This is a genomic window from Shewanella sp. BF02_Schw (assembly GCF_014596695.2).
Classification (GTDB): domain Bacteria; phylum Pseudomonadota; class Gammaproteobacteria; order Enterobacterales; family Shewanellaceae; genus Shewanella.
On the sequence record NZ_JABKAW020000006.1, the window covers coordinates 173,015 to 255,804 of the forward strand.

Sequence of the window (82,790 nt, forward strand, 5' to 3'; positions counted from 1 at the left end):
GAAACCAACGAGAACTATAATCGTCAGCATCAAGATATACGGGTAGAAAATGGTATTGCGTATGGTGATGTGATTGAAGGTGTTGATTTTGGATTTACCGCCAAACTGACTGCACTTAATGCGCTAAGTTTAGCGTCACAAGCATGGGCACCCGCGCCACCAACCAAGGTGACCATTGCAGGGCAAGTATCGCCGAGTACCACCTTAAGTTGGGCCAGTAGTGACGACAAAACCGTTGTCGGTTATCGCGTATATTGGCGCTCAACAACGGTAGCGGAATGGACTCATAGCCGCTATGTCGGCAAGGTTAATCAGTTCACGTTAGATAATATGGTTATCGACAATTATTTGTATGGTGTCGCGAGTGTCGCCGCGAATGGCAATGTTAGCCCGGTGGTGTTTCCGGGTGCAGCAGGTGCATTCTTTAATTAATGCTCAGTCATACGTCAATAAATAACATCAAGGTCGTGGCGCTTCGCCCACACCCGACCAAGAAGGGGAAAACTGCTTCCCCCTCTTGGATCTCCCCCGCAGCTCCGACAAAGTGTTGATCCTCATAGCATAATAAAAATCGCCTAACGGCTCAGATGGTACATCCATGTACCCCTGAGCCTGTGCCATCATCCATGATGTCACTACGGCATTTTCATCACGCTATTTCGGACACTTCGGACGGAGAACCATTGAGCCTGCAGGTTAATTCCATTTGAAATTTGTGTGTTATTTCAATAAAGATAGTTAGGATCTGATACGACAATAAACTCACATCTTTTGCGGGTAGAAAGTCTTACTCGCCTACTTCCCACTTTACGCTAATGCTTCCGTCGGCACCGCCTAGTAAAGGCGCTAAGTAATCTAATGCCTCTTTAGCCAATACATCCATTTGCCAAGGTGGGTTAATTACCCACAAACCCGCAGCTGTCATACCAAACTCGTCACTGTCGGCGCTAATGCCTTGCTCAATACGCAGTTGTTTCTTAATGCCACTATTTTTTAGTAGCGTTAACATAGCTTCTGTTTGCTCACGTTTAACCACCGGATACCATAAAAGAAATGTCCCGGTAGCAAAGCGTTTGTGGGCTTTAATGATGGCTTGAGCAACATCTTGATAGTCAGTTTTCATTTCATAGCTAGGGTCGATTAATATCACCCCACGACGTTCTAATGGCGGTACCGCGGCAATTAAACCCTGTAAACCATCACCTTTAATGACTTTGACTTGTTTGTCTTCCACAAAATAATCTGCTAGTAACTCATGGTCAGTACCGTGGAGTTCGTGTAACACCATACGATCTTGCGGACGAAGCTCAACATCTACAATAGCCGGTGAGCCAGGGTACACGGTTAACTCGCCATCAAACTCAGCGTTAAAGTGCTGCACAGTTTCAACATAGTTGGCCAATGCAGTGGGTAAATTAGCGTGGTCCCATAGTTTGGCAACACCCTCTAAATACTCTCCGGTTTTTTGGGCGAACTCATCGGTTAATGAGTAGGCACCAGCGCCTGCATGAGTATCGATATACACATAAGGTTTATCTTTTTTCTGCATGGCTTTTAATACTTGAATAAGCATAGAGTGCTTAAGTACATCGGCATAATTGCCTGCATGATAACCGTGGCGATAACTGAGCATGGGCATTTCCATTTACTAAATGAGACAGCAAAAACTGTGTAATAGCGACATTATAAGTTTTCTAGCGCGCGAGGTATAGGTGTTCACTGGTGATGGCTTTTGGCATAATGGCGTAGTTTCTTACATTGACATGGTAATCATCTTGTTGCAGACACCTATCTTCTTTAATCAGCAGTATCCCTCATTAGTCGATATAGCCCAGCGCTGGCAGTTGGTGTGGGACAAAGACGCCGCTTTTGAATTGCGTTTCGAGCAAAACTGCTTGAGTTTGCATAAGCGAGATGAGCCTAAGCTTGACGGCATTAGCGTTGACTTTGTGTCTGGTGCTGTGGCGCATCGACGTAAGTTTGGTGGTGGACGCGGTCAATCTATTGCTAAAGCTGTCGGGCTAAAGCAAGGCGTAACGCCCACCGTAGTTGATGGCACCGCAGGGCTTGGCAGAGATGCTTTTGTGCTGGCCAGCCTTGGCTGTAAAGTGATTATGGTTGAACGTCATCCTGTAGTGGCGGCATTGCTTGAAGATGGTTTACGCCGCGCTTATGAAGACGCTGAAATAGGCGAGTGGATGCGCGATTTGATGAGCTTATTTCACGGCTCAAGTATCAGTGCGTTAGCCGACGCCGCGAAGTCGTCTGGCACTGAGATCGATGTTGTTTATCTTGATCCTATGTACCCACACCGTGAAAAATCAGCCCTGGTTAAAAAAGAAATGCGCGTGTTTCAAACTCTTGTCGGCGCAGACTTAGATGCAGATGGACTGTTAGCACCCGCTATGGCACTCGCCACTAAGCGCGTGGTAGTAAAGCGTCCAGATTATGCCGGCGATCTTGATGGGGTAAAACCCAGCATGATCATCGCAAGTAAGAAAAATCGTTTTGATGTGTATGTCCGTGCTGCAATGAAATAGCTTCTATTTTGATGTCAGAAATTAGTGTGACACTCGTGTCGCTGAACCCATATATAGAGCATGACGCTTATGTAGCACTTCGTTATGCGAAATAAATAGAAAATCAATAACATCATGATATTAAATATTTTTGTAATAACAAATAAACAGTAGCGTAAAGTGATGTTTATTATTTTGGGTTAAGTAGTTATGATGTTGAAATGCTAAATTATCGTTAAAGGAATAACATGTATCACCTTCTTCTTATCACTCTGATCGCTGGACTTTTAGCTGCTTGTTCATCGACATCTAGCAATAATGACAAAACCGAAACAGATACGAATCTTCATAACAGTGATGATCAATTACGTTTAGCAGAGTCGTATCATAAGAACAATCAGCCAGAAAAAGCATTAACACTTTATCAGCAAGCTGCAAATGACGGTAATGCTAGAGCTCAGGGTGAATTAGGGCTGATTTATGACCTAGGTGCTTTAGGGGTTAAAGAAGATAATGCTCTTGCATTCCATTGGTATAATAAAGCCGCGAAACAAAATGACCCTCAATCCTTTGTTAATTTGGCTTCTTTTTATCGTGAAGGTGAATTTGTAGAAAAAGATCTTGATAAAGCGATTTTCTATTATCAAAAAGCACTTAATCAAAAATTTGCCATGGCAAATTGCGAGTTAGGTTACCTGTATCTAGATGAACCAAGTTATCAAGATTTACACAAAGCCGAGGCTAATTTCCTTATTGGGGCGGAGTCAGAACAAGTATCTTGTTATTTGGGGCTAGCTTATTTTTATGACTTTGAAAAAAATGATCAACAGCAAGCTTTTAGATGGTACAAATTGGCGGCTGATAGTGATTCAGCAATTGCGCAGTATAACCTTGCTCTCATGTATATTAATGGTGCTGGAGCTGACAAAAACATCCAACTTGGGCATGAATATTTAGCCATTGCTGTAGAGCATAATTATCCTTTTGCTGTTGGTTATCTTGCTAAAACATATGATTTTGGCTGGAATGTTGGTGAGGATAAATTAGCTGCTGTAGAGCTTTATCATAAAGCCGCAGAGCTTGGTGACGCAGACTCGCAAGTCAATTTGGGTATGTTCTATGAAAATGGTGAGTATGTTTCCCAAAACATTCAAACAGCTTTACAACTCTATAAGATGGCTGCCGATCAAGGTAATGCGCTCGCGTTAAATAATATTGCAGTACTTTATTTAAATGGTGAAAAAGTAGAGACAGATTTATCTACTGCTGTACCGCTTTTTTATAAAGCAGCTGCATTAGGTAATCCAAATGCACTTACAAACTTAGGTGTAATGTATCGCTTCGGCAATGGTGTGCAACAAGATGATAAGCAATCATTTTCTTACCTTAAGCAAGCTGCAGATTTAGGCTTTAAAGCCGCTTATAAGCATCTGGGTATTAGTTATCATTTAGGTAAAGGGACTGAGAAGAATGATAAGTTAGCGTTATCATATCTATTGGATTCAGTTAACCATAGTGCTAACTCAGCTTATTATAGTGGGGTTATTTATTCGCAAAGTTCCGAGGTTACTCATGATTTTGACAAAGCCATTACTTACTTTGAAAAAGCATATGAGCTAGGGCGTCAACAGACTGGTTCGAATATTGGTTGGATATATGAAACTGCAAGTCCAGAACATCATAATATTCAAAAGGCCATTAACTGGTATCAACAAAGTCTTTCAAGTTCTTATTCATGTATTAGGCTAGCCAAGTTATATCTAAAAGGTGAGGGTGTAGCCAAAGATCTCGATAAGGGGTTTGAGCTTTACCGTGAATATGCACGAATAGAAAAGGCCGATGCAGATGCGCTTATTGGTAATCTATACTTTTTCGGCGATGTAGTTGAACAAGATTATAAAAAAGCTAAGTTACACTTTGAAAGGGCTATCGCCAATAAGCAGCTCACTGCTGCTAATAACTTGGGCGAAATGTATCGCTTAGGAACGGGTGTGCCACAAGATATACACAAAGCTATTTCACTCTATGAAGCCTCTATAGACTGGGGGGGAATAATTGCCATGGTGAATCTTAGTGAAATTTATTTGAATGGCGAAGGGGTAGCGGTTAACGAAAAGCTCGGTTTGAGTTGGTTGACTAAAGCCGCTGAGCTTGGACAGAACGATGCTCAATATGCTTTGGGAAAGCGATTGATTGGCAACCAAGATCAAGTTGAAGGTGATAAATGGATAAAGCAAAGTGCTGAATTAGGTAATGAAAAAGCGCTTAAATATCTCAACCGAAGTCTTTAATGTTTTCCAATAGCAAATCGGCTATCACGATTTCGAAGTAGCCGATTTGTGGTTTTTTATCAGTTAACCGACTTATGTAATGTGGTGTTTCTGCCGCCACCTAAACCACATAGTGCACACAGCACACCAGCAATCGCACATAACCATAATGGCGCATCCCAACTGCCTGTTGAAGTGTGCAACGCGCCCGCCACCATAGGCCCAACGGCTGCCAGTAAATAGCCCACACTTTGTGACATACCAGAAAGCGATGCGGCTTGGTGCGGATCATCGGTGCGTAAACTAATAAACGATAGTCCCAAAATAAAACAGGCCCCAGAGCAAAACCCCAGCATTAGTGTCCATACAAAAGCAAAGTGAGGCATGTAAAGCAGCCCAAGTGCACTGCCTGCACTGAGTAGTGCCAAAATAAAACTTAGCGCGCTTTGATCTTTTAATTTAGCCAGTAACGGAATTAATATTAAGCCAGGAAGTGCTGTCGCAATTTGAAAGGCACCATGATACGCCCCCGCTTCAACGGCCGAGTGGCCGGTGTCGGTCAATATGCTTGGTAACCACGTAATGATGATGTAATTCAGAAATGAGTTTAGGCCTAATAACAAGCTAATTTGCCAGGCTAGTAGATAGCGCCATACACTTTTCGAGGGTGCCGATTGATGTGCAGAATAAGTTGGTTTCGTGTGTTTACCCAGCTGAGCGCTCCACACAATTAAGCTGGCAACTGTGATGATGGCTGCCGAGCCCAGTGCCAGTTGCCAGCCTAAGCCATTGAGTTGACTAAGCGGAAATACCAGAGCCGAAAACCCACCTGATACCACTCCCATCGTGAGCACGTAGGCTGAGGTCATGAGCGCAATTTTAGTGGCAAAATCTCGTTTTATCAGACTGGGTAGTAACACGTTTGCAATTGCGATACCGACGCCAATAATGGCAGTACCAATGAGTAACATGGCTGATGAGTCGACAAATCGAGCTCCAATACCGAGCAATATCAGTATTAGCGCGGCAAACAAGGCATGTTCTAATCCTTGTTTTCGGGCAAAAAAAGCCGCCATAGGTGAAACAATCGCAAAGGCAATTAGTGGCAGAGTGGTTAAAAATCCAGCTTGAGATCCGCTTAGGCCAAAGTGACTAATAATTTGCTCCAGCACAGGAGCAATGCCGGTAAAAGGCGCGCGTAAATTAGCTGCAATAAGCAAAATTCCTATTACGAGTAATGCGCCAGAGAATCGAGACTGTGGTTTAGTATTGTCAGTTTGTAACGTCATTAGCTGCTTTAGATTTCACTTAATAATGGTTGCTAGTATAAAGATTTGTCGAACGATATAATTTAGAGATAGTGACATTAAATAACGAAAAACTGACAAAATTATGTTTGAAGTAATTGGCTGGGATGAAATAAAGAATTTTGAATATATGCCGCAACCCATTATTGCCAAGATAGAGCACGCCTGTGCCAGCCATGAGATCCCTTTACACACTCACCCTAAAGGCCAGTTAATTTTAGCTTTGCATGGTTATGTTACCTGTGAGGTATCGGCAAAAATGTGGATGGTGCCAACCCATAGCGCTATCTGGATCCCTGCAAATAAAGATCACAGTAATCGCGCCTCAGATAATGCTGAGCTCTGTCATGTATTTATTGATGGCAGCATGCAAGGAATGCCGCAAAATACCTGTACATTGGCTATTACGCCTTTAGTTAAAGAGTTGATGTGCGCGCTTGCTGGTATCGATCAGCATTATCGTGTAGACAGTAAAACCGCACGGCTTGCACAGGTACTATTTGAGCAACTCATTGAGATGCCTATTCAACATTTAGACTTTGTTCTGTCTAAAAATGTGGTGATTCAAGCGATGAGCCAACAATTGATAAATCAGCCTAACGATAGAAAAACACTGCCGCAATGGGCCAAGCAATTTGCCTTAACAGAGCGTACATTGGCGCGACTGATCATAAAAGAAACCGGGATGACATTTGGAAAATGGCGCACTCAACTGCATATCATTATTTCACTACAAGCGCTTTCAGATAAACAGAGTGTGCAACAGGTGTCTGAGTTATTAGGCTATGAGTCGGTAAGCGCATTTATTACCATGTTTAAAAAAGTAATGAAAATATCACCGATGAAATACATGAACGAGTTAAATGCTTACTGATAATAAGTATGCACAAGTTGGCTAGGTGATTGTTATTTTGTGTTTAGCTATGTCGGTATTTATCTACATCTACATTTACTCCTTAACCAACAACGGTCGTCATACGACAACTTCAGTCGATTTTTTGAGCAAGGTTATCAATGTGTAATTTTTCAGTTGCATTAAGTGTCTTTTTTTCCGTTTTTTGCGTGATCTAGATGCCAGTTTTGTCATTTAGAAATACCTGCTAACGACAGTCATATATTATTTCTGATAATTGACCGAATGACGTCTTCTCTTATATCAATATTACCTGCTGAATAAGATAGGTGATGCGCCACTCTCGGTAATCACTGATCATTTTTATTGGAGATATCATCGTGAAACAAGTTGCATTTCGTTGGATAGATAAGTATTTAATTAACGTAAAATTACATGAAAATTTTCTTGTTCTTTTTTTTACTGCTGTGCTCGCCGTTGTTGTCATGGGTGTTTGTTTCGTCGATGCGGCGTCTTCACAAAGAACAGTAGAAGCACAAAAACAAGTGGATGTGATTGCCAAATTAGCATCGGCTACTCAGCTATCTGCATCTGATTTGGCGCCCTTACTGCAAAATACAGCGATTAATATTGGCCGTAATACAGATATATCCGCGCAGGTTTCAGGGCTGGACTATTCATTGAGTTATGTTGATGACACTAGTTTTCTGACTGGGTTAGGTTTATGGCACATCACTGCCATTAGCTTGAGTTTATTGTTGATGTTTGTTTGCTCTTATTATGTAAATACCTTCATCGGTGGCAGTCTATTCGATATTTATGGAGCATTGAGAAGGTTAGCCGAGGGTGACCTTGCGTCTCGCATTGGTTACACACCTGCTCGTAATGAATTTAATTTGATTGCAAGAACCGTTGATAGAGTCACAGAACGTGAACATCTGTTGGTGAAAACCACCCAGGAAGCGGTTGCTTTGATCCAACAAATTAGTGCTCAGTTACGTGTTCGTAGTGATGAAAATACTCAGTTAGCCAGCGTGCAGCAAGACCGTATTGATTCGTTAGCGAGCGCAACGGAAGAGATGGCGGTATCGATTCGAGAAGTGGCTAGCCATGCGCAAGAATCATCTACACAAATATCGCGCGCCACTGAGAAAACCACACAAGGCCAGGCTCAGATTAAAAAAACCTTGGTTGAGATTAATCAATTAGCAGGGGAAGTACGTGGTACCTCAGTTGCTGTTGCAGAACTTGATTCTAGCGCGACTGAAATTGGTGAGGTAATAGCAACAATTAATGCCATCTCTGATCAAACCAACTTGCTCGCCCTTAATGCCGCGATTGAAGCGGCAAGAGCCGGTGAGCAGGGGCGTGGATTCTCAGTGGTTGCAGATGAAGTAAGAACCTTAGCGGGTAGAACTCAAGCTGCTACGGTTGAAATTCAAAAAATTATTGAAACGCTGCAGACCAATAGTCGTGGTGTGATGAACGTAATGGCTAAAACGGTAAAAGAAGCCGAATCAAGTGAACAGCTAATGACAAGCGCAAGTCAAAATATTAATGAAATCGCAGAGCAAAACCAGCATATTTCGGATAGAAGCTTGGAAATTGCAGCGGCTGCCGAGGAACAAGGGGCTGTGGCTGATAATATTGCCAATGATGTCGACTCTGTTAGAAGTAGCTCTATTCAAGTGATGGAGCTAGTGAATATGACGGCAAAGGAAATCGAGAGTTTGAGCCGTCAGGCAGATGTGCTGGAAGAGTTGATGAAGGATTTGATTGTTTAACGTTTATTGGGCGGTGTTATTTAGATTGGCTGCATGCATGTGTGTTGCTAATCTTACCGTGGCTGTAGTGGCCATCTAAATCTGCTCGGCGGCAATTCCGTTTCTATTAATCATTGATGAAAGAGCTGGATGTCCTCGTTTCGATAACCATTAAGACCATCAATACGATCATCAATACGATCATCAACAAAACAAAGCCTCAACATTAATGTTGAGGCTTTGTTGGTTTACAACATGCTGACTATTATTCAGTTAAAACTAAAGACATCCATCTTAGCAACCTTGCTCGATTAGAAGGTGTAACCGACATCTAAGCTCAGTGATCGTCCTGATGCAGGCACTCGTCCTGCAGGAGACACATCTAAGCCTCTAAAGTAGTATTCGTTATCAAATAGATTATTGACGGATAATCCCACTTTTAGGCCGTGATTATCTTGCTTGAAAAACTCAGTCCCAATATTGAAGTTAACCACGGTATACGCAGGCACTTCACCCGATGTACCAGATATATTCTCTTCAACACTATTAGCAAGATCAGCGAATGATTTGCTGTAATAAAATGCCATTAATCCTAAATCGACATCCTTAATACTGTATAAAGCACTGGCAGAAAGTTGATGTTTAGACACATAAGCCAATTCGTTACCGGCAAATTCTCCATCAAGTTGTTCAGTATCTAAATAGTTGTAGGCACCCGTTAGAACAAGATCTGGTAGCGACATCGGTGAGTAAGTGCCTTCTAGCTCAATACCTTGATTACGAGTTTGGCCAATATTGACGAATAGACTAACGTCACCGTCGTACTCGATTTTATTTTCAAAATCGATACGGTAAGCGGCAATACTTAAGTTACTGCGTTCTGTTGGGGTAAAGCGTACGCCTGCTTCATAGTTCCAAGATAGCTCTGATTCTAGAGTTTGATCTTTAGGCCATAATTGCGAAATCTGCGGGGTTCTCAATGAGCGTTGAGCATTAGTATACGCAAACCAATTTGAACTGAACTCATAACCCAAGGTGATGCCAGGAAGCCACTCGGTTACGTGATTATCTTGGCTATAATCTTGGCCAACATTGGTGAAGGTCATGCGCACATCTTCATATCTTATGCCAGGGGTAACCGATAGTGTGTCGTCAAAGAATCCTACCTTATTACTCACATAATAGGCCATGGCATTGGTATCCATTTGCCAGTCACGCGGACGAGTTGCTGTTTGAGTCGATTTTTCTATGTGGTTGAGTTGGTAGCTAATATCTTCATTAATATAACGAGCGCCGGCGATAATGTGCTGACTAATATCACCATCAATAAGCAAGCTTGCTGTTGGCTCAATGCCAAACACGGTAAAGTCGCGTGGAGAGTTACGCAGATGAGTAGCATCCTGGGTGGTATCACTCCAGCTAGTACCTAAATTACCGTCGGTGTCTTTGCTTGAGTCATAAAAATCCCACTGAAAATTACGTGAACTTTTATTACCAAATACTCTGAGATCAATCTCACCATAATCGATAACTTTCGAGTCATCGAGAACATGGCTGTATTTCAATGACACTCGTTTAGTATTGGCATTAAATTCATCATTAGGGCGTAGAGATTGCTCTCGATCAGCTTCATATGCGGCGGTATTTAAGGCACCTGGTAACTCAGAAAAAGCATCGTAATATTGCAGCGTGGCATCTAAGCTGTTTTGCCCATCGATATTCCATAGGGTCTTTAACATTAGGTTTTTAATGTCGGTTTCGGAGTGTTCACGAAACGATTCCCCTTTGGTGATGTTGCCATCAAAACGCATCGAAAAATCTTCATTTACTGCGCCGCCAGTGCTGATGTTGGTATCAAATAAGGTATTACTGTCACCAAAGAAGGTCATGCGTTCATTAACGCTAGTTTCCCAGTCGGTTGGGATTGACTTTGAAATGAGGTTAATCACGCCGCCAACGTTGTTAGGACCGTACTGAATCGATGCTCCGCCGCGTGCTACATCAATTCTATCTATCATGAATAAGGTGGCAGGGAATAATGACTGGCCGGTGTGCCCATATGGCGCAAGTGTCATTGGGATCCCATCGAGTAAGAGCTGGGCGTAGCCACTGCGGCTGCTGTCTAGGCCTCGTACTGATATATTAGGTAAAACCCCTGTTCCGGTTTCATCTTTAATTTTAATGCCAGGGACTTGCTGTAATGCGGTGTCAATTGACCTCGCTGCAGTACGCTCTATTTGATCAGAGGTAATGATTGAGCGGTTACCGGTATACGTTTTTAAATCTGCAACTTCAGAATTGCCTAATAAGCTCCCCGTCACCACAATGACTTCAGGTTTGGCTTCAGTCTGACTTTTGTCGTCAGCAAATGCTGCCGAGCTAGCAAAACTGGCTGCAATGGCCACAGCAATGGTGGTCAAAGTGAATCTGGACTTTTCAGTTAACATGCATATTCCCTATGTTTCGTTTGGTCTGTTTTAAAGTGATAAGTTGGCTGTAAACGTGTTAAAGACCATTCCCCCGATCTTCAGTAATCTCGATCGTCAGCAATCAAAGATGCTTTGGTGTAAACAAGTGCGATGTTTAAGCGTTTTATCGATGGCGCAATATGGAATGTTTTTTGGCGGGGGGAGAAAGGGCTGAATTTACGATTCCAAAAATAGTGTCTTGGTTACTTGGTGCTAACTTCAATGAGCTGGAGGTAAACATAATGGTCAAAACATATTTTTGGTATTGATTTTGATAATTATTCTCATTTGAGCTTTGGCCGTCAAGGTGTGCACCAGTACTTATGGGGTTATTACTGTAGAACTCTCTGTTTCAATAAAGTTATTAAGGTATATTTTTTTAATTTAATCAATGTGATGGGGTATTTTCTATTAGTTGCTTTTGTGAGTGTAAACTTTTAGTAAATAGTCAGTCAGTGTGAACTTGGCGTACTAAATATCATTGATAGCAGGGCAATTCACTCATACTCGTTTTTATCCTAAATATAGGGGATTCTCATCGGCCTGTGTTTAAATAAATAATTGTATTTAAAGGTTATTAGATATTGAGGCTACAATTATTCTATTTGCTGTGACCTTAATCAATAACCTGTAAATGTAATGTATAACAACACGGTCGTTTTCGCTCTCCTTGTGTGCTATTTGGATATATCAATAGATTAAAATGTTATAGCTGCTAATGAGATTTATTGATGAATACTTGTGCAAAATTTTGGCGTTCTGATATCGTTCGCGAAATAGAGCATAGGGTTGTGTACCAAGACATTTTGCCGCAATAACCGCTCTGAAACTTGCATATTAACGCTGTATTTTTTAGGTAGCCTATTATGGTTAGCTTACTGAGTTGTCGTACTTCGGTCTCATCTCACACTGTAAAAAAAGCGCTAACGCGTTTGTCGTTAGCCATGGCCGCAGGGCTTTGTTTTAATCTTGCTGCACAAGAACCCACTCCGCCTATTATTACACCCACATCGCCAAGTGTGACTATACCGCTGCAAACTTATGCAGATGAACAATCGACCGTTAAATCAGCTAATAATCTGAATACAGAAACCAAAGTACGTTTTGCCAAAACAGCTAACTTTGATTCTGATTCTGTGGTTAAGATTGCCCGCCGATTAGCGCAAAAACCGTATGTGGAACTTAAAGACCCATTACCGCCTGGGTTGGCTAAAATTTCCTACGATGAATACCGCGACATTCGCTTTAAGCCAGAAGCTTCTATTTGGAAAGCTGAAGGTTTGCCGTATCAAATGCAGCTCTTTCATCGGGGTTTTTATTTCCAAGACTTGATTGAAATTGCCCTAGTTGAAGGTAAGCAAGCTAACCATTTAGCCTATAACTCAGAGTTCTTTACTGCAGGTGATGTGTTAAGTCAGCGTTTACCGACCCAAGATATTGGCTATTCTGGTTTACGTATCCATTATCCACTCAATAACCCTGCATATTTTGACGAGCTTATGGTATTCCAAGGAGCGAGTTATTTCCGTGCTTTGGGTAAAGGCAGCGATTACGGCTTGTCTTCAAGGGGCTTAGCATTAAATACCGCTGAACCAGAAGGCGAAGAGTTTCCGATATTTCGTGCCTTTTGGGTTGAATGCCCAAACACCGACAGTAACTTAATTGTGGTGCACGCCTTGCTAGACAGCCCTAGCGTATCAGGAGCATATCGATTTTCTGTTAGACCCGGCGATAACACCCATATCGATGTGGAAGCGACCCTATTTCCACGCGTGGACTTAGTTAAAGTCGGCTTAGCGCCTAGCACTAGTATGTTTTTACATTCAATGAATGGTCGCCAAAACACCGATGATTTTAGACCCGAAGTGCATGATTCTGATGCGTTATTGATCTTAAATGGTCGCGGTGAACGATTATGGCGTCCGCTAGCTAATCCAAAGCAATTGCAAGTCAGTGCCTTTATGGACAACTCGCCTCAAGGGTTTGGCTTAATTCAGCGTGAACGTAGTTTTGATGCGTATCAAGATCTCGAAGCCCATTATGAGCGTCGCCCAAGTTTATGGGTTGAACCGGTCGGAAATTGGGGCGCGGGTGAGGTGGTGTTAACCGAAATTCCAACAGACTCTGAAATTCATGACAACATCGTCAGTTACTGGAAACCTAAACAACCTATCGCAGCCGGTAGCGAGTTTCATTTTACTTATCGGTTAATTTGGGGCAGCGAGCCCGAAGTTGATGATGGCACTGTGATTGTGGCCCGTACCGCCAGTGGCCGGGCTGAGATTGCTAAAGCCACACCGAGACGCTTGTTTGTTATCGACTATCAAGTTAAAGAAGGTAATAACGACGAAATCCCGGTCGCCAAAGTGCAGAGTTCTGCTGGGGCAGTAACCAATGTGGTGGTGTCTCGTCAGCCTAAAACCAATGGCTATCGTTTGGCGTTTGAAATGGATCCACAAGATGCTGAATTGATCGAGCTACGTGCTGAGCTGAAGTTTACTGGCCCACGCGATGTCGAAACCTGGCTTTATCGTTGGACGCTTTAAGCATGAACATGATGCAGCCTGATGCTGATATTAGTGCCGTCGACCCTATGTTGGTCGGTGGTGCAGCAATGCCGTTAGAGCGACCAGGCCCAATGGAACCGCAAAGTTTACGTGCGTTGTCCGAAGGCATGCCACGTAAAAGTATTATTGCCAATGGCGTAAAGTCAGACGGATTACGCCGTCTGTTAGTGGTTGGCAGCGCTTTTATCATGTCGGTTATGGCTATTTACGAGATGGTATCGGTGTTTAATGTCGGCGGAGTCACGCCACTTGAATACATCGTTTTAGTGTTGTTTGCGGTTAACTTTTGCTGGATTGCATTGGCATTTAGCGGCGGTATAGCCGGCTTTATTATGCTACTCAAAAAGCCCACGACAGAAACCGCCGAAAGCATAAAGCTGCATACCCGCACCGCGATATTAATGCCGACTTATAACGAATCACCTGATCGCGTTTTTGCTGCAGTTGAAGTGATGGCAATGGCATTGGTTGCATCCGGCGAAAGCCATGCGTTTGATTGGTTTATATTAAGTGACACGACCGACCCTGATATTGCGTTGGCAGAAGAGCAGGCATTTTTAATATTGCGCCATCAAGTGAGCAAAGATGCGCGGGTATATTACCGCCGTCGGCGTAAAAATGATGCCCGCAAAGCCGGTAATGTGGCCGACTTTTGTAAACGCTGGGGCGCCCGATACGATCACTTATTGGTGTTAGACGCCGACAGTTTAATGGAAACCCACACTATCGTCAGTTTGGCGAGACGGATGCAGGCAGACCCTGATGCCGGGCTTATCCAAACTATTCCGTATTTAATCAATGGCAATACCTTAATGGCGCGACTACAGCAATTTGCTGCGCGAATTTATGGTCCGGTAATTGGTACAGGTTTGTCTTGGTGGACCCACAAAGAAGGTAACTTTTGGGGCCACAATGCCATTATCCGCACCCAAGCTTTTATGAGCGCCGCAGGGTTACCCAACCTTGCAGGTAGACCGCCATTTGGTGGTCATATTATGAGCCACGACTTTGTCGAGGCCGCGCTCATTCGACGTGCTGGTTGGAGCGTGGTAATTGCCGCAGATCTTCCAGGGTCTTATGAAGAATGCCCACCGTCTATTGTCGATTTAGCGGTGCGCGATCGCCGTTGGTGCCAAGGTAATTTACAACACTCACGAGTGTTGTTTAGTAAAGGATTACATTGGGTTAGCCGCTTACATTTACTCACGGGGATAATGGCTTATTTGTCATCGCCTTTTTGGTTAATGTTAATTTTGTCGGGTTTAATGCTGGCATTACAAGCACACTTTATTCGCCCAGAGTATTTTACTGATCAATTCTCTTTATTTCCCACCTGGCCAGTAATGGACTCAGACCGTGCACTACGGTTGTTTTATATCACCATGGGCATACTGTTTGGTCCTAAAATCCTTGGGATCATATTGTTACTGAAAAATAACATCATGAGCAAACAGTTGGGTGGCAGAGGCAAAGCCATTATTAGCGTGGTAGTTGAAGTGATATTGTCGGCACTGATTGCGCCAATAATGATGCTTATCCACTGCGGTGCGGTGATGTCTATTTTAGCCGGACGCGACAGCGGTTGGGCGCCACAACGACGTGACGACGGCAGTTTACCTTGGCTAACCCTGATTTATCGTCATCGTTGGCACATGTTAATTGGTGCGTTATTAGGTTACGCCGCAGTGCTTGATTCGCTTACCTTGTTGGCGTGGATGAGCCCAGCGCTAATTGGTTTATGGCTTGCGGTACCACTTTCTGCCATGACAGGCTCAGAGCGATTTGGCTTATGGGTCAAGCACCTAAAAATATTGGCAACCCCGGAAGAGGTGTGTGCGCCGAAGCTTAGCCTGGATTCACAACAACGCCGTAACGAATACGTTAACGCGATTGCAGAGCCGTGGACCTTATCAAGGCTATTGAAAGACTCAGAGCTAATGGATTTACATTTAGCCATTATTGACAAAAAGCCGCATCGTTTGCCAGGTTCAGCGGTTGAATCACTCGAAGCCATTACTCGGGTTAAAGTACAAGAAGCACAATGCCAGCATGACATTGTAAAGCTGTTTACCCGTCAAGAATTGGCATATTTACTGGGCAATCCTTTACTGCTAAAACAATTACAAAAGCTCCCTGAGGAGTTTGTTATCGAGGGCTTAGTGTCTTTTTGTTAGGTGGGTTTCATTTATTGTAGATGTGCAAAAGCCCTGTCGGTTTATATCGACAGGGCTTTTGTGTTAAAGGGGCTTATTCCAGCACAGTGCGCACATAAGCTTACAATCACAATAGCGGATTATGTGATCGCTATAGATTGTTAGCTGGGCACTTATCAGCCATACTTTTAAACATTAACATTAACATTAACGTTAACTTGAAACGTCAATTTGTGGCGTTAATCCGTGGCGTAAACCCATATCCTTAATCTGTTACTTATCAATGGCGTGCATTCATACCTCTTATGGCTTTAGAACCTTCATCTAGCAGCACTAATTCTTGTTCACGCAGTCGTGATAGATTGTCGTGGCTACGGTGTACCTTGCGCCGCAGCCAGCAAGAGGCGGTTGCATCGTCAACCATGACGGCCACCAGTGATAACTTTTTTAATGCTTATGCCATATTCTTAGGGGCTAGTTTAGGCCAAATGGGTTGGGTAACTGGCTTACCTCAATTGTTTGGCTCACTGGCGCAACTGTTGTCTGTGTGGTTAGCAAGCCACTTTAGCCGTCGGCAATTTATTGTGGCATGTGCAGTGTTACAAGCCGTAGTCGTGTTAGGTATGGGCGCGTTAGCGGCATTTAGACCAGATAATGCAGTGTGGTTATTTATTGGCTTAGCGGTGTTGTATCAAGGGTTTATCAACCTAATCCAACCGCATTGGCGTGCCTGGATGGGCATGATTGTACCGCAACGCCGACGAGGTGCTTTTTTTGCTTCACGTACTCGATTAACCATGATGGCCTCGCTGAGTGTGTTCTTTGTCGGAGGCGGTATTTTAACCTTAACCGACTCAATGCAAATGGCGTGGTTGGGTTTTAGCTTACTGTTTTCGATTGCGGCAATGGGCCGGTTTACTTCAGCTTGGTTATTACTGCAAATGCACGACCCCGAACCTAGGCTCGCCAAAGCGTCTGGGGTGTTTAAACAAACATTTGGTAATTTCCGCGAAGCCTGGAAAGACAAAACTTTTCGCCATTACAGTTTATTTGTTGCGGGTATGCAGTGCATGGTTGCCATTTCGGCACCTTTTTTTGCAGTATATACTCAAGTGAATTCAAACTGCAGGTTTTAATTTCTGAAAGTTATCATTAATTGTATCACCGAGTGTATCGGCAATATCGGGGAGGGTGATGCTAAAAAAGTCAGTGATTTTTCGTCGGAATTCTTTTGTCGTTGCGAAGTATTGCCCATTCCTCGCATGCTTATTCATTACCTTCCACAATCGTTCTATTGGGTTTAAATTTGGACTATAAGGCGGCAGGTAATGCAATGTTATATTCAGATGTTCAGCCTCTTTAACTACTAAGGCATTTCGATGGTATCCAGCGCCATCAAGCACCAAATGGATAACACCACTTGTTGAGTAACGCGCTCTAATTTGGTTTAAAAAATCGATGATGGATGCACCGTTAACCGTTTTGCTATATTGCTCAATGACCGCTTCTGTTAAGTGACCAAGTCGGATTGCACCAACCACGTTAATACGGGTTCGGCTTCCCGTCGTTTCTATCGGTTTATCAACGCCTTTTTTTATCCAGCCTGCGGTGATTTTTGTGGCTTGGGTCGGATGAACCGCATCCATAAATAATAACGGTTCATCAGGGGTTAACGAGGATTTTAGTTGCTCATAATATTCAATGAAAGCCGTTTGTTTGTCTTCATCAAATTTGTGAGGAACCCCTTTAGGGTTTTTATAGCTGAACTGATGTTTATGCAGCCATTTATTGAGGCCTGACACTGTGTACTTAATCTGAAATTGTTCTGAGATATAAGCGACTATTTGATGGCTATGCAAGTAGGTCACCTCACACAGGTGTGCAATCAATAGTTCAGTTTGCTCTTGACTCAGATAACTTAAGGAGCCGCCACTATTACACGTGAGTTTTTGGTCGTGAGCATAGGCATCAATGTATCGAACTACGGTCGTTTCGTGAATACGTAACGCTTGGGCAATCATTGGCGTTGGCCAATTTTCATCGCGTAGTAAAATGGCTTTAATGCGATCACACTCACGCCTATCACTCGAGCTTTTATGTCGAGTTTCCAATGCTACTTTTTGTTCTGGCGAGAGTGTAATTTGTTTCATGGGGCTATGATGATCCCATTTGGGACAAAATCAAGCATTTTCAATGATCACGGGTATATGCACGTAGTATGTTCTAGTTGTTTCTTCACTTGCATGGCCAAGTAGTTTACTAAGACCAGTTAGATCGTGGTTAAGTAAATAATGATATGTCCCAAAAGTGTGTCTTAAAAGATGCGGGTGAGCTTTAACTCCAATGTGCTTACTGGTTTTTCTAAATAGTTTTTGAACCCAGTTAATGCTTAATGGTTGTCCATCTAGGGTGATAAATAATGTAAGGCAATCTTTCGGATCTATGTGTGTAATAGCATCGATTTTTTTTTCTCTGTCTATGTCTACATACTCCCAAATTTGGTAAAGTAAATCATTAGGTATTAATATCACTCTTGCCTTTCCGCCTTTTCCAATAACTCTAGCTGGCGTAAATTTCCCTCGACTATTAACTTCTGGCAGATCACGAAGAGGAAAGTTACAGGCTTCAGATACTCTTAATCCCGTCTGGAGCATAAATGATGTCAACAATACATTTCTTTTTTTCACTAGCGCATTTCTTTTGCCTGAGATCTTTCCGACTGAAGAGACAAATCTTAAGGCATCCTCTAATAGCATGAACTTTATAGGTTCTGAAACAGCTTGAGAGTGATGCCCTTTAGATTGATATCGCTGACTCAAAGATAGTTTTAAACCTTGTATTTCCTGTGGATTAAGGTAAGGGGACAATCCCTTTTCATATGACCAAATAAGATAGCGGTAAGCACCTGCTACTCTAGAATTAATTGTATTCCAAGAGAGTCTTTCTCCATTATTTTTTGTGTATTCACACAATGCATCAATGTAAAAGTCGAATGTATCGTCTGTTATTGAACCAATGTTATTCAAGGATGAATTAGCCCAAAGCAGAAATTCTTTAAGATGCTCAGCGTTTGTTTGTAAGCTCTTGGGCTTATTTTTTAAAGCTAATTGTCTCAGATACTGATTTACTTCGACACATGGTGAAGTGTCATTATTGAACATCTGTGGAATGTCACCCTTCAATCTTGCCAATTTTGAACGTTTTGACGTTGTGAAATTACAGTACACAATGTTCATTTTATAATCTCTTTTTTACCATGTGTATCAGTAGACTAGCCAAAGACATACTGATTTTAACTGAATTAGATATAGTAGCTAATTTACCGTTGTGTTACTTAATTCACTTCAATTGTATAGCATAGAAATCTTTATAAGTTAAATAAATATAGTTTATATATGGTCATTACTACAAGTTAGATGGGGTGAGGAATTGTAAAGTTTAAACATATATGCACATCAAATATAGGTACTACTAACGTGGCAGGCCAATAATAAACACTTTATTTGCCTGTTCATTTGCCACAGTGGGTTTAGGCAAAGCGGCTTTAGGCTTAGCGGCTTGTGGTGATGTCGATACTTCAGTCAGCTTGGATGTCATTAATTACAGTCGCATAGGGTTATAGAAATTAAAGGTTATAGAGACAGTAAACGATTATACCGAAATGCCTGCCAAGGTGTTATCGAGCTTGCTAATGGGAGCCATGAGGCAATTAATCATTCTATTCGCCTCATTTGGTGAGGTGAATAAATTGCTATTTGCCTCATGTTGTAAGTAGAATAGCTTGGTATGTGCATCAATACAGTATTTTAGTCAGCTAAACAGGGGTTAATATGTGGATTTGGCAACAGCAAGAATGGCCAGAGTTTGTATGGGATAATGCTCGTATAAGTGCACTATTGAGGCAAATTCAATTTAACCAGGGTTTGCTGCTGGGTAAAATAGGTTCTGAATCCGCTAGTCAATGGACACTCGATACCATGCTGGCCAATATCGTTTATTCAAGTGCTATTGAAGGAGAAAAGCTTAACGCATTTTCTGTACGTTCCTCTTTGGCGAATAAGCTTGGCGTGAGTGAAGAAAAACCTTATCCCACCACGACGCAAACTGATGGTTTAGCTGATATCACCTTAGATGCGCTACAAAACTGGCAACAGCCACTTAGCCTAACGCGTATTTTAGATTGGCATGCTCTGTTGTTTCCGAGTAACCAAGCCGTGTTTAATCCTGTTATTGGCGGTAAGCTACGCGGCGATGAGCCTATGCAAGTAGTATCTGGCCGTTTAGACAAACCGACAGTGCATTTTGAAGCGCCTCCTCGAGATACGCTAGACCAAAGTTTAACGCAGTTTATTGAGTGGTTTAATCAATCACGAAAACAGGCTGACCTTGATCCGCTAGTACGAGCAGCCATCACTCATTTGTGGTTTGTCACCTTGCACCCGCTTGATGATGGTAATGGACGTATAACGCGTTTACTCACCGACTTAGCACTCGCGCAAGCTGAGCATCGTTCTATTCATTTTTACACAATGTCAGTTAGTATTCTTGAGCGACGCAAAGCCTATTACGCAATATTAGAGTCTACCCAGCAAGGTGGCTTAGATATCACACCTTGGCTGCTGTGGTTTTTAGACACCTTAAATGACGCTATTCAACACACGCTCAATAGCATTGAGCAAACTACTGCTAAAACCCAATTTTGGCGTCGAGTGGACCAACGCTTACTCACTCCAGCGTTAACCACAGAACACGTGAAAGTGCTAAATAGATTACTTGATGGTGACTTTAATGATGGGATCAGTAGTAGCCAGTATCAAAAAGTCGCTAAAGTCAGCCGCGCCACCGCCACCCGACATTTGGCTCAATTAGTTGAGCAGCAATGTTTGGTCAAAACCGGCGCGGGCGGTAGAAGCACAAGGTATGTGTTGGTGCGCTAATTTAATCGTTGTTCTGTAAGCATTTTATTGATAAATAATATTATTCTTAGTCGTAATATGCACTTATTGCTATGGTATATTCTTAGTGTTTTCACTTTCAAAAGGCCTATCTGACATGGAACAAGTTGGTATTTATGAAAAGCTTATTACTCAACTGATAGATAAAAGCATCAATCGTGATGTGTTCTATTTAGGTGAGCGGCCATTAGAAAGCGCTGAGGCCAGTGTTTGGCTATCGAGGTTTTTGACCAAGATAATGGAGAGTGCCATTGGTGCAATCCCTAGCGGAGACAATCAACTCACAGAGCAAATCGGTTTGGCAAATAAGTTAGTGCTTTGGTTGAAAGATCATGTTCAAGATGATCAATTGATTACTGAAAACTTACTCGATAGTAAAGGCCGTATATTAACAGCGCTATTTGATAAAAAAAATCCCATATCGACGGACTTTCCTGCGTTTACTAAAGCCATTTATCCGCTAACAGGATTAAGCCAAAGTGAACTTTTTTGTGGTAGCAACGCCGGAATTTCTTTAGACACAGAGTTAAAGCGCGAGATCCGCTCAGCAGACAAAATTTATTGGTTAGTGTCTTTTATTAAGTGGGCTGGCATTCGGATTTTTAAAAATGAACTTGAAGAGTTCACTCGAAGTGGCAAGACCCTGCGGATCATTACGACATCTTATATGGGGGCGACAGATGCTAAAGCAGTCGAGTTTTTAGCAAGCCTGCCAAATACTGAAGTTAAATTGAGTTACAACACTAAGCGCGAGCGTTTGCATGCGAAATCTTATTTGTTTTTGCGCAATACAGGATTTCATACCGGTTATATTGGGTCATCGAATTTATCGCATTCTGCGTTGACCAGTGGTCTTGAATGGAATTTAAAAATAACCACCCAAGAAATTCCTCATATAATCGATAAATCCCTCAACACCTTTGAGTCATATTGGCAATCCAGTGAATTTGAATTATTTGATGGCAATATTGAAGCTAAAAACAAACTTCATGAAGCATTGCGTGAGGCTAAAGGTAGTTATAGCGAAAGCAGCACCTTTCATTTTGATATAAAACCTTTTGCACATCAGCGAGAGATTCTTGAGCAGTTAAATGTTGAGCGTAGTATTCATCAGCGGTATAAAAATCTAGTAGTTGCAGCTACGGGCACTGGTAAAACGCTTATTTCAGCGTTTGATTTTGCCCGTTTTTATAAACTGCATCCAGAAGCTAATTTCTTATTCGTGGCTCATCGACAAGAAATTCTTAAGCAAGCATTGTCTGCGTACCGTGGTGTATTGAAGAATAATCAGTTTGGTGAATTGTGGGTTGCTGAGCACAAGCCTAATAGCTACCGGCACTTGTTTGCTTCGATACAAAGCTTAAACCTGCAATTATCAAGCTTACCGCTCACCACTGATTTTTATGATTATATTGTGATAGATGAAGTTCATCACATTGCAGCCAGTAGTTATCGAGGATTATTAGCGCATTTCTCATCCAAGATTTTATTGGGGTTAACAGCCACGCCAGAGCGTCATGATGGGCAAAACATTCTGGATGACTTTTGTGGCGTAATAGCTGCAGAAATTCGTTTGCCCGAAGCAATCAATCAGCGCTATTTATGTCCTTTCCAATACTTTGCTATTGATGATGATACCGACCTTCGCAAAATTAAATGGCATCAAGGGCGATATGATATTGCAGAGCTAAGTCATTTATATACTCATAATGAACAAAGAGTTGTGCGCATTATTAGAAGCCTTAATGACACGGTCACTGACATTCGTCAGATAAAAGCTTTGGCGTTTTGTGTCAGCAAAGAACATGCAGAATACATGGCGAAGAAGTTCAACTTAGCCGGTATTAGTGCGGATGTGCTCACCAGTGATAATAGTCATGAGCGGCAACAAAAACGCCAGAGTTTAATCAGCGGTCATGTACACATTTTGTGTGTGGTGGATATTTTTAATGAAGGTGTCGATATTCCAGACGTTGATACATTATTGTTTTTACGTCCAACCGAAAGCTTAACCATTTTTTTACAGCAGCTAGGACGAGGATTGCGTCTAACCGATGATAAACAGTGCTGTACAGTATTGGATTTTGTGGGTAATTCTCGTGATGAATACGACTTTTCACAAAAGTTTCGCGCGCTGGTTGGTAAAACGAATCAATCGATTAAAGATGAGATAACCAATGACTTTCCTCATTTGCCATTAGGTTGTCGAATCGAGTTAGAAGAACAGACTCAGGCAATGATTTTACGAAATATTAGCCGTGCAACGATGAATGTTAGCAGGTTGCGACAGCTGATCAATAATTTCGAGCACCAAAGTACGCTTACCTTAAGCTTGGTTAATTTTTTACGTTTTAACCCAAATGTTAATTTAGAAGATATTTATAAGCTAAAAATGAGTTGGCTAGAACTCGTTGAGAGCGCAAATAGAAATCAAATAAATGAGCCAAATTTAGATACGAGTCTGGCTAAAGCCTACTATCGCGCGATAAATAATCATTTGTTCGCTTGCAGTTCTATCTCATATTTACAGTTTTTAAAGCAGCTAATTATCGATAATTTCAGCTTCGACGATACCAATGCAACTCAGCGCCAATTTGCATTAGCGTGCCATTATAACTTTTGGGATAAGTCGGGTGCCGAGCTAGGTTTTGCCAGCCTTAAGCAAAGTGTTGCGGCATTGAGACATGCTCGATTACAAGCTGAACTCCTTGATGTCATATCGTTACTTATTGAGCGTATACATCATAATGAACTTGAAATGCATATACCTGCAATATCTTCTTTAAAAGTGCATTCAAGATATACCAGGGAGCAAATACTCGCTGCTAGTGGCGCAAGTTCTTTTGACAGAAAATCAACCGCAAGAGAAGGCGTTTTAGTCCTTAACGAACTTAATGTTGAATTACTGTTTGTGACCTTGAAAAAGTCAGTCAAACAATTTTCACCAACCACCATGTACCATGATTACGCGATCAATGAATCGCTATTCCATTGGCAATCTCAAAATAGCGCAAGACCCGAATATGGCAGAGGCTTAGGCTATATAGATCATGAAAAAGAGGGCCGTAAATTGATTTTGTTTGTGCGCGAGCAAGCAAAAGATGAAAACGGCCGCACCATGGGTTTTGTCAATTTTGGTCTTGTGAAATATGTTAAACACTCAGGTTCACAACCGATGAATATAACCTGGAAGTTAATGACGCCTATGCCAGATGCAATGTGGCGTGAAGCCGCGAAATTAGCGGTAGGATAAGCTAACCTTATCGTCCTTTTCTACTGTTGAAAATAGGATGTTTTCGTCAAGCTCCATGGATAGGTTTACGGCTGTCTCTTGATCAGATCTCATAAGCTCTCGCCATCAGCAATCATTTCTTTCGCGACTCGGTAGCCTACAACATGAGACTGTAATGTACTCCAACCTTCCCAAACCGCCGTCCAGCTTGCGATCCCTGTTCGTTTGGTATCGGTGAAACCACCCAGCTTTGCGATTGATTGATACGCCCATTTCAGACTCGGCGCTCCTTTATCTTTATGCCCTCTAGGCTTATTAAACCGCATTAGCACCTTCCATTCATCTTCTTCGAGTACCGTGTCACAGCGTTGAGCCTCCACTGCTTTGGCCTCCTCAACCAGCCCTTTTTTACGTAAATAATAAGGGATGGTGATGGCTTCTCTGAGTTGCAGTAAACGGACGCCGATAAAAGCTAAGATTGAAACCGCTCTTTCTAAGTTCTTAGGCTCTGTCATTCTTTGGCGCTCAGCTCCTGCACCCGTTTTCCATGCTTTATGAAAATCCTCAATTCGCCATCTTGCGGTGTAAATATCAATAATATGAAGTGCTTGAATTAACGTATCGATTGGCTCTGTTGTTAATAGCACCCAGCGCAACGGCTCAGTAACGCTTTTTGATGTTTTTTCTTGAGCGTACACCACGTTTACTGGCTTAGTCTCACCTTTCGTTTTGAACGTAACCTGTGCCACTTTAATTGTTAGCTTGGCTTTTCTTGCCACGCGGTTTACAGGCTTCCCTTTACTATTTTTTGTCCCTTTCTGGGCGATATCGATAGTGTATTCACCCAGTTCGGCTTGTGATTCAAGATGTTCAAATAACGTAGCGTCAGTCTCTATCAGCGCTCTAGAATGTTTCGCTCGAACAACGAAACGTTCATTATGCTGCTGTTTATCTTGAATATAACTCAGTATGTCTGCTTCTCTATCACACACTGAAATTACCCGTGACATGATGTCTCCCAAGCGTTGACGGCAGAAATAGGAGGCTTCTGACCACTTACCACTTTCTTTTTCGTCAGCATCTTCAGGATTATTAGGACGAAGCCAGTATTCTTGATGAATGAGCCCGATAGTCTGAGTCGTGAAGCTGTCTAATAGCAGGGTTGAATGAACCCACCAACCACGTGATTTATCTGTTGTTGTCCCCAGTTTGCCAAGCTCTTCTGCTACTTGATGTTTGTAACTCAACGCAGTGGTGTCATCAATGGCTAATATCTCAGCATAGGGCTGGGCAAGCTCTGCAGTATGTTGAAAACCAGAAGCTCTAATCACTTCTGGAGAAATGTTGTCATTACGGATCAATCGATAAGCCCCTTCAAGTTTAGCTTCATTACCTCGACATGATAAAGCGATTGACTTACCGCTACAACGCGCCATGTCGGCAGCGACTTCGATGACACGGTCAGTGCGACGTGAGTCACCAAATGAACCGTTTTTAAAGTGATTGTATGACCATTGCTCTGGGTTAAAAATTGACATCATTAATCTGCAAGTTGATTGAGTTACCAGATCTGATCATCGATTTGTCACAAAGTTCATTTTTGCTTCAGATTTGTGTAGAAGAGTCAGGGTTTACGGTGTATCGTTTTAGGAAACATGTTGATAATTGGGATATTTCGTATTAATAACTTCAATAGTATTTAAGTCGTATTAACTTTAGAGTGAAGATATTTGGGGGTTATTATTTGGGGTGTATTCAGGAATGCTTCGTCATTATTGAAGTATTATATACTCAAATGTAATCCTGTCGTATCCTATTTAAATTAAAGTGGGTTTGCAAATTATATGTAAATAGTTAGTACAAAAGGAATTGATGATGTCTATATATAAGTCTTCAAATAGAGTTGAAAATCAAACTCTGAGTTTATCGCACCTTAGAGCTATTTGGAAAAGTGAACACAATGTGAACGATAAACTATTAAGTGAAGTGGCTGAAGAGTTGAATTATAACGTTAATAAGTGTCAACTTAATACAGAATTAAGAATGTGTCACTTTATCGCTCAAGTAATGCATGAAGTTGGAGGTAAATTCAACTTAGAGGAGAATCTTAATTACAACGAAATGGCTTTGATATCTATATTCTCACATTATGGACGAACTCCTTCTGATGCAAAAGATCACGCATATAACAAGGCTACTAATAAAAAAGCGGATATCGAAGCTATTGCAAATCATGCATATGCGAATCGAATGGGTAATGGCAGTGTAGAGTCTGGTGACGGCTGGAAATATAGAGGTAGAGGTATACTTCAATTAACCGGGAAATCAAATTATATTTCAATGAAAACAAAGCATAATAACTTGTGGAGTGCAAGTGTCGATTTTGTCGCAACCCCCGATTTATTACTACAATCCAAATTTGCAGTAAGATCTGCTCTAATATTCTGGCTGGAACATCAGCTTTATAGAAAAGCAGATATAGGGGAAAGTCGAATGGTTACGGATAGTATTACTAAAGTCATTAATAGTAAGACAACAAGTTACAATGAACGTCATGATAATTTAACTGATTTATTAAGAAGAAAGGTATTTAAAGATGTTTTTTAATAAAGGCTTCTATTTTTTTATAGTATTTTTAACTTCATTTTCACTAAATGCAAATGAGTTCAGATTATCTGAGTGGACTGATCAAGAGTATTTGTTATATTCTCCCTCTGAAGGTGCTGCTGAAGTAATTATAAACCGTCAGGCGTCAAATGACTTACAGTTAATTGCTGTTATACATGCTAGGTGCGAAGGAATAGATTACAGAGTTCCAGTAATTAGGGGGTACTTTGAAACAGGAGTGAGTAGTGCGGAATATTTGGAGTATGTCATCTTCAAATATGAAGATAAGATATATTCACCAATAAAATCAATTAGTTCATATTATGTTATTCCAAGTGATAAAAGTGAGTCTGTAAAACCTCATTTTTTAGAGTTTGAAACACAAAATACGACAGGCGGTTTTTGTAAGTATATAAATAACAAGACCGAATATGACAATCCTATTTATATTCAAAGTGATAAATGACATTTTCAGCGTTTTTGATTCAAACTAATACTCAACGGCTCAACTTTTGTGGGGATGTTTGACATTAAATTCAGTATTGCTTTGAAGCAGACTTGTTCTAGCCTAGATATTTTCGCTTTTGCGATTGATCAGACAAGATCTTTTCTCCAAGTCTCATGGATGGATTTTTGCGTGTTGCAGATGGCGATATGGTGGGCGGATTAACCCATGAACCTGTCGTTAACTCATCAGATAATTGTAGTTTTCTAGGTCTTCGTTTTTAGTTCATTGGTCTTTAGGTTCTCAATGATTAAACACAAAAATGGCAGCCACTTTGGCTGCCATTTTTATTGATGCTAGTAACTTATTTGGGTCAATTCACTAGCGGTTTATCACTTTAGTTCTTAGCTCAAAGCCAAAGCGCTAGCTAGGGCTAGTTAATAGCCATCGATATAAAGTAACCCACAAATGTTGCGGTTACTACGCCAATAAAGCCTGGAATAATAAAGCTGTGGTTGAGTACGTATTTACCAATGTGGGTGGTGCCGGTTCTGTCAAAACTAATTGCCGCTAAATCGCTTGGGTAGAATGGGAAGAAGAAGTAGGCATAACACGCTGGCAGTACACCAATTAATACTGGTGCTGGGATGCCGAGTGAATACCCCAATGGCAGCATTATAGTTAATACCGCAGCCTGGCTTTTTAAGAAGATAGACGACACAAACATCGCGATAGCAAATGTCCATGGATACACGCTGACAATGTCGCTTACCGCGCTCACCAAATAGGTTTTATGGTGCTCAATAATGGTGTCACTCATCCATGCAATACCAAAAATGATAATGACCGCAGTCATACCGGCGGTAAACACGTTACTGGTGACAATTTTTTTCGGGGAGATGTTGGTGGCGAGTAAAATTACTCCACCGACTGACAGCATCATAAATTGAATCGCTACCGACATGCTGACGCCAGCAGGCAGTATTTGCTTACTAAACATCGCCACCATGATAACGGCAAATATACCCAGTAAAAATACTGTTAAACCTTTCTTTGCTGTCGATTCGGCCTGGGGTGTTTGCACCTCATCTGCTTTTGGGTCGGTTAATGCTTCACGAAACTCATCATCTGTTAAACGTGCCTGAAACTCTTCATCTTTATCTAAATCTTTACCGCGCTTTAAGCTCCAAGTACACGCTACTAGTAAGCCTGTTAGTGTGGCGGGAATGGTCACCATGAGTACATCAAGTAAGTTAATATCTAGATTGTTATCAACGGCAGTGGCAAGCACTACTGCGGCAGCTGCGGCAATTGGGCTGGCTGTAATACCCATTTGTGATGCTACAGTTGCCATGGCTAATGGACGTTCTGGGCGGATGCCTTTTTTGTACGCCACATCGTAAATTACAGGAAGAAGGGGATAAACAGAATGACCCGTACCAACCAGAACGGTTAATGAATAGGTACATAGCGGGCCTAAAAAGACGATATGCTCAGGATGTTTACGTAATAGTTTTTCAGCAAACTTTACCAACAGCTTTAAACCGCCAGTGGCCTCTAACGTCGCCGAAGCGGCCACTACGGCTAGAATAATTAACATTACACTGATAGGTGGCGCACCTGGTGCAACGCCAAATACAAATGCGAGTACCGAAACACCTAACCCGCCCAATAAACCAAAGGCGATACCGCCATGGCGAATACCAACAAATATCACCGCTAATAACAGCAGCATGTGTATATAAAACATCGTGTTTTCTCCCCGCGTAGGTTTTTATGTAGGTTATTATTATTTTTAGCCTTTTGAAGGTATCCCACTACATCTTTGGGGTTAGTGACGTAACTCAAGCTATTGAATTGGATGTGGTAATAAATGTTTAAAACGTGAACAACATTACATACCGCTGCATATATTGTGTTGCGTCACTTTTGTAGGGGAGGGGAAACTGTATTCGAAGTACAGAATATGCAGTTAACTACTCTGTTGACTTGCTTTGAGTAACATTTTGGCAATCGTTTTATCGTTACATTGTATTAGCTGCCAACGCTGGCAGTTGTTGAATCTGCAGTAGTGATTAATGGCCTCGATTAACGCAGAAACAAAATGCGCCTTATCATTTAATTCATCATGTTGGTTGGTTAATGTTTGCGTTTCAATGTGCAGGTTTTGCAGTAACAAACATTGGTTTTTACGGTCGGCTTTTACATCCACGCGGCCAACAAAACCGTCACGCCATAGAATGGGCAGTGAATAATAGCCGAATTGGCGTTTAGCCTCAGGCACATACACTTCTATTTGATAATCAAACCCAAACCATTGCCTAAGCTTTTGGCGTTGAATGACTAAATTATCAAACGGATTAAGTAGCCAGACTTTATTGGGAATAGCAGTGGGTAAGTTGAGCGTAGGTTGGTAGAAGTAAACGTGTTGTGTATTGGAACTGGAGTCAGTAAAACTGGCGATATCACCTTGTTCGCACAGTTGCGCTAATGTTTGGCTGAGTAGAGGTTTGAGGCCTTTGCGTAAATATTGTATTTGCTGCAAATTACCAAAACCATGCGCCGATAAATAACGCTGAATCAAGTGTTGGGCAAATTCTGTATCGCTAGGCACTGTGGTGTCGATGTGCTTGGGTAGTACTCGCTCGGTTAAGTCGTAAACTTTTTGAAACTTGTCGCGCCTAGCAACCATTAACTCGCCTTGCATAAACAACTGTTCAAGCGCTTTTTTAGCTGGTTTCCAATCCCACCAAGTGCCATTTTTAGTGTCTGATTTATGGGTAAACTGACTGGCTTTTAATGGACCTTCGGCACTAATACGGGCTTTAACTTCGCGCATGACTTTATGTTCGGGCTCAAACCAATGCTTACCACCTTGTTGTAATTGCTGTTTGCGATACAGGCTAAAACGGTAGTCTTCAATAGGCAGATAAGCAGCCGCATGGGACCAGTACTCAAACACGGTTTTATCGCTCATTGCTGCATCTAACATGGTGGCAGAATATTCGGGCAGACGACTGTGTAATACATGATGATGCGCGCGTTCAACCACATTAATAGAGTCAATTTGCACATAACTTAATTGCTGGATAAGCTTTGGCAATGACTCCAAAGGTTGTAATAAACCTTGTTGTTGCATATTGAGTTGGAGCCACTGTTTAGCTGAGTAGGGATTGGTCATTAAGCGCCCTATATTGAATGGGTAAACAAATTAAAACACGAGGATAAGTGCCATTGTAGGTCGAATTTTATAGTAGTGTACATCTCGCTGTTTATGATAGGTCTCTATAAATGACGGCGAGAGAATGTTGATATGTTTCACACGCTTTAGCGAGTAAATCTCACCTTAACGGTTACAGCGTGTAAGTTGTATTTTAACGCTTACAGCATGTAAGCCTGAGCTGTTTACTCATTAACATATTCAGCATTGGCTGAAAAATCCAAACCTAAAATCCAAAAAATTAAGCCCAGCAAATGCTGGGCTTAATGTTACTACGTCCAAGCTTTAAGCTTACTCAACATTTTGGATCTGCTCGCGCATTTGCTCAATCAATACTTTTAATTCAACTGCAGCAGAAGTGATTTCTGCGCTGATTGATTTTGAGGCTAGGGTATTTGATTCGCGGTTAAACTCTTGCATCATAAAGTCTAGACGGCGGCCTTCGCTGCCCCCTTTTTTAAGGATGCGGCGAGCTTCAGCTACGTGAGCTTCAAGGCGGTCCATTTCTTCGGCAACATCTTGCTTTTGCGCTAATAACACCATTTCTTGCTCGATACGGGCAGGGTCTAATTCACCAGCAATATCGGCTAAGCGGTTAGTTAATTTGTCTCGTTGATACTGCATTACCGTTGGCATGTGTTCACGCACAACCTTCACTTGCTCCATTACGCCGTCTAAACGGGTCAGTAGCATGTCTTTAATCGCTTCACCTTCACGGCCGCGAGCTTCGATAAACTGATCGATGGCACTGTCGAACGCGATCATTAAATCGGCACCTACACTATCCATATCTTGCTCTGCTGCGGATAGCACGCCAGGCCAGCGCAGTATATCTGTTAGGCTGAGTTCGCCTTGTCCGGCTTCTTGTTTTAACCAGTTTGCTGCACTTAATAGCTGTTTGGCTAAATCTTGATTCAGTTGTAATTCATTACTGCTGTTGTCGGCGAGTTCATAACGTAAATTAACTTCGATTTTGCCGCGATTAAGGCGTTTACGTAAGCGGTCGCGTAAGACAGGTTCAAAGCTGCGAAACTGCTCAGGTAGGCGCAGGTAGGTTTCTAAGTAGCGCTGGTTGACTGAACGGATTTCCCATGAGGCGGTGCCCCATTGTGCTTTGTGCTCGATACGAGCGTAGGCTGTCATGCTTTGGATCATGAAGTGTCCTGTTATGTTATTTACGCGAATGTGAGTTGATTATAGCCGTTTTAGCGGATGGGATTAAAGGATTAGTCGATAGATTTGTGGCTTATCGCTGCTTACCATGGCATCTAACGGCGTGAAGCTCTATAATATGGGCTCAAATATGATATGAATTCGACTACAGGACTTTTCATGCGCCCAAGTAACCGTACACCAGCTCAAACTCGCCCTATCACTATTACGCGTTCTTTTACTGCACATGCTGAAGGCTCTGTTTTAGTTGAGTTTGGCGACACAAAAGTATTATGTACAGCAAGTTTCACTGAAGGCGTGCCGCGCTTTCTTAAAGGCCAAGGCCAAGGTTGGGTAACTGCTGAATACGGTATGTTACCGCGTTCAACTCACAGCCGCATGGACCGTGAAGCGGCTCGTGGTAAGCAGTCTGGCCGTACTCAAGAAATTCAACGTTTAATTGGCCGTGCATTACGTGCAGCTGTAGACATGAAGTTGTTAGGTGAAAACACTATCGTTATCGATTGTGATGTGATTCAAGCCGATGGCGGTACGCGTACTGCGGCTATTACTGGTGCTTGTGTGGCGTTAGTTGATGCGCTTAACTGGGCTCGCGGTAAAGGCATTATTAAAGCTAACCCACTTAAGTTTTTAATTGCTGCTGTGAGTGTTGGTATTTACAAAGGCGAAGCGATCAGTGATTTAGAATACATTGAAGACAGTGCTGCTGAAACTGACATGAACGTTGTGATGACAGAAACCGGTAAGATTATTGAAATTCAAGGAACTGCAGAAGGCGAACCATTTAGCCATGAAGAGTTGCTTGAGTTGTTAGTGTTAGCTAAAAACAGTATTCGCGAAATTGTCGATGTGCAAAAAGCGGCTTTAAGTTAATATGCTGTTGAAAAATGAGGACCGATTACGGTCCTTTTTTTTAATCTAAAATTTGATGAAAGAGGAATAACCGTGAAAGCCTATCAACGCGAATTTATTGAGTTTGCTTTAGCCCGCCAAGTATTACGTTTTGGTGAGTTTACCCTTAAATCTGGCCGTACGAGCCCGTACTTTTTCAATGCTGGATTGTTCAATACGGGTAAAGACTTAGCGCGTTTAGGTCGCTTTTATGCTGCGGCGTTAATGGACTCGGGTATTGAGTTCGATTTGTTATTTGGCCCAGCGTATAAAGGTATTCCGATTGCGACAACCACAGCTGTTGCCTTGTGCGATCATCACGATGTGGATATTCCTTACTGCTTTAACCGTAAAGAAGCCAAAACCCACGGTGAAGGTGGCAGTTTGGTGGGCAGCGAGTTAAAAGGCAAAGTCATGCTGGTGGACGATGTTATCACCGCTGGTACCGCTATTCGCGAATCGATGGAAATTATTAATGCCCACAATGCTCAACTTGCGGGTGTGTTGATTGCATTAGATCGCCAAGAAAAAGGCAAAGGCGAGTTGTCGGCAATTCAAGAAGTGGAACGCGATTTTGGCTGTCAAATTGTGTCGATTATTAAGCTTGCTGATTTAATCAGTTACTTGTCTGAAAAGCCGGGTATGGAAGCAGAACTTGCTTCAGTTAGCGCGTATCGTGAGCAATACGGCATTTAATCTTATTCAGATTTAAACAAAAATGCAGCCCCTATATTATGAAATTAGGTGGCTGCATTTTTATTTGCGTGTTATTTACACACATTATTTTACTTGGTGTAAAAACTCGGCGCGGGTGGCTGGGTTTGATTTAAAAATACCGCCAAGTGCTGTAGTGGTAGTTGAACTGGTTGAGTCCATGACACCGCGAGATTTAACGCAGTAATGCACCGCATCCATTTTTACCGCAACGTCTTTGGTTTCAAGTAGGGTTTGCAGTGCCACTAACACTTGTTGGGTTAGGCGCTCTTGTACTTGTGGGCGTTGGGAAAAGAAGCGCACGATACGATTGATTTTAGACAAGCCAATAATTTTTGTGCGTGGCAAATAGGCCACCGTTGCGAAGCCATCTATGGTCACTAAATGGTGTTCGCAGGTGCTGGTAAGACTGATGTCTTGTACACGCACCATTTCATCAACACCCATTTTGTTTTCGATAACCGTGATCTTAGGGAAGTTTTCGTAATCAAGCCCTGAGAAGATTTCGTCGACATACATTTTTGCAATGCGGCGTGGAGTATCAGCCAAGCTGTCGTCGGTTAGGTCGAGTGACATTAAGGTCAAAATTTCACGCATATGATGTTCAATTTTGACTTTACGTTGTTCAGGCGTGGAAGTTTTTGGCAACATCGGGGTTTCTAGCCCACGGTCTTTTAGTGCTGCTTGTACTTTTATTGCGGCTTCACTGAGTGCCATATATCCTCCAACTACTCGATATCACTGTTTATATGAGTGTACGTTAATACCCACTTGGGCGCCCGTTAAGGGACGAGGAGAATAACGCGATTTGCGCTAAATTAATACTGTAGGTAACAAAAAAGCCGACCCCGTTAGTCGGGTATCGGCTTTTTGTGGTTAAACGTCTAAGCGATATCTACTTTACGTTTAGGTTCTCTTTGATGAACTTAAGCATTTTGTCATAATACTCAGCCCGATTTTCATCGTTGTAGAAGCCATGACCTTCATCGTCTAATATCATTTTTTCAAATGGGTACTCATAAGCTTTCAGCTTTCTCTCTAGTGCTTCATATTGCTCAATTGGCGCTCGTTCATCTTCACCGCCATGTACAATTAATAGCTTAGCTTTTAGCTTGTCGATATTTTCTGATGGTGACATAGCTTTCAGGATAGCGGCATCTTGACCAAGTGCTTTTTTCAAATAACTTAAGCCCATCCGGCGATCTGAAACATCACCTTTATGGAACATTAATGCTAGATCATATACACCAGCAAAACCTACTGCGCATTTGAATAAATCAGGTGCAAGAATCGAACTCTGGAGTGCGCTGTATCCACCAAAACTACCACCGACAATACAGATACGATCTTTATCGACTATGCCTTGTTCAATGACATAGTTAGTGGCATCAATAATATCGTATTGTATTTCAGCACCCCATTTCTTATATCCGGAAAATTCAAAGTCATCTCCATAACCACCAGAGCCACGGAAATTGACTTGTAAAACAGCAATACCTTCTTTTGCAAGCATTTGGTTTTGTGGATCAAATTGCCACCAATCTCGAATGCCATGTGGACCACCATGGGGGTTTACCACTAGAGGTAAGTTTTTAGCGTCTTTGCCTTTTGGCAACGTCAGATAACCGTGAATAGTTTGTCCGTCTCGACTAGTAAATTTAATCGGCTTAACTTCAGCCATATCATCTGGTGTTAACCATTCTCTTGCTGAAACTAAATATCCAAGTTTCATTGTTTCAGCATCGAAAGTGTAATAATCGCCTGGATTGCGATCATTAAAGGCAAACACTATCCACTTATTACCATTGCGAGTTTGACTGACTAAATGCACTTGATGGCCGGGAAGGGCTACTATTAAATCTTTTAGAATTTTTGCTTGTTGATTGTCTGGATTAACAAAGGCATAAGTTGGGTATTCTGCTTCATATTCAACCGCATAAAGTTCTTTTGATACTTCACTAATCCAAAGCTGACTAGGATCGACTAATTCATCTTTTATTAGCGATTTCTTGTCACCGGTGGTGAGGTTAACAGTATAAATACCCAGTGTTTGGTTGTTAACTCGCCCCGCGGCATAGATTATGTTTGGATCCTTGGTAAATGCTACTGGAGTAAAATCGTCTAGACCGAGATTAAGCTGATCAATATTAATCCAGTCGCCTGATTTATAATAAAAAGATTGTTCAATATCGTCTTTGTTTGTACCTTTAACAAGCCTAACTTCGCCATCGTGATCAGTAATAAATTGTGAATAGCTAATAGGCGCGTAGGTAATTTTTCGGCGTGTGCCTCTATAGACATCAACTTTAAAAACAATATGAAGGTTATCTGCTGTTGAAGTACTTCCAGCCCCCCAAGGCAGCGCTTGGACAAGCATGTATCTGTCATCATCTTGTAAAGGATCTAAAATAAATGCTGTACCGCGGTAAGGAGTTTTTTTCTTAATGCTTGAGCCAGTTTGCTGTTCGTTATTTTCGTAGCCAAAAAGATATTCAGCTTGAGAACCATCAGCGTTTACGGCCATTAGTTCACCGTAATACTGAGGATGATCATCCCAACCCTTTAAGTACTCTTTTTCAAATACAATACGATCATCGTTTACCCATACATAATTTCCGACTTGGGCATTAGTACCAAATTGAATAGCATGGACAATTTTTAAGGTTTTTGCGTCTAAAATAATTAAAATACGTTTATCGTCATTGATTGTTTTTGCACTGATATATACTCAAGTGAATTCAAACTGCAGGTTTTAATTTCTGAAAGTTATCATTAATTGTATCACCGAGTGTATCGGCAATATCGGGGAGGGTGATGCTAAAAAAGTCAGTGATTTTTCGTCGGAATTCTTTTGTCGTTGCGAAGTATTGCCCATTCCTCGCATGTTTATTCATTACCTTCCACAATCGTTCTATTGGGTTTAAATTTGGACTATAAGGCGGCAGGTAATGCAATGTTATATTCAGATTTTAGCCTCTTAACTACTAAGGCATTTCGATGGTATCCAGCGCCATCAAGCACAAATGGATACACCACTTGTTGAGTAACGCGCTCTAATTTGGTTTAAAATCGATGATGGATGCACCGTTAACCGTTTGCTATATTGCTCAATGACGCTTCTGTTAAGTGACCGTCGGATTGCACCAACCACGTTAATACGGGTTCGGCTTCCGTCGTTTCTATCGGTTTATCAACGCCTTTTTATCCAGCCTGCGGTGATTTTTGTGGCTTGGGTCGGATGAACCGCATCCATAAATAATAACGGTTCATCAGGGGTTAACGAGGATTTTAGTTGCTCATAATATTCAATGAAAGCCGTTTGTTTGTCTTCATCAAATTTGTGAGGAACCCTTTAGGGTTTTATAGCTGAACTGATGTTTATGCAGCCATTTATTGAGGCCTGACACTGTGTACTTAATCTGAAATTGTTCTGAGATATAGCGACTATTTGATGGCTATAGTAGGTCACCTCACACAGGTGTGCAATCAATAGTTCAGTTTGCTCTTGACTCAGATAACTTAAGGGCCGCCACTATTACGTGAGTTTTGGTCGTGAGCATAGGCATCAATGTATCGAACTACGGTCGTTTCGTGAATACGTAACGCTTGGGCAATCATTGGCGTTGGCCAATTTTCATCGCGTAGTAAAATGGCTTTAATGCGATCACACTCACGCCTATCACTCGAGCTTTTATGTCGAGTTTCCAATGCTACTTTTTGTTCTGGCGAGAGTGTAATTTGTTTCATGGGGCTATGATGATCCCATTTGGGACAAAATCAAGCATTTTCAATGATCACGGGTATAGTCACCACTAGGTGAATATTTAACATTGCTGTATTCAGACGATTTACTAAACAATTTTGCAGTTGTTAGTGTGTCAGATGCAAAAGATGATGTTATGAAGGCAGGGTAAAGTAATAAAGCCAAAGCGATAAGCTTGGATAGTTTCATTGTACATCCTTGTGGTTTGTTGTGTTTTTGTTTTTATTGTTGCCTATTTGTTTCTGGCGCAATTTTAAAATAAAAGAGTATTTATTTCAATCAAAGAAAGATTAAGTTGTATCAGTATTTTTATTCAGAAGAAACAACATGTGAGGTATAAAATGCGCAGCATAAATACAGTCCGTGTAATTAATGTTAAAAATGTAACGGTATTGTATTTAATTCAAGTGGTCGGAGCAATACGTACTCATTATTTATTCATTGAGATGAGGTGGAAATATGGACGTATATTACGACTTCCAATTTATGTTGATACCCGTTTGGTTGGCCTCTTTGCGCGGTTGAATTTGCTTGAAAGTCATAACGCAGGTACAAAAAAAGCCGACCCCCGTTTGCCGGGTATCGGCTTGTTGATATAATATTTTTTAGCTCATTAGCTCATTAGCTCATTAGCTCATTAGCTCATTACGATTTAATGTTTAGGTTCTTTTTAAGAAATAGAAGCATTTTTTCATAATATTGGGCACGATTGTCATCATTGTAGAAACCATGGCCTTCATCATCCATCACCAGTTTTTCATAGGGATAATCATGTGCTTTAAGGGCTTTTTCTAGTGATTCTAGTTGTTCAATGGGCGCTCGTTCATCGTCACCGCCATGCACTAGAAGCAAGTTTGCTTTCAGCTTATCTACATTTTCTGAGGGAGACATCGCCCTTAGTACTTCACTATTTTGACCTAAAACATTTTTAAGGTAACTAGTACCCGAAGCACTATTTGCAATATCTCCTTCATCGAACATCAGTTCTAAATTATAAATCCCTGCAAAACCGATAGCGCATTTGAACAGATCGGGTTCAAGTATTGCGCTTTGCAATGCACTATAACCACCAAAACTACCACCAGAAATACAGATACGGTTTTTATCTACATAACCTTGCTCAATGACATAATGAGTGGCATCGAGAATGTCATATTGTATTTCTGAACCCCATTTTTGGAATCCAGCTTGTTCAAAGTTTTGTCCAAAACCACCTGAACCACGAAAATTGACTTGTAATACAGCCATCCCTTGATTTGCTAGCATTTGGTTTTGAGTATTAAACCCCCATTCATCTCTTACTCCATGCGGACCACCATGGGGATTGACTACAAGAGGGAGGTTTTTCGCTTCTTTATCATAAGGTAATGTTAAATAGCCGCTAATGACTTTACCGTCTCGGCTGGTAAAACTAATTGGCTTCACTTCTGACATTCGCGCTGGGTCGAGCCATTTCTTGGCAGAGGCTAAGTGTTGGAGTGTGATGGCCTTGGTATCAAATATATAATAATCACCGGGATTTCGATCGTTAAATGCCACCACGATGAGTTTTTCTGAATGACGAGTTTCGCTAACAATACGAACTTGATGGCCAGGTAATGATGCGAGCAACTGCTTTAGCAATTTTGAATGACTGTCTTCTGGATTGACGAAAGCGTAAGACGGATAACCATTTTCAAATTCAACTGCATAGAGTTTTTTGGTAGCTTGGTTTATCCAGTAATTACTGGGATCACTTTTGTCATCTTTAATAATTTGCGTTTTTTCACCTGTTTCTAGATTGATTTCATAAATCCCTAAGGTTTCGCCTTTTACCCGAGCCGCTGCATAAATACTGTTTTTATTTTCGGCAAAAGATATTGGGTAGAAATCATCCAAATTGAGTTTGAGGTTATCGGTGTTAAGCCATTCGCGGTCTTGACGATAAAATACTTTTGTTATGTTGTTTTCATCTTCGCCTGCAACAAAGCGTACTTCACCATCGTGATCGGTTAAAAATCGAGAGTAACCTATAGGCGAAGTGGTGACTTTTCTGCGGAACCCTTTGTATAAATCTACACGGTATACAGTCTGTGATAATTCATAGTTTAAAGAATTAGACTCATTCCATGGGATTGCATTGACGAGCATATAGCGGTCGTCATCGGGAAGGGGATCTAAAATAAATGCCGTTGCTCTTATGGGGGTATTTTTCTTTAGATGTGAACCAGTTTGTTGCTCGCCGCTATTAAAACCAAAAAGGTAAGTTGCTCTTGAGCCATCGGCATTAACAGCCATTAGCTCACCATAATACAGCGGTACGTCACTCCAACCTTTTAAATATTCTTTTTGCAGTACGATTCTTTCATTATTGACCCAAGCGTAATTACCTACTTGGGCATTGCCAGGGAAAAATATCGCGTGATGTATTTGTTTTGTTTTTGCATTTAATATTAGTAGCTTGTCTTTACCATTATGTTTGGTTATTGCACTAATATAGTCGCCTGTTGGAGATATTTTTACATTGCTAAATTCAGCCCCTCGGCTAAATAGTCGTGCAGTAGAAAGGCTTTCTGCTGCAAATGCATGGGTGAATAGGCCACCACAGACAAGTAACATAATGGTTAGGTATTTGGTGAAAATCATGAGACATCCTTGTTTAATCGTTCGTTCTTACTTCGTTTTTATGTGGTATAAATATTCGATCTGATACGGTTTAAGGGTAAAGGAAGAGTAAGTAGCATTGGCAGCAAAAGGACCGAACTAGCATCCTTTATTGATGCGATATTAACTTCTTAACAATTGCTGTTGAATAAACGTCCACTGTTCATCAAAGTGTTGTGTTGGCTTTTGTTTAAACTCACTGCGGACAAATTGTGAAATACGTCCTTCTGCAAAGGCTAGCAACAAGTTAGCTAAAATAGCTTCATCGATATTAAAGCCTACGCCTTCACGCAAGGTTTTTTCACGTAGAATTTGTTTGATGTGTGTTTCTATTTTGGCAAATAATACGTCAATTCTACTGCGTAAACGCTCGTTTTCACCTAGCAAGGCATCGCCATTAAGCACCCTTGAGATGCCTGGGTTACGTTCAGAAAATACTAATAGCAGGTGTAATACCAACTGGCAGCGGGTCATGGTGTCTTTTTCTTCGTCCATGATGATGTTTAAGCGTGATAAAATCGCATCTTCAATAAATTCGATTAAGCCTTCGAACATCCGCGCTTTACTGGGGAAGTGTCTGTACAGTGCAGCTTCTGACACGCCCACTTCGGCGGCGAGCTTTGCTGTTGTTATACGTTGACCTGGGCTGGTTTCGAGCATTTGTGCTAAGCATTGTAAAATATGCTCACGACGATTTATTTTAGGGCTTTCAGCCATTATCTGTTCCTTGGCTCAGTGACTACTTGAAAAGGTTATTTGGTGCCTGAATGACCAAAACCGCCTTCTCCACGATCTGAGCTATTAAACTCATCCACTACGGTAAACGTTGCCTGTACAACGGGTACAAACATCAATTGGGCTAATCGATCGCCAATTTCGAGAGTAAATGGTTTATCACTTCTGTTCCAACATGACACCATTAACTGTCCTTGGTAATCGGAGTCAATTAAGCCGACTAGATTACCCAAAACAATGCCATGTTTATGGCCCATGCCTGAGCGCGGTAAAATCACAGCGGCAAGGCCTGGGTCTGCCACATGAATGGCGATACCTGTTGGAATCAATACAGTTTGATTTGGCTCAATGACCATTGCGCTGTCGATCATGGCACGTAAATCCATGCCTGCGCTACCGGGTGTCGCATAAGCTGGCAATGGGAATTCACTGCCTATACGTGAGTCGATAATTTTTAGTTCAATGGGTGTTTTCATGATTTTTTTAATTGTTTTTCTATCAATGTAAGTAATTGGCGCGCCAGTGTCAGTTTGTCTGTTGTGGGCAGTTGTTGGCTGCCGTCTTGCCAAAATACCTGTAGTGCATTGCTATCGGCATTAAAGCCTAAGCCTTGAATAGAAACATCATTGGCGGCAATCATATCAAGCTTTTTGCGTTGAAGTTTGCCACGGGCGTATTGCTCTACATCGTTGGTTTCTGCTGCAAAGCCTACAGTAAATGGACGAGGAGTGTGCTGAGCTACCGTGGCTAAGATATCAGGATTCCGCACTAGCGCAAGTTGCATTTGTTCAGCCGATTTTTTTATTTTTTGATCCGCAACGTCAGCAATCCGATAATCAGCTACTGCGGCGCAACCAATAAAAATATCATGTTGTTCAACCTGTTCCATCACAGCATCAAGCATTTGTTGTGCTGAACTCACATCAATGCGTGTAACACCTGCTGGGGTGGCCAGATTAACCGGACCTGAGACTAATGTGACGGTTGCGCCCATTTCCGCAGCTGCTTGGGCTATAGAGAAACCCATTTTTCCTGAGCTGTGGTTGGAGATATAGCGCACTGGGTCAATCGCTTCACGCGTTGGCCCTGCGGTAATGAGTAACTGATGACCTTGTAATATCTTGGTGCCAAAAAATTGTATCAGTTGTTCTGCCATAACCACGGGTTCTTGCATTCTGCCAGGGCCGACTTCACCGCATGCTTGATTACCTGAGGCGGGTTGCCAAATGGTAAAGCCTTTACGGGCTAAATTAGCCATGTTTTCTTGGGTCGCAATATTTTGGTACATTTGCTGGTTCATTGCAGGGCAAACAATGACGGGGGCGCTGGTCGCTAAACAGGTGGTTGTTAACAAGTCATCTGCCATGCCGGCATTAATACGTGCCATTAAATTTGCCGTAGCAGGTGCAAGCAATACAACATCAGCCCAACGAGCGAGTTCGATATGACCCATAGCCGCCTCTGCTGCGGGATCGAGCAAATCTGAGGCTACTGGATGGCCTGAGAGCGCTTGTATGGTTAATGGGGTGATAAACTCCATCGCGCTCTGAGTCATGATGACACGCACGTCTGCGCCACGCTCTTTTAATCGGCGGATCAAGTCTGCACTTTTATATGCGGCAATACCGCCACCAATTCCGAGTAATACTTTTTTATTTGTCAGCATGATGCACATTATCCGACTCAAACCTAATTGCGGCTAACAATATCACAAACCTATGACAATTTGCGCAGATCCAATCTCAAAAATATCGACCATACTGTGTAATACCAATCCTATTAAATATGTGATCTTTCAGCGGGAGTTCAAAGTGCTGTAGGCAAGGCAGATGATTGAAGCGAATAGTGATTCTATTTTGAAAACATCTAACGAAGCATAAAGTACTTTGAAACCCGCCAGAAAGGAGTCTCTCAGGTATTCCACTTCTGTGTTGCATCGATTTAAAAGGGAACAGCCATTTCTACATCAATGCGCCTTGAATTAAAAAACCTGAGAGACTCTGAACTGATCAGATATTTAATGAGATTGGTATAAGCAATTCGAACTCTATTTTTGAAAAAGACAACAATTCGTTATTGGTACTGTGCTTGCTGATTCTGTGTTGTTTTTGTTATTCAGAGTCGACTTAATGCGTTTAATGGCATCGCCACATTGAATATAAGGGACATTCATGGGAATTAAAGATTGGCCACAAGGAGAAGGACCGCGAGAAAAATTATTGCTCAAAGGTGCAGGGCATCTTTCGGATGCAGAATTGCTTGCGGTGATATTACGTAATGGTCTGGCAGGGCAAAATGCGGTCGATTTAGCCCGAAACATGATTAATCAGTTTGGTGGTTTGCGCAGTTTACTGAGCGCACCTAAAAGCCAAGTATGTAAATTAGCCGGTGTTGGGCCGGTAAAATATGCTCAATTACAGGCTGCAGCGGAAATTTCTAAGCGAATTGCCCATGAAAATCTACAAAGAGGGCAAATTTTGACAAATCCTGATTTAACTCGGGACTATTTAATGAGACAATTGGCAGACCGATCCTATGAAGTGTTCGCCTTACTATTGTTGGATACCCAACATAGAGTCATTCAATTTGTAGAATTATTTCGTGGCACCATCGATTCTGCTTCTGTTTATCCTCGCGAGGTTGTAAGCCTTGTTTTGGAGAAAAAAGCGGCAGCGGTAATTGTGTGTCACAATCACCCGTCTGGCATTGCAGAGCCAAGTCAGGCTGATCGGCGAATAACTGAGCGAATAAAAAATGCATTGGCAACCATAGATGTTTCTTTGTTAGATCATATGGTTGTAGGTGATCAGGAGATAGTCTCCTTTGCCGAGCGTGGGTGGATTGTATAAACACTGCTTGATCTTCTATGGTCAATCGTGTATAAAATGCGCCCTCTTTGTGCCTCGGGCGACGGCCATACGAGGCACATTAATGCTCGAGCGTTAAAAATTTGTTTTGGAGAAGATTGACATGTCAAGAGTATGCCAAGTAACTGGCAAGAAGCCAATGGTTGGTAACAACCGTTCGCACGCAAAAAATTCGACTCGTCGTCGTTTTTTACCTAACCTACAAAACCACCGTTTTTGGTTAGAAGAAGAAAAGCGTTTCGTGCAATTACGTGTATCTACTAAAGGTATCCGTATTATCGACAAGAAAGGTATTGAAGTGATTGTTAAAGAACTTCGTGCCCGTGGCGAGAAGGTATAATAGAAAATGGCTAAATCTAAAGGTAATCGTGAGAAGATCAAATTAGTATCTAGTGCTAAAACTGGTCACTTCTACACTACTGAAAAGAACAAGCGTAACATGCCTGAAAAAATGGAAATCAAGAAATTTGATCCAGTCATTCGTCAGCACGTTATGTACAAAGAAGCTAAAATCAAGTAATTGATTTTTGATTCTTAAAAAAGCCCCTTAATTGGGGCTTTTTTTATGCCTGTTTGAAAATAGTCTATACTGAATCGAACAATAATCAGCTGAGTAAACACCGTTAGTCAGGTTCTGAATTTAGTCTATACAGCAGCTGTTTATGTCTCGAGGTACATGGCTAATGTCATTGGATTTTATTGAGCCATTTCCGCATGGTGATATCGCCATTATGTTGAAATATTGCTATACAGATGTGATGCAAATATCATAATTAAATGCGTAAAGTATTATTAACGACTAAAACAAGCTAACTTTTTGGCTGTAATGATTTTTTCATAATAAATTGAGACACTGTGTTTTACTTAAAGTGAAATAAAATGCTTTAAAAGTGAATTAAAATGCAATACCATTCTTTTTTGATACAGCAAACCGTCATGTGGCATTTATTGTCATCGTCATTAATGAACATCAAACCTATACCGAGGTGAATTTGCCCGTGAGAACCACTGAATTAGTTGATGGATTTCGTCATTCTGCACCCTATGTTAATGCTCATAGAGGTAAAACTTTTGTCGTTATGTTGGGTGGCGAAGCATTAGCGCACCCACAATTCCGCGGTATTTTAAATGATGTGGCTTTGTTGCATTCACTTGGGATTGAGGTGGTATTAGTTTATGGAGCAAGACCACAGATTGATGCAGGTTTAAAGGCGGCTGGAATTGAACCGGCATATCACAATGGTATTCGTATTACCGATGATGAAACCCTGAAGATTATCAAGCAGGTTGCTGGGGCGACTCAATTTGATATTACTGCTAGGTTGTCGATGAGCTTAGGCAATACGCCAATGCAAAATGCGCAAATAAACCTTGTGAGTGGTAATTTTGTTATTGCACAACCATTAGGTGTAGATGACGGTGTCGATTTTTGTTTAAGTGGCAAAGTGCGTCGTATTGATGCGCAAGGCTTACGTCGTCAATTAGACAATAACGGTATTGTGTTAATGGGGCCAATTGCCGCTTCTGTTACAGGTGAAAGCTTTAACCTGACCGCTGAAGAAGTTGCGACCCAAGTAGCGATTAAGTTAAAGGCCGATAAGATTATTGGTTTTAGTGATACCAACGGCCTTATCGGTAAAAATGGTGAAGTGATTGCCGAGCTGATGCCGGACGATATTGAAGAAATGCTCAAGACGATGGCTGTAGATGACCATACTTCAGTTGGCACCGTTGCATTCTTAAAAGCCAGTATTGAAGCATGCCGCCGAGGTGTACCTCGTTGTCACTTAGTCAGTTATTTAGAAGATGGTGCGTTACTGCAAGAGTTGTTTTCACGCGAAGGGATCGGTACCCAAATTGTTACCCAAAGCGCCGAACGTTTACGTAGAGCGACTATTAGCGACATAGGCGGTATCTTAAACCTTATTCGCCCATTGGAAGAACAAGGCATTTTGGTGCGTCGCTCACGCGAGCAACTCGAGATGGAAATTGAACAGTTTATGCTGGTTGAGCGCGACAACTTAGTGATTGGTTGTGCAGCTTTGTATCCGTTTGAAGAAGACAATGCGGGTGAGTTTGCGTGTTTAGTGGTTCATCCTGATTATCGCGATGCTGATCGTGGTAGCATTTTGCTTAATAACATTATTGGCCAAGCTCGCGTGCGTGGTTATTCACGTCTATTTGCGTTAACGACCCGTAGTATCCATTGGTTTTTAGAGCATGGCTTTAATATTGTTGATGTTGAAGAACTGCCGAATAAGAAAAAACAGCTGTATAACTATCAGCGTCGTTCAAAAATTCTTGCGTTAGATTTGTAGAAGTAACAAGGCCGTTAACACATAAAAAAGCCGGATGAGTATAAAATCATTCGGCTTTTTTGTGGGTGAAGCATCAGTGCTTTGAGTGACTTCATCTTGCCATTGTAGAGCTTATTATGCTGACGCTTTGGCTAAGGCGTTACGTCGTTGACGTTGCAATATCATGTCGCCAACAAAGATAACTAACGCGCCCCAAATAAATCCAAAGGTAATGCCTTTTTCGATATCAAACGGTTCATTAAACAGTTTTACCGCCAAGATGAACATGATACTTGGGCCAATATATTGGAAAAAACCTAAAATCGAAAATGGAATTCTGACAGCGGAACCAGCAAAACACAGTAACGGAATCGTTGTGACAATACCCGCAGCGACTAGGAGTAAATTGAGGTCGAGAGTGTTGGTTAGCATGCTCGTTGTCGAACTGTCTAAGGTGATGAATAGATAACCCAGAGCGATAGGTAACAAGATTGCAGTTTCGACTAATAAACCTGATTTTGCGTCAATATTAACTTTTTTGCGCAGTAAACCATAAAACCCAAAGCTGGCTGCCAAGGCTAATGATAAAAGCGGAATAGAGCCAAAAGAGATCAACTGCACTAGTACCCCTATACTGGCCAACGCCACTGCAACCCATTGCAATTTTCGCAAGCGCTCACCCAGAAATACCATTCCTAATAAGACGTTAAACAACGGGTTGATAAAATAGCCTAGGCTAGCATCGAGCATGTGGTCGTTGTTGACTGCCCAAATAAAAATCAGCCAATTAGCGGCAATTAATATAGAGGTGATCAGCAATATTAGTAATTGCTTGGGCTGTTTTAAAATTAAACGTAAACGGCTAAATCCACCAATAAATTGCATCAAAATAACCATGAATATAAATGACCAAATGACACGGTGCATTAATATTTCGGTGGCAGGGACATGATGTAATAACTTGAAATAAAGCGGGGCAATACCCCAGATGGTGTAGGCGCAAATGGCGAGAAGCACCCCTTTACGATATTCTAAATCAGGCATAGTCAGTCAACAGTGGGGAGAACTAAAAGAGAGGGCGATTGTAGGTCGCCCCCTAGAATGACACAAGTGCTTAAGCGATTTCTTTTATCGCTAGAGTGTCAGTTATATATTGCGATAATGACCGTTTAGCCCACCATATATGTGCCAGTTCCAAATGCGATGTGAACACCTTGTTCATTGTGTAATTCCATCCGGCAAACGGATACACGATTACCAGAGCGAATAACCGTGCCAGTGCCAGTGAAGATTTCACCCCGACCGGGACGTAAAAAGTCGACCCGCATATCAATAGTGCCTAAGGTGGTTAAGCGTTGTTGTAATTCTTCAAGAGTCCAATCTTCTCTACTGGCAACTAGCCCAGCAAATACCGTCAGTCCGCCGACAACATCAAGTAATGTCGCAGTGACACCACCATGAAGAATATTTTGATGAATATTGCCGATAAGTTCGGGTTTCATTTTTATCACCACTTCAACCCCATTGATGTCGTAGTGTTTGATATCTAAACCGAGTAAATTATGAAATGGAACATGTTGATCAAAAATATCAGCAACTTGCTGTAAAGCTTGAGTTTGAATAGATGTGGTCATGAGCAATCCTTGTCGTTTTATTCTTATTATCGTTGTTATTTATAGGGGAGACTTACTGCCATAGAGTATTTAATCTAACCCTAAAGTGGCGTCGACTCAATCATCTATCTTGGATGAAAACAACGCAAAGGTGTTTTGGTTCAAGACATCTGTGGCTCAGTGCTTTAAAATGAGTGCCCTTTGAATGATGATGTTGTTAATGGATACTCCGATTTCGACCAATATTGCGTCCTCAGATGTGTTGACGACAGAGCAAGATGTACTTGCAGCGAGCTTGCAGCAAGTTTTTGGTTATCGTGCCTTTCGTGAAGGGCAGCGAGAAGTCATTGAGCAAAGTTTACAGGGCCAAGATACCTTAGTGATTATGCCTACCGGTGGCGGCAAAAGTATGTGCTATCAATTGCCTGCTATTGTGTTGCCTGGTGTGACCGTGGTGGTGTCGCCATTAATTTCGTTAATGAAAGACCAAGTCGACAGTTTACTGCAAAGTGGTGTGTCAGCTGCTTATCTCAATTCATCTTTACCGCGTGAGCAAAGTGCTGAGGTGTTACGTAAATTACATGCTGGTGAGATTAAATTGTTGTATGTCTCTCCAGAGCGACTTTTGCGTCCTGATTTTATTGAGCGTCTGCAATCGGTTGATGTTTCAATGTTTGCAGTTGATGAAGCCCATTGTATTAGCCAATGGGGCCATGATTTTAGACCTGAATATGCGGCATTAGGGCAGTTAAAAGAATATTTTCCTTACTTACCTTTAATGGCCTTAACTGCAACCGCAGATCATGCCACGCGTTTGAGTATTTGCGAGCGCTTAGGGGTAACCCCTTATACCTTGTTGTCGAGTTTTGACCGTCCAAATATCCGTTATACCGTGGCTGAAAAGCTTAATGCGGCTAATCAATTACGTCAGTTTCTAACTATTCAAAATGGCACTAGTGGGATTGTGTATTGCAGCAGTCGTCGTCGAGTTGATGAGGTGGCCGAGCGTTTACGCTTACAAGGATTTAATGCTCAAGCATACCATGCCGGTTTGAGCCAGGAAGAGCGTGGTAACGTTCAAGATAAATTTCTAAAAGATCAAATCGATATTGTGGTGGCTACGGTGGCCTTTGGCATGGGGATTAATAAATCTAACGTACGCTTTGTGGTGCATTACGATATTCCTAAAAGCATTGAAGCTTATTACCAAGAAACAGGCCGTGCAGGCCGCGATGGTTTAGATGCAGAAGCTTATATGTTATTTGATCCTGCCGATATAGGCCGGGTTAGGCATTTGATTGAGCAATCTGAACCTGGGCCTCAACAACAAGTCGAATTTCATAAATTGCATACCATGGCAGCATTTGCTGAAGCGCAAACGTGTCGTCGCCAAGTGTTGTTAAACTACTTTGATGAAGTGGCATCAAAACCTTGTGGTAACTGTGATATCTGTCTTGATCCACCCAAGCGATATGATGGTACTGAAGATGCGCAAAAAGTACTGTCTTGTATTTATCGTTTACAGCAACGTTTTGGTATCCACCATGTAATTGAAGTATTGCGCGGTTCAAAAGCGGCCAACATAGTGGATAGAGGCCATGATAAGTTATCGACATGGGGCATTGGTAAAGATAAATCAACTGAGTTTTGGCTCAGTGTTATCCGCCAATTAATTCATTTAGGTTTGATGAGTCAGGATATTACCCGCGGCTCTGCAATTAAGCTTAACCCTGCCGCAAGACCAATCCTTAAAGCTGAGTTATCGCTAATGTTAGCGGAACCTCGGATTCAATTGATTGATGTAAAGCGCAAACCCAATGGACGTGCACCGCAACAGTATGATCGTAAGTTGTTTGCTCGATTAAAATTACTGCGTCGCGAACTAGCTGAGAAAAATGACATTCCACCCTATTTAGTCTTTAACGACGCAACACTCGCAGAGATGTGTGCGATGCTGCCCACAAGCCCTGGCGAGATGCTCGCGGTAAATGGTGTTGGGCAGATTAAGCTTGACCGATTTGGTGGCGAATTTTTAGATGAAATTTCTGATTATTTGACCAAAGGTTAGTGATTTAGTTTTCATCATTAGAACTGTTTTTCTCTTGAGATTTTATTTTATTTAATTGATTTAATACTGCTTTTTTAACGAGTACTTCAAAAGTATCAAGTTGTTGTAAACTCGCCATACCAATATTTACTTTGAGCTCGGATTTCCATTCACCAAGTACTTGCTCTATTTGGGTTATGACTCTTGCCGCCCCCACTGACGATGCGTGTGGCAAGATAATAATGAGTTCATTAGTATTATGCCGAAACAATTGGTCTTGCTCTCTAAGTGTATTTTTGAGCCGCGGAATAATAAAGGGTATATCCTCAATATTGTTATTACTGATATTAATCAGTAGCATACTTAATTGATAGTGCCCTTGTTTGGCATTATCTAACATATTGTCTATACGGTGCTGCTGGCTTTCTTCTTGAGCATTCACATTATTGAGTCGCTGTGGTTTACGGGCCAAAAATAGGACTAATCCAACAGACAGTAACAAAATCATCAAGGCGGTAATGGTTAAATTTTGATTGATGTTGCTGACAGGTTTCTCTGGTGGTGTACTGGCTTCACTTTGTGCTGTTATTCTGGCTTTATACTGCATAAAGTGGGCATTGTTTAACTTGGCCGCAGCTTGTTTAGCGGCACCAAAACGCTGCACCTGAAATTGATAAGCCGATTCAAATTGATTTTGTTCAGCGTAATATTGACTGATTATCTGGTTAAACTCCTCTAAATCCGAAAATTGCTCAAGTTCAGTGGCTTGCTCAATAATTTCATTTAGCAGTGACAAGGCTTGGTTGTCTTTATGTTGTGCAAAATACACTTTGGCTAATGTACGCTTGATGCGCATGACGTAAATAGGCTCTTGGTATTTAGTGAATAGTTCTATGCTTGATAATGCGAGTTTTTCGGCGATGGTGTAATCACCAACATACAAATGAATTATCGCAAGCAAAGCATATTGGTTTGCCAAATCTCTTTCAGAGTCTATATTTGCACTGACACTTTCTGCTTTATTTAAAAAATATAGTACTTTGGCTTTATCATTTAGCGCTATGTTTATAAGCGCTAAATTGAGAGTTACTGTAGATTTTATTTTTCCAAAAAAAGAAATATCTTTATAAGCTGCTTCGGAAAAATGCAGTGCCTCTACATAATCACCCATAGAGAAAAATACATTAGATATTTCTGATTGTATAAATGAAAGCGGCAACAAGTACCAATGCTGAAATTGGTTTTGTGCTTCATCATAAATATCTAAGGCAAAACGCAAGTCTTCAATGGCCGAATTATAATTTTCTAGGCTAGTATTTTGTCTACTTCTGGCATAAAGGCTGTTTACAATCGCTTGTTTTTCAGAATAACGCTTGGCTAATCGTAACGCTTCTTCGGTGAGTTGTTGTTCTTGTAGCGTGTTGCCAAGGCTTTGGTGTGCATCGGCTTGGCACTGTATAAAGTAAGGGCGAGCGGTATCGTATTTAAACTGTCTGGCCTTCATTTCCCCTTGTTTTGCCAAGGTGATTGCCTGATTAAACTCACCAAATTCCAGCAAATTAAAGCAATGAAGTAGTGTTAAGCGCAGAGCATTTATATCGGTTAGTGGTTGTTTAGCGTGTTGTTGCTCGAGTGAATCAATGAGTATTTTGGCGTTTGCAGATCTTTGAGTATTAATATTGCTGATCACATCGAGTTGTTCTCGAGCGCTCAGTTGTTGAGTTTCGGCAATGATATCGGCTGAGAGTAATAAACGTTGCGATGGTTGAGCCAAAACTGCCGTAGTCGCTAAATATAGTGTGAGGCCAAAGATTAAAGCAAAAATGCGACTAAAGTTATATTCAATACTCTTTTTCGACAACATCATCGTCATATATCTACTTAACATGGGGTGATAGCAGTATACGATTATTTATATCCAGATACATAAAAATATAATCGATGCAGCAACTTAGATTGATGTTTATTTGCACTTTGAGAGGTAAGTTCATTAATTGAAAGCGAATCAATATTGGCTGATAATGTCGCTGGTTAACTGTAATGAAGCACTAGTACGCTATCATCTTTTTCACGTTGACCAAATTAGGGTTGACACAGAAGGCTGGTCGCGTTACATATTAGGCATAGACATATTTTGTACGTCAATCATTTAGCATAATTAGTTATTAAAAGTGAATACTAACGTCATGAATACACAATCAGCTTTACTCGGACTCCTTCTCCTCTCACGCACATCCTGCGCGGAGTCCTTTGTGTTACATGTAAAATAATTCATTAAACATACACAAACCCCGCGCTAATTGTCGCGGGGTTTTTTTTTAGCCCTTTTGAAATGAAGCCGTTGTGTACCTCGCAGCTAATTCAAATAAACATGATGGTCGATGGAGAAATTCGATGTCCAATAGAGTCATAATCTTTGATACTACCTTACGTGATGGTGAGCAAGCATTAGCAGCCAGTTTAACCGTTAAAGAAAAGCTACAAATTGCGTTGGCTCTAGAGCGTTTAGGTGTAGATGTAATGGAAGTGGGTTTTCCTGTTTCTTCTCCGGGCGATTTTAAATCGGTGCAGACCATTGCTAAAACCATTAAAAACAGCCGTGTGTGTGCGCTATCTCGTGCACTTGAAAAAGACATCGATGCTGCAGCCCAGGCTTTGTCGGTTGCCGATCAATTTCGAATTCATACCTTTATCTCTACTTCGACCATTCATGTTGAAAGTAAATTGAAGCGCTCTTTTGATGATGTATTAGAGATGGCCGTTAATGCGGTTAAATACGCCAGACGATTTACAGATGACGTTGAGTTTTCATGTGAAGATGCTGGTCGCACACCAATCGATAATTTATGTCGTATGGTTGAGGCGGCGATTAAAGCCGGTGCTCGTACCATTAATATTCCTGATACCGTAGGTTATACAGTGCCAAGCGAGTTTGGTGGCATTATCCAAACCTTATTTAATCGGGTTCCTAATATCGATCAAGCCGTTATCTCGGTTCATTGTCATGATGATTTAGGCTTGTCGGTGGCCAATTCAATTGCTGCAGTTGAAATGGGCGCCCGCCAAGTTGAATGTACTATTAATGGTATTGGTGAACGTGCCGGTAACTGTTCGTTAGAAGAAATCGCCATGATTCTTGCAACTCGCAAAGATTTGTTAGATTTAGACTGTGGTATTAATGCCAAAGAAATTCACCGCACCTCATCGCTAGTGAGTCAATTATGTAATATGCCGATCCAAGCCAATAAAGCGATTGTGGGAACCAATGCATTCTCTCATTCATCGGGCATTCATCAAGACGGTATGCTTAAAGCCAAAAATACTTACGAGATCATGACACCAGAAAGTATTGGCTTAAACCGTAATAATTTGAACATGACTTCACGCTCTGGTCGCCATGTGATTAAACATCGCATGGAAGAAATGGGTTACCAACAAACTGACTATGACATGGACAGTCTTTACGAGCAGTTTTTGACCTTAGCAGATAAAAAAGGCCAAGTGTTCGATTATGATTTAGAAGCATTGGTATTCATGGAGTCGCAAGCGCAAGATGACGATAAGTACCAGCTTCAGCACATGATGGTGCATTCTGATTCGACTGAAGGTGTCGCCACTGCCACGGTACGTATTGCGGTTGATGGCAACGATATTACTGAGGCTGCTACGGGCAATGGTCCTGTTGATGCAGCTTATAATGCCATTGCACGCGCAACAGAGCGTAAAATTAATATCACTAATTACAAGTTAAGCGCGAAAGGCGAAGGTCAAAATGCGCTTGGGCAAGTTGATATTACCGCAAAATATAATGAACAAATGTTCCACGGCGTTGGCTTAGCCACAGACGTCGTCGAAGCATCAGCTCAAGCGTTAGTACATGTGATGAACTTAGTGTACCGCGCAGATAAAGTGGCTGACTTTAAACAACAGATCCATAAAGAAAGGGAGTTAGGCGGCGTATGAGTTATCAAATAGCAGTTTTGTCGGGTGATGGTATTGGTCCTGAAGTGATGGCTGAAGCGCGTAAAGTGCTCAGTGCTGTTGAGACACGTTTTGGGCTGGATATTCAATACACCGAATTTGATGTCGGCGGTATTGCCATTGATAACCATGGCTGTCCTTTACCTGACGCGACTTTAAAAGGCTGCGAAGCCGCGGATGCGATTTTATTCGGCAGTGTCGGTGGCCCTAAGTGGGAAAATTTGCCACCAAACGATCAACCTGAACGCGGCGCATTATTGCCATTGCGCGGACACTTTGAGCTATTTTGTAATTTACGCCCAGCCAAATTACATGACGGCTTAGAGCATATGTCACCGCTTCGTAGTGATATATCAGCCCGTGGTTTTGACGTGTTGTGTGTCCGTGAATTAACTGGTGGTATTTACTTTGGTAAGCCGAAAGGGCGCCAAGGTGAAGGAGATGATGAAGAAGCCTTTGATACCATGCGTTATAGCCGTCGCGAAATTAGTCGTATTGCTCGTATTGCTTTTGAAGCCGCGCGTGGACGTAAAAATAAGGTGACTTCGGTAGACAAGGCCAACGTATTAGCCTGTTCAGTATTATGGCGCCAAGTGGTAGAGGAAGTTGCTAAAGACTTTCCGGATGTCACTTTAGAACACATCTATATTGATAACGCGACTATGCAGCTATTACGTCGTCCTGATGAGTTTGATGTGATGTTATGTTCTAACTTGTTTGGTGATATTTTATCAGACGAAATTGCCATGTTAACTGGCTCTATGGGGTTATTGTCTTCGGCAAGCATGAATAGCTCTGGTTTTGGCTTATTTGAACCTGCCGGTGGCAGTGCGCCAGATATTGCTGGCCAAGGTATTGCTAATCCGGTAGCACAAATTTTATCTGCTGCATTAATGTTACGTCACAGCCTAAAGCAAGAAGAGGCGGCAAGCGCTATTGAACGTGCAGTGACAAAAGCATTGGCAAGTGGTTATCTAACCGGTGAATTATTGGCTGCAGACAAACGCAGCGAAGCTAAGTCGACAGCGCAAATGGGTGACTTTATCACCCAGGCAATAAAGGAAGGTGTGTAATGGCCCAAGTGACAAGTAAAACCTTATATGAAAAAGTGTGGGACTCACACATTGTTGCCAGCCCAGAAGGTGAAGCGCCAGTTGTGTATGTTGATCGTCATTTAGTCCATGAAGTCACATCACCACAAGCATTTAGCGGTTTAAAAGTGGCAGGGCGTAAACTCCGCGCGCCACAAAAAACCTTTGCCACGATGGATCACAACACCTCAACGCGCAGCGCCAGTTTAGATGCGTTAAGCCCAATGGCGCGTACTCAAGTTGAAACACTGGCACAGAATTGTAAAGAGTTTGGCGTGCGCTTGTATGACATTCATCATCCTAATCAAGGCATTGTTCATGTAATGGGGCCAGAGCTGGGGATTACCTTACCCGGTACTGTGATTGTGTGTGGTGATTCTCACACCGCGACCCATGGTGCGTTTGGTGCGTTAGCATTTGGTATTGGCACATCAGAAGTTGAGCATGTGTTGGCAACCCAGACACTACGTCAGTTAAAAGCCAAGAATATGAAAGTTGAAGTGCGTGGCAAAGTAACCGATGGCGTGACGGCTAAAGATATCGTGTTAGCGATTATCGGTAAGCTTGGCATGGATGGTGGTACAGGTTTCGTGGTTGAGTTTTGTGGTGAAGCCATTGAAGCATTAACCATGGAAGGCCGCATGACCTTATGTAATATGGCCATTGAAATGGGCGCTAAAGCTGGCATGGTTGCGCCTGATGAAACCACATTTAACTATCTTAAAGGTCGTGAATTTGCGCCTAAAGATGCAATGTGGGAACAAGCTGTTGCAGCATGGTCTGAGCTTAAATCTGACGCAGATGCTGTGTTTGATGTCGAAGTGGTATTAGATGCCAACGATATTGCGCCGCAGTTAACCTGGGGCACTAACCCTGGTCAAGTCGTTGCGATTGATGGTGTAGTACCTAATCCAGAAACTGAAACCAACAGCACCAATCGCACCAGTATGATTAAAGCCTTAGAGTATATCGGCCTGACGCCTGGCACTAAGATGACTGACATTAGCATCAATAAAGTGTTTATTGGCTCTTGTACTAACTCGCGTATTGAAGATTTACGATCCGCTGCTGTGCACGCTAAAAACCGTAAAGTTGCAGAGGGTGTTGTGGCGATTGTGGTACCTGGTTCTGGCCAAGTGAAGTTACAGGCAGAGGCAGAAGGTTTAGATAAAATCTTTATTGAAGCTGGTTTTGAATGGCGTTTACCAGGTTGCTCGATGTGTTTAGCGATGAATGATGACCGTTTAGAAGCTGGCGATCGTTGTGCATCAACCAGTAACCGTAACTTCGAAGGCCGTCAAGGTCGTGGTAGTCGTACTCATTTGGTGAGCCCTGCTATGGCAGCCGCTGCAGCAGTAGCTGGTCACTTTGTTGATATTCGCAAACCTTACTAAACCGAGAGAGGAGATAAACATGCAAGCATTTACTGCCCATACCGGTTTAGCGGTAGCCATTGATAGCGCTAATGTCGATACCGATCAGATTATTCCTAAGCAATTTTTGTCTAAAGTCACCCGTGACGGTTTTGGTGTGCACTTATTTCATGATTGGCGTTACTTGGATGACGTTGGCGATCAGCCTAATCCTGATTTTGTACTTAATCAGCCACGTTTTAAAGGCGCTTCTATTTTATTAGCACAAGAAAACTTTGGTTGTGGATCGTCGCGCGAGCATGCGCCATGGGCACTAGCTGATTTTGGCTTTAGAGTGATCATCGCGCCGACGTTTGCCGATATTTTTTACGGTAATTCGATTAATAACGGTCTGTTACCCGTTAAATTAACATCGGCACAAGTACAACAATTAATGGATGAAGTGGCAGCCAATGAGGGAGCAAAAATTACCGTTGATTTACAAGCTCTCACAGTTACGTCACCTTCAGGAAGCGTGTTTGATTTCACTATAGTGGAGTCTGCTCGACATAAGTTATTGAATGGTCTTGATGCGATTGGTTTGACGTTGTCATTTGAACAACAAATCAGTGATTATGAAACTCACATACCTGCCTGGTTCGCATAATCGGCTATTTCGGAATGTTTGAGAGTACCGTTTAAATAGCATGAACTATAAATTAACAGCCTCTTGATGATGTCATCAAGAGGTTTTTTTGTTTTTAATTGTAAACGTTTTTATGTCACTATTTTGTAATATAAGTACTGGGTGGACTTATTTTAGATGAATATCGTTAATTATTTAAGCTCACTAGTGTGCCATATAAAGTTATTTAACCTAATGTTTTTAAATGATAAAAAATAACTTTTCCTTATGTGATGTTAAATCAGTTTACAGCTATACCGCTTTTAGTTTCTTTTTTATAGCTGAAAATTAAAAGTTTGATCATGATCACAATTTTAAATTCAATCACTCACTTCTTGTTCCGTCTCTTTACGCAGTTGCAAAGCTTTTTTGGATCAGTACACTGGCGGCTTCATTTAAATCGAGTTTTTGCTCTATAAAAGTCGATTTATGCAGTTTGAAACTAAGACACAGAGAATCATAATGAAAAAAACAGTGTTAACACTGGCGATTAGCGCCATTGTATTTGGGGCAACAACTCAAGTGAACGCGGCAGGTTTTCAACTTGCAGAATATTCAGCAACAGGTTTAGGCCGTGCATTTGCTGGTGAAGCGGCTATTGCAGACAATGCGTCAACTCAAGCGCGTAATCCAGCCATGCTAGCTTATCTAGAAGGCCGCCAAGTATCAGCGGGTGGCATTTATGTTATGCCAAATGTTGATGTGGTTGGTGATGTCGGCATTTCTTCACCGTTATTAGGCTCAGAGCCATTAGTGATTGGTGCTGACGCATATGATGTTGCTGATAATGCATTTGTGCCAAACTTTTATTATTCAAACCAGTTGAATGATCAATGGACTTGGGGTCTAGCGGTTAATTCAAATTATGGTTTAGCAACAGATATTCCGGTAGCGGATGCAGCGGCTATTTTTGGCAGTAAAACCTCAATTACCACTGTCGAGTTTAATCCCAATGTTGCTTTCCGCATTGATGACTCATTCACTGTAGGTGCTGGCTTACGTGTTGTGTACGGTGAAGGTGAAGTTAGTGCAACCGCTCCAGGTTGGATTGATGCGATTAAAGCTAATCCTAATTTACCTGCAAGCATCAATGCACGCTTACCTTCAGGTGGTACAAATTTAAAGTCAATGGAAGGTGATGATGTTGGTTATGGGTGGAAAGCGGGCGCGAGCTGGCAAATTAACTCAGCTAACCGTATCGGTTTGGCTTATCACAGTAGTGTCGATCTTAAATTAGACGGTCATGTATCTGGTGTGGCTTATAACGGTGGTCAAAATATTGAAATCGAAGGCTACTTACCTATTGAGTTACCTGCATTTGCAGAACTTGCTTCTTATCACCAGTTAACCGAAAACTGGGCAATGCATGCCAGTGTTAATTGGACCGAATGGAGTGTGTTTGAGCAACTAGTGGCGTATTTCCCTGGTGATGTTAAGCCAGTAGGTGGCTTAGAGTCAGACGTAGTAAAAGAAGAGAACTTTAAAGATAACTGGCGTTATGCGCTTGGTACCACCTATACCCTTAATGACCAGTGGACATTACGTGCAGGTATGGCATTAGATACAACTGCGGTTGATGATCAGCATCGCACCACGACCATTCCAGATTCTGACCGTTTATGGTTCAGTGTGGGTACCGGTTATCAAGTCTCTAAAAATTTGAATGTTGATGTGGGTGTGACTTACATTCGCACTTATGGTGACGCACCCATTACAGAGACTCAGGGCCTACAAGATCTTGCAGCAGTTAGCTTCACTGGTGAAGCCACCGGTGATGTATGGTTAACAGGTGTGCAGTTAAGCTATAAGATGTAATAAGCTCTGCTAGTGTTGATATTTAAGGCCTCGCAGTTGCGAGGCCTTTTTATTTCTGATCTACAGTAAAATGATGAGGTTTTCTGTGAACGGGTGACAATTACTTGCATTAATTTTATATGTCGATGTACGATGTCACATTGGCTTATTAAGCAGATAAATCATATAAAAATAATAATGACAAAATGATATAGGAAATCAGATGGTTGCAAAAAAATACATTGTCGCGTTAGATCAAGGCACTACAAGTTCTCGTGCCATTGTGTTTGATCATCAAGCGAATATTGTCGCCGTGGCACATCGTGAATTTACTCAACATTATCCGCAAGCGGGGTGGGTAGAGCATGATCCGATGGAGATATGGTCTTCACAAAGTTCAGTTTTGGTTGAAGTGCTAACTCGCGCGGGCATTAGCCGTCATGATGTTGCCGCGATAGGGATTACTAATCAACGCGAAACCACGATTGTCTGGAACAAGCACACAGGTAAGCCGGTATGTAATGCAATTGTATGGCAATGTCGCCGCAGCCAGGCAATATGCCAACATCATAAAGCACAAGGTGCTGAAGATATGGTGCGCCAGAAAACTGGGCTGGTACTAGATCCATATTTTTCGGCGTCAAAAGTTGAGTGGATTTTAAACAATGTTGAAGGCGCTCGTGAACAAGCCGAAGCAGGTGATTTATTGTTTGGCACTGTTGATACTTGGTTGGTGTGGAAACTCACACAAGGTGAAGTCCATGTGACCGAACCGACTAATGCATCTCGGACCATGTTATTTAACATTCATGACCAGCAGTGGGACCAAGAGTTGCTTGATCTGTTTAACATCCCTCGGGCAATGTTACCTGACGTGAAACCGTCTTGCGCAATATACGGCTATACCGAATTGGCTGGCAATCATGTTCCAGTGGCGGGCATGGCTGGCGATCAACAATCGGCGTTATTTGGCCAATTGTGCATTGAGCCTGGGATGGCTAAAAATACTTATGGCACAGGGTGTTTTTTGTTAATGAACACGGGTGACAAAGCGGTAGAGTCTACCCATGGGTTATTAACGACCATTGCTATTGGCGCTGATACAAAGGTGAATTATGCCCTAGAAGGCTCGGTATTTATGGGCGGCGCGGTCATTCAGTGGTTGCGTGATGAGTTAGGTCTTATTGCCGATGCTTGTGACACCCAATATTTTGCCGACAAAGTAGATGACACTAATGGCGTTTACTTGGTGCCTGCATTTGTGGGTTTAGGTGCGCCTTATTGGGATGCCGATGCCCGAGGTGCCATTATTGGTTTAACCCGGGGAGCCAATCGGAATCATATTATTCGCGCAGCATTAGAAGCAATTGCATACCAGTCTCGTGATGTGCTTGATGCTATGAGCAAAGACTCTAATGTACCGCTAACACAAATTCGAGTGGATGGTGGTGCGGTAGCGAATGACTTTTTAATGCAATTTCAAGCCGACATTACTGGGGTAACGGTTATTCGTCCGCAAGTAACAGAAACCACTGCGATGGGAGCTGCATTCCTCGCTGGCTTGGCTGTTGGTGTATGGAAGTCGACCGATGAATTAAAAACCATGCTGTCTACCGAGCGGGAGTTTACCTCAACAATGGATATAGAGACTCGTGCAACCTTATATAAGGGCTGGCAGAAAGCTGTATCTCAAGTGAGCCCTAATGGTGAAGTTGGGTAAACGAAGTAAATATTACACTTCAATATCAATAAGCTGACTAGCGGTTTCTCCCCGAGTGGAGAATCGCTTATCCGTTTTCATTCGCCTCATTCGGCTACCTAGATTTTTTTTCTCATTAACCGTTCTAGGTTTGGCGCGTCTTTCTTGACGTGGCGCTTCCTGCCGTTGAATCGGCATTTTATGAGTAATGCTGGGGGGTAATTGTGACTGAGGCGCCTCGTGGCTGTCTGCACTTATCGCACTGGTATGTTTGACTTGTTCAACAATCCTCTTACGCTCACTCACTGCCTGTACAGGTCTAGCTAGCATGGCATAAATGCTGTCGATACTCATGTTGCTCTCCTGTGATGGTGAAATGAAGTTGGATGTTTATCATCATAACTGTTTATCGGCTTAATTTGATTAAAATTTAATCTTATTTAGATTTTGGATCGTTTAATTACCTCTTTCATACTCTTGGTTGACTGGCTCCCTGTTGGTATGGGTGTTATCAATTATGCTCATTTCATTATTTTTATCAGTTATTCAATGATGTACCAAGGGCAATAGAATAACGTTAACGTCGCGATGTTTTCCCATTTACGACCTCTAAAGGCATATTTCCGCGTCAATAGCTTATCTATTGCCTATTAATGCAACGAAGTTAACAGGACACAGCGTTGAGCAGATCGATATCGCTGTAGCGTAATTCCTTAAGTGATAACACTGCTTTTAACTGTTTATTGTTGAGTCATCATCACAGTACATCCCATTAAGGCATTAAGAATAATTAACTGTGATTGCGAGATGAATTGATAAAATGCCTGCCCTCAACATGCAGGGTTAATGTTATACATCGTGATGTTCTGCAATCGATTTTTGGTCGTTAATACTTAGGCATTGATGCTTAGTAATCGATGTTTAGCAGTTGATGTTTAGCAGTAATCTAATGATCAAAAGTTGTTTTAGCAGTGTTATTTAGCAGTGTTATTTAGATAGGCAATTTACCTGAGCAATACGATACAGAAGGTGAATAGAGAGGTGTTTTCGCCTCAATAATACTGATATTGAAGATGCTCGACAGGCATAAGCATAAAATAAAGAGCTTTTTTAAACGTAGAAAATCGACTCAGTCGACTATTTGTTGATTTTTAATGTGCTTAAAATTGAGCTGTTGAGCAATATTACGAGGTAAAGATGGAGCATTCGAACGATTAAATAACATTAATTAAAAAGATCGCGAGTCTATTTTAGCCGATAAAGTGACCGTTATGTCTCTGGTTTAACTCATTTACCCTGATTTTTAGCTGTTTTCCTATGACAGCTCTGTCATTCATCCCGCTTGATATTAATTTGCTGCTAACCCGCTTGGGGTCTGGATTTAATATATCTGTCCATTGCTTGACAACACTTGCATAGAGTCCCTAAACTTAGCATTTGTGGGAAGAAGTGGATCATTGTGGATCAAATGACAACATTAAGGGCTAAATAACGTGTTTCGTGGTGCCAGTGCAATCAACATGGATGCTAAAGGGCGGATCGCTATTCCAGCGAGATACCGTGATGCGTTACGTGTGGAGCATGCCGGTACTGTGATTATGACCGTTGATATTGACGCTGCTTGTTTGTTGATTTATCCGTTACATGAATGGGAGCAGATTGAAGCAAAGCTAAGATTGCTTTCTGATACCGATCCACTTGAGCGTTCCTTTAAACGAAAATTACTAGGTCACGCACAAGATTGTGAACTAGACAGCCACGGACGTATTGTGATTCCGCCGGCATTGCGAAGTTTCGCCAGTTTAGAAAAGAAAACCATGCTGGTGGGCTTACTGAATAAATTTGAATTATGGGAAGAGAGTGCTTGGCAGCAACAAATGGATGATGGCAATGCGCTCATTCAAAGCCAAGATTTAGCCAGCAATGAACGTCTGGCACACTTTTCACTGTAATGACCAAAAAGGTTAGAAGAACCCAATGAGCCAAGAGTTTGCCCATTTATCAGTATTATTGAATGAGACCGTTGATGGTCTCAATATCCAAAGTGATGGCATCTACATTGATGGCACGTTTGGCCGAGGTGGGCATTCGCGTCATGTATTAAGCCATTTAGGCGAAAATGGTCGTTTAATTGCAATTGATCGTGATCCGCAAGCCATTGAAGCTGCAAAACAGTTTGCAGATGATCCACGTTTTCAAATCGTACACGGTGGCTTTGGCCAATTAGCCGAGTATGTAGAGGAGCTTGGATTAACCGGTAAGATCAACGGCGTATTGCTTGATCTTGGCGTGTCATCACCACAGCTAGACGATGCAGAGCGTGGCTTTAGTTTTTTACGTGATGGTCCACTCGATATGCGCATGGACAATAGCCAGGGTCAAACTGCAGCTCAGTGGATAGCGCGTGCTGAAATTGAAGACATGGCATGGGTATTTAAAACCTACGGTGAAGAAAAAAATTCGCGTCACATTGCACGTTGTATCGCTGCCGATCGCGAAAAAACACCTTTTTTGCGTACCAAAGATTTAGCCGATTTAATCGCGCGCATCACTAAAAACAAAGAGCGTAATAAGCATCCTGCAACACGGGTGTTCCAGGCTATTCGTATTTATATTAACAGTGAATTAGAACAAATCGATCAAGCACTTGAAGGCGCATTAGCGGTATTAGCACCTCAAGGACGTCTATCGGTGATCAGTTTTCATTCGTTAGAAGACCGTATGGTTAAGCGTTTCATTCGCCGCCATAGCCAAGCTGAAAGCGTGCCATATGGATTGCCTATCATGGAAGCAGAGCTTAATAAATCGCGCAAATTAAAGGCGGTTAGTAAGGCACTAAAGCCTTCTGATGCAGAATTAGAGCAAAATCCACGTGCGCGTAGCTCAGTATTACGAGTTGCCGAACGTCTGGATTATTAACCACTGAGGGTAATGTGAGCCAATCACCATTAAATTTGCCTCGGATTGTGTTACATGACATTTGGCACCACAAGTGGGTATTGCTGTTGAGTATTTTGGTTGTGATGAATGGCGTAGCCGTCGTTTATACCAGCCATGTAACACGTAAGTTGATTACTCAATGGGATCAACTTCTACAAGAGCAAGATCGCTTAGATATTGAATGGCGAAACCTATTATTAGAAGAACAATCGCAATCAGAGCACAGTCGTGTGACTCGGATGGCAACCAAAGAATTAAATATGTCTCGGCCGCTTCCTAAGGAGGAAGTTATCATTCGAGTCCAGTGAGCATAGGGAATATGGCTAGACAAGCAAAGCAAAAATTAGGTCACGAACTTATTCCATGGCGTTTATACGTTGTGGTGGGGTTCGTTTTGTTATTATTTTGCAGTCTAGTTGCACGTGCGGCCTATATTCAAATTATTGAGCCAGATAAACTGCGTCACGAAAGTGATATGCGCACATTACGCACAACCAGCAATCAAGTTCAGCGAGGCTTAATCACCGATCGTAATGGCGATATGCTCGCGGTTAGTGTTCCTGTGCGGGCTGTGTGGGCTGATCCTAAACATGCTCATGATCAAGATGCATTTAAAGACATGCGACGTTGGCAAGCCCTTGCTGATGTTCTGCAGGAACCTGTCGATGTATTGGTCAGAAAAGTCAAAAACAATCCTAAAAAGCGCTTTGTATATCTTAAACGTCAAGTGACCTCTGCTGTTGCTGACTATATTGAGCAGCTTAAAATTGGTGGTATTTACCTTAAATCAGAATCCCGTCGTTACTATCCTGCTGGTGAAACGGCTGCACAGTTAATTGGTATCACTAATATCGATGATGTGGGCATTGAAGGCATCGAAAATACTTATAATACTTGGTTAACAGGAACACCTTCTAAGCAAAAAGTACGTAAAGCCCGTGATGGCAGTGTGGTTGAGCGTTTAGATATCGTGCAAGAAGGCGAAAGCTCTAACGATTTAGTGCTCAGTATCGATCAACGTATTCAGCAGTTGGCATATCGTGAATTGAAACGTGCGACAGAAGTATACCAAGCGACTTCAGGGTCTGTGGTGGTCATCGATGTGACCACTGGCGAAGTGCTAGCGATGGTAAATACGCCTTCATATAATCCCAATGCCCGAGATAATTTACAGCCTCACCGTATGCGTAATCGTGCCTTAACTGACACATTTGAACCCGGGTCTACTATTAAACCTTTTGTTGTTGCAGCGGCTCTAGATTCCGGCACAGTGAAAGTAAATGAATTGATCTCGACATCACCAGGGTGGATGCGGATTGGTGGACGTCAAGTTCGCGATTCGAATAACTATGGTGACATGACGTTAGCCAAAATTTTGGTTAAATCGAGTAACGTGGGCATTAGTAAGCTGTCCTTGTCTATGCCTGTTGAACAATTACTCGGTACATACCAATCCATGGGATTAGGTAATTATTCGGGGATTAATTTAACCGGTGAAAGTGCCGGATTAATTCATAATCGCCATCGTTGGTCTGACTTTGAACGTGCCACCTTGTCTTTTGGTTATGGCTTTACCGCGACACCATTACAAATTGCACGTATGTACGCCACGCTAGGCAGTGGTGGAATACTTTATCCAGTATCGATTTTAAAACTGAGACAACCACCTAAAGGCGAGCAAGTTATTTCAAATAAGGTCGCCTATGACGTAATGGAAATGCTCGTTGGGGTGACTGAAACGGGAGGCACAGGAACCAAAGCACACATTGATGGTTACCCCGTTGCAGGTAAATCAGGTACAAGCCGTAAAGCCGTTGCTGGGGGGTATGGCGATGATTATGTTGCTTTATTTGCTGGTGTAGCTCCGGTTCATAAACCACGCTTGGCTATTTCAGTTGTGATTAATGAACCCAAAGGTGACAAATATTACGGTGGCGATGTTGCCGGCCCTGCTTTTGCTAAAATTATGTCAGGTGCCTTGCAAATGCTTAATGTAGAACCAATTTCAGAGCAGGAGGCTGTTCATTTGGCCACTGCGCGAGGAGCGCAGAATAATGTTATTAAATGATTTATTAGCGCCGTGGTTCCATTACTCTGGCCGCGAATCCATTAATGGGTTAACACTAGACAGCCGTGACGTAGAACGTGGCGGTTTATTTGTGGCGTTACCTGGTCATAAAGTCGATGGTCGAGTATTCATTCCTCAAGCGATTAACGCAGGAGCAACGGCGATACTGATCCATACCGATAATCCAGATGAACATGGCATCGTCGATCGTCTTCAATATACTGTGCCATTAGTGTTTTTTTGCCAACTAGGCCGCCAATTGTCGGCCGTTGCTGCTCAGTTTTACTTATCCAATAACCAATCGTTATCTTTGATTGGAATAACCGGTACCAATGGCAAAACTTCTGTAAGCCAAATTATTGCTCAAATTGTCCATTTACTTGGCCATCAAGCCGCTGTGATGGGCACATTAGGTAATGGTTTGTGGGGCCAACTTGTGGATAGTGGCAATACGACTGCTGATGCCATAACGGTTATGCGCCAGCTTAGTGAGTTTGCTGCTAAAGGCGCTGAACTGTGTGCTATGGAAGTGTCTAGCCATGGTTTAGTACAAGGACGAGTAGAAGCGGCACCATTTGAGATAGCAGTGTTTACTAATTTAAGCCGTGATCATCTAGATTATCACGGTGATATGGATTCTTACGCTGCGGCTAAAAAACGCTTATTTCAATTTCCTAGTGTAAAACATGGTGTGATTAATATTGATGATGCCGTGGGCGAGAAATGGTTGACCCAACTTGCGAATGAAAAGAATAAATCATTCAGCATTCAAGGTAATTCTGCTGCCGACTTTTACTGTGATGCCATTGAATATCATGATGCAGGTGTCACCGCGACATTGCATTTTGTCGAGATTAATAGTGGGCTTCCTGTAAGTGTGCAGCTTAACTCGCCGCTATTAGGTGCATTTAACTTGTCTAACCTCGTGGCAGCAATAGCTGTGCTGTATTTACAGGGCAAGCCAATGGCATCTATTTTGGCGGTGCTGCCGTTGTTGGTTCCTGTTGCGGGTCGTATGGAGCGTTTTTCATCTACTAACAGCGCGACTTTGGTTGTTGACTATGCCCATACTCCAGATGCAATTGAGCAAGCGTTAAAAGCATTAAGATTGCACTGCAAAGGAACTCTGTGGTGTGTATTCGGCTGCGGTGGCGATCGTGACAAAGGCAAACGTCCTTTGATGGCACAAGCCGCTGAGCAATATGCAGATAAAGTGATGATCACAAGTGACAATGCCCGTAGTGAAGATCCACAAACCATTATTAACGATATTTTACAGGGTATTAGTCAGCCTCAAAATGTGCTTACTCAAGTAGACCGTATTGAAGCCATTACCCATGTTGTTGCATTGGCACACGTTGACGATATTGTACTGCTTGCTGGCAAGGGGCATGAAACCTATCAAGAAGTGGCAGGACAACGTATTGATTATGATGAACGCGCCTTAGCATTCAAGTTGTCTCAGGAGGCATCATGATTAGTGTCACTATGTCGGTATTAGCCCAGCATCTTAATGGCACCCTACACGGCCAAGACGGAGTGATTACGAGTGTCAGTACTGACAGTTGCAACATTCCAGCTCAATGTTTATTTATCGCGTTAAAAGGCGAGCGTTTTGATGGCCATGACTTTGTTGATACTGCGATTAAAAATGGTGCAGTAGCACTGTTGGTCGATCATCTATTAGTCGACCATCCTTTTGCCGCCGATATTGCGCAAATTGTAGTTGCCGATACCCAAAAGGCTATGGGCAAGATGGGAGCGTTTGTGCGCCAAACCGTGGCGCCTATTTGCGTCGCGTTAACGGGGTCAAACGGCAAAACCAGCGTTAAAGAAATGCTGGCCACTATTTTATCTCAACATCACCAAGTGTTATTTACCGCCGGCAATTTTAACAACGAAATTGGTGTGCCGTTAACTTTGCTACGGTTAAGTAAAGGTGATGAATATGGGGTATTTGAACTTGGCGCAAATCATCGTGGTGAGATCGATTACACCTCGTCGTTAGTGCTGCCTCAAGTCGCGTTAGTGAATAATGTCGGCAATGCTCATCTTGAAGGATTTGGTTCGCTGGAAGGTGTTGCTCAGGCTAAATCTGAAATTTTTAATCATCTTGCTCCAGATGGCACGGCGATTATTAATGCTGACGACAAGTTTGCAGACTTTATGCTGCAACAGTCGCAAGGGCACAAACACCTGCGTTTTAGCCGTGAAATGAATGTCGATGCCGATGTTACCGCAACAGACATAGTGGCAGATGCCAATGGTTGTTATCGGTTTACATTAACCTTTGATGGACAGCAAGAAGTGGTGCAATTGCCATTGGCGGGTCTGCATCAAGTGAGTAATGCTCTGGCTGCAGCATCTATGTGTATTGCTTTAGATATATCGCTTTACGACATCGCACAAGGCTTTGCTTTGCTTAAACCGGTAAAGGGTCGTATGCAGCCCCATGAGCTTGGTCGAGTGTTATTAATTGATGATAGCTATAACGCTAATCCAACGTCAGTAAGTGCGGCGATTAATTGGTTACAGCAACGTGATGGATATCGTTGTTTAGTGCTGGGAGATTTAGGCGAATTAGGCGACAATGCTGCCCCTTTGCACGCCAGCATTGGATTACAGGTTAAAAATGCAGCCATAGAGTCGCTATTTTGTTGCGGCCAGTTGTCGGCAAATACCAGTGAAGCATTTGGCAGTGAACACTTTTGTGCTCAAGAGCCATTAATCGTGGCATTGCAAAAACAGTTAATAAGTACCACAGGTAATATCACCGTTTTAGTTAAAGGTTCCCGCAGCGCCGCTATGGAGCGAGTTGTGGACAGTTTATTAGATGCCTTTGGGCGTGGGGAGTTAGTGTAGATGCTGGTTTATCTAGCCGAGTATTTAACCCAATTTTATAGCGGGTTTAACGTTTTTTCATATGTAACGTTCCGGGCTATTTTAGGCTTGTTAACTGCATTGGTGTTTAGTTTGTGGTGGGGGCCGATTTTAATTAAGCACCTGCAAACGCTGCAAATTGGTCAAGTCGTTCGTGATGACGGTCCAGAATCACATTTCAGTAAGCGTGGAACACCGACAATGGGCGGAATTCTTATCCTTGCGGGCATTTTTATCAGTGTGCTGCTGTGGGGCGACTTATCTAATCGTTATGTATTAGTCACTTTATTTGTACTAGCCAGTTTTGGTGTCATTGGTTTTATTGATGATTACCGTAAAGTGGTTAAGAAAGATTCTAAAGGCCTAATTGCACGTTGGAAATACGCACTGCAGTCAATTGCCGCTTTAGTGGTTGCAGTGTATTTGTATAGCTCATCAACCATGGTTGGCGAAACACAATTAGTTGTGCCGTTTTTTAAAGATATTATGCCGCAACTGGGCTTTATGTTTATTTTATTAGCTTACTTCACCATTGTGGGTGCCAGTAACGCAGTGAACTTAACCGACGGCTTAGATGGTTTGGCGATTATGCCAACCGTAATGGTTGCGGCTGCGTTTGCATTAATCGCTTACTTATCTGGTCATGCACAATTTGCCAGTTATTTGCACCTACCTCATTTACCGTTAGCCGGTGAATTGGTGATTGTGTGTACGGCTATGGTCGGTGCAGGTTTAGGTTTTTTATGGTTCAACACCTACCCAGCACAAGTGTTTATGGGCGATGTAGGCTCATTAGCGTTGGGTGCTGCATTAGGTGTGATTGCTATTTTGGTTCGCCAAGAGATTTTATTAGTGATCATGGGTGGCGTGTTTGTGATGGAAACGGTATCGGTGATATTGCAGGTGGGTTCGTATAAGTTACGTGGTCAACGAATTTTCCGTATGGCACCTATTCATCATCACTATGAGTTAAAAGGGTGGCCAGAGCCGCGTGTAATCGTGCGTTTTTGGATTATCTCGTTGTTTTTAGTGTTACTGGGTCTCGCGACTCTAAAATTACGCTAAGTAATTAATCAAGGTCAGTATTATGCAAACTCAATATACGCACATTGTTTTAGGCTTAGGGGCAACAGGGCTCTCGGTCGTGCGTTTTTTAGTGTCTAAAGGCATTAAACCTTTAGTGATGGACAGTCGTCGTCATCCGCCGGGTGCAGATACGTTGGCACAAGAGTTTGCCGATATTGAATTATTGGCTGGCGGGTTTGATTGTCGTTATTTAGTTCAGTCTAGCCAAATTATCATCAGCCCTGGTGTGCCAATCGATACGCCTGAAGTGCGTGCAGCATTGGACATGGGAATTGAAGTGATTGGTGATGTCGAGTTATTTGCTCGAGAAATAGCAGACAAAAAACCTTGCGTTGTCGGTATCACTGGATCAAATGGTAAATCTACGGTGACGACATTAGTGTACGAAATGCTGTTAGCTGCCGGAAAATCGGTGGCGATTGGCGGTAATATTGGTACACCAGCGCTGGATTTATTACCTCAGAATGCAGACTTTTACGTACTTGAACTATCGAGTTTTCAACTTGAAACAACTCATTCATTAAATTGTATTGCGGCAACGTGTCTCAATGTTAGCGAAGATCATATGGATCGCTATAGTGACTTAAATACTTACCGCGAAGCAAAATTACGCTTATACCCACAAAGTCGCTTTGTGATGTACAACCGTGATGACGAGTTAACTTATCCGTTAGAGCCAATGAATCAAAATAATTTTGGTTTGGATGTGCCAGAAGGCGATGCATGGGGATTAAGTGATGGCAAGATTTTCCATGGTGACAGTGAAATTATTAATTTAATTGATGTGACCTTAATTGGTAGCCATAACCATGCAAACTTATTAGCTGCAATGGCATTAGCCGATGCTTGTGGTGTCGGTAAAGAGGCCATGATAGAAGTGGCTAAAACCTTTGTTGGTTTAAGCCATCGTTGCGAACTGATTGCCGTTAAGCAAGGTGTGTCGTATATCAATGACTCTAAAGCGACCAATGTTGGCGCGACAGTTGCCGCGCTAGAGGGACTTAATTCACACTTAGGTGATTTGTATTTGATCGCCGGTGGAGACGGTAAAGGCAGTGATTTTAGTCCGCTTATAGAACCGTTGAGCAATATTACCCAGCTTATTACCTTGGGGCGAGATGGACGCAAAATTGCCAAATTAAAACCAGGCACTATTGAAGTGACAACGATGGCAGAGGCCGTCGCCAAAGCCGCTGAATTAACATCGTCTGGTGACATAGTATTATTGTCGCCAGCATGTGCAAGTTTAGATATGTATAAGAACTTTATGGCTCGCGGTGATGATTTTAGACAGTGTGTGGAGTCGTTAGCCGATGGCGAATAACGAGCAGCAACTTAGCTTGTTTAAACGGGGCCTTAATTGGACTTTGCCCTCGTTATTATCAGATGACCATACACCGGGTATGCCGTTATACGACCGTAGCTTTCTAGTCGCGATTGTCGGCTTAATGTGTTTTGGCTTTGTTATGGTGATGTCTGCTTCAATGCCTGAAGCGACCAAACTGACTGGCGACCCGTTTTATTTTATGTATCGCCATGTGCTTTACCTTGTTGGCTGCGTAGTGATTGCTTTCGTGGTACTGAAGTTTGAAGTCAGCTATTGGGAAAAAAACAGCGGCATGCTGATGCTAGCGGTGTTGGTATTATTGATAGCAGTACTGTTTATCGGTACTTCGGTTAACGGTGCTCGTCGTTGGTTGTCTATCGGTCCTATTAGGATCCAAGTCGCCGAAATGGCCAAGTTTATATTTATTGTATACATGGCAGGTTACCTAGTACGTCGTCATGGTGAATTACGCGAAAACCGTAAAGGCTTCTATAAACCGATTGGGGTTTACGGTTTGTTCGCAGTATTGATTTTGTTACAGCCTGACCTAGGCACCGTGGTGGTGTTGTTTGTGTGTACGGTAAGCTTGTTGTTTCTGGCTGGCGCGCGCATTACAGACTTTATGGTGTTGATATTACTTGGCGTAGCGACCTTCGTATTACTGGTGCTATTCGAACCCTACCGTATGCGACGTGTGACCTCGTTTATGGATCCGTGGGAAGACCCATTTGGCAGTGGTTATCAGTTGACGCAGTCCTTAATGGCTTATGGCCGAGGCGATTGGTTTGGTCAGGGTTTAGGTAACAGTATTCAGAAGCTGGCTTATTTACCTGAGGCACACACTGATTTTATCTTTGCTGTTATCGGTGAGGAGCTGGGGTTTACCGGTATTATGGTGGTGTTATGCACATTATTTTTTATTGCTATACGTGCGATTAGATTGGGTAATTTATGTTTAAAAATGCAGCGCCCTTTTGAAAGTTATGTCGCCTATGGTGTTGGTATTTGGATTTGTTTTCAGACCGTAGTTAACGTAGGGGCCAGTATTGGTATGTTACCAACCAAAGGGTTAACCCTACCGTTTATTAGCTATGGTGGCAGTAGTTTGTGGATTATGACTGCTGCGGTGATGTTGCTTGTTAGGATAGATCATGAACGTCGAGTTAGTTTGGTGCAAGCCGTACAAGGGAGAACTAGTTAATGAACAGTAATATTAGTCGTTCTCCTAAGATATTAATTATGGCTGGCGGCACTGGTGGCCATGTTTTTCCTGCACTTGCAGTGGCGAAATATTTAGCTGAAAAAGGTTGGCAAATACGTTGGTTAGGTACTGCCGACCGAATGGAAGCGCGTTTAGTGCCTCAACACGGATTTGATATTGAATTTATCGATATTAAAGGTGTGCGTGGTAATGGGCTTATACGTAAGTTAGCGGCGCCATTTAAAATTATCCGTTCAATTATTCAAGCTAAAGCGGTAATTGATGATTTTCAACCCGATGTGATTTTAGGCATGGGCGGTTTTGCCAGCGGCCCAGGCGGAGTGGCCGGAAAATTGTCAGGTATTCCTGTCGTGTTACATGAGCAAAATGCGATTCCAGGATTAACCAATAAGTTGTTATCTAAGATTGCCAAAAAAGTGTTGTGTGCATTCCCCAATACCTTTACCAGTAGCGTCACTAATGTTGAGGTTGTGGGTAATCCCATCCGCCAAGAGCTGATTGAGTTAGGCGCACAAATTAAAACACCGCAAGCCGATGCGTTAAGAGTATTGGTGGTAGGTGGTAGTTTAGGTGCCAAAGTATTGAATGATGTCATGCCTGCTGTGGTGGCTCATCTGAGTAAATATCATTCTCTGACAGTTTGGCACCAAGTGGGCAAAAATAACCAAACAACAGTAAAGTCGAGTTATCAACAACTTGGCCAATCAGACAGTGTCAATGTTGCAGAATTTATTGATGATATGGAAGCCGCTTATCGTTGGGCCGATGTAGTGGTTTGCCGCTCGGGTGCCCTTACAGTGTCCGAACTGGCAGCCGTGGGTTTACCGAGTATTTTAGTGCCGTATCCTCATGCAGTGGATGATCATCAAACAGTGAATGCATCAGTACTTGTTGATGCTGGCGCAGGATTTTTATTACCACAAACCATTTTAAATGCAGATAACCTTGCTGAGAAATTGCAGTTATTTGCTGAAAATAGACAAGAACTAGCCCAAATGGGTCATAAGGCAAGAGGCGTAGCGGTATTAGATGCGACTCAACGAGTAGCAGATATTTGTGCCTCATTTGCGAGAAAGGGTTGAAATGACTAAGACAGAAAGATACGCACAGCTTCGTAGCATGATCCCTGAAATGAGACGGATTAAGCGCATTCATTTTGTTGGCATCGGTGGTGCCGGCATGGGTGGTATTGCGGAAGTGCTTGTGAACGAAGGTTATCAAATAAGCGGCTCAGATATCGCTATCAATAGCGTAACTGAGCGTTTGGCGAGTCTTGGCGCAAAAATCATTATTGGCCATCAGGCCCAAAGCGTTGAACAGGTTGATGTTGTTGTCGTTTCGACTGCCATTAACCCGCAAAATCCTGAGATTATTGCCGCTAAAGAATTACGTATTCCGATTGTACGCCGTGCAGAGATGCTGGCTGAGTTAATGCGCTATCGTCATGGTGTTGCGATTGCCGGCACTCATGGTAAAACCACCACGACGAGCTTAATTGCCAGTGTCTATGGTCAAGCTGGCCGTGATCCAACATTTGTGATTGGTGGTTTACTTAATAGCGCAGGTACCAATGCACGCCTAGGCACCAGTCGTTACCTTATTGCTGAAGCAGATGAAAGCGATGCAAGCTTTTTGCATTTGCAGCCAATGGTCAGTGTGATCACCAATATCGAAGCCGATCACATGGATACATATGGTGGCGACTTTGAGAAACTGAAAACCACTTTTATCGATTTTTTACATAATCTGCCGTTTTATGGCGTCGCAGTAATGTGTATTGATGATGAAGTGATCCGCGAAATTATGCCACGTATTGGCCGCCAAGTTGTGACCTATGGTTTCAGTGAAGAGGCTGATGTCCAGGCGATTAATTTTGCACAAAATGGTCACCAGTCAAGTTTTACGGTTAAGCGTCATGGCAAAGATAATGTTGATATTGTACTTAATTTGCCAGGTGAACATAACGTTCTTAACGCTTTAGCCGCGATTGCTGTCGCCAGTGAAGATGACATCGATGATAGTGCGATTGTACAAGCACTTGCAGAGTTTGAAGGTATAGGTCGTCGTTTTCAGCATTTAGGTGAATTTGAAACACCTAATGGCAGTGTCATGCTCGTGGACGACTACGGCCATCATCCAAGTGAAGTATTAGCAACGATTAAAGCAGCGCGAGCAGGTTGGCCAGACAAGCGTTTAGTGATGGCATATCAACCGCATCGTTACAGCCGTACGCGCGACTTATATGAAGACTTTGTCGATGTATTGTCGCAGGTAGATTGTTTATTATTATTAGATGTTTATGCAGCGGGTGAAGCTCCTATCCCGGGTGCCGATGGGCGCGCTTTATGCCGTTCAATTAGATTACGAGGTCAAATAGACCCTATTTTTGTCGCCAGTCCAGATCAACTAGCGGCAGTTTTACCTGATGTGTTGCAACATGGGGATTTATTTATGACCCAGGGTGCGGGTAATATTGGTGCTTTATCGAAAGAATTAGCTCAGAATAATTTGGGTTGTAAAGTGCTTGTAGAAGAGCAATAAAGTGATTGATTTTTCACCAATTATTGTGTGTGAAAATCGAGCTTTAAACCTTATGAATTGGTCTATATAATGACCGATCTTTTGGAGTTAACTCCGGAACAACGTCAGAGGCGGATTTAAGGTGTCGTGGAGCGATAAAGGGCGGCAACTAAAACATAAATTAGCTCGTGTTAATTGGTATTTTTGCACTGGTGTAGTGTTTTTATGCAGTGTGCTTGGCACCGTTGTTTGGGGTTGTGTGCAACTACACGAGTTGTTAAACGATGCTGATGCATTGCCTATTGAAGCGGTTGCTATTAAAGGTGAGCGAATTTATACCACCGATGACGAAATTAAAAATGCATTACAGTCATTAATGCAAAGTAGTTTTTTTAGCGCAGATGTGGTGGATGTACAAAAAGCATTAGAAGCATTGCCGTGGGTTTATCATGCATCAGTAAGACGAGAATGGCCGGCAAAGTTTAAGGTTACCTTACAAGAACAACAAGCTGTAGCGCATTGGAACGAAGTGTCTTGGCTTAATATTAACGGTGAGGTTTTTGATGCGTTTGCGCATTCAGAACATGATGCCTTACCCAAGTTATCTGGCCCAGAAGGGACAGAAATAGAAGTATTGACCAGCTACCAGCAGTTAGATGATTTATTGACAATAAACGAGTTTAAGTTGGTCAGTTTACGCTTAAGTCCTCGCCATGCGTGGCATGCTGTACTGGCTAACGGAATTGAAATAGAGCTTGGGCGAGAAGATAAAATGTCACGGATACAACGCTTTATTAATGTGTATCCAACTTTGAAGCAAAGTGAGAAACCAATTGCGACCGTTGATTTACGTTACGATACCGGGTTCGCCGTAGGTTGGGATGATTCAAAAAAGAGAGTCGACAATAAATGACCAAAAATCAGGAAAGAAACCTCATCGTGGGGTTAGATATAGGGACATCCAAGGTCGCAGTGATCATTGGTGAAGTATTACCTGATGGTGAGATTAGTGTCATTGGTTTAGGTAATCATCCTTCTCGCGGCATGGATAAAGGCGGCGTGAATGATCTCGACTCTATAGTGCGCAGTGTGCAACGGGCGTTAGATCAAGCCGAGTTAATGGCTGATTGCCAGGTTTCATCGGTGTACTTAAGTATTTCGGGTAAACATATTGCCTGCCAAAATGAAAATGGCATGGTGTCGATTAACGACGAAGAAGTCACCCAAGAAGACGTCGATAATGTAATCCATACCGCACGCTCGGTTAAGATCCCGACAGAACGTCGTATTTTGCATGTATTGCCGCAAGAGTATTCAATTGACGTTCAAGACGGCATTAAGAGCCCAATTGGTATGTCGGGCATGCGTATGGAAGCCAAAGCTCATATTGTTACTTGTGCTAATGATATGGCCAAAAACATTACTAAGAGTGTCGAGCGTTGCGGTTTAAAAGTAGATGATTTGGTATTTTCGGGCATCGCTTCTGCAGACTCTGTGCTCACAAATGATGAGAAAGATTTAGGCGTGTGTATTGTTGATATTGGTGGTGGCACAACCGATATTGCTGTATATACCAACGGCGCATTACGTCATTGTGCAGTTATTCCGGTAGCGGGTAACCAAGTCACAAGTGACATCGCCAAGATATTCAGAACACCGTTAACGCATGCTGAACAAATAAAAGTGCAGTTTGCCAGTGCCAGAAGTTCTACGGTAAGCCGTGAAGACAGTATTGAAGTACCGTCAGTGGGTGGTCGTCCTTCACGTAGCATGTCACGCCATACTCTGGCAGAAGTGGTAGAGCCAAGATATCAAGAATTGTTTGAGCTTGTTCTCAAGCAGTTACAAGATAGCGGTCTAGAAGATCAAATTGCAGCAGGGATTGTGCTTACTGGAGGAACGTCCTCGATATCGGGTGCCGTTGATATTGCTGAAGCAACCTTTGGTATGCCAGTTCGTGTCGCATCACCGCTACCAGTAAAAGGGTTATACGAATATGTTGATCAACCTATTTATTCAACAGGAATAGGGTTGCTTCATTATGGCGCAAGACGAGTCATCGAACGACAGTTCGAACGACCTGAGCGCCAAGGGGTTACCAGCTTTTTGAATCGGGTCAAAAGTTGGTTTAAGGGTGAATTTTAATAACGCAGACAAATGGAGATCAGACAATGTTTGAGATCATGGACACACATTCAGACGAAGCGGTGATTAAAGTCATCGGCGTCGGTGGCGGCGGCGGAAACGCGGTCGAACATATGGTAAAACACAGCATCGAAGGTGTTGAATTTATCGTTACCAATACAGATGCACAAGCACTACGTAAATCAAGTGCTGGTTCAACTATTCAGCTTGGTCGTGACGTGACTAAAGGTCTCGGTGCGGGCGCAAACCCAGATGTGGGCCGTCAAGCCGCTGAAGAAGATCGCGAGAATATTCGTGCAGCAATTAAAGGATCTGACATGATCTTTATCGCTGCCGGCATGGGTGGTGGTACCGGTACTGGTGCTGCTCCTGTTGTGGCAGAAATTGCCCGTGAAGAAGGTATTCTAACCGTTGCAGTTGTGACCAAGCCTTTTCCTTTTGAAGGTAAAAAGCGCATGGCCTATGCAGAACTTGGTATTGCCGAGTTAGCTAAACATGTGGATTCGTTAATTACGATCCCCAATGAAAAGCTATTAAAAGTATTGGGTCGTGGTACTTCATTGCTTGATGCTTTTGCTGCAGCTAACAATGTATTACTTGGTGCTGTTCAAGGTATTGCTGAGCTAATTACTCGTCCTGGTCTAATCAACGTCGATTTCGCCGACGTGAAAACCGTTATGTCCGAAATGGGTAATGCCATGATGGGTACCGGTGTTGCTCGTGGTGATGATCGCGCTGAAGAAGCTGCAGAAGCTGCGGTGGCTAGCCCATTACTTGAAGATATCGACTTAGCCGGTGCTCGCGGTGTGTTAGTTAACATCACAGCAGGTATGGATATCACTATCGAAGAGCTTGAAACTGTGGGTAACCACGTTAAAGCTTATGCATCAGACAATGCCACTGTTGTAGTTGGTGCTGTCATTGATCCAGAAATGAGTGATGAGTTACGTGTAACTGTTGTTGCTACAGGTATCGGTGCAGAGAAAAAGCCAGACATTCAATTAGTGTCTAAGCCTGTTGCTCGTCCAGAACCTGTTGTAATAGAGCCGCGTCCAGAACCTGTTGATGAAGTGATGACACAACAAAGTTACGCTGCGCCAAAAGGTAATGCTGTTCCGCAGCCTCAACCTGTACAGCGTACTGATGCTGACTATCTTGATATTCCAGCATTTTTGCGTAAGCAAGCTGATTAATACACGGATAAAACGTTATGTTTTTGCGTGATTAATGAGCGAAGTGTGCGAAAAAGGTTATTTTGCAAGCAGGTTTATACATTTACTCTGTGTTTGGCGTTTTTTTTGTGAAAAGCTAAATTTATGGTAGCATGTTGTACCAGTTATGCATGATAGCCTAAGGCTATTTTTGCAACTATTTGTTTAATATTGATATTTATGGGCGACTGAATGATTTTTCAAAGAACTGTTCAAAAAATGGTGAAGAGCACTGGGGTCGGATTACATTCCGGCAACAAAGTGACTCTATGCATTATGCCCGCACCAGTGAATACAGGGATTGTACTAAAACGTACCGATCTTAGCCCTGCTGTGTCTATCCCAGCCAAAGCTGATATGGTTCGTGAAACAACAATGTGTACCGCCCTTGTAAACGATGCTGGGATTAGAATATCAACCATTGAGCATTTGTTTGCGGCACTTGCCGGCTTAGGCATCGATAATGCAATTATCGAAGTCGATGCACCAGAAATCCCGATTATGGATGGCAGTGCAAGCCCATTTGTGTTCTTACTGCAAAGTGCAGGAATTAAAGAACAAGCTGCAGCTAAAAAATACCTAAAAATCATCAAACCTGTGCGTGTTGAAGATGGCGATAAATGGGCTGAGTTAAAACCTTTTAAAGGCTTTAGAGTTGATTTTAGAATTGACTTTGATCATCCAGAAATTGCTCGTAGTCAACAACACATGGTGATGGACTTTTCGACATCAGCGTTTGTGAAAGACATTAGTCGTGCCAGAACATTTGGTTTTATGCGAGATATTGAATACCTACGTGCGAATAATCTAGCACTAGGTGGCAGCATGGAAAATGCCGTTGTACTTGACGAATATCGTGTATTAAACCCTGATGGTCTGCGTTATGAAGACGAATTCGTTAAGCATAAAATCCTCGATGCATTTGGTGACTTATATGTTGCTGGTCATGCCATCGTCGGCGAATTTTCAGCTTATAAAACTGGTCATGCGTTAAACAACCAACTTGTGCGTGCATTACTTGCTCAGCAAGATGCGTGGGAGTTGGTAAGCTTTGATAAAGAGGCTGATGTGCCTGTCAGCTTCATGGTTCCAGGTGCGTTAGCGCACGTTTAATCAGTTAAGATTGCCTATTACGGCTGGCTAATGCAGCCAGCCGTTTTAGTTTTTCACCTAAAGAACCATCAACATGTGCAGCTAATGCTTCAATATGTTGTGCTGCAGTGGTGCTGATCACATTTTGATTAGGTTGAGATTGTGGTTTTGCTAAGGCAAGCCCAGGATTGACTTTCACCTCTATAGCGGTAAGCATCGGAAGTGTGTCAGTTTGAAGTTGTTTTAATAGCTTCTGCTTTTGAAAGTTTATTCTTGCAGCCCATGCTGCAGATGTCGTTTCAATAACAAGAACACCCTGGCGGATATTAGCAACTTTTAGCTGCTCTGCCACAGGACCATTTAACGTCTGTTTGACATAACGATTCAGATTATTAAGTAGTTCTGCTTTCTCGGCCAGTTCAGGCAGTCTCCCAGACAAATGAACTAAATTGCTGAGATCTTGAGGGGGCTTTTTCATATGATAATAAGATGGCTGAATTAGGCTATGAGTGTAACAGTTTTTATCCAAGGTCGAAATGGTGTAACGCGCTGGCAACCTAGTAAGCGTTGGTTACTCCTACCTATTATTCTGATGGCCACTGGCACAGGAATATATCAATATAGCACTGAGCGTTTTGCTAACCAACAAGCGAAAGTTGATGAAAATAAACAGCTTCGCCAACAGCAAAAGCAACAAGTGGTAGAACTCAAAACTGCAACAGAAACCCAGCTGGCAACCTTGGTTGCTCACGTGGCAAAAATGCAGGCCAAAATCACCCGACTTGAAGCCCTAGGGCAGCAAGTAGCGCAAAATAACCTCCTTGATGACCAGTTTGATTTCTCTACAGAAGTTGGTATCGGCGGGTTAAGCGAAATCGGCAATGGTGTCGAATTAAGCCAACTTATCGATGAAATGAATAAGTTGGCGTCTAGAATTGATAATAATAACGTTCAGCTGTCACTACTTGAAACAGTAGCATCTAATCTCCATATAGATGAAGAGCGTTATATATCAGGGCGGCCAATCGATAAAGGTTGGTTATCTTCGCCCTATGGTTTACGAAATGACCCTTTTAGTGGCCGACGAACAATGCATAAAGGTATTGATTTTGCCGGCAAAGAAGGGGCAGATGTTACAACTACTGCTGCAGGCGTTGTAACGTGGTCAGGAAGCATGCTTGGATATGGCGAGTTAGTCGAAATAGATCATGGTAATGGTCTTCGCACTCGCTATGGACATAATAAATCTCTGTCAGTAAACGTAGGTGACGTCGTTGCCAAAGGCGATAAAATTGCCAGTATGGGAAGCACAGGCCGTTCAACCGGCCCCCATGTGCATTACGAAGTGCTGCGTGGTAAACAACAAATAGATCCACAGAAATACGTTTACCGCAAAGCAAGTTAATAATATTAACGGTTAATGCGCTCAAATGAGCCAAACCTACAACAGATAAGTGATTAAGATGTTAGGCAAACTACTGACAAAAGTATTCGGAAGTCGCAACGACCGCACCCTGAAAAATCTTGGAAAAATTGTTATTCAAATTAATGCATTAGAAGCTGATTACGAAAAGCTTTCTGATGAAGAACTCAAAGCAAAAACGACAGAGTTCCGCACACGTTTAGAAAATGGCGAAACCTTAGATAACATCATGGCAGAAGCATTTGCTGTTGTACGTGAAGCATCAAAGCGTGTGTTCGACATGCGTCCGTTTGATGTTCAATTACTCGGCGGCATGGTTTTAGACAGCAATCGTATTGCTGAAATGCGAACCGGTGAAGGTAAAACTCTAACGGCAACTTTGCCAGCTTACCTTAACGGCATAACGGGCAAAGGTGTTCACATCATTACTGTGAACGATTACTTAGCTACACGTGATGCTGAGAATAACCGTCCATTATTTGAGTTTTTAGGTTTAAGTGTCGGAATTAACATTGCTGGCTTAGGTTCATTCGAAAAGAAAGAAGCCTACAACGCAGATATTACCTACGGTACTAATAATGAATTTGGTTTTGACTACCTTCGCGACAACATGGCGTTTTCTCCACAAGAGCGCGTTCAGCGACCATTGCACTATGCCCTTATTGATGAAGTCGATTCAATTCTAATTGATGAAGCCCGTACACCATTGATTATTTCTGGTGCGGCAGAAGACAGCTCTGAATTATACGCCAAAATTAATTTATTGATCCCAAGTCTCATCGCTCAAGACAAAGAAGACACCGAAGACTATGTTGGTGAAGGTGACTATAGTATTGACGAAAAGGGTAAACAGGTTCATTTAACTGAACGTGGTCAAGAAAAAGTTGAACAGCTATTAATTGAAAAAGGCATGTTAGCCGAAGGTGACTCGCTCTATTCTGCGACGAACATTTCGTTATTGCATCATGTTCATGCGGCACTTCGCGCCCATACCTTGTTTGAAAAAGATATCGACTATATTGTACAAGACGATGAAGTTATTATTGTCGACGAACATACAGGACGTACTATGCCTGGTCGTAGATGGTCAGAAGGCTTGCATCAAGCTGTCGAAGCCAAAGAAGGCGCTAAAATCCAGAATGAAAACCAAACTCTGGCTTCTATCACTTTCCAAAATTATTTCAGACAGTATGAAAAGCTTGCCGGTATGACAGGTACAGCAGATACCGAAGCATTCGAATTTCAACATATCTATGGTTTAGATACCGTTGTTGTTCCTACAAATCGCCCAATGGTTCGTAAAGATATGGCCGACTTGGTCTATCTTACCGCGCCAGAAAAATATGCAGCGATTATTAAAGATATCGAAGGTTGTCGTGAACGTGGCCAACCAGTATTAGTGGGTACTGTCTCTATTGAACAATCAGAACTACTTAACTCTTTATTGAAAAAAGCTAACATTCCGCATAGCGTGCTCAATGCTAAGTTCCATGAAAAAGAAGCAGAGATTGTTGCTCAAGCCGGTAGTTTAGGTGCTGTGACTATTGCAACTAACATGGCTGGCCGTGGTACAGATATCGTATTAGGCGGTAACTGGAACATGGAAATTGAAGCGCTAGATAATCCAACGGCAGAACAGAAAGCTAAGATTAAAGCTGACTGGAAAATACGTCATGATGAAGTGCTTGCTGCAGGTGGTTTGCACATCCTAGGTACAGAACGTCACGAATCTCGTCGTATCGATAATCAGTTACGCGGTCGTGCCGGTCGTCAAGGTGATGCGGGTTCTTCACGTTTTTACTTGTCGATGGAAGATAGCTTAATGCGTATCTTCGCTTCAGATCGAGTATCTGGCATGATGAAAAAGCTCGGTATGGAAGAGGGTGAGGCTATTGAGCATCCTTGGGTATCACGTGCTATTGAAAACGCTCAACGTAAAGTTGAAGCTCGTAACTTTGATATCCGTAAGCAATTGCTCGAATATGATGATGTCGCTAACGATCAACGTCAAGTTGTCTATGCACAGCGTAACGAGCTAATGGATGCTGAAAGTATTCAAGACACTATCCAGAATATCGAACAAGATGTGATAAGTGGAATTGTCGATCAATATATTCCACCGCAATCACTTGAAGAACTTTGGGATGTACCGGGGCTTGAACAACGCCTTGGTAATGAATTTGGCCTGAAGCTAACAATTCAAGAATGGTTAGATCAAGATGATAATCTGCATGAAGAAACGTTACGCGAACGGATTCTAACGTCATGGAGTGAATTATATAAAGCTAAAGAAGAGATGGTCGGTGCACAAGTATTACGTCAATTTGAAAAAGCGGTAATGCTGCAAACACTAGATGGACTCTGGAAAGAGCACTTAGCTGCCATGGATCACTTACGCCAAGGTATTCATTTACGCGGTTATGCACAGAAAAATCCAAAGCAAGAATATAAGCGTGAATCGTTTGAATTATTCCAACAATTGCTTGAAACACTGAAAAATGACGTGATAAGCGTACTGTCTAAAGTACAAGTTCAAGCGCAGTCAGATGTTGATGAAATGGAGCAGCGTCGCCGTGATGAAGATGCAAAGATTAAACTGGCTTATCAACACGCAGCAGCAGAAGCATTAAGTGATACAGCAGAGCAACAAATAGAAGCGCCTAAAACAGTCATCCGTGAAGGTGAGAAAATAGGCCGTAACGATCCGTGCCCATGTGGTTCAGGACAAAAGTACAAACAATGTCACGGTAAACTCAGTTAACTCTCTGTTCACTATTGATGTTAGATAAAAAAGGTAGCGATTATTCGCTACCTTTTTTGTTTCTGGGATAATAAAACTGACTGATAAATTCACCCTTTGTGGATAACTTTGGGGGTAAATAGTGGGTATCATGTAGTTAAGTGCTCAAATGAATAAAAGATCATAAAAAGATCATTTTTTTGCACAAAAGCGCTTGCACTAAATCTTAAGCTGCCTATAATGCGCATCCACTGACACGGCATACAGCGAAAGCGAAAACCGGTTAGCGTTATTAACAACTAATTAGTGGTGTTAGTAACAGGCGAAAAGAAGTTTGAAAAAACACTTGACGCAATAAAGGGAATGCGTAGAATACGCAGCCCAAGCCAACGACCTAGCGTCTGACGGCGATGTCTGAAAAATCGACATCAA

General features: G+C 42.3%; 62 protein-coding genes and 2 pseudogenes (1 of these 64 cut by a window edge). 42 read left to right on the plus strand and 22 right to left on the minus strand.

The window, feature by feature from the left end; all coding sequences use genetic code 11:
- Positions 1–432 carry the 3' portion of a M28 family peptidase gene (locus HNW13_RS19560; protein WP_192116168.1) on the plus strand. The gene continues 1,005 nt to the left of window position 1, outside the view, so the window shows 432 of its 1,437 coding nt (coding positions 1,006–1,437); the start codon falls outside the window, past its left edge; its stop codon occupies positions 430–432.
- A 355-nt stretch (positions 433–787) separates the two neighbouring features.
- Here the strand turns inward: HNW13_RS19560 and rlmJ are convergent, their stop codons facing one another.
- On the minus strand, positions 788–1,633 hold the full coding sequence (gene rlmJ / locus HNW13_RS19565; protein ID WP_192116167.1) for a 23S rRNA (adenine(2030)-N(6))-methyltransferase RlmJ: 846 nt from the start codon (positions 1,631–1,633) through the stop codon (positions 788–790).
- A 130-nt stretch (positions 1,634–1,763) separates the two neighbouring features.
- Here rlmJ and HNW13_RS19570 point away from each other — a divergent pair, with 130 nt between their 5' ends.
- Together HNW13_RS19570 and HNW13_RS19575 are read left to right on the plus strand one after the other, a co-directional pair.
- Positions 1,764–2,540, plus strand: a complete 777-nt coding sequence (locus tag HNW13_RS19570; RefSeq protein WP_192116257.1) for a class I SAM-dependent methyltransferase — start codon at positions 1,764–1,766, stop codon at positions 2,538–2,540.
- Between the two features lie 227 nt (positions 2,541–2,767).
- The gene (locus HNW13_RS19575; protein ID WP_192116166.1) at positions 2,768–4,810 is read left to right on the plus strand and encodes a tetratricopeptide repeat protein; all 2,043 of its coding nucleotides are present in this window, start codon (positions 2,768–2,770) and stop codon (positions 4,808–4,810) included.
- A 59-nt stretch (positions 4,811–4,869) separates the two neighbouring features.
- Here the strand turns inward: HNW13_RS19575 and HNW13_RS19580 are convergent, their stop codons facing one another.
- Complete coding sequence (locus tag HNW13_RS19580) at positions 4,870–6,078, minus strand: MFS transporter (protein ID WP_182744062.1); 1,209 nt, start codon at positions 6,076–6,078, stop codon at positions 4,870–4,872.
- A 103-nt stretch (positions 6,079–6,181) separates the two neighbouring features.
- Here HNW13_RS19580 and HNW13_RS19585 point away from each other — a divergent pair, with 103 nt between their 5' ends.
- Both HNW13_RS19585 and HNW13_RS19590 read left to right on the plus strand, forming a co-directional pair.
- Complete coding sequence (locus HNW13_RS19585; RefSeq protein WP_101088544.1) at positions 6,182–6,970, plus strand: helix-turn-helix transcriptional regulator; 789 nt, start codon at positions 6,182–6,184, stop codon at positions 6,968–6,970.
- A 359-nt stretch (positions 6,971–7,329) separates the two neighbouring features.
- On the plus strand, positions 7,330–8,733 hold the full coding sequence (locus tag HNW13_RS19590) for a methyl-accepting chemotaxis protein (RefSeq protein ID WP_162024110.1): 1,404 nt from the start codon (positions 7,330–7,332) through the stop codon (positions 8,731–8,733).
- Positions 8,734–9,023: 290 nt separating this feature from the next.
- Here the strand turns inward: HNW13_RS19590 and HNW13_RS19595 are convergent, their stop codons facing one another.
- The gene (locus HNW13_RS19595; protein ID WP_192116165.1) at positions 9,024–11,159 is read right to left on the minus strand and encodes a TonB-dependent siderophore receptor; all 2,136 of its coding nucleotides are present in this window, start codon (positions 11,157–11,159) and stop codon (positions 9,024–9,026) included.
- An 887-nt stretch (positions 11,160–12,046) separates the two neighbouring features.
- Between HNW13_RS19595 and HNW13_RS19600 the strand changes: the two genes are divergently transcribed.
- From HNW13_RS19600 to HNW13_RS19610, 3 genes and pseudogenes are all read left to right on the plus strand, one after another.
- Entirely contained in the window at positions 12,047–13,726 is a 1,680-nt protein-coding gene (locus tag HNW13_RS19600; protein ID WP_192116164.1) for a glucan biosynthesis protein G, read from the plus strand.
- Between the two features lie 11 nt (positions 13,727–13,737).
- Positions 13,738–15,921, plus strand: coding sequence for a glucans biosynthesis glucosyltransferase MdoH (mdoH, locus tag HNW13_RS19605; protein WP_192116256.1), 2,184 nt, complete (start codon positions 13,738–13,740; stop codon positions 15,919–15,921).
- A 284-nt stretch (positions 15,922–16,205) separates the two neighbouring features.
- Positions 16,206–17,006: pseudogene (locus HNW13_RS19610) on the plus strand (MFS transporter); the annotation flags it as partial.
- Between the two features lie 12 nt (positions 17,007–17,018).
- On the opposite strand, the gene HNW13_RS19615 reads toward HNW13_RS19610, so the two are convergent.
- The 3 genes from HNW13_RS19615 to HNW13_RS23695 form a co-directional block, all read right to left on the minus strand.
- Positions 17,019–18,050, minus strand: coding sequence for an IS630 family transposase (locus HNW13_RS19615; protein WP_124011554.1), 1,032 nt, complete (start codon positions 18,048–18,050; stop codon positions 17,019–17,021).
- A gap of 30 nt (positions 18,051–18,080) precedes the next feature.
- A complete protein-coding gene (locus tag HNW13_RS19620; RefSeq protein WP_192116161.1) occupies positions 18,081–19,136 on the minus strand; it encodes a site-specific integrase in 1,056 nt (351 codons plus the stop codon).
- Between the two features lie 235 nt (positions 19,137–19,371).
- The gene (locus HNW13_RS23695) at positions 19,372–19,497 is read right to left on the minus strand and encodes a hypothetical protein (protein ID WP_279575217.1); all 126 of its coding nucleotides are present in this window, start codon (positions 19,495–19,497) and stop codon (positions 19,372–19,374) included.
- A gap of 233 nt (positions 19,498–19,730) precedes the next feature.
- Between HNW13_RS23695 and HNW13_RS19625 the strand changes: the two genes are divergently transcribed.
- Together HNW13_RS19625 and HNW13_RS19630 are read left to right on the plus strand one after the other, a co-directional pair.
- Positions 19,731–20,837, plus strand: a complete 1,107-nt coding sequence (locus HNW13_RS19625) for a Fic family protein (protein WP_192116160.1) — start codon at positions 19,731–19,733, stop codon at positions 20,835–20,837.
- A 115-nt stretch (positions 20,838–20,952) separates the two neighbouring features.
- Positions 20,953–24,108, plus strand: coding sequence for a DEAD/DEAH box helicase (locus tag HNW13_RS19630; protein WP_192116162.1), 3,156 nt, complete (start codon positions 20,953–20,955; stop codon positions 24,106–24,108).
- A gap of 89 nt (positions 24,109–24,197) precedes the next feature.
- Here the strand turns inward: HNW13_RS19630 and HNW13_RS19635 are convergent, their stop codons facing one another.
- Positions 24,198–25,628, minus strand: a complete 1,431-nt coding sequence (locus tag HNW13_RS19635; RefSeq protein ID WP_192114377.1) for an IS4 family transposase — start codon at positions 25,626–25,628, stop codon at positions 24,198–24,200.
- A 334-nt stretch (positions 25,629–25,962) separates the two neighbouring features.
- Here HNW13_RS19635 and HNW13_RS19640 point away from each other — a divergent pair, with 334 nt between their 5' ends.
- Together HNW13_RS19640 and HNW13_RS19645 are read left to right on the plus strand one after the other, a co-directional pair.
- A complete protein-coding gene (locus tag HNW13_RS19640; RefSeq protein WP_192116155.1) occupies positions 25,963–26,694 on the plus strand; it encodes a hypothetical protein in 732 nt (243 codons plus the stop codon).
- Positions 26,684–27,160 carry a hypothetical protein gene (locus tag HNW13_RS19645; protein WP_162024103.1) on the plus strand — a complete coding sequence of 159 codons (477 nt, stop codon included), beginning with the start codon at positions 26,684–26,686 and terminating at the stop codon, positions 27,158–27,160. Before HNW13_RS19640 ends, HNW13_RS19645 begins: the two co-directional genes overlap by 11 nt.
- A gap of 412 nt (positions 27,161–27,572) precedes the next feature.
- Here the strand turns inward: HNW13_RS19645 and HNW13_RS19650 are convergent, their stop codons facing one another.
- The 3 genes from HNW13_RS19650 to HNW13_RS19660 all read right to left on the minus strand — a co-directional run bounded on the left by HNW13_RS19650 (position 27,573) and on the right by HNW13_RS19660 (position 31,514).
- On the minus strand, positions 27,573–28,889 hold the full coding sequence (locus tag HNW13_RS19650) for an anaerobic C4-dicarboxylate transporter (RefSeq protein ID WP_011639250.1): 1,317 nt from the start codon (positions 28,887–28,889) through the stop codon (positions 27,573–27,575).
- 222 nt (positions 28,890–29,111) lie between these two features.
- Positions 29,112–30,320, minus strand: coding sequence for a crosslink repair DNA glycosylase YcaQ family protein (locus HNW13_RS19655; RefSeq protein WP_192116154.1), 1,209 nt, complete (start codon positions 30,318–30,320; stop codon positions 29,112–29,114).
- Between the two features lie 330 nt (positions 30,321–30,650).
- On the minus strand, positions 30,651–31,514 hold the full coding sequence (locus HNW13_RS19660; RefSeq protein ID WP_162024101.1) for a YicC/YloC family endoribonuclease: 864 nt from the start codon (positions 31,512–31,514) through the stop codon (positions 30,651–30,653).
- Positions 31,515–31,691: 177 nt separating this feature from the next.
- Between HNW13_RS19660 and rph the strand changes: the two genes are divergently transcribed.
- Together rph and pyrE are read left to right on the plus strand one after the other, a co-directional pair.
- Positions 31,692–32,405, plus strand: a complete 714-nt coding sequence (rph, locus tag HNW13_RS19665) for a ribonuclease PH (RefSeq protein WP_011639245.1) — start codon at positions 31,692–31,694, stop codon at positions 32,403–32,405.
- Positions 32,406–32,477: 72 nt separating this feature from the next.
- Positions 32,478–33,119 carry an orotate phosphoribosyltransferase gene (gene pyrE, locus HNW13_RS19670; RefSeq protein WP_101088525.1) on the plus strand — a complete coding sequence of 214 codons (642 nt, stop codon included), beginning with the start codon at positions 32,478–32,480 and terminating at the stop codon, positions 33,117–33,119.
- Between the two features lie 84 nt (positions 33,120–33,203).
- Here pyrE and folE read toward each other — a convergent pair whose 3' ends face one another.
- The 7 genes and pseudogenes from folE to coaBC all read right to left on the minus strand — a co-directional run bounded on the left by folE (position 33,204) and on the right by coaBC (position 41,947).
- On the minus strand, positions 33,204–33,854 hold the full coding sequence (gene folE, locus HNW13_RS19675; RefSeq protein WP_101088524.1) for a GTP cyclohydrolase I FolE: 651 nt from the start codon (positions 33,852–33,854) through the stop codon (positions 33,204–33,206).
- Between the two features lie 178 nt (positions 33,855–34,032).
- A complete protein-coding gene (locus tag HNW13_RS19680; RefSeq protein WP_243756354.1) occupies positions 34,033–35,661 on the minus strand; it encodes a S9 family peptidase in 1,629 nt (542 codons plus the stop codon).
- A 214-nt stretch (positions 35,662–35,875) separates the two neighbouring features.
- Positions 35,876–36,884, minus strand: a pseudogene (locus tag HNW13_RS19685) (IS630 family transposase).
- A gap of 661 nt (positions 36,885–37,545) precedes the next feature.
- The gene (locus HNW13_RS19690) at positions 37,546–39,498 is read right to left on the minus strand and encodes a S9 family peptidase (RefSeq protein WP_242445218.1); all 1,953 of its coding nucleotides are present in this window, start codon (positions 39,496–39,498) and stop codon (positions 37,546–37,548) included.
- Positions 39,499–39,666: 168 nt separating this feature from the next.
- Positions 39,667–40,260: a nucleoid occlusion factor SlmA gene (gene slmA / locus HNW13_RS19695; protein WP_011639240.1), complete on the minus strand. Its 594-nt coding sequence runs from the start codon at positions 40,258–40,260 to the stop codon at positions 39,667–39,669.
- Positions 40,261–40,295: 35 nt separating this feature from the next.
- Positions 40,296–40,754, minus strand: a complete 459-nt coding sequence (dut, locus tag HNW13_RS19700) for a dUTP diphosphatase (RefSeq protein WP_101088521.1) — start codon at positions 40,752–40,754, stop codon at positions 40,296–40,298.
- Positions 40,751–41,947 carry a bifunctional phosphopantothenoylcysteine decarboxylase/phosphopantothenate--cysteine ligase CoaBC gene (gene coaBC / locus HNW13_RS19705; protein WP_182744082.1) on the minus strand — a complete coding sequence of 399 codons (1,197 nt, stop codon included), beginning with the start codon at positions 41,945–41,947 and terminating at the stop codon, positions 40,751–40,753. The genes dut and coaBC overlap by 4 nt, the downstream gene beginning before the upstream one ends.
- Before the next feature lie 502 nt (positions 41,948–42,449).
- Between coaBC and radC the strand changes: the two genes are divergently transcribed.
- The 4 genes from radC to argA all read left to right on the plus strand — a co-directional run bounded on the left by radC (position 42,450) and on the right by argA (position 45,463).
- Positions 42,450–43,127: a DNA repair protein RadC gene (gene radC, locus HNW13_RS19710; protein ID WP_101088520.1), complete on the plus strand. Its 678-nt coding sequence runs from the start codon at positions 42,450–42,452 to the stop codon at positions 43,125–43,127.
- A gap of 121 nt (positions 43,128–43,248) precedes the next feature.
- Positions 43,249–43,485, plus strand: coding sequence for a 50S ribosomal protein L28 (rpmB, locus tag HNW13_RS19715; protein ID WP_011639236.1), 237 nt, complete (start codon positions 43,249–43,251; stop codon positions 43,483–43,485).
- A gap of 6 nt (positions 43,486–43,491) precedes the next feature.
- Complete coding sequence (rpmG, locus tag HNW13_RS19720; RefSeq protein ID WP_011494790.1) at positions 43,492–43,665, plus strand: 50S ribosomal protein L33; 174 nt, start codon at positions 43,492–43,494, stop codon at positions 43,663–43,665.
- Between the two features lie 478 nt (positions 43,666–44,143).
- Complete coding sequence (gene argA, locus HNW13_RS19725) at positions 44,144–45,463, plus strand: amino-acid N-acetyltransferase (RefSeq protein WP_011639235.1); 1,320 nt, start codon at positions 44,144–44,146, stop codon at positions 45,461–45,463.
- 114 nt (positions 45,464–45,577) lie between these two features.
- Here the strand turns inward: argA and rarD are convergent, their stop codons facing one another.
- Together rarD and HNW13_RS19735 are read right to left on the minus strand one after the other, a co-directional pair.
- Positions 45,578–46,486 carry an EamA family transporter RarD gene (gene rarD / locus HNW13_RS19730; protein WP_101088519.1) on the minus strand — a complete coding sequence of 303 codons (909 nt, stop codon included), beginning with the start codon at positions 46,484–46,486 and terminating at the stop codon, positions 45,578–45,580.
- 125 nt (positions 46,487–46,611) lie between these two features.
- Positions 46,612–47,076 carry a thioesterase family protein gene (locus HNW13_RS19735; protein WP_162024097.1) on the minus strand — a complete coding sequence of 155 codons (465 nt, stop codon included), beginning with the start codon at positions 47,074–47,076 and terminating at the stop codon, positions 46,612–46,614.
- A 199-nt stretch (positions 47,077–47,275) separates the two neighbouring features.
- On the opposite strand from HNW13_RS19735, the gene recQ reads away from it, so the two are divergent.
- Positions 47,276–49,123 carry a DNA helicase RecQ gene (recQ, locus tag HNW13_RS19740; RefSeq protein WP_192116157.1) on the plus strand — a complete coding sequence of 616 codons (1,848 nt, stop codon included), beginning with the start codon at positions 47,276–47,278 and terminating at the stop codon, positions 49,121–49,123.
- A 4-nt stretch (positions 49,124–49,127) separates the two neighbouring features.
- On the opposite strand, the gene HNW13_RS19745 is transcribed toward recQ, so the two are convergent.
- Positions 49,128–50,975 (minus strand): hypothetical protein, encoded by a 1,848-nt coding sequence (locus tag HNW13_RS19745; protein ID WP_192116153.1) that lies wholly within the window; start codon positions 50,973–50,975, stop codon positions 49,128–49,130.
- A 521-nt stretch (positions 50,976–51,496) separates the two neighbouring features.
- Here HNW13_RS19745 and leuA point away from each other — a divergent pair.
- The 6 genes from leuA to glpK all read left to right on the plus strand — a co-directional run bounded on the left by leuA (position 51,497) and on the right by glpK (position 59,725).
- Positions 51,497–53,065 carry a 2-isopropylmalate synthase gene (leuA, locus tag HNW13_RS19750; protein WP_162024095.1) on the plus strand — a complete coding sequence of 523 codons (1,569 nt, stop codon included), beginning with the start codon at positions 51,497–51,499 and terminating at the stop codon, positions 53,063–53,065.
- Positions 53,062–54,156, plus strand: coding sequence for a 3-isopropylmalate dehydrogenase (gene leuB / locus HNW13_RS19755; protein WP_162024094.1), 1,095 nt, complete (start codon positions 53,062–53,064; stop codon positions 54,154–54,156). The genes leuA and leuB overlap by 4 nt, the downstream gene beginning before the upstream one ends.
- Entirely contained in the window at positions 54,156–55,568 is a 1,413-nt protein-coding gene (gene leuC / locus HNW13_RS19760; RefSeq protein ID WP_182744049.1) for a 3-isopropylmalate dehydratase large subunit, read from the plus strand. The genes leuB and leuC overlap by 1 nt, the downstream gene beginning before the upstream one ends.
- Positions 55,569–55,587: 19 nt before the next feature.
- On the plus strand, positions 55,588–56,193 hold the full coding sequence (gene leuD, locus HNW13_RS19765) for a 3-isopropylmalate dehydratase small subunit (RefSeq protein WP_182744048.1): 606 nt from the start codon (positions 55,588–55,590) through the stop codon (positions 56,191–56,193).
- Between the two features lie 480 nt (positions 56,194–56,673).
- Positions 56,674–58,026 carry an outer membrane protein transport protein gene (locus HNW13_RS19770; protein WP_101088512.1) on the plus strand — a complete coding sequence of 451 codons (1,353 nt, stop codon included), beginning with the start codon at positions 56,674–56,676 and terminating at the stop codon, positions 58,024–58,026.
- 202 nt (positions 58,027–58,228) lie between these two features.
- A complete protein-coding gene (gene glpK / locus HNW13_RS19775; protein ID WP_192116152.1) occupies positions 58,229–59,725 on the plus strand; it encodes a glycerol kinase GlpK in 1,497 nt (498 codons plus the stop codon).
- A 12-nt stretch (positions 59,726–59,737) separates the two neighbouring features.
- Here the strand turns inward: glpK and HNW13_RS19780 are convergent, their stop codons facing one another.
- Positions 59,738–60,058: a hypothetical protein gene (locus tag HNW13_RS19780; RefSeq protein ID WP_101088510.1), complete on the minus strand. Its 321-nt coding sequence runs from the start codon at positions 60,056–60,058 to the stop codon at positions 59,738–59,740.
- Between the two features lie 1,139 nt (positions 60,059–61,197).
- Here HNW13_RS19780 and mraZ point away from each other — a divergent pair.
- The 15 genes from mraZ to lpxC all read left to right on the plus strand — a co-directional run bounded on the left by mraZ (position 61,198) and on the right by lpxC (position 78,216).
- Positions 61,198–61,656, plus strand: coding sequence for a division/cell wall cluster transcriptional repressor MraZ (mraZ, locus tag HNW13_RS19785; RefSeq protein WP_059746825.1), 459 nt, complete (start codon positions 61,198–61,200; stop codon positions 61,654–61,656).
- A gap of 25 nt (positions 61,657–61,681) precedes the next feature.
- Positions 61,682–62,623, plus strand: a complete 942-nt coding sequence (gene rsmH, locus HNW13_RS19790; protein ID WP_101088509.1) for a 16S rRNA (cytosine(1402)-N(4))-methyltransferase RsmH — start codon at positions 61,682–61,684, stop codon at positions 62,621–62,623.
- 14 nt (positions 62,624–62,637) lie between these two features.
- The gene (gene ftsL, locus HNW13_RS19795; protein ID WP_101088508.1) at positions 62,638–62,952 is read left to right on the plus strand and encodes a cell division protein FtsL; all 315 of its coding nucleotides are present in this window, start codon (positions 62,638–62,640) and stop codon (positions 62,950–62,952) included.
- An 11-nt stretch (positions 62,953–62,963) separates the two neighbouring features.
- Entirely contained in the window at positions 62,964–64,712 is a 1,749-nt protein-coding gene (locus HNW13_RS19800) for a penicillin-binding transpeptidase domain-containing protein (RefSeq protein ID WP_101088507.1), read from the plus strand.
- Positions 64,696–66,189 carry a UDP-N-acetylmuramoyl-L-alanyl-D-glutamate--2,6-diaminopimelate ligase gene (murE, locus tag HNW13_RS19805; RefSeq protein ID WP_192116156.1) on the plus strand — a complete coding sequence of 498 codons (1,494 nt, stop codon included), beginning with the start codon at positions 64,696–64,698 and terminating at the stop codon, positions 66,187–66,189. Before HNW13_RS19800 ends, murE begins: the two co-directional genes overlap by 17 nt.
- Positions 66,186–67,574 (plus strand): UDP-N-acetylmuramoyl-tripeptide--D-alanyl-D-alanine ligase, encoded by a 1,389-nt coding sequence (gene murF / locus HNW13_RS19810; protein WP_192116151.1) that lies wholly within the window; start codon positions 66,186–66,188, stop codon positions 67,572–67,574. The genes murE and murF overlap by 4 nt, the downstream gene beginning before the upstream one ends.
- Entirely contained in the window at positions 67,575–68,657 is a 1,083-nt protein-coding gene (mraY, locus tag HNW13_RS19815) for a phospho-N-acetylmuramoyl-pentapeptide-transferase (RefSeq protein ID WP_011639217.1), read from the plus strand.
- 22 nt (positions 68,658–68,679) lie between these two features.
- On the plus strand, positions 68,680–70,002 hold the full coding sequence (gene murD / locus HNW13_RS19820; RefSeq protein ID WP_101088504.1) for a UDP-N-acetylmuramoyl-L-alanine--D-glutamate ligase: 1,323 nt from the start codon (positions 68,680–68,682) through the stop codon (positions 70,000–70,002).
- Positions 69,992–71,206: a cell division protein FtsW gene (gene ftsW, locus HNW13_RS19825; RefSeq protein ID WP_101088503.1), complete on the plus strand. Its 1,215-nt coding sequence runs from the start codon at positions 69,992–69,994 to the stop codon at positions 71,204–71,206. The genes murD and ftsW overlap by 11 nt, the downstream gene beginning before the upstream one ends.
- Positions 71,206–72,309: an undecaprenyldiphospho-muramoylpentapeptide beta-N-acetylglucosaminyltransferase gene (gene murG / locus HNW13_RS19830; protein ID WP_101088502.1), complete on the plus strand. Its 1,104-nt coding sequence runs from the start codon at positions 71,206–71,208 to the stop codon at positions 72,307–72,309. The genes ftsW and murG overlap by 1 nt, the downstream gene beginning before the upstream one ends.
- Position 72,310: 1 nt before the next feature.
- On the plus strand, positions 72,311–73,768 hold the full coding sequence (gene murC, locus HNW13_RS19835; protein WP_101088501.1) for a UDP-N-acetylmuramate--L-alanine ligase: 1,458 nt from the start codon (positions 72,311–72,313) through the stop codon (positions 73,766–73,768).
- A 121-nt stretch (positions 73,769–73,889) separates the two neighbouring features.
- Positions 73,890–74,660, plus strand: a complete 771-nt coding sequence (locus HNW13_RS19840) for a cell division protein FtsQ/DivIB (protein WP_101088500.1) — start codon at positions 73,890–73,892, stop codon at positions 74,658–74,660.
- Positions 74,657–75,892, plus strand: coding sequence for a cell division protein FtsA (gene ftsA, locus HNW13_RS19845; RefSeq protein WP_101088499.1), 1,236 nt, complete (start codon positions 74,657–74,659; stop codon positions 75,890–75,892). Before HNW13_RS19840 ends, ftsA begins: the two co-directional genes overlap by 4 nt.
- A gap of 26 nt (positions 75,893–75,918) precedes the next feature.
- The gene (gene ftsZ / locus HNW13_RS19850; RefSeq protein WP_101088498.1) at positions 75,919–77,085 is read left to right on the plus strand and encodes a cell division protein FtsZ; all 1,167 of its coding nucleotides are present in this window, start codon (positions 75,919–75,921) and stop codon (positions 77,083–77,085) included.
- 210 nt (positions 77,086–77,295) lie between these two features.
- On the plus strand, positions 77,296–78,216 hold the full coding sequence (lpxC, locus tag HNW13_RS19855) for a UDP-3-O-acyl-N-acetylglucosamine deacetylase (RefSeq protein ID WP_011639209.1): 921 nt from the start codon (positions 77,296–77,298) through the stop codon (positions 78,214–78,216).
- A gap of 4 nt (positions 78,217–78,220) precedes the next feature.
- Here lpxC and HNW13_RS19860 read toward each other — a convergent pair whose 3' ends face one another.
- Positions 78,221–78,673 (minus strand): DciA family protein, encoded by a 453-nt coding sequence (locus HNW13_RS19860; protein ID WP_101088497.1) that lies wholly within the window; start codon positions 78,671–78,673, stop codon positions 78,221–78,223.
- A 27-nt stretch (positions 78,674–78,700) separates the two neighbouring features.
- Here HNW13_RS19860 and HNW13_RS19865 point away from each other — a divergent pair, with 27 nt between their 5' ends.
- A complete protein-coding gene (locus HNW13_RS19865; protein ID WP_101088496.1) occupies positions 78,701–79,600 on the plus strand; it encodes a M23 family metallopeptidase in 900 nt (299 codons plus the stop codon).
- Positions 79,601–79,658: 58 nt separating this feature from the next.
- Positions 79,659–82,379: a preprotein translocase subunit SecA gene (secA, locus tag HNW13_RS19870; protein ID WP_162024087.1), complete on the plus strand. Its 2,721-nt coding sequence runs from the start codon at positions 79,659–79,661 to the stop codon at positions 82,377–82,379.
- Positions 82,380–82,790 lie beyond the last annotated feature (411 nt).

Coding starts and splice junctions, on each gene's coding strand:
- rlmJ (WP_192116167.1), bottom strand. CDS start 1,633: ATGCTCAGTTATCGCCACGGTTATCATGCAGGCAATTATGCCGATGTA.
- HNW13_RS19570 (WP_192116257.1), top strand. CDS start 1,764: ATGGTAATCATCTTGTTGCAGACACCTATCTTCTTTAATCAGCAGTAT.
- HNW13_RS19575 (WP_192116166.1), top strand. CDS start 2,768: ATGTATCACCTTCTTCTTATCACTCTGATCGCTGGACTTTTAGCTGCT.
- HNW13_RS19580 (WP_182744062.1), bottom strand. CDS start 6,078: ATGACGTTACAAACTGACAATACTAAACCACAGTCTCGATTCTCTGGC.
- HNW13_RS19585 (WP_101088544.1), top strand. CDS start 6,182: ATGTTTGAAGTAATTGGCTGGGATGAAATAAAGAATTTTGAATATATG.
- HNW13_RS19595 (WP_192116165.1), bottom strand. CDS start 11,159: ATGTTAACTGAAAAGTCCAGATTCACTTTGACCACCATTGCTGTGGCC.
- HNW13_RS19600 (WP_192116164.1), top strand. CDS start 12,047: ATGGTTAGCTTACTGAGTTGTCGTACTTCGGTCTCATCTCACACTGTA.
- mdoH (WP_192116256.1), top strand. CDS start 13,738: ATGCAGCCTGATGCTGATATTAGTGCCGTCGACCCTATGTTGGTCGGT.
- HNW13_RS19615 (WP_124011554.1), bottom strand. CDS start 18,050: ATGAAACAAATTACACTCTCGCCAGAACAAAAAGTAGCATTGGAAACT.
- HNW13_RS19620 (WP_192116161.1), bottom strand. CDS start 19,136: ATGAACATTGTGTACTGTAATTTCACAACGTCAAAACGTTCAAAATTG.
- HNW13_RS23695 (WP_279575217.1), bottom strand. CDS start 19,497: ATGACATCCAAGCTGACTGAAGTATCGACATCACCACAAGCCGCTAAG.
- HNW13_RS19625 (WP_192116160.1), top strand. CDS start 19,731: ATGTGGATTTGGCAACAGCAAGAATGGCCAGAGTTTGTATGGGATAAT.
- HNW13_RS19630 (WP_192116162.1), top strand. CDS start 20,953: ATGGAACAAGTTGGTATTTATGAAAAGCTTATTACTCAACTGATAGAT.
- HNW13_RS19635 (WP_192114377.1), bottom strand. CDS start 25,628: ATGATGTCAATTTTTAACCCAGAGCAATGGTCATACAATCACTTTAAA.
- HNW13_RS19640 (WP_192116155.1), top strand. CDS start 25,963: ATGTCTATATATAAGTCTTCAAATAGAGTTGAAAATCAAACTCTGAGT.
- HNW13_RS19645 (WP_162024103.1), top strand. CDS start 26,684: ATGTTTTTTAATAAAGGCTTCTATTTTTTTATAGTATTTTTAACTTCA.
- HNW13_RS19650 (WP_011639250.1), bottom strand. CDS start 28,889: ATGTTTTATATACACATGCTGCTGTTATTAGCGGTGATATTTGTTGGT.
- HNW13_RS19655 (WP_192116154.1), bottom strand. CDS start 30,320: ATGACCAATCCCTACTCAGCTAAACAGTGGCTCCAACTCAATATGCAA.
- HNW13_RS19660 (WP_162024101.1), bottom strand. CDS start 31,514: ATGATCCAAAGCATGACAGCCTACGCTCGTATCGAGCACAAAGCACAA.
- rph (WP_011639245.1), top strand. CDS start 31,692: ATGCGCCCAAGTAACCGTACACCAGCTCAAACTCGCCCTATCACTATT.
- folE (WP_101088524.1), bottom strand. CDS start 33,854: ATGGCACTCAGTGAAGCCGCAATAAAAGTACAAGCAGCACTAAAAGAC.
- HNW13_RS19680 (WP_243756354.1), bottom strand. CDS start 35,661: ATGGCCGTAAACGCTGATGGTTCTCAAGCTGAATATCTTTTTGGCTAC.
- HNW13_RS19690 (WP_242445218.1), bottom strand. CDS start 39,498: ATGTTACTTGTCTGTGGTGGCCTATTCACCCATGCATTTGCAGCAGAA.
- slmA (WP_011639240.1), bottom strand. CDS start 40,260: ATGGCTGAAAGCCCTAAAATAAATCGTCGTGAGCATATTTTACAATGC.
- dut (WP_101088521.1), bottom strand. CDS start 40,754: ATGAAAACACCCATTGAACTAAAAATTATCGACTCACGTATAGGCAGT.
- radC (WP_101088520.1), top strand. CDS start 42,450: ATGGGAATTAAAGATTGGCCACAAGGAGAAGGACCGCGAGAAAAATTA.
- rpmB (WP_011639236.1), top strand. CDS start 43,249: ATGTCAAGAGTATGCCAAGTAACTGGCAAGAAGCCAATGGTTGGTAAC.
- rpmG (WP_011494790.1), top strand. CDS start 43,492: ATGGCTAAATCTAAAGGTAATCGTGAGAAGATCAAATTAGTATCTAGT.
- rarD (WP_101088519.1), bottom strand. CDS start 46,486: ATGCCTGATTTAGAATATCGTAAAGGGGTGCTTCTCGCCATTTGCGCC.
- HNW13_RS19735 (WP_162024097.1), bottom strand. CDS start 47,076: ATGACCACATCTATTCAAACTCAAGCTTTACAGCAAGTTGCTGATATT.
- recQ (WP_192116157.1), top strand. CDS start 47,276: ATGGATACTCCGATTTCGACCAATATTGCGTCCTCAGATGTGTTGACG.
- HNW13_RS19745 (WP_192116153.1), bottom strand. CDS start 50,975: ATGACGATGATGTTGTCGAAAAAGAGTATTGAATATAACTTTAGTCGC.
- leuA (WP_162024095.1), top strand. CDS start 51,497: ATGTCCAATAGAGTCATAATCTTTGATACTACCTTACGTGATGGTGAG.
- leuB (WP_162024094.1), top strand. CDS start 53,062: ATGAGTTATCAAATAGCAGTTTTGTCGGGTGATGGTATTGGTCCTGAA.
- leuC (WP_182744049.1), top strand. CDS start 54,156: ATGGCCCAAGTGACAAGTAAAACCTTATATGAAAAAGTGTGGGACTCA.
- leuD (WP_182744048.1), top strand. CDS start 55,588: ATGCAAGCATTTACTGCCCATACCGGTTTAGCGGTAGCCATTGATAGC.
- HNW13_RS19770 (WP_101088512.1), top strand. CDS start 56,674: ATGAAAAAAACAGTGTTAACACTGGCGATTAGCGCCATTGTATTTGGG.
- glpK (WP_192116152.1), top strand. CDS start 58,229: ATGGTTGCAAAAAAATACATTGTCGCGTTAGATCAAGGCACTACAAGT.
- HNW13_RS19780 (WP_101088510.1), bottom strand. CDS start 60,058: ATGAGTATCGACAGCATTTATGCCATGCTAGCTAGACCTGTACAGGCA.
- rsmH (WP_101088509.1), top strand. CDS start 61,682: ATGAGCCAAGAGTTTGCCCATTTATCAGTATTATTGAATGAGACCGTT.
- HNW13_RS19800 (WP_101088507.1), top strand. CDS start 62,964: ATGGCTAGACAAGCAAAGCAAAAATTAGGTCACGAACTTATTCCATGG.
- murF (WP_192116151.1), top strand. CDS start 66,186: ATGATTAGTGTCACTATGTCGGTATTAGCCCAGCATCTTAATGGCACC.
- mraY (WP_011639217.1), top strand. CDS start 67,575: ATGCTGGTTTATCTAGCCGAGTATTTAACCCAATTTTATAGCGGGTTT.
- murD (WP_101088504.1), top strand. CDS start 68,680: ATGCAAACTCAATATACGCACATTGTTTTAGGCTTAGGGGCAACAGGG.
- ftsW (WP_101088503.1), top strand. CDS start 69,992: ATGGCGAATAACGAGCAGCAACTTAGCTTGTTTAAACGGGGCCTTAAT.
- murG (WP_101088502.1), top strand. CDS start 71,206: ATGAACAGTAATATTAGTCGTTCTCCTAAGATATTAATTATGGCTGGC.
- murC (WP_101088501.1), top strand. CDS start 72,311: ATGACTAAGACAGAAAGATACGCACAGCTTCGTAGCATGATCCCTGAA.
- ftsA (WP_101088499.1), top strand. CDS start 74,657: ATGACCAAAAATCAGGAAAGAAACCTCATCGTGGGGTTAGATATAGGG.
- ftsZ (WP_101088498.1), top strand. CDS start 75,919: ATGTTTGAGATCATGGACACACATTCAGACGAAGCGGTGATTAAAGTC.
- lpxC (WP_011639209.1), top strand. CDS start 77,296: ATGATTTTTCAAAGAACTGTTCAAAAAATGGTGAAGAGCACTGGGGTC.
- HNW13_RS19860 (WP_101088497.1), bottom strand. CDS start 78,673: ATGAAAAAGCCCCCTCAAGATCTCAGCAATTTAGTTCATTTGTCTGGG.
- HNW13_RS19865 (WP_101088496.1), top strand. CDS start 78,701: ATGAGTGTAACAGTTTTTATCCAAGGTCGAAATGGTGTAACGCGCTGG.
- secA (WP_162024087.1), top strand. CDS start 79,659: ATGTTAGGCAAACTACTGACAAAAGTATTCGGAAGTCGCAACGACCGC.